The 112,665-nt window shown below is 76.9% G+C and carries 114 protein-coding genes, 2 tRNA genes and 2 riboswitches (2 of these 118 running past the window's edge); of the genes, 48 read left to right on the top strand and 68 right to left on the bottom strand.

Annotated features, from left to right (window positions below; translation table 11 throughout):
* The 7 genes in view from lysS to CHB98_RS13815 are tightly spaced (at most 11 nt apart) and all read right to left on the bottom strand, a layout consistent with a single transcriptional unit that may run on beyond the window.
* Nucleotides 1-168 carry the 5' portion of a lysine--tRNA ligase gene (gene lysS, locus CHB98_RS13845; RefSeq protein WP_089306188.1) on the bottom strand. 1,338 nt of this gene lie to the left of the window's left edge, so only the first 168 of its 1,506 coding nucleotides appear in the window; it begins with the start codon at nucleotides 166-168; its stop codon lies beyond the left edge, outside the window.
* Between the two features lie 11 nt (nucleotides 169-179).
* Complete coding sequence (locus tag CHB98_RS13840; protein ID WP_089306187.1) at nucleotides 180-998, bottom strand: type III pantothenate kinase; 819 nt, start codon at nucleotides 996-998, stop codon at nucleotides 180-182.
* 3 nt (nucleotides 999-1,001) lie between these two features.
* The gene (gene nadC / locus CHB98_RS13835) at nucleotides 1,002-1,910 is read right to left on the bottom strand and encodes a carboxylating nicotinate-nucleotide diphosphorylase (RefSeq protein WP_218822366.1); all 909 of its coding nucleotides are present in this window, start codon (nucleotides 1,908-1,910) and stop codon (nucleotides 1,002-1,004) included.
* On the bottom strand, nucleotides 1,904-3,580 hold the full coding sequence (locus CHB98_RS13830) for an L-aspartate oxidase (protein WP_089306186.1): 1,677 nt from the start codon (nucleotides 3,578-3,580) through the stop codon (nucleotides 1,904-1,906). Before CHB98_RS13830 ends, nadC begins: the two co-directional genes overlap by 7 nt.
* The gene (gene panD, locus CHB98_RS13825; protein WP_089306185.1) at nucleotides 3,577-4,002 is read right to left on the bottom strand and encodes an aspartate 1-decarboxylase; all 426 of its coding nucleotides are present in this window, start codon (nucleotides 4,000-4,002) and stop codon (nucleotides 3,577-3,579) included. The genes CHB98_RS13830 and panD overlap by 4 nt, the downstream gene beginning before the upstream one ends.
* A complete protein-coding gene (gene panC, locus CHB98_RS13820; RefSeq protein ID WP_089306184.1) occupies nucleotides 3,999-4,847 on the bottom strand; it encodes a pantoate--beta-alanine ligase in 849 nt (282 codons plus the stop codon). Before panC ends, panD begins: the two co-directional genes overlap by 4 nt.
* The gene (locus CHB98_RS13815; RefSeq protein ID WP_089306183.1) at nucleotides 4,844-5,788 is read right to left on the bottom strand and encodes a Rossmann-like and DUF2520 domain-containing protein; all 945 of its coding nucleotides are present in this window, start codon (nucleotides 5,786-5,788) and stop codon (nucleotides 4,844-4,846) included. The genes panC and CHB98_RS13815 overlap by 4 nt, the downstream gene beginning before the upstream one ends.
* Nucleotides 5,789-6,080: 292 nt before the next feature.
* On the opposite strand from CHB98_RS13815, the gene CHB98_RS13810 reads away from it, so the two are divergent.
* Entirely contained in the window at nucleotides 6,081-6,833 is a 753-nt protein-coding gene (locus CHB98_RS13810; RefSeq protein ID WP_089306182.1) for an SDR family oxidoreductase, read from the top strand.
* 175 nt (nucleotides 6,834-7,008) lie between these two features.
* Here the strand turns inward: CHB98_RS13810 and CHB98_RS13805 are convergent, their stop codons facing one another.
* The 5 genes from CHB98_RS13805 to CHB98_RS13785 form a co-directional block, all read right to left on the bottom strand.
* Entirely contained in the window at nucleotides 7,009-8,703 is a 1,695-nt protein-coding gene (locus tag CHB98_RS13805; RefSeq protein ID WP_089306181.1) for a LamG domain-containing protein, read from the bottom strand.
* A gap of 84 nt (nucleotides 8,704-8,787) precedes the next feature.
* Nucleotides 8,788-9,501 (bottom strand): hypothetical protein, encoded by a 714-nt coding sequence (locus tag CHB98_RS13800; protein ID WP_089306180.1) that lies wholly within the window; start codon nucleotides 9,499-9,501, stop codon nucleotides 8,788-8,790.
* Between the two features lie 264 nt (nucleotides 9,502-9,765).
* On the bottom strand, nucleotides 9,766-10,770 hold the full coding sequence (locus CHB98_RS13795; RefSeq protein ID WP_089306179.1) for a glycine betaine ABC transporter substrate-binding protein: 1,005 nt from the start codon (nucleotides 10,768-10,770) through the stop codon (nucleotides 9,766-9,768).
* Between the two features lie 198 nt (nucleotides 10,771-10,968).
* Nucleotides 10,969-11,700: an ABC transporter permease gene (locus tag CHB98_RS13790; RefSeq protein ID WP_089306273.1), complete on the bottom strand. Its 732-nt coding sequence runs from the start codon at nucleotides 11,698-11,700 to the stop codon at nucleotides 10,969-10,971.
* Nucleotides 11,697-12,428: an ABC transporter permease gene (locus tag CHB98_RS13785; RefSeq protein ID WP_245821149.1), complete on the bottom strand. Its 732-nt coding sequence runs from the start codon at nucleotides 12,426-12,428 to the stop codon at nucleotides 11,697-11,699. The genes CHB98_RS13790 and CHB98_RS13785 overlap by 4 nt, the downstream gene beginning before the upstream one ends.
* Before the next feature lie 3 nt (nucleotides 12,429-12,431).
* Here CHB98_RS13785 and CHB98_RS13780 point away from each other — a divergent pair, with 3 nt between their 5' ends.
* Nucleotides 12,432-13,601 carry an ABC transporter ATP-binding protein gene (locus tag CHB98_RS13780; protein WP_089306177.1) on the top strand — a complete coding sequence of 390 codons (1,170 nt, stop codon included), beginning with the start codon at nucleotides 12,432-12,434 and terminating at the stop codon, nucleotides 13,599-13,601.
* A gap of 15 nt (nucleotides 13,602-13,616) precedes the next feature.
* Here CHB98_RS13780 and CHB98_RS13775 read toward each other — a convergent pair whose 3' ends face one another.
* From CHB98_RS13775 to dacB, 10 genes are all read right to left on the bottom strand, one after another.
* Nucleotides 13,617-14,114, bottom strand: a complete 498-nt coding sequence (locus CHB98_RS13775) for a DUF3180 domain-containing protein (RefSeq protein WP_245821148.1) — start codon at nucleotides 14,112-14,114, stop codon at nucleotides 13,617-13,619.
* Between the two features lie 5 nt (nucleotides 14,115-14,119).
* Nucleotides 14,120-14,626 carry a 2-amino-4-hydroxy-6-hydroxymethyldihydropteridine diphosphokinase gene (gene folK / locus CHB98_RS13770; protein WP_089306175.1) on the bottom strand — a complete coding sequence of 169 codons (507 nt, stop codon included), beginning with the start codon at nucleotides 14,624-14,626 and terminating at the stop codon, nucleotides 14,120-14,122.
* A complete protein-coding gene (gene folB, locus CHB98_RS13765; protein ID WP_089306174.1) occupies nucleotides 14,623-15,009 on the bottom strand; it encodes a dihydroneopterin aldolase in 387 nt (128 codons plus the stop codon). The genes folK and folB overlap by 4 nt, the downstream gene beginning before the upstream one ends.
* On the bottom strand, nucleotides 15,002-15,862 hold the full coding sequence (gene folP / locus CHB98_RS13760) for a dihydropteroate synthase (protein ID WP_089306173.1): 861 nt from the start codon (nucleotides 15,860-15,862) through the stop codon (nucleotides 15,002-15,004). The genes folB and folP overlap by 8 nt, the downstream gene beginning before the upstream one ends.
* A 7-nt stretch (nucleotides 15,863-15,869) precedes the next feature.
* A complete protein-coding gene (gene folE / locus CHB98_RS13755) occupies nucleotides 15,870-16,433 on the bottom strand; it encodes a GTP cyclohydrolase I FolE (RefSeq protein WP_218822365.1) in 564 nt (187 codons plus the stop codon).
* A gap of 65 nt (nucleotides 16,434-16,498) precedes the next feature.
* Nucleotides 16,499-18,481: an ATP-dependent zinc metalloprotease FtsH gene (gene ftsH / locus CHB98_RS13750; RefSeq protein ID WP_089306171.1), complete on the bottom strand. Its 1,983-nt coding sequence runs from the start codon at nucleotides 18,479-18,481 to the stop codon at nucleotides 16,499-16,501.
* A 336-nt stretch (nucleotides 18,482-18,817) separates the two neighbouring features.
* Nucleotides 18,818-19,402 carry a hypoxanthine phosphoribosyltransferase gene (hpt, locus tag CHB98_RS13745; RefSeq protein ID WP_089306170.1) on the bottom strand — a complete coding sequence of 195 codons (585 nt, stop codon included), beginning with the start codon at nucleotides 19,400-19,402 and terminating at the stop codon, nucleotides 18,818-18,820.
* Nucleotides 19,399-20,421, bottom strand: a complete 1,023-nt coding sequence (gene tilS / locus CHB98_RS13740) for a tRNA lysidine(34) synthetase TilS (RefSeq protein ID WP_089306169.1) — start codon at nucleotides 20,419-20,421, stop codon at nucleotides 19,399-19,401. The genes hpt and tilS overlap by 4 nt, the downstream gene beginning before the upstream one ends.
* Nucleotides 20,422-21,507 (bottom strand): zinc-dependent metalloprotease, encoded by a 1,086-nt coding sequence (locus CHB98_RS13735; RefSeq protein ID WP_179224499.1) that lies wholly within the window; start codon nucleotides 21,505-21,507, stop codon nucleotides 20,422-20,424.
* 51 nt (nucleotides 21,508-21,558) lie between these two features.
* Entirely contained in the window at nucleotides 21,559-22,977 is a 1,419-nt protein-coding gene (gene dacB, locus CHB98_RS13730; RefSeq protein ID WP_245821147.1) for a D-alanyl-D-alanine carboxypeptidase/D-alanyl-D-alanine endopeptidase, read from the bottom strand.
* A 55-nt stretch (nucleotides 22,978-23,032) separates the two neighbouring features.
* Between dacB and CHB98_RS13725 the strand changes: the two genes are divergently transcribed.
* Complete coding sequence (locus tag CHB98_RS13725) at nucleotides 23,033-23,527, top strand: inorganic diphosphatase (RefSeq protein WP_179224498.1); 495 nt, start codon at nucleotides 23,033-23,035, stop codon at nucleotides 23,525-23,527.
* A gap of 91 nt (nucleotides 23,528-23,618) precedes the next feature.
* Here the strand turns inward: CHB98_RS13725 and CHB98_RS13720 are convergent, their stop codons facing one another.
* From CHB98_RS13720 to tmk, 4 genes are all read right to left on the bottom strand, one after another.
* A complete protein-coding gene (locus CHB98_RS13720) occupies nucleotides 23,619-24,362 on the bottom strand; it encodes an SAM-dependent methyltransferase (RefSeq protein ID WP_089306166.1) in 744 nt (247 codons plus the stop codon).
* A gap of 76 nt (nucleotides 24,363-24,438) precedes the next feature.
* A tRNA-Thr gene (locus CHB98_RS13715) sits at nucleotides 24,439-24,511 on the bottom strand.
* 58 nt (nucleotides 24,512-24,569) lie between these two features.
* A complete protein-coding gene (locus CHB98_RS13710; protein ID WP_089306165.1) occupies nucleotides 24,570-25,730 on the bottom strand; it encodes a DNA polymerase III subunit delta' in 1,161 nt (386 codons plus the stop codon).
* Nucleotides 25,727-26,380 (bottom strand): dTMP kinase, encoded by a 654-nt coding sequence (gene tmk / locus CHB98_RS13705; protein ID WP_245821146.1) that lies wholly within the window; start codon nucleotides 26,378-26,380, stop codon nucleotides 25,727-25,729. The genes CHB98_RS13710 and tmk overlap by 4 nt, the downstream gene beginning before the upstream one ends.
* 97 nt (nucleotides 26,381-26,477) lie before the next feature.
* Here tmk and CHB98_RS13700 point away from each other — a divergent pair, with 97 nt between their 5' ends.
* Nucleotides 26,478-27,275, top strand: coding sequence for a trans-aconitate 2-methyltransferase (locus CHB98_RS13700; RefSeq protein ID WP_089306163.1), 798 nt, complete (start codon nucleotides 26,478-26,480; stop codon nucleotides 27,273-27,275).
* Between the two features lie 19 nt (nucleotides 27,276-27,294).
* On the opposite strand, the gene topA is transcribed toward CHB98_RS13700, so the two are convergent.
* From topA to CHB98_RS13680, 4 genes are all read right to left on the bottom strand, one after another.
* Nucleotides 27,295-30,183 (bottom strand): type I DNA topoisomerase, encoded by a 2,889-nt coding sequence (gene topA, locus CHB98_RS13695; RefSeq protein ID WP_089306162.1) that lies wholly within the window; start codon nucleotides 30,181-30,183, stop codon nucleotides 27,295-27,297.
* A gap of 196 nt (nucleotides 30,184-30,379) precedes the next feature.
* Nucleotides 30,380-31,906, bottom strand: coding sequence for an alpha/beta hydrolase (locus CHB98_RS13690; RefSeq protein ID WP_089306161.1), 1,527 nt, complete (start codon nucleotides 31,904-31,906; stop codon nucleotides 30,380-30,382).
* Nucleotides 31,903-32,217 (bottom strand): hypothetical protein, encoded by a 315-nt coding sequence (locus tag CHB98_RS13685; protein ID WP_143425085.1) that lies wholly within the window; start codon nucleotides 32,215-32,217, stop codon nucleotides 31,903-31,905. Before CHB98_RS13685 ends, CHB98_RS13690 begins: the two co-directional genes overlap by 4 nt.
* A gap of 175 nt (nucleotides 32,218-32,392) precedes the next feature.
* Nucleotides 32,393-34,654 carry a sodium-translocating pyrophosphatase gene (locus tag CHB98_RS13680; protein WP_089306159.1) on the bottom strand — a complete coding sequence of 754 codons (2,262 nt, stop codon included), beginning with the start codon at nucleotides 34,652-34,654 and terminating at the stop codon, nucleotides 32,393-32,395.
* Nucleotides 34,655-34,875: 221 nt separating this feature from the next.
* Between CHB98_RS13680 and CHB98_RS13675 the strand changes: the two genes are divergently transcribed.
* Nucleotides 34,876-37,356, top strand: a complete 2,481-nt coding sequence (locus CHB98_RS13675) for a DEAD/DEAH box helicase (protein ID WP_245821145.1) — start codon at nucleotides 34,876-34,878, stop codon at nucleotides 37,354-37,356.
* Here CHB98_RS13675 and CHB98_RS13670 read toward each other — a convergent pair.
* The 7 genes from CHB98_RS13670 to ssd form a co-directional block, all read right to left on the bottom strand.
* Nucleotides 37,353-37,727 (bottom strand): Rv3654c family TadE-like protein, encoded by a 375-nt coding sequence (locus CHB98_RS13670; protein WP_089306158.1) that lies wholly within the window; start codon nucleotides 37,725-37,727, stop codon nucleotides 37,353-37,355. The two genes, CHB98_RS13675 and CHB98_RS13670, sit on opposite strands and share 4 nt — an antisense overlap.
* Nucleotides 37,724-38,110, bottom strand: coding sequence for a TadE family type IV pilus minor pilin (locus CHB98_RS13665; RefSeq protein WP_089306157.1), 387 nt, complete (start codon nucleotides 38,108-38,110; stop codon nucleotides 37,724-37,726). Before CHB98_RS13665 ends, CHB98_RS13670 begins: the two co-directional genes overlap by 4 nt.
* Nucleotides 38,110-38,379, bottom strand: a complete 270-nt coding sequence (locus CHB98_RS13660) for a DUF4244 domain-containing protein (RefSeq protein WP_089306156.1) — start codon at nucleotides 38,377-38,379, stop codon at nucleotides 38,110-38,112. Before CHB98_RS13660 ends, CHB98_RS13665 begins: the two co-directional genes overlap by 1 nt.
* A 126-nt stretch (nucleotides 38,380-38,505) precedes the next feature.
* Nucleotides 38,506-39,228, bottom strand: coding sequence for a type II secretion system F family protein (locus CHB98_RS13655; protein WP_089306271.1), 723 nt, complete (start codon nucleotides 39,226-39,228; stop codon nucleotides 38,506-38,508).
* Nucleotides 39,225-40,019, bottom strand: coding sequence for a pilus assembly protein TadB (locus CHB98_RS13650; protein WP_089306155.1), 795 nt, complete (start codon nucleotides 40,017-40,019; stop codon nucleotides 39,225-39,227). The genes CHB98_RS13655 and CHB98_RS13650 overlap by 4 nt, the downstream gene beginning before the upstream one ends.
* Nucleotides 40,016-41,155 (bottom strand): TadA family conjugal transfer-associated ATPase, encoded by a 1,140-nt coding sequence (locus tag CHB98_RS13645; protein ID WP_089306154.1) that lies wholly within the window; start codon nucleotides 41,153-41,155, stop codon nucleotides 40,016-40,018. Before CHB98_RS13645 ends, CHB98_RS13650 begins: the two co-directional genes overlap by 4 nt.
* A complete protein-coding gene (gene ssd, locus CHB98_RS13640; protein ID WP_089306153.1) occupies nucleotides 41,152-42,264 on the bottom strand; it encodes a septum site-determining protein Ssd in 1,113 nt (370 codons plus the stop codon). Before ssd ends, CHB98_RS13645 begins: the two co-directional genes overlap by 4 nt.
* 128 nt (nucleotides 42,265-42,392) lie before the next feature.
* Here ssd and CHB98_RS13635 point away from each other — a divergent pair, with 128 nt between their 5' ends.
* Nucleotides 42,393-43,241, top strand: a complete 849-nt coding sequence (locus tag CHB98_RS13635; protein ID WP_089306152.1) for an HAD family hydrolase — start codon at nucleotides 42,393-42,395, stop codon at nucleotides 43,239-43,241.
* Between the two features lie 13 nt (nucleotides 43,242-43,254).
* On the opposite strand, the gene CHB98_RS13630 is transcribed toward CHB98_RS13635, so the two are convergent.
* The 3 genes from CHB98_RS13630 to CHB98_RS13620 form a co-directional block, all read right to left on the bottom strand.
* Nucleotides 43,255-43,476, bottom strand: a complete 222-nt coding sequence (locus tag CHB98_RS13630) for a hypothetical protein (protein WP_089306151.1) — start codon at nucleotides 43,474-43,476, stop codon at nucleotides 43,255-43,257.
* A 269-nt stretch (nucleotides 43,477-43,745) separates the two neighbouring features.
* A complete protein-coding gene (locus CHB98_RS13625; RefSeq protein ID WP_089306150.1) occupies nucleotides 43,746-44,723 on the bottom strand; it encodes an aldo/keto reductase in 978 nt (325 codons plus the stop codon).
* Nucleotides 44,724-44,923: 200 nt separating this feature from the next.
* Nucleotides 44,924-45,712 carry a Fic family protein gene (locus CHB98_RS13620; RefSeq protein ID WP_089306149.1) on the bottom strand — a complete coding sequence of 263 codons (789 nt, stop codon included), beginning with the start codon at nucleotides 45,710-45,712 and terminating at the stop codon, nucleotides 44,924-44,926.
* Between the two features lie 75 nt (nucleotides 45,713-45,787).
* Here CHB98_RS13620 and CHB98_RS13615 point away from each other — a divergent pair, with 75 nt between their 5' ends.
* From CHB98_RS13615 to CHB98_RS13605, 3 genes are all read left to right on the top strand, one after another.
* On the top strand, nucleotides 45,788-46,339 hold the full coding sequence (locus CHB98_RS13615) for a histidine phosphatase family protein (RefSeq protein ID WP_089306148.1): 552 nt from the start codon (nucleotides 45,788-45,790) through the stop codon (nucleotides 46,337-46,339).
* 90 nt (nucleotides 46,340-46,429) lie between these two features.
* Nucleotides 46,430-46,951, top strand: coding sequence for a bifunctional adenosylcobinamide kinase/adenosylcobinamide-phosphate guanylyltransferase (gene cobU, locus CHB98_RS13610; RefSeq protein WP_089306147.1), 522 nt, complete (start codon nucleotides 46,430-46,432; stop codon nucleotides 46,949-46,951).
* Nucleotides 46,948-47,685 carry an adenosylcobinamide-GDP ribazoletransferase gene (locus CHB98_RS13605; protein ID WP_089306146.1) on the top strand — a complete coding sequence of 246 codons (738 nt, stop codon included), beginning with the start codon at nucleotides 46,948-46,950 and terminating at the stop codon, nucleotides 47,683-47,685. Before cobU ends, CHB98_RS13605 begins: the two co-directional genes overlap by 4 nt.
* 66 nt (nucleotides 47,686-47,751) lie before the next feature.
* On the opposite strand, the gene CHB98_RS22430 is transcribed toward CHB98_RS13605, so the two are convergent.
* The 3 genes from CHB98_RS22430 to CHB98_RS13595 form a co-directional block, all read right to left on the bottom strand.
* Nucleotides 47,752-47,913, bottom strand: coding sequence for a hypothetical protein (locus CHB98_RS22430; RefSeq protein ID WP_245821144.1), 162 nt, complete (start codon nucleotides 47,911-47,913; stop codon nucleotides 47,752-47,754).
* A 134-nt stretch (nucleotides 47,914-48,047) separates the two neighbouring features.
* Complete coding sequence (gene cobN / locus CHB98_RS13600; RefSeq protein ID WP_218822364.1) at nucleotides 48,048-51,752, bottom strand: cobaltochelatase subunit CobN; 3,705 nt, start codon at nucleotides 51,750-51,752, stop codon at nucleotides 48,048-48,050.
* Nucleotides 51,753-51,790: 38 nt separating this feature from the next.
* Nucleotides 51,791-51,882, bottom strand: a riboswitch (cobalamin riboswitch).
* A 22-nt stretch (nucleotides 51,883-51,904) separates the two neighbouring features.
* On the bottom strand, nucleotides 51,905-52,225 hold the full coding sequence (locus CHB98_RS13595) for a tetratricopeptide repeat protein (RefSeq protein ID WP_089306144.1): 321 nt from the start codon (nucleotides 52,223-52,225) through the stop codon (nucleotides 51,905-51,907).
* 159 nt (nucleotides 52,226-52,384) lie between these two features.
* Between CHB98_RS13595 and CHB98_RS13590 the strand changes: the two genes are divergently transcribed.
* Nucleotides 52,385-53,086: a DUF4383 domain-containing protein gene (locus CHB98_RS13590; protein ID WP_089306143.1), complete on the top strand. Its 702-nt coding sequence runs from the start codon at nucleotides 52,385-52,387 to the stop codon at nucleotides 53,084-53,086.
* Nucleotides 53,087-53,125: 39 nt separating this feature from the next.
* Nucleotides 53,126-54,292 (top strand): precorrin-3B synthase, encoded by a 1,167-nt coding sequence (gene cobG / locus CHB98_RS13585; RefSeq protein ID WP_089306142.1) that lies wholly within the window; start codon nucleotides 53,126-53,128, stop codon nucleotides 54,290-54,292.
* Nucleotides 54,293-54,298: 6 nt separating this feature from the next.
* On the opposite strand, the gene CHB98_RS13580 is transcribed toward cobG, so the two are convergent.
* Nucleotides 54,299-54,862 carry a TetR/AcrR family transcriptional regulator gene (locus CHB98_RS13580; RefSeq protein WP_089306141.1) on the bottom strand — a complete coding sequence of 188 codons (564 nt, stop codon included), beginning with the start codon at nucleotides 54,860-54,862 and terminating at the stop codon, nucleotides 54,299-54,301.
* A gap of 58 nt (nucleotides 54,863-54,920) precedes the next feature.
* Between CHB98_RS13580 and CHB98_RS13575 the strand changes: the two genes are divergently transcribed.
* The 5 genes from CHB98_RS13575 to CHB98_RS13555 all read left to right on the top strand — a co-directional run bounded on the left by CHB98_RS13575 (nucleotide 54,921) and on the right by CHB98_RS13555 (nucleotide 60,716).
* Nucleotides 54,921-55,868, top strand: coding sequence for an SDR family NAD(P)-dependent oxidoreductase (locus tag CHB98_RS13575; RefSeq protein WP_179224494.1), 948 nt, complete (start codon nucleotides 54,921-54,923; stop codon nucleotides 55,866-55,868).
* Nucleotides 55,869-55,933: 65 nt separating this feature from the next.
* Nucleotides 55,934-56,554, top strand: a complete 621-nt coding sequence (locus tag CHB98_RS13570) for a precorrin-8X methylmutase (RefSeq protein ID WP_089306139.1) — start codon at nucleotides 55,934-55,936, stop codon at nucleotides 56,552-56,554.
* 50 nt (nucleotides 56,555-56,604) lie between these two features.
* The gene (locus CHB98_RS13565) at nucleotides 56,605-58,122 is read left to right on the top strand and encodes a precorrin-2 C(20)-methyltransferase (protein WP_245821143.1); all 1,518 of its coding nucleotides are present in this window, start codon (nucleotides 56,605-56,607) and stop codon (nucleotides 58,120-58,122) included.
* A 72-nt stretch (nucleotides 58,123-58,194) separates the two neighbouring features.
* Complete coding sequence (gene mftD, locus CHB98_RS13560) at nucleotides 58,195-59,364, top strand: pre-mycofactocin synthase MftD (protein WP_089306137.1); 1,170 nt, start codon at nucleotides 58,195-58,197, stop codon at nucleotides 59,362-59,364.
* 59 nt (nucleotides 59,365-59,423) lie between these two features.
* Nucleotides 59,424-60,716 carry an MFS transporter gene (locus CHB98_RS13555; RefSeq protein WP_245821142.1) on the top strand — a complete coding sequence of 431 codons (1,293 nt, stop codon included), beginning with the start codon at nucleotides 59,424-59,426 and terminating at the stop codon, nucleotides 60,714-60,716.
* Here CHB98_RS13555 and CHB98_RS13550 read toward each other — a convergent pair.
* Nucleotides 60,707-61,318 (bottom strand): flavodoxin family protein, encoded by a 612-nt coding sequence (locus CHB98_RS13550; protein WP_089306135.1) that lies wholly within the window; start codon nucleotides 61,316-61,318, stop codon nucleotides 60,707-60,709. The genes CHB98_RS13555 and CHB98_RS13550 overlap by 10 nt on opposite strands.
* Before the next feature lie 131 nt (nucleotides 61,319-61,449).
* Between CHB98_RS13550 and CHB98_RS13545 the strand changes: the two genes are divergently transcribed.
* Nucleotides 61,450-61,836, top strand: a complete 387-nt coding sequence (locus CHB98_RS13545) for a hypothetical protein (protein WP_089306134.1) — start codon at nucleotides 61,450-61,452, stop codon at nucleotides 61,834-61,836.
* Nucleotides 61,837-61,848: 12 nt separating this feature from the next.
* On the opposite strand, the gene CHB98_RS13540 is transcribed toward CHB98_RS13545, so the two are convergent.
* Both CHB98_RS13540 and CHB98_RS13535 read right to left on the bottom strand, forming a co-directional pair.
* Nucleotides 61,849-62,259 (bottom strand): GlcG/HbpS family heme-binding protein, encoded by a 411-nt coding sequence (locus CHB98_RS13540; RefSeq protein WP_089306133.1) that lies wholly within the window; start codon nucleotides 62,257-62,259, stop codon nucleotides 61,849-61,851.
* A gap of 166 nt (nucleotides 62,260-62,425) precedes the next feature.
* Nucleotides 62,426-63,160 (bottom strand): cobalt-precorrin-6A reductase, encoded by a 735-nt coding sequence (locus CHB98_RS13535; RefSeq protein ID WP_089306132.1) that lies wholly within the window; start codon nucleotides 63,158-63,160, stop codon nucleotides 62,426-62,428.
* Between the two features lie 26 nt (nucleotides 63,161-63,186).
* Here CHB98_RS13535 and CHB98_RS13530 point away from each other — a divergent pair, with 26 nt between their 5' ends.
* Entirely contained in the window at nucleotides 63,187-64,305 is a 1,119-nt protein-coding gene (locus CHB98_RS13530; protein WP_089306131.1) for a cobalt-precorrin-5B (C(1))-methyltransferase, read from the top strand.
* Here the strand turns inward: CHB98_RS13530 and cobM are convergent.
* The 3 genes from cobM to def form a co-directional block, all read right to left on the bottom strand.
* Nucleotides 64,281-65,021: a precorrin-4 C(11)-methyltransferase gene (gene cobM / locus CHB98_RS13525; protein WP_089306130.1), complete on the bottom strand. Its 741-nt coding sequence runs from the start codon at nucleotides 65,019-65,021 to the stop codon at nucleotides 64,281-64,283. The two genes, CHB98_RS13530 and cobM, sit on opposite strands and share 25 nt — an antisense overlap.
* A complete protein-coding gene (gene cbiE, locus CHB98_RS13520) occupies nucleotides 65,018-66,226 on the bottom strand; it encodes a precorrin-6y C5,15-methyltransferase (decarboxylating) subunit CbiE (protein ID WP_089306129.1) in 1,209 nt (402 codons plus the stop codon). The genes cobM and cbiE overlap by 4 nt, the downstream gene beginning before the upstream one ends.
* A gap of 80 nt (nucleotides 66,227-66,306) precedes the next feature.
* Complete coding sequence (def, locus tag CHB98_RS13515; RefSeq protein ID WP_089306128.1) at nucleotides 66,307-66,858, bottom strand: peptide deformylase; 552 nt, start codon at nucleotides 66,856-66,858, stop codon at nucleotides 66,307-66,309.
* Nucleotides 66,859-66,901: 43 nt separating this feature from the next.
* Between def and CHB98_RS13510 the strand changes: the two genes are divergently transcribed.
* The 4 genes from CHB98_RS13510 to CHB98_RS13495 all read left to right on the top strand — a co-directional run bounded on the left by CHB98_RS13510 (nucleotide 66,902) and on the right by CHB98_RS13495 (nucleotide 71,121).
* Nucleotides 66,902-67,867 (top strand): cobalamin biosynthesis protein, encoded by a 966-nt coding sequence (locus CHB98_RS13510; RefSeq protein WP_245821141.1) that lies wholly within the window; start codon nucleotides 66,902-66,904, stop codon nucleotides 67,865-67,867.
* A 237-nt stretch (nucleotides 67,868-68,104) separates the two neighbouring features.
* Nucleotides 68,105-68,833, top strand: coding sequence for an ANTAR domain-containing protein (locus CHB98_RS13505; RefSeq protein ID WP_179224492.1), 729 nt, complete (start codon nucleotides 68,105-68,107; stop codon nucleotides 68,831-68,833).
* Nucleotides 68,834-68,950: 117 nt separating this feature from the next.
* Complete coding sequence (locus CHB98_RS13500) at nucleotides 68,951-69,619, top strand: lysophospholipid acyltransferase family protein (protein ID WP_089306125.1); 669 nt, start codon at nucleotides 68,951-68,953, stop codon at nucleotides 69,617-69,619.
* Entirely contained in the window at nucleotides 69,616-71,121 is a 1,506-nt protein-coding gene (locus CHB98_RS13495) for a cobyric acid synthase (protein ID WP_089306124.1), read from the top strand. Before CHB98_RS13500 ends, CHB98_RS13495 begins: the two co-directional genes overlap by 4 nt.
* Here the strand turns inward: CHB98_RS13495 and CHB98_RS13490 are convergent.
* Nucleotides 71,108-71,497, bottom strand: a complete 390-nt coding sequence (locus CHB98_RS13490; protein ID WP_089306123.1) for an acyl-CoA thioesterase — start codon at nucleotides 71,495-71,497, stop codon at nucleotides 71,108-71,110. The two genes, CHB98_RS13495 and CHB98_RS13490, sit on opposite strands and share 14 nt — an antisense overlap.
* A gap of 34 nt (nucleotides 71,498-71,531) precedes the next feature.
* Here CHB98_RS13490 and CHB98_RS13485 point away from each other — a divergent pair, with 34 nt between their 5' ends.
* The gene (locus CHB98_RS13485) at nucleotides 71,532-72,128 is read left to right on the top strand and encodes an MSMEG_1061 family FMN-dependent PPOX-type flavoprotein (protein ID WP_089306122.1); all 597 of its coding nucleotides are present in this window, start codon (nucleotides 71,532-71,534) and stop codon (nucleotides 72,126-72,128) included.
* A gap of 41 nt (nucleotides 72,129-72,169) precedes the next feature.
* On the opposite strand, the gene CHB98_RS21155 is transcribed toward CHB98_RS13485, so the two are convergent.
* A complete protein-coding gene (locus CHB98_RS21155; protein WP_143425084.1) occupies nucleotides 72,170-72,367 on the bottom strand; it encodes a hypothetical protein in 198 nt (65 codons plus the stop codon).
* Nucleotides 72,368-72,518: 151 nt separating this feature from the next.
* On the opposite strand from CHB98_RS21155, the gene CHB98_RS13480 reads away from it, so the two are divergent.
* Nucleotides 72,519-73,034 carry a type II toxin-antitoxin system PemK/MazF family toxin gene (locus CHB98_RS13480; protein ID WP_245821140.1) on the top strand — a complete coding sequence of 172 codons (516 nt, stop codon included), beginning with the start codon at nucleotides 72,519-72,521 and terminating at the stop codon, nucleotides 73,032-73,034.
* Nucleotides 73,035-73,038: 4 nt separating this feature from the next.
* On the opposite strand, the gene CHB98_RS13475 is transcribed toward CHB98_RS13480, so the two are convergent.
* Together CHB98_RS13475 and CHB98_RS13470 are read right to left on the bottom strand one after the other, a co-directional pair.
* Entirely contained in the window at nucleotides 73,039-73,314 is a 276-nt protein-coding gene (locus CHB98_RS13475) for a hypothetical protein (RefSeq protein ID WP_245821139.1), read from the bottom strand.
* A 53-nt stretch (nucleotides 73,315-73,367) separates the two neighbouring features.
* Entirely contained in the window at nucleotides 73,368-74,432 is a 1,065-nt protein-coding gene (locus CHB98_RS13470; protein WP_089306270.1) for an AbrB family transcriptional regulator, read from the bottom strand.
* 176 nt (nucleotides 74,433-74,608) lie between these two features.
* A riboswitch (cobalamin riboswitch) is annotated at nucleotides 74,609-74,679 on the top strand.
* A 55-nt stretch (nucleotides 74,680-74,734) separates the two neighbouring features.
* Here CHB98_RS13470 and CHB98_RS13465 point away from each other — a divergent pair.
* The 11 genes from CHB98_RS13465 to cobA are packed head-to-tail and all read left to right on the top strand — an operon-like array spanning nucleotide 74,735 to nucleotide 85,061.
* On the top strand, nucleotides 74,735-76,738 hold the full coding sequence (locus tag CHB98_RS13465) for a putative cobaltochelatase (protein ID WP_089306119.1): 2,004 nt from the start codon (nucleotides 74,735-74,737) through the stop codon (nucleotides 76,736-76,738).
* The gene (cobO, locus tag CHB98_RS13460; protein ID WP_089306118.1) at nucleotides 76,738-77,352 is read left to right on the top strand and encodes a cob(I)yrinic acid a,c-diamide adenosyltransferase; all 615 of its coding nucleotides are present in this window, start codon (nucleotides 76,738-76,740) and stop codon (nucleotides 77,350-77,352) included. Before CHB98_RS13465 ends, cobO begins: the two co-directional genes overlap by 1 nt.
* On the top strand, nucleotides 77,349-78,731 hold the full coding sequence (locus CHB98_RS13455) for a cobyrinic acid a,c-diamide synthase CobB (protein WP_089306117.1): 1,383 nt from the start codon (nucleotides 77,349-77,351) through the stop codon (nucleotides 78,729-78,731). Before cobO ends, CHB98_RS13455 begins: the two co-directional genes overlap by 4 nt.
* Nucleotides 78,718-79,392 (top strand): energy-coupling factor ABC transporter permease, encoded by a 675-nt coding sequence (locus tag CHB98_RS13450; RefSeq protein ID WP_089306116.1) that lies wholly within the window; start codon nucleotides 78,718-78,720, stop codon nucleotides 79,390-79,392. The genes CHB98_RS13455 and CHB98_RS13450 overlap by 14 nt, the downstream gene beginning before the upstream one ends.
* A complete protein-coding gene (locus CHB98_RS13445) occupies nucleotides 79,389-79,709 on the top strand; it encodes an energy-coupling factor ABC transporter substrate-binding protein (RefSeq protein ID WP_089306115.1) in 321 nt (106 codons plus the stop codon). Before CHB98_RS13450 ends, CHB98_RS13445 begins: the two co-directional genes overlap by 4 nt.
* A complete protein-coding gene (gene cbiQ, locus CHB98_RS13440; RefSeq protein ID WP_089306114.1) occupies nucleotides 79,706-80,440 on the top strand; it encodes a cobalt ECF transporter T component CbiQ in 735 nt (244 codons plus the stop codon). The genes CHB98_RS13445 and cbiQ overlap by 4 nt, the downstream gene beginning before the upstream one ends.
* Nucleotides 80,437-81,276 (top strand): energy-coupling factor ABC transporter ATP-binding protein, encoded by an 840-nt coding sequence (locus tag CHB98_RS13435; RefSeq protein ID WP_089306113.1) that lies wholly within the window; start codon nucleotides 80,437-80,439, stop codon nucleotides 81,274-81,276. Before cbiQ ends, CHB98_RS13435 begins: the two co-directional genes overlap by 4 nt.
* 11 nt (nucleotides 81,277-81,287) lie before the next feature.
* Nucleotides 81,288-81,617: a cobalamin biosynthesis protein gene (locus CHB98_RS13430; RefSeq protein WP_245821138.1), complete on the top strand. Its 330-nt coding sequence runs from the start codon at nucleotides 81,288-81,290 to the stop codon at nucleotides 81,615-81,617.
* Complete coding sequence (gene cobC, locus CHB98_RS13425) at nucleotides 81,617-82,696, top strand: Rv2231c family histidinol phosphate aminotransferase CobC (RefSeq protein ID WP_089306111.1); 1,080 nt, start codon at nucleotides 81,617-81,619, stop codon at nucleotides 82,694-82,696. The genes CHB98_RS13430 and cobC overlap by 1 nt, the downstream gene beginning before the upstream one ends.
* Before the next feature lie 8 nt (nucleotides 82,697-82,704).
* Nucleotides 82,705-83,805 (top strand): nicotinate-nucleotide--dimethylbenzimidazole phosphoribosyltransferase, encoded by a 1,101-nt coding sequence (gene cobT, locus CHB98_RS13420; RefSeq protein ID WP_089306110.1) that lies wholly within the window; start codon nucleotides 82,705-82,707, stop codon nucleotides 83,803-83,805.
* A complete protein-coding gene (gene cobA, locus CHB98_RS13415; RefSeq protein WP_089306109.1) occupies nucleotides 83,802-85,061 on the top strand; it encodes a uroporphyrinogen-III C-methyltransferase in 1,260 nt (419 codons plus the stop codon). Before cobT ends, cobA begins: the two co-directional genes overlap by 4 nt.
* A gap of 365 nt (nucleotides 85,062-85,426) precedes the next feature.
* On the opposite strand, the gene CHB98_RS22425 is transcribed toward cobA, so the two are convergent.
* Both CHB98_RS22425 and CHB98_RS13400 read right to left on the bottom strand, forming a co-directional pair.
* Entirely contained in the window at nucleotides 85,427-85,576 is a 150-nt protein-coding gene (locus CHB98_RS22425) for a hypothetical protein (protein ID WP_245821137.1), read from the bottom strand.
* A gap of 1,109 nt (nucleotides 85,577-86,685) precedes the next feature.
* A complete protein-coding gene (locus CHB98_RS13400; protein WP_089306107.1) occupies nucleotides 86,686-87,393 on the bottom strand; it encodes a (2Fe-2S)-binding protein in 708 nt (235 codons plus the stop codon).
* Nucleotides 87,394-87,578: 185 nt separating this feature from the next.
* On the opposite strand from CHB98_RS13400, the gene acs reads away from it, so the two are divergent.
* The 3 genes from acs (at nucleotide 87,579) to CHB98_RS13385 (ending at nucleotide 91,183) form a co-directional block, all read left to right on the top strand.
* Entirely contained in the window at nucleotides 87,579-89,531 is a 1,953-nt protein-coding gene (acs, locus tag CHB98_RS13395; RefSeq protein WP_089306106.1) for an acetate--CoA ligase, read from the top strand.
* 203 nt (nucleotides 89,532-89,734) lie between these two features.
* A complete protein-coding gene (locus CHB98_RS13390; RefSeq protein WP_089306105.1) occupies nucleotides 89,735-90,238 on the top strand; it encodes a phage holin family protein in 504 nt (167 codons plus the stop codon).
* An 18-nt stretch (nucleotides 90,239-90,256) separates the two neighbouring features.
* A complete protein-coding gene (locus CHB98_RS13385) occupies nucleotides 90,257-91,183 on the top strand; it encodes an alpha/beta fold hydrolase (protein WP_089306104.1) in 927 nt (308 codons plus the stop codon).
* Nucleotides 91,184-91,252: 69 nt separating this feature from the next.
* Here the strand turns inward: CHB98_RS13385 and CHB98_RS13380 are convergent, their stop codons facing one another.
* From CHB98_RS13380 to nth, 5 genes are read right to left on the bottom strand one after another with little or no spacing between them, the layout of a single operon-like run.
* Nucleotides 91,253-92,434, bottom strand: a complete 1,182-nt coding sequence (locus CHB98_RS13380) for a MarP family serine protease (protein ID WP_089306103.1) — start codon at nucleotides 92,432-92,434, stop codon at nucleotides 91,253-91,255.
* An 8-nt stretch (nucleotides 92,435-92,442) separates the two neighbouring features.
* On the bottom strand, nucleotides 92,443-92,856 hold the full coding sequence (locus CHB98_RS13375) for a cupredoxin domain-containing protein (RefSeq protein WP_245821135.1): 414 nt from the start codon (nucleotides 92,854-92,856) through the stop codon (nucleotides 92,443-92,445).
* A 41-nt stretch (nucleotides 92,857-92,897) separates the two neighbouring features.
* Nucleotides 92,898-93,659 (bottom strand): NUDIX hydrolase, encoded by a 762-nt coding sequence (locus tag CHB98_RS13370; protein ID WP_089306101.1) that lies wholly within the window; start codon nucleotides 93,657-93,659, stop codon nucleotides 92,898-92,900.
* Entirely contained in the window at nucleotides 93,656-94,240 is a 585-nt protein-coding gene (locus tag CHB98_RS13365; protein ID WP_089306100.1) for a TlpA family protein disulfide reductase, read from the bottom strand. Before CHB98_RS13365 ends, CHB98_RS13370 begins: the two co-directional genes overlap by 4 nt.
* Nucleotides 94,237-95,022, bottom strand: a complete 786-nt coding sequence (gene nth, locus CHB98_RS13360) for an endonuclease III (RefSeq protein WP_089306099.1) — start codon at nucleotides 95,020-95,022, stop codon at nucleotides 94,237-94,239. The genes CHB98_RS13365 and nth overlap by 4 nt, the downstream gene beginning before the upstream one ends.
* A gap of 143 nt (nucleotides 95,023-95,165) precedes the next feature.
* Here nth and CHB98_RS13355 point away from each other — a divergent pair, with 143 nt between their 5' ends.
* Both CHB98_RS13355 and CHB98_RS13350 read left to right on the top strand, forming a co-directional pair.
* Entirely contained in the window at nucleotides 95,166-95,408 is a 243-nt protein-coding gene (locus CHB98_RS13355; RefSeq protein WP_089306098.1) for a hypothetical protein, read from the top strand.
* A gap of 245 nt (nucleotides 95,409-95,653) precedes the next feature.
* On the top strand, nucleotides 95,654-96,244 hold the full coding sequence (locus CHB98_RS13350; protein ID WP_281251866.1) for a Crp/Fnr family transcriptional regulator: 591 nt from the start codon (nucleotides 95,654-95,656) through the stop codon (nucleotides 96,242-96,244).
* 23 nt (nucleotides 96,245-96,267) lie between these two features.
* Here CHB98_RS13350 and CHB98_RS13345 read toward each other — a convergent pair whose 3' ends face one another.
* From CHB98_RS13345 to sp36, 3 genes are read right to left on the bottom strand one after another with little or no spacing between them, the layout of a single operon-like run.
* The gene (locus tag CHB98_RS13345) at nucleotides 96,268-97,065 is read right to left on the bottom strand and encodes an NUDIX hydrolase (RefSeq protein ID WP_089306096.1); all 798 of its coding nucleotides are present in this window, start codon (nucleotides 97,063-97,065) and stop codon (nucleotides 96,268-96,270) included.
* A complete protein-coding gene (locus tag CHB98_RS13340) occupies nucleotides 97,062-97,535 on the bottom strand; it encodes a RidA family protein (protein ID WP_089306095.1) in 474 nt (157 codons plus the stop codon). The genes CHB98_RS13345 and CHB98_RS13340 overlap by 4 nt, the downstream gene beginning before the upstream one ends.
* 5 nt (nucleotides 97,536-97,540) lie before the next feature.
* Nucleotides 97,541-97,714 (bottom strand): Sp36 family protein, encoded by a 174-nt coding sequence (gene sp36 / locus CHB98_RS21675; RefSeq protein WP_089306094.1) that lies wholly within the window; start codon nucleotides 97,712-97,714, stop codon nucleotides 97,541-97,543.
* Between the two features lie 94 nt (nucleotides 97,715-97,808).
* Between sp36 and bagA the strand changes: the two genes are divergently transcribed.
* The 3 genes from bagA to CHB98_RS13320 are packed head-to-tail and all read left to right on the top strand — an operon-like array spanning nucleotide 97,809 to nucleotide 102,177.
* A complete protein-coding gene (gene bagA / locus CHB98_RS13330; RefSeq protein ID WP_089306269.1) occupies nucleotides 97,809-98,804 on the top strand; it encodes an ATPase BagA in 996 nt (331 codons plus the stop codon).
* The gene (bagB, locus tag CHB98_RS13325; RefSeq protein WP_218822363.1) at nucleotides 98,801-100,033 is read left to right on the top strand and encodes an ATPase BagB; all 1,233 of its coding nucleotides are present in this window, start codon (nucleotides 98,801-98,803) and stop codon (nucleotides 100,031-100,033) included. Before bagA ends, bagB begins: the two co-directional genes overlap by 4 nt.
* Before the next feature lie 41 nt (nucleotides 100,034-100,074).
* Nucleotides 100,075-102,177: a transglycosylase domain-containing protein gene (locus CHB98_RS13320; protein WP_089306093.1), complete on the top strand. Its 2,103-nt coding sequence runs from the start codon at nucleotides 100,075-100,077 to the stop codon at nucleotides 102,175-102,177.
* 15 nt (nucleotides 102,178-102,192) lie between these two features.
* Here CHB98_RS13320 and CHB98_RS13315 read toward each other — a convergent pair whose 3' ends face one another.
* Nucleotides 102,193-102,645 (bottom strand): GatB/YqeY domain-containing protein, encoded by a 453-nt coding sequence (locus CHB98_RS13315; protein WP_089306092.1) that lies wholly within the window; start codon nucleotides 102,643-102,645, stop codon nucleotides 102,193-102,195.
* 54 nt (nucleotides 102,646-102,699) lie between these two features.
* Between CHB98_RS13315 and CHB98_RS13310 the strand changes: the two genes are divergently transcribed.
* From CHB98_RS13310 to CHB98_RS13300, 3 genes are all read left to right on the top strand, one after another.
* Nucleotides 102,700-103,626 carry a metallophosphoesterase gene (locus tag CHB98_RS13310; protein ID WP_089306091.1) on the top strand — a complete coding sequence of 309 codons (927 nt, stop codon included), beginning with the start codon at nucleotides 102,700-102,702 and terminating at the stop codon, nucleotides 103,624-103,626.
* A gap of 31 nt (nucleotides 103,627-103,657) precedes the next feature.
* Nucleotides 103,658-103,731, top strand: a tRNA-Pro gene (locus tag CHB98_RS13305).
* Between the two features lie 86 nt (nucleotides 103,732-103,817).
* A complete protein-coding gene (locus tag CHB98_RS13300) occupies nucleotides 103,818-105,626 on the top strand; it encodes a S9 family peptidase (protein ID WP_089306090.1) in 1,809 nt (602 codons plus the stop codon).
* Nucleotides 105,627-105,692: 66 nt separating this feature from the next.
* Here the strand turns inward: CHB98_RS13300 and CHB98_RS13295 are convergent, their stop codons facing one another.
* Nucleotides 105,693-106,745 (bottom strand): aspartate-semialdehyde dehydrogenase, encoded by a 1,053-nt coding sequence (locus CHB98_RS13295; protein ID WP_089306089.1) that lies wholly within the window; start codon nucleotides 106,743-106,745, stop codon nucleotides 105,693-105,695.
* Nucleotides 106,742-108,010, bottom strand: a complete 1,269-nt coding sequence (locus CHB98_RS13290; RefSeq protein WP_089306088.1) for an aspartate kinase — start codon at nucleotides 108,008-108,010, stop codon at nucleotides 106,742-106,744. Before CHB98_RS13290 ends, CHB98_RS13295 begins: the two co-directional genes overlap by 4 nt.
* A gap of 74 nt (nucleotides 108,011-108,084) precedes the next feature.
* Between CHB98_RS13290 and CHB98_RS13285 the strand changes: the two genes are divergently transcribed.
* Together CHB98_RS13285 and leuA are read left to right on the top strand one after the other, a co-directional pair.
* Nucleotides 108,085-109,677: a phospholipase D family protein gene (locus tag CHB98_RS13285; RefSeq protein ID WP_089306087.1), complete on the top strand. Its 1,593-nt coding sequence runs from the start codon at nucleotides 108,085-108,087 to the stop codon at nucleotides 109,675-109,677.
* Between the two features lie 865 nt (nucleotides 109,678-110,542).
* A complete protein-coding gene (gene leuA, locus CHB98_RS13275; RefSeq protein ID WP_245821134.1) occupies nucleotides 110,543-112,282 on the top strand; it encodes a 2-isopropylmalate synthase in 1,740 nt (579 codons plus the stop codon).
* A gap of 25 nt (nucleotides 112,283-112,307) precedes the next feature.
* On the opposite strand, the gene mnhG is transcribed toward leuA, so the two are convergent.
* Nucleotides 112,308-112,665: the 3' portion of a monovalent cation/H(+) antiporter subunit G gene (gene mnhG, locus CHB98_RS13270; protein WP_089306084.1), read on the bottom strand. 38 nt of this gene lie beyond the right edge of the window; only the last 358 of its 396 coding nucleotides appear in the window; its start codon lies beyond the right edge, outside the window; its stop codon occupies nucleotides 112,308-112,310.

Genomic DNA, 112,665 nt, shown 5'->3' with positions numbered 1-112,665 from the left:
CTCCAGGTCGGGGTGCCTCTCCCGCACCGCGGCCAGCGTGGTCGTGCGCGGCACGGCGACCGGGTAGGGGTCGATGCCGGCGTCGCGCATCCGGTCCAGCTTCGCCCGGCGCACCCGCAGCTGTTCGGGCAGCTCGTCGTCGGCCGGACCGGGGGGTTGCTCACTCACGGGCAGCGAGCCTACGGGGAGCCGGGACGCCGGGCGGGCGCGTGACCGTGAGCCTGCTGGCGCTCGAAGGCCAGCCGCAGCCCGTGCACCGTGAGGTCGGGCTCCCGCGCGCCGATCGACCGGCAGCTGTCGGCCACCAGCGGGGCCAGCCCCCCGGTGGCCACGACCACCGGGGTGGCGCCGAACTGCCCGACCAGCTCGGCGGCGATCCGGCCGACCAGCCCGTCGACCAGCCCGGCGAAGCCGAGCACCAGGCCGGACTGCAGGGCCGCGACGGTGTTCTTGCCGATGGCCTGCGGCGGCACGGTCAGCTCCACCGAGCGCAGCTGCGCCGCCCGGGTCGCCAGCGCCTCCAGGCTGACCTCCACGCCGGGTGCCAGCGCGCCGCCGAGGAACTGCCCGTCGGGGCCGACCGCGTCGACGTTGGTCGAGGTGCCGAAGTCGACCACCACGACCGGCCGGCCGCGGCCGTCGGGCGCGCGGCCGAACAGCTCGTGCGCGGCCAGCGCGGTGACCACCCGGTCGGCGCCCACCTCGCGCGGGTTGTCCACGTGCAGCGGGACGCCGGTCCGCACGCCGGGGCCGACGAGGACGACCGGCACCTCCAGGGAGTCCAGCAGCGCGCGCAGGGCCGGCAGCAGCGCGGGCACCGTGGAGCAGGCCGCCACCCCGGTGACCTCGGTGTCGCGCAGCAGCCCACGCCAGACCATCCGCAGCTCGTCGGAGGTGGCGCGGGCCGCCGTCGTCACCCGCCAGCTGCCCACCCGCCGCGCGCCGTCGAAGGTGGCCAGCACGGTCTGGCTGTTGCCGACGTCGACGGTGAGCAACACCGCTCAGCCCGCCCGCAGGTCGAGCGCGAGGTCGAGGATCGGCGCGGAGTGCGTGAGCCCCCCGACCGACAGGTAGTCCACGCCGGTCTCGGCCACCGCGCGGGCCACGTCGAGGGTCAGCCCGCCGGTGGCCTCCAGCTCGGCGCGGCCGGCGACCAGGGCGACCACCTCGCGCAGCACGTCGGGGGGCATGTTGTCGCAGAGCAGGAAGTCCGCGCCGGCCTCGACCGCCTCGACCGCCTGCGCCGGCAGGTCCACCTCCACCTGCACCGTCACCCGCGGCGCCCGCTCGCGCACCGCGGCGACCGCGGCGGCGACCGAGCCGGCGGCGGCCACGTGGTTGTCCTTGACCATGGCGACGTCGTAGAGGCCCATGCGCTTGTTGGACCCGCCCCCGCAGCGCACGGCGTACTTCTCCAGCGGGCGCAGGCCCGGGGTGGTCTTGCGGGTGTCGAGGACGACCGCGCCGGTGCCCGCGACCGCGTCGACCCACCGGCGGGTGAGCGTGGCGATGCCGCTGGCCCGGCCGGCGATGTTCAGCGCGCTGCGCTCGGCGGCCAGCAGCGCCCGCACCGGCCCGCGCACGGTGAGCAGCACGTCACCGCGGGCCACCCGGTCGCCGTCTGCGGCGCCCGCGGTCAGGGCGGCGCCGGGCGCCAGCCGGGTCAGGACCCGCGCGGCCACCGGCAGGCCGGCGAGCACGCCGTCGGCACGGGCGACGAGGTCGGCGGTGCCGAGCTGCCCGGGCGGGACGGTGGCCGCGCTGGTGACGTCGTGGGCGACGGCGAGGTCGGGGGCGCCGGGCAGCGGGGTTCCGCCGGTGAGGTCCTCGGCCAGGGTCCGCTCGACCAGCTCGGTCACCCACGCCTCGTCCAGCCCGGTGCCCTCCAGCGAGCGCGGGTCGCTCACCACGGCGGCACGGCGGGCGCCCCCACCGGGCGGCGGGTCACCTGCAGGGCACCGTCGGCGTCCAGCCGCAGGTCCAGGTGCACCCGCCACGCCTCCTCGGCGCCGGGGTGGTCCTCGCGCCAGTGGCAGCCCCGGGTCTCCTCGCGGGCCGCGGCGGCGGTGGTCAGGGCGCTGGCGACGGTGAGCAGGTCGGTGGCCTCCCAGCCGGCCACCCCGGGCGCGGCGTCCCCGCCGAGCCCCGCGGCCAGCTCGGCCAGCCGGCCGGTCGCCTCGGCCAGCCCGGTGCCGCTGCGCAGCGCGCCCACCCGGGCGGACATGGTCTCGGTGACCTCCCGGCGGCCGGCGGGGTCGAGCAGCCCGGACGGTGCGGCCTCCGCGGCCACCACGGGGGCGGACGGCGGCAGCTGCGCGGCCAGCTCGGCGCCGATGCGGGCGGCGAACACCAGCCCCTCGAGCAGCGAGTTCGACGCCAGCCGGTTGGCCCCGTGCACGCCGGTGCAGGCGACCTCGCCGCAGGCATACAGCCCGGGCACCGTCGTCCGGCCGGCCAGGTCGGTGACCAGACCGCCGGAGGCGTAGTGCGCGGCCGGGGTGACCGGCACCAGGTCGGTGACCGGGTCGACGCCGGCCGCCCGGCAGCTGGCCACGATGGTCGGGAAGCGCGCCGCCAGCCCCGGCACCGCGCGCGCGTCGAGCTCCACGTGGTCGACGCCGTCACGCAGCTGCACGCGGGTGATCGCCTTGGCCACCACGTCGCGGGGGGCGAGCTCGGCCAGCGGGTGCGCCCCGACCATGAACCGCTCCCCCGCCCGGTCGCGCAGCACCGCCCCCTCGCCGCGCAGCGCCTCGCTGACCAGCGGCTGCTGGCCGCGCGCGCCCGGGCCCAGGTACAGCGCGGTGGGGTGGAACTGGACGAACTCCAGGTCGGTGGCGACCGCGCCGGCGCGCAGGCCCAGCGCGACGCCGTCCCCGGTGGAGACCGGCGGGTTGGTGGTCGCGGCGTACACCTGCCCCATGCCGCCGGTGGCGAGCACCACCGCGCGGGCGCGCACCGCCCCCACGCCGTCCGCCGTGCCCTCGCCCAGCACGTGCAGGGTGACCCCGGCGGCGCGGCCGGCGGCGTCGGTGAGCAGGTCGAGCACCATCGCGTGCTCGACGAGGGTGACGCCGGGGTCGGCGCGGACGGCGTCGGTGAGGGCGCGCTGCACCTCCGATCCGGTGGCGTCGCCGCCGGCGTGCACGATCCGGTCGGCGGAGTGCCCGCCCTCCCGGGTGAGCAGCAGCGTGCCGGTGGGGTCGCGGTCGAAGGCGGCGCCCCAGTCGATGAGCTGGCGCAGCCGCCCGGGGCCCTCGTGCACGAGCACCCAGACGGCGTCGGGCTCGCACAGCCCGACGCCGGCCACCTCGGTGTCGCGGGCGTGCGCCCCGGGGGTGTCGGCCGGGTCGAGGACGGCGGCGATGCCGCCCTGCGCCCAGCGGGTCGACCCGTCGTCCACCCGCACCTTGGTGACGACGGCGACCGACAGCCCGGCCGCCCGCGCGTGCAGGGCGACGCACAGCCCGGCCACGCCGGAGCCCACGACGCAGACGTCGGCGGCGATCTCCCAGCCGGGCGACGGCGCGGCCAGGCGCCGCGGGAGCCCGGTGACCGGCCCGGCCGCGACCGCCGTCACCGGACCGGGACGCCGCGGTCGCTGCGCCGCTGCCCCGGGGCCCCGGGGACCGGCGCGGAGGGGTCGCCGCCGAGCTCGACCACCCGGTTGGCGCCGTCGACGTGCACGACCTTGGGGATGTACGCCTTGGCCTCGGTCTCGTCCATCAGGCCGTAGCTGATCAGGATGACCAGGTCGCCGGGGTGCACCAGGTGGGCGGCGGCGCCGTTGATGCCGATGACGCCGCTGCCGCGCTCGCCGGGGATCACGTAGGTCTCCAGCCGGGCACCGTTGGTGACGTCGACGATCGCGACCTGCTCGCCGGGGATCAGGTCCGCGGCGTCCAGGAGGTCCTCGTCGATGGTCACCGAGCCGACGTAGTGCAGGTCGGCCTGGGTGACCGTCGCCCGGTGGATCTTGGACTTGAGCATCGTGCGCATCATCGCGGGTCCTCCAGCGTCACGGCGGTGTTGTCGATGAGTCGGGTGCCGCCGGCGCGGGCGGCGAGCAGCAGGCGGGCCGGGCCGGTGGCCGGCGCGGGGCCGAGGTCCGGGCCGGTCAGCTCGAGGTAGTCGAGGACCAGGTCCGGGGCGGTGCCCAGCACCTCGCGGGCCGCGGCGAGGACGGCGCCGCCACCGCGCGGCCCGGCGTCCGCGCCGGCGCGCAGCGCGCGGGACAGCGTGGCCGCGGTGGCCCGCTGGGCGGGGTCGAGGTAGCGGTTGCGGGAGGACAGCGCCATGCCGTCGTCCTCGCGGACCGTCGGCACGCCGGCGACCTCCACGCCGAGGGCCAGCTCGCGGGCCATGGCCCGGATGAGCGTGAGCTGCTGGTAGTCCTTCTCCCCGAACAGCGCGACGTCGGGGCGGACCAGGCCGAGCAGCTTGGCGACGACGGTGAGCACGCCGGTGAAGTGCCCGGGTCGGACGGCGCCCTCCAGCAGGTCGCCGAGCGGGCCGGGGTGCACGGTCACGCCGACCGCGCCGGGCGGGTAGACCTCGTCGGCCGGCGGGTGGAAGACCACGTCGGCGCCCTCGTCGGCGAGCGCGGCCAGGTCGGCGTCCCAGGTGCGGGGGTAGCGGTCGAAGTCCTCACCGGGACCGAACTGCGTCGGGTTGACGAACACCGACACGACGACGCCACCGGCCCGCTCCCGCGCGGCCCGGACCAGCGCCCGGTGCCCCGCGTGCAGGGCGCCCATGGTGGGCACCAGCGCCACCGGGCCGGGCAGCTCCGCGACCAGCTCGCGCAACTCGGCGACGGTCTCGGCGACGACCGGCACGGTGCTCACCGGGAGCCCGCGGTGTCGGCGGCCTCGTGCAGGAGGTCCAGCAGCGGGGCGCCCTCGTGCCGCCTGAGCCGGCCGGCGGCCAGCGCGCGCTCGGTGGTGCGGTGGGCCAGCGCCACGTAGGCGGCGACCGCGTCCGGGGCCCGGTCGGCGAGGGTGTCCAGGTGGCGGCGCACGGTGCCGACGTCGCCACGGCTGACCGGGCCGGTGAGCGCCCGGTCGCCGCGGCGCAGCCCGTTGTCCAGGGCCGCGGTGAGCAGCGGGGCCAGCACCCGGCCGGGGTCGGCGACGCCCGCGGTGCGCAGCAGGTCCGCGGCCTCGGCGACCAGCGTGACCAGGTGGTTGGCGCCGGTCACCAGCGCGGCGTGGTAGAGCCCGCGGTCGGCCTCGGCGACGAAGAACGGCTCGCCGCCCATCTCCAGGACCAGGGTCTCGGCCACCGGCCGGTGCTCCGGTGCGCTGGTGACCCCGAAGGGCGCCCCGGCGAGCCGGTCGGCGTCCTCGGGCGTGCCGGTCAGGGTCATGGCCGGGTGCAGGGCCAGCGGCAGGACGCCGGCCCGCGCGGCCGGGGCGAGGACGGCCAGGCCGTGCGCCCCGGAGGTGTGGAAGGCCAGCTGGCCGGCGCGCCAGACGCCGGTCTCCGCCAGGCCGGAGACGAGGCCGGCCAGGCTGTCGTCGGGGACGGCGAGGACCACCAGGTCCGCGGCGGCCACGACCTCGTCGGTGGGCAGCAGCGGGACGCCGGGCAGCAGCCGGGCGGCGCGCTCGGCGGATGCGGTGGACAGGCCGGCGGCGGCGACCACGTCGTGGCCGGCGGCGGTGAGGGCGGCGCCGAGGACGGCGCCGACGCGCCCGGCGCCGACGATGCCGACGCGCAGGCGGGCGGGGGCGGCCGCGGCGGGGGGCAGCCCGGCCGCGCGGGACGTCCTGCGGGCAGCAGGCATCGGTGCACCTCTCGTTCCAGTCCCTCGCGGGTACCGGACTCGTGGTCGCGGGCTCCGCCGTTGGAGCCCGTCGGGTGTCGCGGTCGTGCGGTGGTGCGTGGTGCGGTGGTGCGTCGTGCGGTGGTGCCGGCGCGGGCCCCGCTGCGACCGGAGGTGTCACGCGGATGACGCGCCGAAGGCGAGTGTGTGACCGGTTCGTGCCGCGTGCAACGCCTCCCCCCTGTGGGGTGGCTCACCCCTCCCGGGACCTACGGTGTCCGGCGGCAGCGGCACGGACGGCGGGAGGACACCGGTGGGCACCTTCGAGGGGCGGACGGCGCTGGTCACGGGCGCGAGCCGGGGCATCGGCCTGGCCATCGCGCGCAGCCTGGTGGCGCGCGGCGCCCGCGTCGTCGTCACGGGCCGCAAGCCGGACGCGCTGGCCGAGACGGTGACCGCGCTCGGCGGCCCGGGGGTGGCCGTCGGGGTCCCCAGCAACGCGGGGGACGCCGGGCACCGCGCGGAGGCGGTGCGCACCGCCGTGGAGGCCTTCGGCAGCCTCGACGTGCTGGTCGGCAACGTCGGCATCAACCCCGTCCACGGCCCGCTGGTCGACCTCCCGCTCGACGGCTTCCGCAAGATCCTGGACACGAACGTCGTGGGCACGCTGGGCCTGGTGCAGGAGGCGTGGCGCGCGTGGATGGCCGAGCACGGCGGCTCGGTGCTGGTCGTCGCCTCCGTGGCCGCGCTCAAGGCCTCGCCGATGATCGGCGGCTACGGGGTGAGCAAGGCGGCGCTGGTCAACCTGGTGACCCAGCTGGCCGTGGAGCTGGCCCCGCGGGTGCGGGTCAACGCGGTCGCCCCCGCGGTGGTCCGGACCCGGTTCGCCGGGGCCCTGTACGAGGGCCGGGAGGCCGAGGCCGCGGCGCAGTACCCGGTGGGCCGGCTCGGCGAGCCCGAAGACGTCGGCGAGGCCGCGGCCTACCTGCTCGGCGACGGCGCCGGGTGGGTCACCGGCCAGACGCTGGTGCTCGACGGCGGTGCGCTGTCCCGCGGCCCCGCCTGAGCGGAGCCCACCGACCCCACCGTGGCAGGCCCCTCCGAGGGAGCCACGTCAACGGCCGAGCACAGGGGCCGGCGGGCCGGCCACCGTGCCCGTACCGGCGCACCGACGTGTCGTCCCCATCCCCCGCACATCGAGGGGGTGACGGCGTGGAGGCTCCCGACACCGAGCGGATCGCTCAGAAGCGGGCGCCCCAGTGGATCGCGACGTCCTCCGACGACAGCTCCCGGTCGTACACCGACGCCTCGTCCAGCCGGCCGGTGAAGAACGGCGCCCCGGGCTGGGGGGAGAAGGAGCTGTAGTCACCACCGCCGCCCCAGCGCCAGAAGCCCGTGGACGTCCCGGTCGTCGTGGACGACGCGTCCTCCCCCACCAGCACGCCGTCCACGTACAGGCGCATGCGCCCGCCGGCGCTCATCGTGCTGGTCGCCAGGTGCCAGACGCCGTCGCGGTGGTCCCGCGTGGAGACGACGGTCCGCTGGAGAGGGCGGATGCTGAAGGCCAGGTTCCCACCGGCGGTCAGGTAGAGCGCCACGTCCGGCACCGTCGAGGTGCCCGTCTGGCTGGAGCCGAAGCTCGCCAGCGGACCCGTGCCGCCGGTGGACCTGAACCACACCTCCGTGGAGAACGCGGCCGGCGTGGTGCGACCCGCGCCGGTGGAGACGTCGTTGACGCCGCTGAGCCCGACGGCGGTCCCGGGGGTCGACGTCCCGGTGGGGGCCCCGTCCGCCGGCAGGACGGGATAGCCGTGGTGCGTCCCGTGACGGGCGTGGGTGGACGCGTCGGCGACGGTCCGCCCGGACCCGGGGCCGGGGACGCCGTCCAGCTGCCAGTACAGGTGCAGGGAGGGGACGGCCCTGACCGTCGCCGCGTAGTCGCCGGCGACCGTGCCCCTGCCGACGTCGTGGTGCTTCTCGATCTCGGCCGCGCTCAGCGCCCCGGTGTAGACGGCGACCTCGTCGACGTCACCGGTCCAGGTGTCCGGTGCCGGGCCCTCCATCTCCCCGGTCGCCGCGATGACGTCGGTGGTGATCGGTGCGCTGCCCACCCGCCAGCGCCCGGCCAGGGTCCGCGGCCAGGTGGCGCAGAGCCCCCGGTCGTAGACGACCGCGCCGTCGACGTAGACGACGACCTGGGTGCCGGTGGAGTCGCACGGCACGGTGCCGGCCGGTGCGGTGGGGTCGATCACCGCGGCGACGTGGTGCCACGCGGGGGAGGCCTGGTCGGCGGAGGTCCAGGCCTTGGCGTCCGAGGCGTCGTAGCCGCACACCTCCTGCAGGGTCTGGGACTCCAGGGTCAGCCCGACGCAGACCTGGCCGGCGGCGTTGACGTACAGCTGAGGCCGGCCGCTGGCGGAGGTGGAGCCCTCGGGGAGCAGGCTCACCACGGCTCCACCGCGTCCCGTGCGCACCCACGCCTCCAGGGTCAGCTTGAGCGTGTTCACCGCTCCGCCGTCGAGGGAGGTGGTGGCGTCGGCCGCGGCGTGGGTGCCGGCGGGGAACCGCACGGCCTTCCGCGGCCCGCCCGCGCTGGTCGCGATCGCCGTGGTGCTGGCGCTGGAGGCGGTCGCGGCGCCGTTGTACGTGCCGGCGGTGCCGGCGAGGGCACCAGCGGTGGAACTGCCGTAGGCGTCGTCGAAGGGGTGGTACACGACCGGACCGCTGTTCTGGACGGCGGTGCGGTAGTCGGGGAAGACGGTCTCCGTCGCCAGCTGGTTCCCCGTGCTGGCCGTGGTCCCGGTGAACGCGGCCCAGACCTCCCCTGGTCCGGACACGGCGAGGGCAGCGGTGAGCAGGGCCGCGAGGCCGGCGAGCGCGGCGCGGCGGGGGCGGTGTGCGCTCCCACCGGCGGTCGTCGCGCGGCGCCTCCGCATCGGTTCCTCCCCTCCTCGGTTGCTCGCGACCACGTCCACTGCCTCATCGGCCGATCGGGTGACGTCTTGAGCCGGTGTGCGGCGTCAGGCAGGGGTGTCGTCGCTGCGGACCTCCCAGGTGAAGGTCATCTCGACCTGCTTGCCCTGGATGCTGGTCGGGTGGGAGTCGGCCGGGAGGCTGTAGGAGATCCGGTAGGTGCGCGAGCGTTCGGCCGTCGCAGTCGGGCGCCAGTCGCCCACGGTGTCCCCGTCCACGTCGCCGATGCCCGTGGCATGGCCGGTGGGGAAGGCACCGAGGGCCGTGGTCGCGTACCTGAGCGGTGCCGCCTCGAAGCCGGCGCAGTCCGCGTCGGGTGCGGGGACCAGGGCCGTCGTGGACATCTCCACCGTGACCTGGAGCGCGGCGGCGAGTTCGGGGGACGAACCCGCCGTCAGGGCCCCGTGCAGGCGGACGCCACTGTCAGCGGTGTCGACGTTGCCGGTGTAGGTGACGGTGATGCACCGGGACCCGGAGCTGCCGGGCACCAGGGGGCCCTCGGAGGCGGTGGTGAACAGGGCGGTGCCGCCGCGGTCGCTGCTCAGCTGGACGACTCCGGTCCCCCAGCTGTTCCCGGGGCTGTCGGTCGTGCCGACGAACGCGGCGTGGGAGGAGTGCCAGACCAGGGACGTGCTGGCGACCAGGCCGAGTGGTACGGCGGCCGCGAGCGCGGTGCGCCGCCCCCGCGCACGGAGCGTGGCGCGCCGGCGCAGGCGTTGCGGTGCGGCGTGGTCCGGTCGCCGCCAGCGGCCGATGGGCACGGTGCCTCCTCAGGGAGTGTCACCACTCCCATCGGCGCCACACGCGCTGCCCGCCACCCCCCTGTGGGGTGAGAGGCGGAGCCCCCGGCCACTCCCAGCACGCGCCGGCCACGAGGTCGGCCGCCGGTCAGGTCCTCCCCACGCCGCGCGACCGACCCACCCCTGCGCCGGGCGCGCGCGTCCGCGCGCCGGCGCAGGGGTCGCGAGCACCGCGAGAGGGCGGGGACCACCGACGGTGCGACAGGGACCGCGGGCAGGTCAGCCCTACTGCGCGAGGGCCCCGTCGGAGCTGAAGACCAGGCCGATGGACACCTCGCCCTGCTGCAGCGCCGCCTTGGTCAGCGGCCCGCCGGCGTCCAGCTCACGGAACTCGGCGAACTGCAGGCCGTAGGTCTCCTCGAGACCGGGCTGGCAGAACGGCCGGTCCGGGCACTCGGTCGGCCCGCCCAGGACCAGCGACCCGTCGCCGCAGGCGTCGGCGAGCTCGGACAGCGTCGAGACGCCGAGCTCGTCGGCGAAGGCGCGGGTGACGGCGAACGCGTTCTGGTCGGCGGCCTCGGACGGCCGGCCGAACACCAGCCCGACCTGCTCGGCCAGCGGCCGCAGCGCGGTCAGCGTCGCCTGCACGTCGCCGCTGGCGACCGGCTCGGCGGTGGAGCCGTTGACCTGCCGGTTGAGGAACTCCGTGGCCGTGGACAGGTACTCGGGGAACACCTGGATCTCCGAGCCGGAGATGAGCGCCGGCAGGTACAGCTCGCGGTTGCCCACCTCGCGCACCGAGGCGTCGAACCCGGCGGCGGTGAGGACGTCCGCGTAGACGTCGGCCAGGATCGTCGACTCGGTGAAGTTGGCCCCGCCGACCACGATCGGGCCGCTGCCCTGCTGCAGCGCGGCGGCGTCGACGTTCTCCTCGACCCAGGCGGCGGCGACGTCCTCGGCGTTCTGCCGCTGCAGGTCCACGGCGCCGTTGAGCTCGATCAGCTCCGCGGTGGTCATGGCCGCCGAGACCGCGTCGAGCGCCGGCAGCAGCGCCGGGTTGGCCTGCGCGGTGGCCATGTTGACCGCCGGGACGACGTTGTCGGCGTTCTGCAGCTGCTGGTCGTCCTCGAGGACGACCAGCTGGTCGCCGGCCACCGGGGCACAGGCGTCACCGGAGGCGGTGGCGCTGGCGCCGGCTCCGCTGGAGCCCGAGGAGCCGGACTCGCCGCAGGCGGTGAGGAGCACCCCGGCGACGGCCAGGGGGAGGAGTGAGCGTGCACGGGTGCGCATGTGGCCCGCCTTCTGTGTCCCGCGCGGCCGGGACCGCGGCGCGTGTCTGGCGGGGGGAGCCCCGCGCCGCCATGGAACCGCGGACCGCCCCCGCCGACCACGCCCCGGGCGCAGGTGTTGCCCGGTTGTTACGAAGGGGACGCGTCTGCCCCCCCACCGCTCGCAGGCCCGCGGCGGGCCCCTGCAGAGCGGCCTGGACTACAGCGGGACGCCGGAGGCGGTGGGCTCCGGCGTGCCGGTGTGCGCGGCGGGGGCACGGCGCAGCGTCCGGCGGCGCGGGCCCGGGGTCAGGACCGCCGAGGCGAGGACCAGCAGCAGCTCGGTGAGCAGCGCCAGGGCGGCGACCAGGAGGGCGCCGGCGAGGATCTGGCCGTAGTCCTGCTGACCGAAGCCCAGGTTGATGATCCGTCCCAGCCCTCCCCCGCCGACCAGCGCGGCCAGGGTGGCGGTCGCGACGACCTGCACCGCCGCCGTCCGCACGCCGGTCATGACCAGGGGGAGGGCGAGCGGGAGCTCGACCCGGGTGAGCAGCTGGCCGCGGCTCATCCCCATGGCCCGGGCCGCCTCGCGCACGTCCCGGTCCACCTCGCGGAAGCCGACGAACGTGTTGGTCAGCATCGGGGGGACGGCGAAGACCGCCAGGGCCAGGACGGTGCCGGTCTCGCTGAACCCCAGCGGGGTCACCGCCAGCACGGTGAGCAGGGCCAGGGTGGGCACCGCCCGGCTCACGTTGGACAGCACGACGACCGCCCCGGCCCCGCGGCCGCTGCGCCCGAGCAGCACCCCGGCCGGGACCGCCAGCACGGCGGCGAGCAGCACCGCCAGGGCGGAGATGCGCAGGTGCTGCACCAGCAGGTCGAGGACGCCGCCGGACCGGGTCCAGACCAGCGGGTCGTTGAGGTACCGGAAGGCGTCGGCGAACGCGTTCACGCGACGGCCCGCGTCCACGGGGTGAGCAGCCGCTCCAGCCCGGCCAGCAGCACGTCGGCGACCAGGGCGAGCAGCACGCAGCCGACCGCGCCGGTCACGATCTCGGCGCGGTAGAAGTTGGCGTTGAAGCCGCCGACGATCAGTTGGCCCAGGCCGCCGTTGCCGGTGATGACCCCGACGGTGACCAGCGCCACCGTGGACACCGTGGCGATCCGCAGGCCGGCCATGAACGCCGGCAGGGCCAGCGGGAGGTCGACCTGCCAGAACAGCCGGGCGGAGCCGTAGCCCATGCCGCGGGCCGCCTCCCGCACGTCGTCCGGGACGCCCTGCAGCCCGGCCAGGAAGTTCCGCACCAGGATGACCAGCGTGTACAGCGTCAGCCCCACCAGCACCGTGGTCGCCGACAGCGGCCCGGTGAAGGGGGCGAGGAAGGCGAACATCGCCAGCGACGGGATCGTGTAGACCACCGAGCTGAGCCCCAGCACCGGGCCGGCCAGCGGCCGGACCCGCCGGGCGAGCAGCGCCAGCGGCAGCGCGAGCAGCACGCCCAGCAGCACCGCGCCGACCGTCAGGGTGACGTGCTGGCGCAGGTGGACCACGATGGTGTCCCAGTTGCCGGTCACGTACGACGCGTCGAACCAGGGGTTCGACGCCTCGTCCGCCGCGAGCACCCGTCCACGCGGGTCGCTGCGAGCGCCCAGGAGCGGGCGCACACCCAGGGAGGCCACCCCGTGGACGCTACTGCCGCCGCCTCGTCGCTGCGCGTGCCGGAGCCGGGCGGCGGCGCTCCGGAGATCCGGCTGGAGGGGGTCAGCAAGGTCTACCCCGACGGGACCGTGGGCGTGGCCGAGCTCGACCTGGCCTTCGCCGCCGGGGAGCTGTCGGTGCTGGTCGGGCCGTCCGGCTGCGGCAAGACGACGACGATGAAGATGGTCAACCGGGTCATCGAGCCCACCACGGGGCGGATCCTGCTCGGCGGGGAGGACGTCACCCGGGTCGACGCCGACCGGCTGCGGCGGCGCATCGGCTACGTCATCCAGAGCGTGGGCCTGTTCCCCCACCAGACGGTGCGGGCCAACGTGGCCACCGTGCCGCGGCTGCTGGGCTGGGACCGCCGGCGCACCGGCGACCGGGTCGAGGAGCTGCTCACCCTGGTGGGCCTGGACCCCGCCGTCCACGGCGACCGCTACCCCGCCCAGCTGTCCGGCGGGCAGCGGCAGCGGGCCGGTGTGGCTCGCGCGCTGGCCGCCGACCCCGGCGTGCTGCTCATGGACGAGCCGTTCTCCGCCGTCGACCCGGTGGTGCGCGAGCGGCTGCAGGCGGAGTTCCTCCGGCTGCAGGAGACCGTGCGCAAGACGATCGTCTTCGTCACCCACGACATCGAGGAGGCGGTGCGGCTCGGCGACCGCATCGCGGTGATGAGCGACGGCGGGCACGTCGAGCAGTTCGCCCCGCCCGCCGAGCTGCTCGGCCGACCGGCCAACGCGACCGTGGCCGACTTCGTCGGCGCCGACCGCGGGCTCAAGCGGCTGGCCGTCACCCCGGTGGACCCGGCCGGCCTGGAGCACCCGCCGGTGGTCGGCCTGGACGACGGCCTGGCCGAGGCCGGGGCGGTGCTGGACCGCGCCGGCGCCCGCGGGGCGGTGGTGCTCGACCGCGCCGGCCACCCGACCGGGTGGCTGCCGGCCGCCCGGGCGACCGGGGCGGGGACGGTGGCCGCGGCGGTCGTCCGGGACGACGCCGCCGTGCCGCTGCAGGCCCCGCTGCGGGCGGCGCTGGCCGCGATCCTGCAGTCCGACGCGGGGTGGGTGCCGGTGCTCGACGGCGGCCGCTACCTCGGCGTCCTCACCCCGACCGCCGTCCACACCGCGCTCCGCCGGTCGGTCCACGACCCGGCGTGATCGACCGGCGAGTGGTCATCCCCGGGCGGCGGCCGGTGGGGTCTCGTCGTCGGCGGACGGCGGGACGCGGCACACCGACTCCAGCCACAGCGCGGCCGCGACCAGGGCGGCGGAGCAGACCGCGCCGACCACCGCGGTGACGGTGTCGGAGGCGGCGGCCTGCAGCCGGGACACCGCCGGCCCGACGTAGAGCAGCAGGCCGACCCAGACGCCGAGCAGGGCCGCGCCGACGTAGGCGCTGGCCTGGGCGAGCACGGCCAGCCGGGCGACCAGCATCGGCTCGACCGGCCGGACCGGGGTGGGGCCGCGCTCGGCCATCGGGCGGCGGTCGCGCTGGGCGGCCAGCCGCGCCTGCAGCGTCCGGGCGCCGAGGGCCTCCGCGACGGCGAGGACGCCCAGCGGCACCCCCAGCCACCAGCGCAGCTCGGGCAGCGAGCCGTAGGTGGCGCGCACCACCAGCCAGGCCGCGACGGCCAGCCCGCCGACGAGCACCACCAGGTCGCGCCGGTCCACCGGCCTCACTGCAGGTGCTCCCAGCGGACGACGGCCGCGACGTCCTCCGGCGGCAGCGCGGCCAGCAGGTCCCGGACCGCACCGCGCCCGGGCAGCACCGCGCCGGGGTCGAGGGCCGCCCACGGCACGAGGACGAAGGCGCGCTCGTGCGCGCGGGGGTGCGGGAGGGTGAGCGCCGGCTCCTCGGACAGCACGGGCCGGCCGTCGTCCCCGGTGACCGTGACGACGTCGACGTCGAGGGTGCGCGGCCCGAAGCGGACGCCCCGGGTGCGCCCGGCGGCCTGCTCGAGCTCGTGCGCCCGGGTCAGCCAGCCGGCGGCGTCGCGGTCGCCGCGGACGACGACCACCGCGTTCAGGTAGGGCGGCTGCTCCACCGGCCCCCACGGCGGCGTCTCGTACAGCGTCGAGCGGGCCACCAGCACGCCCTCGTCGCGGAGCGCGGTGATCGCGCCCCGCAGGGCGGCGGCGCGGTCCCCGAGGTTGGCGCCCAGCGACAGGACCGCGCGGCTCACGAGCGGGCTCGGCGGATGGTGACCGTGACGTCGTCGAAGGGGACGCCCAGGTCGGCCTCGGGCTTGTGCACGGAGATCTCGACGGCGTCGACCAGCGGGTCGGCCAGGCAGACGTCGGCCAGCCGCTGCGCGAGGGTCTCCAGCAGGTCCACCGGCTCGCCGGTCAGCACGCCGTGCAGCGCGCGGGCCAGCTCGGCGTAGTCGACGGTGTGTTCGAGGTCGTCGCCGGCGGCGGCCGGGGCGGTGTCCAGCTCCAGGACGGCGTCGACGCGGAAGGTCTGCCCCGTCCGGCGCTCGGTCTCGTACACGCCGTGGTACGCGTGCGCGGTGAGCCCGCGCACGGCGATCCTGTCGGGGCGGTGGGGCGGGTGGGTGTCAGGCACCGCGCGCCCCCTCCCCGCGGGCCGCGCGGACGGCGGCGACGGTGCGGACGGCGTCGGCCGACGCCGCGGCGTCGTGCACCCGCACCCCCCAGGCGCCGACCTCGGCGGCCAGCACGGTGGTGGCCAGGCTCGCCGCGTCGCGCTGCTCGGCCGGGCGCAGGGTGCCGTCGGGGGCGGCGAGCAGGCGGCCGAGGAAGGACTTGCGCGAGGCGCCGACGAGCACCGGCAGGCCCAGGCCGACCAGCCGGTCCAGGCCGGCGAGCAGCCGCCAGTTGTGCTCGGCCCGCTTGGCGAAGCCCAGCCCGGGGTCGAGGACCAGCTGGCCGGGGTCCACGCCCGCGGCGACGACGTCCTCCACCCGGGCGGTGAGCTCCGCGCAGACCTCGGTGACCACGTCGCCGTACTGCGCGGCGGCGTACATCTCGCGGCTGTGCCCGCGCCAGTGCATGAGCACCCAGGGCACGCCGGCCGCGGCCACCAGCTCGGCCATGCCCTCGTCGGCCAGGCCGCCGCTCACGTCGTTGACCAGGACGGCGCCGGCCCCGAGCGCGGCCTCGGCGACCTCGGCGCGGGTGGTGTCGACGCTGGCGCGCACGCCGGCGGCGGCCAGCTCGCGGACCACCGGCAGCACGCGGCGGCACTCCTCGGCGGCGTCCACCCGGTCGGCGCCGGGCCGGGTGGACTCGCCACCGACGTCGACGTAGTCGGCGCCGGCGGTGTGCATCGCCAGGCCGTGGGCGACGGCGGAGGCGGTGTCGGCGAAGCAGCCGCCGTCGGAGAACGAGTCGGGCGTGACGTTGAGGACCCCCATGACCACGCAGTGGCCGGGCCGCAGGAGCGGGGTGGGGCTCACCCGCCCGTCACCGGCGGACCACGAGGCTCATCGCCTCGTTGCGGGTGGCGATGCTGTCCTTGAAGACGCCGCGCACCGCCGAGGTGACCGTGCGGGAGCCGGGCTTGCGCACGCCGCGCATCGCCATGCACAGGTGCTCGGCCTCGATGACGACCAGCACCCCGCGCGGCTTGAGGACGTCGGCGAGGGCATCGGCGATCTGGCTGGTCATCCGCTCCTGCACCTGCGGGCGGCGGGCGTAGACCTCGACCAGCCGGGCGAGCTTGGACAGCCCGGTGACCTTGCCGTCCTGGCCCGGCACGTAGCCGATGTGCGCCATCCCGTGGAACGGCACGAGGTGGTGCTCGCAGGTGGAGTACATCGGGATGTCCTTGACCAGGACCAGCTCGTCGTGGTCCTCGTCGAAGGTCGTCGACAGGACGTCGGCGGGGTCCTCCCACAGCCCCGCGAAGGTCTCCGCGTAGGCGCGGGCCACCCGGTCGGGGGTGTCCTGCAGGCCCGGGCGGTCGGGGTCCTCGCCCACGGCGATCAGCAGCTCCCGGACGGCGGCCGCGGCCCGGGCGTGGTCCACGCCGGTCCGCGGCCGGTCCGGTCCTCGCGCCGGGCCGGCGCCCCCCTCCCCGTCGGGGAGCGCACTCACCGCTGGACGGGGGCGCCGACGTCCCCGACGGGGTTGCTCGGCTGGGCGACGTGGCCGTTGCCGTTGCGGGCGGCTCGCTCGGTGGGGGTCAGCACCGGCGGCTGGTCGGAGGGGGTGCGCTTGCCGAAGCCGTTGTAGGGCGCCAGCGAGGGCCGCTTGGTGACCGGCGCGCAGATGCGCGCCATGTCCTCCTTGGACAGCGTCTCCTTCTCCATCAGCTCCAGGACGAGCTGGTCGAGGACGCTCCGGTACTCGACCAGGATCTCCCACGCCTCGTCGTGCGCGGCCTCGATCAGCGCGCGGATCTCGGCGTCGATGTCGGCCGCCACGGCCTCGGAGTAGTCCGGGCGGGACCCCATGTCGCGGCCCAGGAACGGCTCGGAGTCGGTGCTGCCGTACTTGACCGCGCCGAGCTTGGCGCTCATGCCGTACTGGGTGACCATCGCCCGCGCCATCGCGGTGGCCTTCTCGATGTCGTTGCCGGCGCCGGTGGTGGGCTCGTGGAACACGAGCTCCTCGGCCGCCCGGCCGCCGAGGGCGTAGGCGAGGGTGTCGATCATCTCCGAGCGGGTCTGGGTGTACTTGTCCTCGGTCGGCAGCACCAGCGTGTGCCCGAGCGAGCGGCCGCGCGGCAGGATCGTCACCTTGTGCACCGGGTCCAGGTTGGGCAGTGCGTGCGCCACCAGGGCGTGGCCGCCCTCGTGGTACGCGGTGACCTTCTTCTCCTTCTCGCTCATCGCCCGCGTCTTGCGCTCGGGGCCGGCGACGACCCGGTCGATGGCCTCCTCGAGGACCTCGTCGGTGACCACCGTGCCGTTGTTGCGGGCGGTGAGCAGCGCGCCCTCGTTGAGCACGTTGGCCAGGTCGGCACCGGTGAAGCCCGGCGTGCGGCGGGCCACGGTCTCCAGGTCGACGTCCGGCGCGAGCGGCTTGCCCTTGGCGTGCACCTCGAGGATCCGCTTGCGGCCCTCCAGGTCGGGGCGGTCGACGGCGATCTGCCGGTCGAAGCGGCCCGGGCGGAGCAGGGCGGGGTCGAGGATGTCCGGCCGGTTGGTGGCGGCGATCATGATGACGCCGCCCTTGACGTCGAAGCCGTCCATCTCGACGAGCATCTGGTTGAGCGTCTGCTCGCGCTCGTCGTGCCCGCCGCCCATGCCGGCGCCGCGGTGCCGGCCGACGGCGTCGATCTCGTCGACGAAGATGATCGCCGGCGCGTTGGTCTTGGCCTGCTCGAACAGGTCGCGGACGCGGCTGGCGCCGACACCGACGAACATCTCGACGAAGTCCGAGCCGGAGATGGAGAAGAACGGCACCCCGGCCTCGCCGGCGACGGCGCGGGCCAGCAGGGTCTTGCCGGTGCCGGGCGGGCCGAACAGCAGCACGCCCTTGGGGATCTTCGCGCCCACGGCCTGGAACTTGACCGGGTTGGCGAGGAAGTCCTTGATCTCGTGCAGCTCCTCGATCGCCTCGTCCGCGCCGGCGACGTCGGCGAACGTCGTCTTGGGCGTGTCCTTGGTGACCTGCTTGGCCTTGGACTTGCCGAAGGCCATGACCCCGCGGCCGCCGCCCTGCATGGAGTTGAACAGCCAGAACAGCAGCAGCAGGAGGATGACGAACGGCAGGAAGCTGATCAGGACGCTGACCAGGACGCTGTCCTGGGACACGTTGGTGTCGAACCCGGTCTCGCTGCCCAGGCCGCGGGCCAGGTCGAAGACCTCGTCCTCGGCGCCGATCGGGTAGGACGCGGTGATCCGGTCGTTGCCGTCCACCGGGTCGGCGAGGGTCAGGTCGATCGTCTGCTCACGGTCGTTGATCGTGAGGTCCTCGACGTTGCCACCCTCGATCTGCTGGAGCGCGGTCGCCGTGCTGACCTCCTGGAACTCGCCGTTGCCACGGAACAGCGAGGAGAAGGCCAGCGCCAGGATGACGACGAGGACGACCCAGAACCACACGGAGCGGAAGAGCTTCTTACGTTCCATACACCGATGCCGGGCGGCCGGGGGTCCAGCCTGTCCCGTCCACCCTCCTGATCGTCCGGGGGACGCTCCAGCCACCCGGGCGGGCACCCTGGCGCTCGGTGCAGCGTCGTTGCGATCGACGGTACACCGGGGAGTCCCCGCGGCAGCCCTGCCGGGACGGGGTCCCGCGGGTCGACCCCCCGGCGGGTGGGGCCTTCACATCGCGGTCCTACCGGACCGCCACCGCGGCCAGGTGCCGTCCCCCTGCTGCGCGGAGCCCCGCCCGCCCCTCCTCGCGGGACCCTCCGGGCCCCACTCGTCAGGACGCCCCGCAGGGCGCCTCACCTCGAGGAGGTGTCACTGGTACACCTCGGGCTTGAGGGTGGCGATGTAGGGCAGGTCGCGGTAGCGCTCGGCGTAGTCCAGGCCGTAGCCGACGACGAACTCGTTGGGGATGTCGAACCCGACGTAGCGCACCGGCACGTCGACCTTGACCGCGTCGGGCTTGCGCAGCAGCGCGCACACCTCCAGGGACGCCGGGCGCCGGCCGCCGAGGTTCTTCAGCAGCCAGGACAGCGTGAGCCCGGAGTCGATGATGTCCTCGATGACCAGGACGTGGCGGTCGCTGATGTCCCGGTCGAGGTCCTTGAGGATGCGCACGATGCCGGAGGAGCTGGTGGCCGAGCCGTAGGAGGAGACGGCCATGAACTCCATCTGGGTGGGCAGCCGCAGGGCGCGGGCGAAGTCGCTCATGAACAGCACCGCGCCCTTGAGGACGCCGACCAGCAGCACCTCGCGGCCGGCGTAGTCGCGGGCCACCTGGTCGGCCAGCTCGGTGATCTTCTCGGTGATCTGCGCCTCGGTGAGCAGGACGTGGTCGATGTCGGGGCCGTAGCCGTGGTCGTTGCCGAGCTCTGCAGGAGCGCTGGCGGACTCACTCACGGGCGGGACTCCTCGCGGGTCTGGGGTGCGTCCTGGGGAGGGGCGCCCCGCGCTGCGGGGGGCGACAGCACCAGCCTGCCAGACGTGCGGGTGGCCCCCGCACCGCCGGGGAGGTCCACCCGGCCCTGCCCGCGCCAGCGTGTGACCAGCACCTCGACGGCGTGCAGGTGGACCGCCTGCACGTCCGGGACGCCGCCGTCCCGCAGCCACAGGCGCAGCACCCGCCGGCGCAGCGCGGCGGGCAGCTCCCCCAGCTCGCGCGCGGGCAGGCCGCCGCCGGCCAGCCGGGCCAGCTCGGCCACGGCGAGCCCGTCGAGGGCGTCGAGGTCCTCGCGGAGCAGGTCGGCGGTGCGGGCGAGCGCCGGCGCGACGCCGCCGCCGAGCACCTCCTCCATGAGCGGCAGCAGCTCGCCGCGCACCCGCGCTCGCGTGTAGCCGGGGTCGGCGTTCCAGGGGTCGTCCCAGACGGGCAGCCCCTGGTCGGCGCAGGCCTGCCGGGCGGTGGCCCGCCGGACGGCGAGCAGCGGGCGCCACCACACGACGCCGTCGGCCGTCCGCTCGCGCACCATGCCGGCGACCGAGCGGGGTCCCGAGCCGCGGCCCAGGCCCAGCAGCACGGTCTCGGCCTGGTCGTCGAGGGTGTGCCCGAGGGCGACGCGGGCGCCGAGCCCGGCCGCCGCCTCGCCCAGCGCCGCGAGGCGGGCGGTGCGGGCGGCGCCCTCCGGACCGCCGTCGGGGCCGACGGTCACGCGGCGGACGAGGACCGGGTCCAGGCCCAGGCCGCGCAGCAGCTCCGCCGTCCGCGCGGCGCGGTCCGCGGAGCCCGGCTGCAGCCCGTGGTCGACGGTGACCGCCCCGACGGGGACGCCGGCGCGCGGCCCCTCGGCGGCCAGCGCCGCGGCCAGCGCGACGGAGTCCGCTCCCCCGCTGACCGCGGCCAGGACCGGCCGGTCACCCGGCCGCAGCCCGGGCCGCACGGCGGTCCGCAGCAGCGCGACGGCCCGCGGCGGGCCGGCCACCTACGCCGGGACGGCGGGCCGGCCGTGCACCCGCTCGACCCAGCGGGCCGGGTCGGTGAGCTCCTCGATCCGCGGCAGGGTCTCCGGCCCCTCCCAGACGCGGTTGAAGCCGGCCATGCCGACCTGCTCGACGACACCGCCGACGAACACCCGGCCCTCGGCGTACTGGCGCATCTTCTGCTCCAGGCCGAGCAGCCGGCGCAGCACGCGGTCGACCGGGCCGCGGCCCTTGCGGCGCTGGGCGAACCGCTTGCGCAGCGTCCGCACCGACGGGACGACGTCCGGGCCCACGCCGTCCATGACGAACTCGGCGTGCCCCTCGACCAGGCTCATGACGGCGGTGACCCGGTCGAGGACCTCGCGCTGCGCGGGGTCCCGGACCAGTGCCATGAGCCCGGCGTCGTCCCCGCCGTCGACGCCGCGGGCGGCGTCGGCGACGCTGCGCAGGACGTCGCCCAGCCGGTCGCGGAGCACGTCGGGGTCCAGGTCGGTGACCTCGACGAACTCGGCCATCTGCGCCTGCAGGTGGTCGGTGAGCCAGGGGAACGCGGTGAACTGCAGCTGGTGGGTGACCTCGTGCAGGCACACCCAGAGCCGGAAGTCGGTGGGGTCGACGCCCAGCTTGCGCTCCGCGTCGACGATGTTCGGCGCGACCAGCAGCAGCCGCCCGCCGGTGCCGAACACCTCGTACTGGCCGAGCACGCGGGAGGCGAGGAAGGCCAGCACGCCGCCGGCCTGCGCGCCGGTGACGCGGGAGCCGACCGCGCTGGCCAGCGGGCCGGGCCGCCGGTCCTGCTTCTCGGCGAGGGCGTCGACCAGCGGGTCGAGCAGCGCCGACATGCCCGCGGTGTTGGCGTCCACCCAGCCGGGCCGGTCGACGACGGCGACCTCGGGCACCGGGCCGCCCGGCAGGGGGCTCAGCCCGGTGAGCCCCTCGACGTGCGCGACGGCGGTGGCGGCAGCCTCGTGCAGCTCGCGGACGACCGCCGCGGCCTCCTCGCGGGTCGTCTCCGGACCGGGGCCGGCCAGGCGTCGGGCGGTGCGTCCGGCGAGGTCCCAGTCGACCATCCGTACAGGGCTGCTCATCGGCCTCACGTTACGCGCGGCGGGGTGTCGCCGACCCCGCCCGGCGGGCTGCTAGCGGCAGCCGCAGGCGGCCAACGCCGCGGCGACGTCGTCCAGCGCGGCCTCCGCGGCCTCGCCGTCGGACGGCGCGGAGTCGGCCACCACGGCGAAGACGAGCAGGCGGCCGTCGGCGGTGACCGCGGTACCGGCCAGGCCGTGCACGCCGAGCAGCGTGCCGGTCTTGGCGCGAACGGCGCCCGGCGCGGTCCCCGGGTCCTCGTCGCCGCGGTCGAACAGGGTGCCGTCGTAGCCGGCGACGGGCAGCCCGGAGAGGACGGCGGAGGCGCCGGTCAGGGTGCCGTCGGCGGCCCCGGCGAGCAGCCCGGTGAGCACCGCGACCGGCACGCGGTCGCCAGCGGACAGCCCGCTGCCGTCGGACAGGGCGACGCCGGTGACGTCGACGCCCGCGCCGGCCACGGCGGCGGTGACCGCCTCGCCGGCGCCGTCGAAGGTGGCCGGCAGGCCGCGGGCCAGCGCGACGTGGCGGGCCAGCGACTCCGCCAGCAGGTTGTCCGACTGGGACAGGGCCTGCTCGACCAGGCGGGCCACGGGTGCGCTGCGCACCGTGCCGAGGGTCCGCGCGCCCTGCGGCGCCTCGCCCGGCGCCACCTCGGCGCCGGGGACGCCGAGGGCGACGGCGAGCGCGGTGCCGGCGTCGGTGCCGGGCCGGCCGCTGCGGGGGGCCTCGCCGGGGCGCACCCGGGCGCCGTCGACGGCGACGGCGGTGACCGGGGCGGCGTAGGTCGAAGGCGCGTCGCCGGGTCCCCAGCCGGTCGCGGTGAGCGGGCCCTCGAACAGCGAGCCGTCGACGACGACCCGGGTGACCGCGGTGCCGGCCGGGAGGGCGGCGCGCACCTGGGCGGCGAGGTGGGCGACGGTCGGGGCGCCGGGGTAGGTGAGCGAGGGAGCGGTCCGCGACAGGGTGGGGTCGCCGCCGCCGACGAGCACCACCTCGCCGGGTGCGGCACCGGAGACCACGGTGGTCGCCAGGGTCGCGTCCGGACCCAGGGTGGTCAGCGCGGCGAACGCGGTGAGCAGCTTGGCGGTCGACGCCGGCGTGGAGGGGGCCTGCGAGCCCTGGTCGAGCAGCACCTCGCCGGAGGCGACGTCGACCACCCGGGCCTCGACGCCGGCGCCCAGGGCGGGGGCGCCCAGCAGCGGCGCGAGCTCGCCGGCGAGGACGGCGGGGTCGGGTGCGGGCGCCTGCGGGGAGAGGGCGGCGAGCACCGGGGCGGCCGCCGCCACGTCGGGCAGCCGGGCCTCGGCCGCGGCGACCTCGGTGGGCGTGCCGCCGCCGTCCGGGGCGAGCACGTACCAGACGCCGGCGGCGACCACGAGCAGCAGCGCGAGGGTGCCCAGCAGGAGGCGGCGGCGGAGCCGGGAGTACCTCGGCGTGACGGTCGCCGACCTGCTGGACGCGATGGTGCCCACCCCCCGGAACGACCTCCGGCGGTCCTCCGGGGTCCGATCCGCCACACTACGTCCCGTGCAGTTCGACGTGACGATCGAGATCCCGAAGGGCCAGCGGAACAAGTACGAGCTGGACCACGCCACCGGACGCATCCGCTTGGACCGGATGCTCTTCACCTCCACCCGCTACCCGGCTGACTACGGGTACATCGAGAACACCCTCGGCATGGACAGCGACCCGCTGGACGCCCTCGTCCTCCTCGAGGAGCCGACCTTCCCCGGGTGCCTGATCACCTGCCGCGCCATCGGGATGTTCCGGATGACCGACGAGGCCGGAGGGGACGACAAGGTCCTCTGCGTCCCGGCGACGGACCCCCGCATGGCCCACCTCATCGACATCACCGACGTGTCGGAGTTCGACCGGCTGGAGATCCAGCACTTCTTCGAGACCTACAAGGACCTGGAGCCGGGCAAGTCGGTCGAGGGTGCGGAGTGGGTCGGCCGCGAGGAGGCCGAGGCGGAGATCAACGCCTCGCTCAAGCGGGCCGAGGACGCCGAACCCCACCACTGAACCGCCCTGGCCCCTCACCGAGCGGCCGCCGAGCGCACGACCGGAGACCGACGGCGGCGCACCCCGACCGGGTGCGCCGCCGTCGGCGTCCTCAGGTCGGGTCGTGCAGGACGACGGTGAGGAAGCCCAGCTGCCCGCGGTGGCCCGCCAGCCACTGTGTCCGGTGGGTGCGGGCCAGGTCCAGGGCGGCGGCCCGCTCGCCGTCCGGGGCCTCGCCCAGCGCCCACTCGGTGAGCGCCCCGGTCCAGCACCACTCGTACTCGTCCCACTCCGCCGTCGTGCTCAGGTGCCCGTAGCCGGGCTCGAAGCCGGCCTCGCCCACCGCGGCCAGGAGCCCGGCCAGGTCGGGCAGCTCCCCCGGTGCGGCACCGAGGGCGGCCAGTGCCGCCGGGGTGGGCCCGTGCTCCCAGAAGCCGTCGCCGAGGAGCAGCCGCCCGCCGGGACGCAGGTGGCGGCGGACGGCGGCGAGCGTGCCGGCGAGCCCGCCGAACGCGTGCGTGGCACCCACGCAGAGGACGACGTCGACCGGCCCGCCCGCGTGTCCGGCGGCGTCGCCGTGGACGAACTCCACCCGCCCGGTGAGCCCGCGCCGCCGGGCCTCGGCCCGGGCCGCGTCCAGTGCCGGCGCCGACGTGTCCACCCCGACGCCGGTGCACCCGGGGGCCGCGGCCAGCAGCCGGAGCAGCCACGCGCCGCACCCGCAGCCCAGGTCGAGCACCTCCCTGGCGCCGGGCGGCACCAGCCGCGTGAGCAGCCGGTGCAGGCCGTCGTCGGACACCGGCGCGGCGACGGGGTGCCAGCGGTGCGCGACCGCGCGGGCCAGGTCTCGATCCACGAGCCGGCATCCTGCTGGGCCGGGCCGCCGGCCGTCGCGTGGTTTCAGCCGGCGCGGCCGGGTCGAGGGGGGTGGGAGCCGCCTGTCGGAATCGAACCGACGACCTTCTCATTACGAGTGAGATGCTCTACCGACTGAGCTAAGGCGGCGGACGTGCGCGGCCAGCTTACGGGACGGCCGTGCCCCCGGGTCGCGGGCCCCGGCGGGTCAGGACGGCAGGCGCAACGCCACGGTGAGCGCCTCGACGGCGACCTGCGGCTTCACGTTCTGCTCCAGCGCCCGGCGGCAGGCGAGCACGGCGTCGATGCGCCGCAGGGCCCCCTCCGGGCCGATCCGCCGGGCCAGCTCCTCGGCGTCGGAGCGCCGGTCGGGGTGGTTCAGCGGCAGGCGCTCCGACGGCGCGGCGTGCAGGACCAGCGCGTCCCGGTACAGCCCGGCGAGGTCGACCAGCGCCCGGTCCAGGGAGTCCCGGCCGATGCGGGTGGCGCGCGACTTCTGCCGCTTCTCCAGCTCCTTGAGCTGCCCCGCCCCCCGGCTGGCGGCGGCGACGCCCGGCCCGCGGGCGCCGACCCCCAGGCTGGCCTTGAGGGCCTCGGTCTCGGCGCCGTTGAGCGCCCCGGTCGCCGCGTCGGTCTCCTCCTGCGCGGTGCCCACGAGGTCGTCGGCGGCACTGAGGCAGGCGGCCAGCGACACCAGGGACAGCGGCACGTCGAGGACGGCCTTGCGGGCCATCCGCGCGTCCTCGTCCCGGGCCAGCCGCCGGGCGCGCCCGACGTGGCCCCCCGAGGCGCCGGCGGACCAGGCGGCCAGCGCGGGGTCCACGCCGTCCCGGCGGACCAGGACGTCGGCGACGGCGTCGGCGGCGGGGGTGCGCAAGCCCACCACCCGGCAGCGGGACCGGATGGTCACCGGGACGTCGTCGGGGTGCAGGCTGGGCGCGCAGAGCATGACGACGGTCCGCGGCGGCGGCTCCTCGATCATCTTGAGCACCGCGTTGGCCGCCGACTCGCTCATCCGGTCGGCGTCCTCGACGATGATCATCTGCCAGCGGCCCTGGGTGGGCGCCCGGCCGGCGACCCGCACCAGCTCGCGGGCCTCCACGACGCCGATCGACAGCCCGTCCGGGACGATGACGGTGACGTCGGCGTGGGTGCCGGAGAGCACCGTGCGGCAGGCGTGGCAGGTGCCGTCGCCGCCGTCCGGGCACTGCAGGGCCGCGGCGAACGCGCGGGCGGCGACCGACCGCCCGGAGCCCGGCGGGCCGGTGAACAGCCACGCGTGGGTCATCGCCGCCGGGTCGGCGACCGCGGCCCGCAGCTCGGCGACGACCGCCGGCTGGCCGACCACCTGGTCCCAGACCCCGCTCACCGCGGCTCCAGCAGCGCGCCGACCCGCGCGCGGACGTCGGCAGCGAGGTCCTCGACGGCGCGGGTGGCGTCCAGGACCAGGTAGCGGCCGGGCTCGGCGGCGGCCAGCGCCCGGAAGCTGTCGCGGACCCGCCGGTGGAACCCCAGCGACTCCGACTCCAGGCGGTCGGCGGCCGCGCGGCCCCGGGCGCGGGCCAGGCCGGTCTCCGGGGCGAGGTCGAGCAGCACGGTGAGGTCCGGGCGCAGCCCCCGGGTGGCCCAGCGGGACAGCGCCGCCACCTCGTCGAGGTCGAGGGTGCGCCCGGCGCCCTGGTAGGCCAGCGAGCTGTCCACGTAGCGGTCGGTGACGACCACCTCGCCGGCCGCCAGGGCCGGGTGCAGGACGGCGTGCGCGTGCTGGGCGCGGTCGGCGGCGTAGAGCAGTGCCTCGGCGCGGGGGGCCAGGCCGGTGTGCGCGCGGTCGAGCACGATCGCGCGGACGGCGGCCCCGGCCGGGGTGCCGCCGGGCTCGAAGGTGGCCCGCGCCGCCCGGCCGCGGGCGGCCAGCCACTCGCACAGCAGCCGGACCTGGGTGGACTTGCCCGCGCCCTCCCCGCCCTCGAAGGCGACGAACAGCCCGCGCGGCGGGTCGGACGGGCCGTCGGCGGACACGGGGATGGCGGGCTCCCGGGCTGGTGGGTGGCGGTGCGCCGCCGACGGTACCGGCCGCCGCCGACGGTGCCGGGGCGACCGGCCCTAGGGTCGGCACGTGACCACCGCCGCCGCCTGGGACCCGGCCGGATACCTGCGCTTCGGCGACGAGCGGGCGCGGCCGTTCACCGACCTGCTGGCCCGCGTCGGCGCCCGTGACCCCCGCACGGTCGTGGACCTCGGCTGCGGCGAGGGTGCCCTGACCGCGTCGCTGGCGCAGCGGTGGCCGGGGGCGCAGGTCACCGGGATCGACTCCTCGGCGGAGATGCTGGCCGCGGCCGCCGCCCACGCCGTCCCGGGCCGGGTGCGGTTCGCGGCCGGCGACGTGCACGCCTGGCAGCCCGAGGGGCCGGTCGACGTGCTGGTCACCAACGCCGTCCTGCACTGGGTGCCCGGGCATGACGCGCTGCTGCGCCGGTGGGCCGGGCAGCTGGCGCCCGGCGGGTGGCTGGCGCTGCAGGTCCCGGGCAACTGGCGGGCGCCGACGCACGCGCTGCTGGCGCAGCTGTGCCGCTCGCCGCGCTGGGCCGGGTCGGTGGGCGACGCCGCGCCGCGCGAGGACGCCGTGCTGGACCCGGCCGGCTACCTCGAGGTGCTCGCCGGGGCAGGGCTGGCCGTCGACGCGTGGGAGACGACGTACCTGCACGTGCTGCGCGGGCCCGACCCGGTGCTCGGCTGGGTGCGCAGCACCGTGCTGCGCCCGGTGCTCGGCCGGCTCGGGGAGGACGACGCCGCCGAGCTGACCGCCGAGTACGCCGCAGCACTGCGGGCCGCCTACCCGCCCCGGCCGGACGGGACGACGCTGCTGCCCTTCCGGCGGGTGTTCGCCGTCGGGGCGGCCCCCGGGGCGCGGTGAGCCCGCCCGCGGCGTCCGCTCAGCCGGCGGGGACGGCGTCGCCGCTGGGGCTGGCCTTCTTCGTGGCGGCGGTCTTCTTGGCGGCGGTCTTCTTCGCCGCCCCCCCGGCCTTCTTCGCCGTCCCCCCGGCCTTCTTCGCCGTCCCCCCGGCCTTCCTGGCCGTCGCCTTCTTCCGGGTGCCCGGGTTGGCGCGCCGGTCGGCCAGCAGCTCGGCGGCCCGCTCGAGCGTGATGCTCTCGACGTCGTCGCCCTTGCGCAGGCTGGCGTTGGTCTCGCCGTCGGTCACGTACGGGCCGAAGCGACCCTCGCGGAGGGTGACCGTGCCCTGGGTGACCGGGTCGGCGCCCAGCTCCTTGAGCGGTGCCTTGGCGGCCGCCCGGCCGCGTTGCTTGGGTTGGGCGAAGACAGCCAGCGCCTCGTCGAGGGTGACGGTGAACAGCCGGTCCTCGGACTCCAGCGACCGGGAGTCGCTGCCCTTCTTCAGGTAGGGCCCGTACCGGCCGTTGAGGGCCTGGATCTCCTCGCCGTCCGGGGCGGTGCCGACCGTGCGCGGCAGCGTGAGCAGCTGCAGCGCCTGCTCCAGGGTCACCGTCTCCGGCGACATGGACGAGAACAGGCTCGCCGTCCGCGGGCTCTCCTTGCTGCCCTCGGGCACCACGGTGGTGACGTAGGGGCCGTAGCGGCCGGCCTTGACCACGACCGCCAGGCCGGAGGCCGGGTCGGTGCCGAGCCCGCGGTCGCCGGAGGGCGCGGCCAGCAGCTCGTCGACCTTCACCTGGGTCAGCTCGTCGGGAGCGAGGTCCTCGGGCAGGCTCACGCGCGGACCCTCCTCACCGCCGACCTGCAGGTAGGGCCCGTAGCGCCCGACCCGGACGACCACCGGCTCGCCGTCGGGTCCGGTCGCCCGCAGCGGGATGGAGTTGACCCCGCGGGCGTCGATCTCCTCCAGCTGCTGGCCGATGACCGACTTGAGCCCGCCGGAGGCCGCGATCCCGCCGGCGTGCCGGCCCTCGCCGCCGAAGTAGAACTCGGTGAGCCAGTCGACCCGGCCCAGCTCGCCGGCCGCGATCTCGTCGAGCTCGTTCTCCAGCAGAGCGGTGAAGTCGTAGTCGACGAGCTGGGCGAAGTGCTGCTCCAGCAGGTTGACCACGGCGAAGGCCACGAAGGTGGGCACCAGCGCGGCGCCCTTCTTCCAGACGTAGCCGCGGTCCTGGATGGTCTGCATGATCGACGCGTAGGTGGAGGGTCGGCCGATGCCGAGCTCCTCCAGCCGCGCGACCAGGCTCGGCTCGGTGTAGCGCGACGGCGGGGTGGTGGTGTGCCCCTTGGCCTCCAGCTCGCGGGTGTCGAGCCGCTGGCCGCGCTCCACCTGCGGCAGCCGGCGCTCGGCGTCGTCGCTGCCGTGGTCGTCCTCGCCGCGGGCGCCCTCGTCGCGGGACTCCACGTAGGCGCGCAGGAACCCGGGGAAGGTGATGGTGCGGCCGCTGGCGGTGAACTCGACCGCCTCGTCGGTGCTGCTGCGCCCGGCCAGCCGGATGCTCACGCTCTGCCCGACGGCGTCGGCCATCTGCGAGGCGATGGTGCGCTGCCAGACGAGCTCGTAGAGGCGGAACTCGTCGCGGGCCAGCTGGCCGGCGAGCTGACCGGGGGTGCGGAAGGAGTCACCGGCCGGGCGGATCGCCTCGTGCGCCTCCTGGGCGCCCTTGGCCTTCTTGCTGTACCGGCGGGCCTCTGCCGGGACGTAGGCGTCGCCGTAGAGCTCGCGGGCCTGGGTGCGGGCGGCGTTGACCGCCTCGGTCGACAGGTTCGTCGAGTCGGTGCGCATGTAGGTGATGTGGCCGTTCTCGTACAGCCGCTGGGCCACCCGCATGACCTGCGCGGACGACCAGCCGAGCTTGCGGCCGGCCTCCATCTGCAACGTGGACGTGGTGAACGGCGCGTACGGACGGCGCCGGTAGGGCTTCTCGTCGACCCGGCTGACGGAGACCTGCCGGCCCTCCAGGCGGGCGGCCAGCCCGCGGGCACCGGCCTCGTCGAGGTGCACGACCTCGCCGGTCACCCGGCCGGTCGCCGGATCGAAGTCGCGGCCGGTGGCCACCCGGCTGTCGTCGACGCTCACCAGGCGGGCGCGCAGCGTCGTCGGCTCGCCCTCGTCGGCGCCGGTCTTCCGGCCGGGGACGGCGAAGGTGCCCTCCAGCGACCAGTAGTCGGCCGCGTGGAACGCCATCCGCTCCCGCTCGCGCTCCACGACGATCCGGGTGGCCACCGACTGCACCCGGCCGGCCGACAGCTTGGGCAGCACCTTCTTCCACAGCACGGGGCTGACCTCGTAGCCGTAGAGCCGGTCCAGGATGCGGCGGGTCTCCTGCGCGTCGACCAGCGCGGTGTCCAGCTCCCGGGGGTTGGCCACGGCGCGGGCGATGGCCTCCGGGGTGATCTCGTGGAAGACCATGCGGCGCACCGGGACCCGCGGCTTGAGGGTGTCGACCAGGTGCCAGGCGATGGCCTCGCCCTCGCGGTCCTCGTCGGTGGCGAGGTAGACCTCGCTGGCGTCCTTGACCAGTTGCTTGAGCCGGCTGACCTGCTGCCTGCGGTCAGGGCTCACCACGTAGAGCGGCTCGAAGGAGTTGTCGACGTCGACGCCCAGGCGCGCCCAGGACTCGCCCTTGTGCTCGGCCGGCACGTCGGCGGCGTTGCGCGGCAGGTCGCGGATGTGACCCACGCTGGCCTCGACGACGTAGCCGTTGCCCAGGTAGCCGGCGATCTTGCCGGCCTTGGTCGGTGACTCCACGATGACCAGTGGCCGCCCACCCCCGGCAGCGGTCCGGCGGCGGGCCGGCGTGCCCGTGCCGCCGGAGGCCGCCGCGGCGGTCCGGGTTCCGGTGTTCGTGGTCTTCGTGGGTGCCACGGTGCTCCTGTCGGTGCTGCTGGGTGCAGACGCCGGTGGGCCGGCGCCGGGCGGGGCGACCGTGGCCGCCCGCCCTCGGCGACGCCACGGTAGGCCACGAGCCCGGCGGGTGACCGCGTGGCGACCCACCGTGGGCGCGCCGTCACCCGCTCCAATGGTCGGCGGGGGCCGGGTGTTCCCGCGCGGCGACGACCCGTCAGCCCGGTCGATCGCCCACCGCCAGACGCTCGCCGATCCCCGTGAGCGTGGCGGATCCGCGCTCGTAGTAGTCCGAGTGGCCCGCTCCCTCGTCGACCGGCAGGGTGATCGCACCGTAGTGCGGTGAGGAAGGAGCGCTCTGGAACCCGGGCGCGTCCAACGCCTCGAAGACAGCGGCAGGCCACCTGATCCAGTCGTCGGCCCCGGTGGCCTGGAAGACCTCCGGGACCTCGAGGTCGTCGGCCTCGCCCGGGACCCCCGGGCTCCCCAGCAGGCCGACGTCGTCGGCCGCGAGCAGCCCCTCCTCCGCAGCGGCCGCAGCGACCACCTTCGTGCCGTAGCTGTGCCCGAGCACGCCGGTGTGCGGGCGCGGGGTCCCGGCGACGGCCCGTGCGGCGGCGAGCCCGTCGAGCGTGGTGTCCAGGGCCCTCCCGCCGTCCCGGGCGTACCTGGGTCGTACCGCGGCACTGACGACACCCGGCGGGGTCCGGTACCCCAGCCACGCCACGGTGGCCACGGCCAGACCGGGGGCCGCCGCTCGCGCCGCGTCGGCAACGGCGTCTGCGTCCTCGGCCACGGCGTCGAGGTCGTCCGCCACCTCGGTACCGACCCCCGGTACGAGGACTCCCACGGACTCAGCTGTGTCGAGGTCACCGAGCGCGAGCGCGGCGAGCCCGGCTCCGACGTCCAGCTCCAGCAGTTGCACCTCCTCTCCCGCCGCCTCACGGTCGGAGACCTCGCGGGCGACGGCGATCGCGGTGTCGTGCTCGGCACCGCCCGCGGTGGCCACGGCCTGGGCGAGCAGCACGCGGTTGGCCCGGTCCCGCGCCCACGCCGGGACGCCCGGGAGCGCGCCCACCGCTGCCGGGTCGCGGGCGATCGCGGCCCACTGCTGCGCCGGCGACAACACCGACCACCACGCGGCCGTGTCCTCGGGGACCGCTCCGGTCGGCATCGTGGGCGGCTCGACGAGGTGCCGCCCCGGCAGTCCACTCGTCCAGCCGCGCCAGCTCGTCGGCGCGAGGTCGGCGACCGCGTCGAGCCCGGAGAGGGCCTCGGCTGCACGGGTGGCCACCGCCGCGGCGTCGGCCGCGTGCTGCCGGGCGCGGTCCTGGAGGTCCTGGAGCTGCAGCTCCAGGGCGGCCAGGTCGGGGTCTCCCGCGGCCACGGCGCCGACGGCCACCGAGGACGCGCCGTGCCGTAGGCGGTCTGCGACCTCCGCAGCGCGGCGGGCGACCTCCTGCGCCTCGGCCGCCTCGGAGGCCGCGCGGCGCAGCCAGCCGATCGAGTCCTCCAGGTCCCCGCCGGCCGAGGCGGCCGCTGCGGACAGCCGGGACAGGGATCCGGCTGCGGCCAGACCGGCCGGACCGCTCCACACGGCACCCGCCCAGACCGTCCGGGTGACCTCGTCGAAACGGTGGCGGACGACGGGGAGCCGGTCCAGCACGGCGTCCAGCACGGCCACGGCGGCACGGAGCTGCTCGACGTCCCAGGTCGTCATCGCCGCGACGTCGCCGTCGATCACCGGGGACCGGCCGCCTCGGTGGTCGGCGAGCCACCGATGTCCTGCGCCAGGGCGGCGTCCGCGGCCCGGTACTCGGCGGCCACCGCGTACAGCGCGGAGGAGAAGGCGGCGTCGTGCTGCGCCAGGCACCCGAGCACCTGCGACCACGCCGAGCCGGCCGTCGCCGTGGCGGCGGCGAGGTCGCCCACGGCGGCCGACCGGAGGAGCCCGACGGCCCGGGTGCACTCGTCCGCCTCGGCCGCCAGGTCGGCCGCCAGTCCGAGGAGCTGCGCGGCCAACCCGTCGAGGGCATCGGGTTCGACGGACACCACGGACACGAGGACCTCCCGGCGACTGCCCGGGCCCACGGCGGGACCGGTGCGCCGGGACGCTAGGGCGGCCGCGCGTCCTCCCCCGGCCGGCCGTCCACAGGGCCGGCCGCCGTCCACAGGTGCGCGCCGACCCCCCGGCACGGCCGGTCCGTGCCGGAGGGTCGGGCGGGTGGGCTCAGGGGACGCTGGTGGTCAGCGACGTGGAGGTGTCGGCCGAGGTGCCGCCGACGACGACCGAGCGGCGCTTGGAGACGACGACCGCGACCACGATCACCAGCAGGGCGCCGACCGCGATGGCGATGCGCAGGCCGGTCTGGGCGTCCTCGCCGACCGACAGCGCGACGACGGCGGGGGCGATGATCAGGGCGACGAGGTTCATCACCTTGATCAGCGGGTTGATCGCCGGCCCGGCCGTGTCCTTGAAGGGGTCGCCGACGGTGTCGCCGATGACGGTGGCGGCGTGCGCCTCGCTGCCCTTGCCGCCGTAGGCGCCGTCCTCGACCATCTTCTTCGCGTTGTCCCAGGCCCCACCGGAGTTGGCGAGGAAGACCGCCATCAGCGTGCCGGCCGCGATGGCGCCGACCAGGTAGGCGGCCAGCGGGCCGATGCCCAGGCCGAAGCCCACCGCCACCGGGGCGAGGACGGCCAGCAGGCCGGGAGTCGCCAGCTCGCGCAGCGAGTCCTTGGTGCAGATGTCGACGACCGCGCTGTAGTCGGGCCGCTCGGTGCGGTCCATGATCCCCGGCCGGGTGCGGAACTGCTCCCGCACCTCGAAGACCACCCGGCCGGCCGCCCGCGACACGGCGCTGATGGCCAGCCCGGAGAAGAAGAAGACCACCGCGGCGCCGAGCACCGCGCCGACGACGTTGTTCGGGTTGACCAGGCTGAAGGAGTCGCCGAGGGTCTCCCCGGCCTCGTCGAGCGCCACCCCGACCTGGGCGTTGTAGGACCCGAAGAGCGCGGTGGCGGCCAGCACCGCCGTCGCGATCGCGATGCCCTTGGTGATGGCCTTGGTCGTGTTGCCGACGGCGTCGAGGTCGGTGAGCACCCGGGCGCCGTCCTCGTCGATGTCCCCGGACATCTCGGCGATGCCCTGCGCGTTGTCGCTCACCGGGCCGAACGTGTCCATCGCGACGATGACGCCGGCGGTGGTGAGCAGGCCGCACCCGGCGAGGGCCACGGCGTAGAGGGCGGCCCCACCGCCGACCAGGAAGGCGCCGTAGACGGCGCCGCCGATGAGCAGCGCCGCGTACACGGCGGACTCCAGCCCGAGGGAGATGCCGGAGAGGATCACGGTGGCCGGGCCGGTCAGCGAGCTGCGGCCGATGTCCTTGACCGGCTTGCGGCTGGTCTCGGTGAAGTAGCCGGTGAGCTGCTGGATGGTCGCGGCCAGCACGACGCCGATGAGGACCGACACGAAGCCGAGCACCTGCGGGCTCACCTCCAGGTCGGCCACGTCGGAGACGCTGGGCAGGTACACGAAGGACGCCGCGGCGACGAGGACGAGGGAGACCACGGCGGAGGCGAAGAAGCCGCGGTTGATCGGCACCATCCCGGAGGTGTCGTTGGCGCCCGGCCTGGTGGCCAGCACGCCGACGACGGAGGCGATCACGCCGATGGCCGCGACCAGCAGCGGGAACACCATGCCCACGTTGCCGAAGAAGACCTGGCCCAGGATGAGGGCGGCGACCAGGGTGACCGCGTAGGACTCGAACAGGTCGGCGGCCATCCCGGCGCAGTCACCGACGTTGTCGCCCACGTTGTCGGCGATGGTCGCCGCGTTCCGCGGGTCGTCCTCGGGGATGCCGGCCTCCACCTTGCCGACCAGGTCCGCCCCGACGTCGGCGGCCTTGGTGAAGATGCCGCCGCCGACGCGCATGAACATGGCCAGCAGGGCCCCGCCGAAGCCGAACCCCTCGAGGACGATCGGCGCGGTCTCGTCGAAGAAGAGCAGTGCCAGCGCCGAGCCGAACAGGCCCAGGCCGATGGTGATCATCCCGACCACGCCGCCGGTCCGGTAGGCGATGCGGAAGGAGGGCTGGTACCCGCCGCCTCGGGCGGCCGCGGCGACCCGGACGTTGCCGCGGGTCGCCAGCGTCATGCCGATGAAGCCGACCGCCGCCGAGAAGAGCGCACCCACCAGGAAGAACAGCGCCCGGCCCAGCCTGGTCCCCCAGCCGCCGTCGGCGACCGGGAGGAGCAGCAGGAGCAGGAAGACGACGACCGCGAAGACCCCGAGGGTCTTGAACTGTCTGCGCAGGAACGCCGCGGCACCCTCCTGCACCGCCTGGGCGATCTCGCGCATGGTCGCCGTCCCCTGGTCGGCGGCCAGGACGGCGCGGACCAGGTAGCCGGCGAAGGCGAGGGCGGCGAGGGAGATGGCGAGCACGATCGTCACCAGGACGACGTCCCCGCCGGAGAGCGCACTGTCCGGCATGTGTTTCCTCCAGCAGTCAGCTGCCGCCGAGGCACACCCGCTCCGGTCGGCGGAGGTACGCGTCCAGCACGCGCGGGCCCGCACGGCTGGTGCCGCCGGAGTGTAAGCGGACTCACACCGTGTGCCGCTAGCCCTGCGGCCCGTCGAGTCGCCGCCGTCCTCCCGCGGGATCCGTCGCCGGCAGTCGGCGCGAGGTCGCCCGGAGGTGTGACAGTGAGGGGGTGACCTCGCTCCACGCGGTCCGGTCGGCTCCCCCTCCCGGCACGGACCCTCTTCCCCAGGGTGGGTCGCCCTCCCCCGCCGGCTCCGCACTGCCCGGGGCCGACCTGCTGGCCGCCGTCCTCGCCGGGACACCGGAGGGGGAGCAACCGGTCACCCACGTGCACCGGATGCCGGTGCGGGACAGCCGCACCCTGCCGTGGCCGGCCTGGGTGAGCCCGGAGCTGCGCGCACGCCTGGAGGCCCAGGGCGTGCGGGTGCCGTGGCGGCACCAGGTGGAGGCCGCGCAGCTGGCCCGGGACGGCGCGCACGTCGTCGTGGCCACCGGGACGGCGTCGGGCAAGTCGCTGGCCTACCAGCTGCCCGCGCTGACCCGGCTGGCCGAGGACCCCCGCGCCTGCGTGCTCTACCTGGCGCCGACCAAGGCGCTGGCGCGCGACCAGCTGGGGTCGGTGGCCGCGCTGGCCGACCCGTCGGTGCGCCCGGCCGCCTACGACGGCGACACCCCCGTGGAGGAGCGGGAGTGGGTCCGCCGGCACTCGCGCTGGATCGTCACCAACCCCGACATGCTGCACCGCGGCGTGCTGCCGGCCCACCAGCGCTGGTCGAGCACGCTGCGCCGGGTGGCCTACGTGGTGGTCGACGAGTGCCACGCCTACCGCGGCGTCTTCGGCTCCCACGTCGGGCACGTGCTGCGCCGGCTGCGCCGCATCTGCCGCCGCTACGGCGCCGAGCCGGTGTTCCTGCTGGCGTCGGCCACGGTGGCCGAGCCGGCCGCGGCGGCGACCCGCCTGGTCGGGGCGCCGGTCGTCGCGGTGACCGAGGACGGCTCGCCGCGGCCCGGTGCGACCTTCGCGCTGTGGGAGCCGCCGCTGACCGACCGCACCGGGGAGCACGGCGCCCCGCTGCGCCGCTCGGCGGCGGCGGACGCCGCGACGCTGCTGGCCGACCTGGTCGAGCGGGGCGCCCGCACGCTGGCGTTCGTCCGCTCCCGGCGCAGCGCGGAGTCGGTGGCCGACCAGGCCCGCTCCGTGCTGCGCGACCGCGGCCGCGGCGACCTCGCCCGCCGGGTGGACTCCTACCGCGGCGGGTACCTGCCCGAGGAGCGCCGCGAGCTCGAGCGGGCGCTGTCGGCCGGCGACCTGCTCGGGGTGGCCACCACCAACGCCCTGGAGCTGGGCATCGACATCGCCGGCCTGGACGCCGTCGTGCTGGCTGGCTATCCCGGCACGCTGGCCTCGCTGTGGCAGCAGGCCGGCCGGGCGGGCCGGGCGCAGCGGGAGTCGCTGGTCGTCTTCGTCGCGCGCGACGACCCGCTGGACCACTACCTGGCCCACCACCCGCGCGCGGTGTTCGGCCGCCCGGTGGAGGCCACTGTCACCGACCCCACCAACCCCTACGTGCTGGGCCCGCAGCTGTGCTGCGCCGCCGCCGAGCTGCCGCTCGTCCCGGAGGACCTGGCCGACTTCGGCGGTCCCGCGGCGCGGGCGCGGGTCGAGGAGCTGGTGGCCGAGGGTGCCCTCCGCCGCCGCCCCTCCGGCTGGTACTGGGCCGGGCGGGGCCGGCCGGACGTCGACATCCGGGGCAGCGGCCTGGCGCCGGTCACGATCATCGAGGGCGACACCGGGCGGCTGCTCGGCACGGTGGACGGCGACGCCGCGCACGCCACCGTGCACACCGGCGCGGTCTACGTGCACCGCGGCGAGACCTACGTCGTCGACGAGCTGTGCGTCGACGACGCCGTGGCGGTCGTCCACGCGGAGAGCCCGGAGTGGACGACGGTGGCCCGCGACGTCACCGACCTGGCGATCGCCGCCACCGACCGGTCGCGCTCCCTCGGCACCGTGACCGCGCACACCGGGGTGGTCGACGTGACCAACCAGGTGGTCGCCTACCAGCGCCGCCGGCTGGGCACCGGCGAGGTGCTCGCCGAGTTCCCCCTGGACCTGCCGGCCCGGCAGCTGCGCACCCGCGCGGTGTGGCTGACCCTCGACGAGCGGGCCGTCGGCCGGGCCGAGGTCGGCGACGCGGAGCTGCCCGGGTCGCTGCACGCCGCCGAGCACGCCGCGATCGGGCTCCTGCCGCTGCTGGCCACCTGCGACCGGTGGGACCTCGGCGGGGTGTCCACCGGCCTGCACCCCGACACCGGCGCGGCCACGATCGTGGTCTACGACGGGCACCCGGGCGGGGCCGGCTTCGCCGAGCGCGGGTTCGCGGTGCTGCGGCGCTGGCTGCAGGCCACCCGCGCCACCGTGGCCAGCTGCGAGTGCGAGAGCGGCTGCCCCTCCTGCGTGCAGTCGCCCAAGTGCGGCAACGGCAACGAGCCGCTGGACAAGGCCGGCGCGGTCCGGGTGCTCGACGTCGTCCTCGACGAGCTGGCCGCCGCCGAGGAGGCGGACGCCACCGAGGGAGACGGCGGGCCCGCCCCCGCCCCGGACCGCGCGGGCTCCTGCGGCGGGGACGCCGACGACCTGGTCTTCTAGTCCGCCGGGAGGACGGGACCGGCGCGGGCGCGGGCGCCGGCCGCGGCGACGCCCAGCGGGCCGAGCCGGACCGGCACCGTGACGGCGACGTCGACGACCGCGCCGCCGCCGACGGCGCAGGCGGTCAGCCGGGCGCCGTTGGCGCCGGCGACCTCGCCGGCCGCGGCGCACGCCGCGGGGTCGCCGCGGACGGCGCGTTCGGCCGCGGCCAGGGCCGCCAGGTCGGCCGCCGCGGCCGCCCGGTGCCGGCCCACCACCGCCGTGCCGACGAGCACCGCGGCCACGCCCACGGCGGCGAGGACACCGGACAGGGCCACCACCCACACCGTGGCCGCCCCCCGCTCCCCCGCCCTGCCGGTCGGCCGGCTCACCCCGCCGCCTCAGGGGTGCCCGGCTCGCGCCGGGTGACCGCCGAGGCGGCCACCGGCACCCGCAGCGGCACCGGGCCCAGCAGTGCCACGTCGGCCACCACCGTGACGGTGACGGTGGTCCCGTCGCCGGACACGGTGGTCCGGGCACCTGCCGGTGCAGCCCGTCCGGCCAGGGCGGTCACCAGCGAGGTCTCCTCGCCGCGGGCGGCGGCCCGGGCCCCCTCGCGGGCGGCGTCGACGCAGCGCAGCTGGGCGCCCACGACGGTGACCGCGGCGACCGCACCGGCCAGCACGAGCAGCAGCACGGGCAGCACGACGGCCGTCTCGGCCGTCACCATGCCGGCCTCGCCGGAGGGCCGGCCGGCGCGGTGCCGGCGGCCCATCAGGACAGGGTGGCCAGCGCGTCGGCGACCAGGGCGCTCAGCCCGTCGACGACCGAGCCGCCGGTGACCACCCGGTACAGGACGGCGGCGAACGCGCAGGCCGCCACGGTCCCCACGGCGTACTCGGCGGTGCTCATCCCGGCCTCGCCGGTGGCCCGGAGGCGGGCCCAGCGGGCCGGCAGCCGCCCGGGTGCCCGGTCGCCGTCCGGGGTGGCGTGGTCGTCGGGCAGCTCCCCGCCGTCGGGACGGGTGGTGCAGGGTCCGGTCACGGGACCTCCTCGGTGTCGGGCCCGCGTGCCGGGCCGGTGCACCGACCCTGGCGCGGTCGCGGCGCCCGGCACGGCCGGCGGCGCGATCTGTGGACGGCGCCCCCGGCTGTGGACGCCGGGCCGGGCTCAGCCGAAGACGTCGGCGGCGATGCCGAGGACCAGCGGCACGACGCCGAGGCACAGGAACGCGGGCAGGAAGCAGACGCCCAGCGGCGCGAGCACCCACACACCGGCGCGGCGGACGGCGGCGTCGGCGCGGCTGCGCTGCCCGGCACGGGCGTCGGCGGCCAGCGACCGCAGCGCCGGGACGACGGCCGACCCGGACTCGCCGCCGCGCACCAGCACCCGGCCGAGCGCGGCCAGCCCGGCCGGGACGTCGGCCCACGCACGCCGCGGCGCCGCGCCCAGCCGGTACAGCCCGGCGACCGCGGCCAGCTCCGGGCCGATGCGGCCGGGCAGCGCGGCGGCCACCGCGGCGAGCGCGCCGCCCACGGGCAGGCCCGCCTCCAGGCAGACCGCCAGCAGGTCGCAGGCGACCGGCAGGTCCTCCTCCGGGGGCGGCCCGGCGCGTGCGCCCTCCTCACCGGCGCGGCGCAGCAGCCGGTCACCGCCGACCGCGGCCACCCCCGCCACGGCCACGCCGGGGAGCCCGCCCACGACCAGCCCGGCGGCGAGACCCGCCGCGCCGGCGAGCAGCCACCGCCGGTGCGCGCCGCCCGCCCCGGGTGGCGGTACGGGGTCCGTCGCGTCCCGGGCGGCGAGCCACCGGGCCCGGACGGCGACCGGTGACCGCACCGGCCAGCAGAGCAGCGCGGCCGCGAGCAGCAGCGCCACCGCCGCAGCGCTCACCGCACCGCCCGGCGGACCAGTCGCGCCGACCACGCCAGCCCGCCGACCTCCAGCCCGACCCCGGCGACGAGCAGCACCTGGCCGGTCGCCGTGGTGGTCAGGACCCGCCACGGGTCGGCGCCGACGCCCCCGCCCATGAGCAGCCCCAGGACGGGGAGCCCGGCGAGCAGCGCGGCGCTGGCCTGCGCCCCCGCGGTGGCCGAGTGCAGCTCCAGCCGCTGGCGGGCCCGGGCCCGCAGGTCGTCCTCCACCGCGCCGACGACGGCGGCCAGGGAGCAGCCGGTGCGCGCGCTCAGCCGCGCGGCCGCCGCCACCCTGGCCAGGGCACACCCGAGCTCGTCGGCGTCCGGCGGCCGGCCGGCGCCGTCCTCCGGCGCCCGCACCGCCCGGGCCAGCGCGCGCCCGCTGCCGTCGTCCGCGCAGGCCGCGACCGCGGTGCGGGTGGCCTCGTCCAGCGAGCGGCCGCTGCGCAGCTCCGCCGCCAGCGCGGCCAGCGCCTCGACCAGCGCGGCCAGGCCCGCCTCCTGCCGGACGCCGGCCCGGCGGCGCAGGCCGGCCCGGGCGGCGAGAGCCGCGCAGCCGCCGGCGAGCACGGCGACCAGCGGGGTGCTGGCCAGCCCGGCGACCGCGGCCGCAGCCGCGGCCGCGGCCGCCGGCAGCGGGACGGCGGCCAGCAGGCGGGCCCCGGCGTCCGCCCACCGGGTCGCCGGGCGGCGACGCTCCCGCCGCAGCGCCGCCGGCCCCGGCCACGCCAGCAGGGCGGCGGCGAGCAGCAGCAGCCCGCCGCTCACCCGCGCCCCGCCGAGAGCAGCCCGGCCAGCTGCCCGGCCGCCGGGCAGGGGCCGCCGTCGGCGCGCCAGCCGGCCTCCACGACGACGAGGTCGCCGGCGCGGCGCACCACGCCGACCTCCTCGACCCGCCGTCCCGACGGCGCCCGGCGCAGGTGCACCACCACCGACAGGGCCGCGGCCGCCTGGCTGTGCACCGCGAGCCGGTCCAGGCCCGCGGCCACGCCGAGCGCCTCCAGCCGGGCCGGGACCTCGGCCGGCCGGTTGGCGTGCAGGGTGCCGCACCCCCCGTCGTGCCCGGTGTTGAGGGCGGCGAGCAGGTCGGTCACCTCCGGCCCGCGCACCTCGCCGACCGCGAGCCGGTCGGGCCGCATCCGCAGCGCCTGGCGGACCAGGTCGCGCAGCCGCACCTCCCCGACGCCCTCCACGTTGGCCGGCCGGGTGAGCAGCCGGACGACGTGCGGGTGCGCCGGGGTCAGCTCCGGGGCGTCCTCGCAGAGCACCAGCCGCTCGCCGGGGGGCACCAGCCCGAGCAGTGCGGACAGCAGCGTGGTCTTGCCCGAGCCGGTGCCGCCGGTGACCAGGAAGGCCAGCCGGGCGGCGACCAGCGCCCGCAGCAGCTCGCCGCTCGTCCCGGGCAGGGCGCCGCGCGCCGCCAGGTCGGCGAAGGACAGCGAGGCCCGGCGGAGCACCCGCAGGGACAGGCAGGTGCCGCCGCCGGACACCGGCGGCAGGACGGCGTGCAGCCGGGTGCCGTCGGGCAGGCCGGCGTCCACCCACGGCGCGGCGTCGTCCAGCCGCCGCCCGGCCGCGGCGGCCAGGCGGACGGCCAGCCGGCGCACCGCGTCCTCGTCCGGGAAGCCCACCGGCGTGCGCTCCAGGCCGGCCCCGCGGTCGACCCACACCTGGTCCGGGCCGTTGACCAGGACGTCGCTGGCGCCGGGCTCGCGCAGCAGCGGCTCCAGCGGCCCGGCGCCGGCCAGCTCGTCGACCGCGTCGCGGACCGCCCGCAGCACCTCGTCGTCGCCGAGCAGGCCGCCGGACTCCTCGCGCACCAGCGCGGCGACGGCGGCCCGCGTCGGGACCCCGGGCTCGAGCGCCAGCCGGGCGCGGACCCGGTCGACCAGCGCGCCGGTCACGCGGCCACCCCCTCCGCGCGGTCCAGCTCGGCGAGCAGCCGGCGGGCCAGGGCACCCAGCGGCGAGCGGGCGCCGACCTGGGGCGGGTGGCCCTGCTCCCCGCGGGCCACGGCGGTGCGGTCGTGGCCGAGCACCGCGAGCACCGGCCGCCCGACGACGTCGGCGACGTCCTCGGCCGACAGCCCGCCGGGCACCTGCCGCACCACCAGCCGCGCCGGGGACCACGGTGCCGCCGCGCCGTCGGGCCGCGGCTCGACCAGCAGGCGGGCGGCCGACGCGGCGCGCAGCCGGGCCGGGACGACCAGCACCGCGAGGTCGGCCTCGGCCAGCACCGCCGCGGCCGCCTGCGGCCCGGCCGTCCGCGGCAGGTCGACCACCACCGGCCAGCCGCCCGCGCGGGCCGCCTCGACCACGGCGGTCAGCGCCTCCGCGGGCACCTCCCCGGCCGCGGCGCGCGAGGCGGCGAGCACGGACACCCCGCCGACCCGCGGCAGCGCGGCCATGAGCGCGTCGCCGGCCACCCGGCCGCGCAGCCCGGCGAGCTCGGGCCAGCGCAGTCCCTCGTCGCGCTCGGCCCCGAGCAGCAGGTCCAGCCCGCCGCCCCAGCCGTCGGTGTCGACGAGCAGGACGCCGTCGCCACCCGGGGCTGCGGCCAGCGCCAGCGCCGTCGCCAGCGTGCTCGCCCCCGCCCCGCCGCAGCTGCCGCCCACCACGGCGAGCCGTCCCCGGTCCACCGGACGGCGCAGCGCCGAGGCCACCCGGGAGACCAGCCAGCCCTCGTCGGCGGGCAGCACCGCCACCCGCTCGGCGCCGCGCTCCACCGCGGCCGCCCACACCGGCGCCGGCGGCTCGGCCGGCGCGACGACGACCACGCCGGGGCGGCGCGGCAGGCCCTGCACCGAGGGGGCGGCCAGGACGTCGGCGCCGAGCAGGACCAGCGGCGCCTCCCGGTGTGCGCGGCGCAGCGCCGGGCCGCCCGTGGCGACCTCCGGCTCGGCGCCGGCCGCCGCGAGCAGCCGGAGGAGGTCGTCGAGCAGGTCCTCGTCGGCGCTGGCGACGAGCGGGCGGGCGGCCGGGGGGCGGGCGGACGGCGGGTGGTGTGCGGACACGCCCGCCAGCCCAGCGCCCGGGTCCCGCGTGCCGCGAGGGGCGGCGGGGATCTGTGGACGACCCGAACGGGTGTGGACGGCGCTGTGGCCGCCGTCACCGTCACCTGGCAGACCTACAGTCGTGAACCGTGACCCGCTCAGCGGCGTTCTTCGACCTGGACAAGACGGTCATCGCGAAGTCCAGCGCCCTGGCCTTCGGGCGTCCGTTCTTCCAGGGCGGGCTGATCAACCGGCGCGCGGTGCTCAAGGGCGCCTACGCGCAGTTCGTCTTCTCCCTCGCCGGCGCCGACGCCCAGCAGATGGAGCGGCTCCGCGCGCAGATCACCCGGATGTGCACGGGGTGGGACGTCGCCACCGTGCACGAGATCGTCCGCGAGACGCTGCACGACATCGTGGAGCCGATGGTCTACGCGGAGGCCGCCGACCTGATCGAGGAGCACCGGGCGGCCGGCCGGGAGATCGTCATCGTGTCCAGCAGCGGCGCGGAGATGGTGGAGCCGATCGGCGAGATGCTCGGCGTCGACCGCGTGGTGGCCACCCGCATGGTGACCGTCGACGGGCGCTACACCGGCGAGATCGAGTTCTACGCCTACGGGGAGAACAAGGCCGCGGCCCTCCGCGAGGTGGCCGCCGGGAACGGCTACGACCTGGCCGACTGCTACGCCTACAGCGACTCGGTCACCGACCTGCCGATGCTCTCGGCCGTCGGCCACCCCACCGTGGTCAACCCCGACCGGGCGCTGCGCCGGGTCGCCGCCGAGCGCGGCTGGCCGGTGCTGCAGTTCACCTGGCCGGTGGCGCTGGGCTCGCGCTTCCCGATCCGCTCGGCCCCGGTGGTCACGGGCGCGGCGGTGGGCGTGGGTGCCGCCGTCGCCGGGCTGGCCTGGTACGCCCGCCGGCGGGCGCTGCGGGTGGTCGCCGCGACCCCGCCGGTGCCGGTCGCGGTCCCCGGCCGACGGCGCCGCCGGGGCGCCTGAGAACGCCCCGCGCTCACAGTCCCGCCACGGCCCGGACGGTCAGGCCAGCCCCGATCGCCACGACCAGCCCGGCGGTGAGCAGCGGCAGCGCGCGGACGGCGGTCAGCGCGCCACCGGTGCGCCGCCCGGTGAGAGCGCGGACCGTGGACCAGCGTTCCACCCAGCCGCGGGCCCGCACCAGCAGCAGTCCGGTGCCGACCAGGGCCAGCGCCATCCCGACCCCGTAGGCGCCCATCGACTTCGGGCTCTAGGCCGACCAGTCCAGCCACCTGTGGCAGCTCCCGCTGCCGACGGGTCTGGGCACCGGTGGGCACACGGCGACGGTGCGGGTGGTCGATCCGGCCGGCCGGGAGTTCGTGGAGACGCTGAACTTCGAGGTCGTCGACGAGCGTCCGCAGCCGTTCTTCCGCACCGAGCTGTTCCCCGAGGAGGACTGACCGGGACGGCGTCCCCGGCCGGGCACCCGCCCGGCCGGGGGCGTCGCCGCCCACACGCCGGCGGGTCTCAGCCGCGTCGCGCGCCAACCCGCTCCTGCACCCGCTCCACCAGCGTGCGCACCGCGGACACCGGCCGGAACGCCCGCGCGGCCGCGGTGAGCGCCGACTGCTCGTCCGGGCGCAGGTCGACGTCCGCGGCGGCGGCGTTGGCCTCGACCTGCGCCACGCTGGAGGCCCCCGGGATGGCCACCACCCCGGGCAGGGACACCAGCCAGGCCAGCGCCACCTGGGCCGGGGTGACGTCGTGGGCCGCGGCGACCTCGCGCAGGACGTCGAGCAGCGGCTGCGCCCGGCGCAGGTTCTCGGTGCCGAACAGCGGGTTGGCCGCGCGGACACCGCCGGGCCGGTGGTCGACGGTGTACCGGCCCCCGAGCAGCCCCTGCGCCAGCGGGCTGTAGGCCATGACCACGCGGCCCTCGCGCTCGGCGAAGGGCACCAGGTCGTCGAGCGCGCGCGGCGCGGCCAGCGAGAAGTGCACCTGGTTGCTCACCACCGGCCGGCCGAGGGCGGCGTCGGCCGCCCGCCACCGCGCCAGGGAGTAGTTGGACACGCCGACCGCGCCGATGCGGCCCTCGTCGAGCAGCCCCCGCATCCCGGGCATGGTCACCGAGTCCGGCACCACCGGGTTGGGCTGGTGCACCTGGTAGAGCGGCACCCGGTCCAGGCCCAGCCGCCGGGCGCTGCCGGCGAGCCGGTTGCGGACCACCGGCGGGAACGGCGCGACCGGGAAGAGCTTGGTGGCCACGACGACGTCGGCCCGCTGGTCGCCCAGCGCCGCGCCGAGGATCCGCTCGCTGCGGCCGAAGCCGTAGACCTCCGCGGTGTCGAACAGGGTGATGCCCAGCTCGCGGGCCCGCCGGACGATCGCGGCCGCCTCCCCGGAGGCGTAGGCGTCGCCGTAGCCCCACTCACGGGAGCCGAACTGCCAGGTGCCCAGGCCGATCCGGCTGACCCGGCCGAGCCCGTCGACGTCGAGGAACCGCACGCGCCCAGTGTCCCCCTGGCCGCGGTGTCGGCCCGGGCGCGGGGGCCGGAGGCCTCCCGGACGGGTCGACGTCCGCCGGGGCTCAGCGACGCTCGGCCTCGGTGCAGGGGCCCGCGACGAGCGTGCGAGGCGTGGGGGGCACCGAGGTCCTTCTGGGCACGTGGTCGCGGTGTCGGCCGGTAGGCCGACGGTGTCACAGCTCAGCCGCGGAGCAGGGCCTCGGCGACCGCGAGGCCCTCGAGCGCCCCGTGCTCGGTGGCGCGGGCGCAGTGCACCAGCCACGCGGCCACGCCGTCGGGCTGCCCGCCGCGGTACCCGTCCAGCGCCCGGGCGTACTCCGCACGGCCGAGCTCGGCGAACCCGACCTCGGGCACGGACACCGCCTTGGGGTCCAGCCCGCGGGTGATCCCGGTGAGCCGGGCGGCCGCGCGGGCGACGACGCCGTCCGCGGTGCCGAAGGGCGCGACGGCGGCCAGCTCGCCGTGCACCACGGCGGCCAGGACGACGGCGGGCACGGTGGTCTCCCCGGTGACCAGCCGCAGCAGCGCGCCCAGGCGCGGGCCGGCGTGCGCGCCGGGGCGGCCGAGGGCGGCGCGGTCGGCGAGGTCGGCGGCGGCGAGCACGTGCAGCCGGGCGAGCACCTGCCCCGGCGCCCGCGACCAGGTGTCCTGCATCGAGCCGAGCGCCACCGACGTCCGCAGCGCGCCCTGCACCACCGGGTCCTCGACCCGCCCGGCCCGCAGGTCGGCGAGCGGGACGTCGACCCCCTCCAGGGCCGCGGACGCCCGGGCGCCGCGCAGCGCCGACTCGGTGCTGACCTCCGCCGACCGGTTGCGCATCAGCCGGTGCCGCAGCAGGCGGTCGATGCCGGTGCGGGCGCCCTCCGCGGCGTCGCGCACGCCGGGCAGGTCGAGCAGCGGGGCCAGCGGGTCGGCGGCGGCCGGGCGGGACACCGGCCGGCCGGCGCCGGGGCGCACGGGGATCGTCACGCCGCCGACGGTACGAGGCGGCCCCGAGCGACCGCCGACACGCCGTCCGGCCGGCTGGTTAGGCTCGCTGCCACCATGCCCCGGCCCCTGACCCTGCTGCTCGTGCGCCACGGGCAGAGCGAGTGGAACGCCGCGGGCCTCATGCAGGGGCAGACCCCGCACGTGCCGCTCACCGACCTCGGCCACGCCCAGGCGGCCGGCGCTGCCCGGGAGCTGGCCGCGCTGCGGCCCGGCGCCCTGGTGTCCAGCGACCTGCGCCGCGCGGTGCAGACCGCCGAGCACTGCGCCCGGGCCACCCGCCTGCCGGTCCACACCACGCCGGCGCTGCGCGAGCAGGGCTACGGGGTGCTGGAGGGCCGGCCGTCGCGCGAGCTGTGGGACGTCGTCGACTGGACCGACCCGCACTGGGCGGCGCCGGGCGGGGAGAGCCTGGCCGAGCTGCACTCCCGGGTGGGCGCCTACCTGGCGGAGCTGTCGGCCGAGCCACCGGCCGACGTGGTCGCCCTGGTCACCCACGGCGACACGATCCGGGCCGCCCAGGCCGTCGCCGCGGGGCTGGGCCCGGACGCGATGCCGGCGGTGACACCGCACAACGGCACGGTGACCTGCCTGGAGCTGGCGCTGTGAGCCGCCGGTGAGCGCCGCGGGAGCGACGGGCGGGAGAGCATCGCAGGGAGCGCCGGCGACCGAGGAGCGGAACGAGCCCGGAGCCGAGCCGTGAGCAGGGTGCTGGTGCTCGGCGGCTCGCGGTCGGGGAAGTCCGCGCACGCCGAGGCGCTGGTGGCCGGCGCCGGCGAGGTGACCTACCTGGCCACCTCCGCCCCGGCCGCGGGCGACGTCGAGTGGGCGCAGCGGGTGGCCGCGCACCGGGCCCGCCGTCCGGCCGGGTGGGCGACGCTGGAGACGACCGCGCCCGACGACCTGCGGCGCCCCGGCACCCTGCTGGTCGACAGCGTCACCACCTGGGTGGCCGCGCTGATGGACCAGGCCGGCGTCTGGACCGACGAGCCCGGCGCCCCCGACCGGCTGGCCCGCCGCTGCGACGACCTGCTCGACGCGTGGACGGCGACGCCCGCGCACGTGGTGGCGGTGTCGGACGAGGTGGGCCTGGGCGTGGTGCCCGAGACCCGCTCGGGCCGGCTGTTCCGCGACACCCTCGGGTCGGTCAACCAGCGGCTGGCGGGCAGCGCCGACGAGGTGTGGTTCGTGGTGGCCGGCCTGCCGCTGCGGCTGCGATGAGGTGGGTCGGCCCGCTGGAGTCCGCCGCGCTGCTCACCGTCCTGCGCGTCCCGGCGCGGGCGGCGGCCTCCACCCGCGGCGTGCTGCCGTGGGCGCCGCTGGTCGGGCTGGTGCTGGGTGCGCTCGCCGCCGGCGCCGCCGCCGCCGGGGCGCACCTGGTCTCCCCGCTGACCGGGGCGGTGCTGGCGGTCGCGCTCCTGGCCGTGCTGACCCGCGGGCTGCACCTGGACGGCCTGGCCGACACCGCCGACGGGCTCGGCCCGCTGCGCGGCCGCGAGCGGGCGCTGCAGGTGATGCGCCAGGGGGACGTCGGCCCGTTCGGCGTGGTCACGCTGGTGCTCACCCTGCTGCTGCAGGTCGCGGCCGCGGCCGCGCTGCTGGATGCCGACCGCGGCTGGACGGCGATCTGGGCGGCACCCCTGGTGGCCCGGCTGGCCATGGCCCGCACCGGGCTGGCCGGGGTGCCGATGGCCGAGGGCTCCGCGCTGGGCCGGTCGGTGGCCGGCACGGTGTCCACGCGCTGGCTCGCCGGCTGGGTGTCCCTCTCCGCCGCGCTGCTCACCCTGGCCGGCCCGGCCCTGCTGGCCGCCGCGGTGGCCGGCCTGGCCGCGGCCGAGCTGCTCCTGCGCCGGGCCCGCGCCCGGCTGGGCGGGGTCACCGGTGACGTCATGGGCGCCCTGGGCGAGACGGCGGCGACGGCCACCCTGCTGGTGGCCGCGGCCACCGTCCCCTGAGGCACGGGGACGGCTCCGTCCCGGGTCCCGCCCCGAGCCTGCGAGGGGCGGGGAGGACGGGGTCCTTCACCTGCGGCGCAGCAGCCCGCCGATCAGCCCGCCGAGGCCGGAGGAGGCGGGGCTCGCCGGCCGGCCCCGGCCGGTCCGGCCCGCGGCCGCCCGGCCGTAGCCGCGGCCGGCCGTGCCCAGGCCGCCCATCCCGCGCCCCGTGCGGCGACCGCCGGTCACGCCCGACGTCCCGCGTGCGGTCGTGCGCCCCCCACGAGCCGCGGTGCGCGCAGTGTTCTCCGCCGTGCCCATCAGTCGTCCGAGGATGCTCATGGGGGTGACGTACCCCACCGCAGCGGGGAGATGCACGGAGATCAGGACCGCGACGACGCCGGGGTCTCCCCGCCCTCGAGGTCGCCCTCGGTGTCCAGGTAGGCCTGCTGCAGCTCGGCCAGCAGCGCCGGGTCCGGCTCGGCCCACATCCGCCGGTCGACGGCCTCCAGCAGCCGCTCGGCGATGCCGTGCAGCGCCCAGGGGTTGGCCTGCTCCATGAACGCCCGGTTCTCCGGGTCCAGCACGTAGGTCCGGGCGAGCTTCTCGTACATCCAGTCGGCGACCACGCCGGTCGTGGCGTCGTAGCCGAACAGGTAGTCGACGGTGGCGGCCAGCTCGAAGGCGCCCTTGTAGCCGTGCCGGCGCATCGCCTGCAGCCACCGCGGGTTGACCACCCGCGCCCGGAAGACCCGCGCGGTCTCCTCGGTCAGCGACCGGGTGCGCACCGACTCCGGCCGGGTGGAGTCCCCGATGTAGGCCCGCGGCGCCGACCCGGTCAGCGCGCGCACGGTGGCCACCATCCCGCCGTGGTACTGGAAGTAGTCGTCGGAGTCGGCGATGTCGTGCTCGCGGGTGTCCACGTTCTTCGCCGCCACCGCGATCCGCCGGTAGGCCGTCTCCATGTCCGGGCGGGCCTGCACGCCGTCCAGCCCGCGGCCGTAGGCGTAGCCGCCCCAGACCGCGTAGACCTCGGCCAGGTCGGCGTCCCCGCGCCAGTCGCGGGAGTCGATCAGCGGCAGCAGGCCGGCCCCGTAGGCGCCCGGCTTGGAGCCGAACACCCGCGTGGTGGCCCGCCGGCGGTCGCCGTGCCCGGCGACGTCGGCGTCGACGTGGGCGCGCACGAAGTTGTCCGCCGGCGCCTCGTCCAGCCCGGCCACCAGCGTCACCGCGTCGTCGAGCATGGTCACCACGTGCGGGAAGGCGTCCCGGAAGAACCCGGAGATGCGCACGGTGACGTCGATCCGCGGGCGGCCCAGCTCCGCGAGCGGGACCGGCTCCAGGCCGGTCACCCGCCGCGACGCCTCGTCCCACACCGGGCGGACGCCGAGCAGCGCCAGCACCTCCCCGATGTCGTCGCCGGAGGTGCGCATCGCCGAGGTGCCCCACACCGACAGCCCGACCGAGGCGGGGTACTCCCCCGTGTCGGCCAGGTACCGCTCGACGAGGGAGTCGGCCATCGCCTGCCCGGTCTCCCAGGCCAGCCGCGAGGGGATGGCGCGCGGGTCGACGGAGTAGAAGTTGCGGCCGGTCGGCAGCACGTTGACCAGCCCGCGCAGCGGCGAGCCCGACGGCCCGGCCGGCACGTAGCCGCCCTCGAGGGCGTGCAGCGTGGCGTCCAGCTCGTCGGTGGTGCGCTCCAGCCGGGGCACCACCTCGTCGACGGCGAAGCGCAGCACCGCCTCGACGGCGCCGTCCGCGCGGCCCAGCACCCCGTGCACGACCGACGGGACGGCGTCCGGCACCCAGCCGGCGGCCTCCAGGGCGGCGACCAGGGCGTGCGCGGTCCCCTCCACGGCGTCGGTCTCGGTGCGCGAGGCCCCCTCGGCCAGGCCGAGCGCCTCCCGCAGCCCGGGCAGCGCCACCTGCCCGCCCCAGATCTGCCGGGCCCGCAGCATCGCCAGCACCAGGTCGACCCGGCCCTGCCCCGACGGGGGCGTGCCGAGCACGTGCAGCCCGTCGCGGATCTGGCTGTCCTTGATCTCGCACAGCCACCCGTCGACGTGCAGGATCATCTCGTCGAAGTGGTCGTCGTCCGGCCGCTCGGCCAGGCCCAGGTCGGAGTCCATCTTCGCGGCCTGCAGCAGGGTCCAGATCTGCGCGCGGACGGCGGGCAGCTTGGCCGGGTCCATCGCGGCGACGTTGGCGTGCTCGTCGAGCAGCTGCTCCAGCCGGGCGATGTCGCCGTAGGTCTCGGCGCGGGCCATCGGCGGGACCATGTGGTCGACCAGGGTGGCGTGCGCGCGGCGCTTGGCCTGGCTGCCCTCGCCCGGGTCGTTGACCAGGAACGGGTAGACCAGCGGCAGGTCCCCGATCGCGGCGTCCGGCGCGCAGGAGGCGGACAGGCCGACCGTCTTGCCCGGCAGCCACTCCATGTTGCCGTGCTTGCCGACGTGCACCAGCGCGTGCGCGCCGAACGTCCCCCGCAGCCAGTGGTAGGCGGCCAGGTAGTGGTGGGACGGCGGCAGGTCCGGGTCGTGGTAGATCGCGATCGGGTTCTCCCCGAAGCCGCGCGGCGGCTGCACCATGACCACGACGTTGCCGGCCCTCAGCGCGGCGAAGACGATGGCCGCGTCGTCACCACTGCCGTCCACGAACAGCGAGCCGGGCGGCTCGCCCCAGTGCTCCACCATGGCCGACCGCAGGTCGTCGGGCAGCGTGTCGAAGAACCGCCGGTACTCCGCGGCACCGACGCGCACCGGGTTGCCCGACAGCTGCTCGGCGGTGAGCCAGTCGGCGTCCTGCCCGCCGGCCGCGATCAGCGCGTGCACCAGCGCGTCGCCGTCCAGCTCGGCCACGCCCGGCAGCGCGTCCGGCCCGTCGAACGGGCCGACGTCGTACCCGGCGCCGTGCATGGCGGCCAGCAGCCGGACGACGGACGCCGGGGTGTCCAGGCCGACGGCGTTGCCGATCCGGGCGTGCTTGGTCGGGTAGGCGGACAGCATCACCACGACGCGCCGCTCGCCGGGCGGGGTGTGCCGCAGCCGGGCGTGCGCCACGGCGGTGCCGGCCACGCGGGCGGCCCGCTCGGGGTCGGCGACGTAGGTGGTCAGCCCGTCGGCGTCGGTCTCCTTGAAGGAGAACGGCACGCTGATCAGTCGGCCGTCGAACTCCGGGATGGCGACCTGGTTGCCGACGTCCAGCGGGGAGAGCCCGTCGTCGTCGGCCAGCCACTCGGCGCGGGACCGGGTCAGGCACAGCCCCTGCAGCACCGGCACGTCCAGGGAGGCGAGCTGGCCGACGTCCCACGCGCCGTCGTCCCCGCCGGCCTGGGCGGTGGCCGGCCGCGAGCCGCCGGCGGCGAGCACGGTGACCACCAGGGCGTCCGCGCCGCGCAGCACGTCGAGCAGCTCGTCGGACACGCTGCGCAGCGAGCCCACGAACACCGGCAGCGCCCGGCCGCCGGCGTCCTCGACTGCGCGGCACAGCGACTCCACGAAGCCGGTGTTCCCGGCCAGGTGGTGCGCCCGGTAGTAAAGGACGGCGACCGTCGGGCCGGTGCCGGTGGTGTCCGTGCCGCCGTTCCGGGCTCGCTCCGCTCCTCGGTCGCTGGCGCTCCCTGCGATGCCCACTCCCCCGTCACCGGCGGGCGCCCGGTCCAGCACGCCCCAGTCCGGCGCGACCGACGGAGGCTCGAAGCCCTCCCCGGTGAGCAGCACCGTGTCGGAGAGGAAGCGGTGCAGCTGGACCAGGTTGGCCGGCCCGCCCTGGGCGAGGTAGCCGTGCGCCTGCGTGGCCAGGCCCATCGGGACGGTGGACAGCTCCATGAGCTCGGCGTCGGGCAGCGCCTCCCCGCCGAGGACGACGACCGGTGCCGGGCCGGCCAGCAGCGGTGCGAGCCGCTCCTCGTACTGCCGCCGCACGCCGAGCAGGCGCACGACGACCAGCTGGGCCCCGTCGGCGAGGGCGGCGACGCCGGCGTCGTCCAGGCGCGAGGGGTTGCCCAGCCGCCAGCCGGCACCGCTGGCGCGGGCGGAGAGCAGGTCGGTGTCGCTGGTGGACAGCAGGGTGAACACGGGCGTCCTCACTCGGGGTCCGCGCCCCGGGTCGTCGGGCACGGCAGCCGGAGTGTCTGGCTCGCCCGCGTCCCGGGCTCACAGTGGCGGGACCGCGCCGGGATCACACCGGCTTCCTCGCAGCACTGCCGTGATGGGCAGACGCTACCGCCCCGGCAGGCGGCTCAGGCCGCGCCGAGGGCGTCGGCGACCCGGTGGTGGGGCACCGCCTCGTCGGCCCGGCTCTGCCGCTCCAGGGTGCGGGCCAGCGCGCGGCGGGCCCACCCGTCGCTCGGGGCCATCGACACCAGTCGGGTGAGCGCGTCCTCGGCACGCGCCAGCTGCGCGGAGCCGAAGTAGGCGCGGGCCAGCAGCTCGAGGGCGGCGCCGTTGGCGGGCTCGGCCGCGACGAGCGGCTCCAGCAGGCGGGCCGCCTCGATGGGCTGGCCGACCGCGAGGAACAGATCCGCGCGCAGGAAGTCCGAGTGGAGGTCGCGCTGCGTCATGCTGGGGGCAACCGGGAGAGCTGTCCCCCGCTTCCCGGTCCGGCTCGCGGGAGGCACCGTTCGACGCCATCGTTGCAGTGCATCCGACGTTGTAGTGCATCCAACGACAGCCGCCCGGTCGAAGAGCGGGTGTCACCGACCCCCTCCGAGGGAGCACCCATGAAGCTGCGTCCCCAATCCCGACGGCGGACGGCGACCGACCCGGGCGAGCCGCCGGCGCTCGGCGCCCGTGTCCCCGTGGTCCAGCGCATCGGCGCCATCACCGTCGGCCTGGTGATCCTCGTCTTCGGCCTGCTCGGCTTCGCCAACCAGCTGGCCTTCTTCTCCACCGAGGGCGAGGACGTCCTCGGCCTGTCCTCCAACGGTCTGCTGTCGACCATCTCCGTGGTCACCGCCGTGGTGCTCTTCGTGGCCGCCGCCCGCGGGCCACGGATCGCCTCGAACGTGATGATCGTGGTGGGGGCGCTGTTCCTGCTGTCGGCGCTGGTGAACCTGGCGGTGCTGCGCACCAGCTTCAACATCCTCGCCTTCGAGTTCCAGAACGTCGTCTTCTCCGTGGTGGCCGGCCTGCTGCTGCTCGTTCTCGGCGCCTACGGCCGGGTCGGCGGCCACCTGCCGCCGGACAGCCCGTACGCCCGGCCCGGCGGCGAGGAGGAGATCGACCTGACCAGCGATCTCCCGTCGACCCCGGAGGAGGTCGCCGCCGAGAGGGCGATGCGCGACGCGGAGGTGGCCGTCGTCCAGCACGTCGCGACCAACGACCAGCGCCGCCGGGTGGCGGCGATGGCCCACGTGCACAGCCGGGCCGAGCGCCGCCGGGTGTGGATGTCCTTCGACGAGGCCGGGCGCGAGCTGCGCTGACCGGCCCCGGCCGGTCAGGTCAGTACCCTCGCCTGCGCCATGACGTCCCGCCCCGCCGCCGGCCGCGTCCGCACCGACGCCTGTCCCGGTGCGCTGCAGACGCACCCGGCCGCCGACGGCGCGCTGGCGCGGGTGCGGGTGCCCGGCGGGCTGCTCACCGCCGCCCAGCTGGGCGCGCTGGCCGCTGCGGCCCGGGACCTCGGGGACGGGGCGCTGGAGCTGACCAGCCGGGGCAACGTGCAGCTGCGCGGGCTGCCCCCGGGGGCGGAGCCGGTGCTCGGCGATCGGCTCGCCGCCGCGGGCCTGCTGCCCAGCGCCACGCACGAGCGGGTGCGCAACGTGCTGGCCAGCGCGCTCACCGGGCGGGCCGGCGGGCACGCCGACGCCCGGCCGTGGGTGCGGGCGCTGGATGCCGCCCTGTGCGCCGACCCGGCCCTGGCCGCGCTCCCCGGCCGGTACCTGGCCACGCTGGACGACGGCCGCGGCGACGTCACCGGTCTCGGCGGGGACGTCGGGCTGCTCGCGCTCTCCCCCGGCACGGTCGCGCTCGTCCTGGCCGGCGTCGACAGCGGGCTGCGGGCCGCACCGGGCGCGGCGGTGGACCTGGCCCTCGCCGCGACCCGCGCGTTCCTGGAGGAGCGCGCCGCGCAGGGCGGCACCGCCTGGCGCCTGGCCGAGCTCGACGACGGCCCCGCCGCCGTCCTCGCCCGTCTCGGCCCCGCCGGCGAGGGCGGCCTGCCGCGCGCCGGAGACCGCCCGGGGACGTCCGGGCCGGTGGGCTCGGTCGTCCAGGACGACGGGCGGGTCGCCCTGGTCGGCGTCGTCCCGCTGGGGCGGCTGTCCGCCGGCCAGGCCGACCTGCTGGCCCGCGTCACCGGCGAGGTGCAGCTGACGCCGTGGCGCAGCGTGGTCGTCCCCGACCTGGCCGAGGACGCCGTCGACGACGTCGCGGTCGCGCTGCACCGCACGGGTGTGGTGTTCGACGCGGACAGCCCGTGGACGCGGGTCACCGCCTGCGCCGGGCGGCCGGGGTGCGCGAAGTCGCTGGCCGACGTCCGCGCCGACGCCGCCCGGGCGGTCGCGGCCGGCGAGCTGCCGGCCGGCGGCGTCCGCCAGCACTGGGCCGGGTGCGCGCGGCGCTGCGGCCGCCCGCGCGGCGAGGTCGTCGACGTGGTCGCGACCGGGACCGGCTACCGCACCGGCTGAGCGGCGTCAGCCGGCGAGGTCCTCCGCCAGCGCGCCCAGCGCGTCCTCCACCCGCCGCCGCAGACCGGGACGGGCGCTGCCGTGCAGCCACCCGTGGTAGGCGGCCCGGAAGGCCGCGGCGCCCGCGCCGGCCAGCGCCCGCGCCCGCGCCGCCGGCAGGCCGCGGGCAGCGAGGACGTCGGCCACCGCCTCCACCCACCGGGCCTGCTTGGCCAGGTCGCGCCCCACGAGGGCCGGGTCGCTGGCCACCACCTCGGCGCGGGTGCGCTGGTCGTCGCGGCCGTCCTGGAGCCGGTCGGCCAGCGACCCGAGAGCCGCCCCCAGCACGACCACCGGTGCGGCGCCCTCCGGGGCGGCGCGCGCGCCCTGCACCAGCGCCTCGAGCAGCGTGTCGTCCTCGGCGAACAGCACCTCCTCCTTGTCCCGGAAGTGCCGGAAGAGGGTGCGTTGCGTGACGCCGGCCGCTCCGGCGATCTGCTCGGTGGTGGTGGCCGCGTACCCGTGCGCGGCGAAGAGCGTGACGGCCGCCCGCTGCAACCGCCCCCGCGTGTCCTCCTGCCAGCGCGCCACAGGAGGACGGTAGACGAGGGCGTTGCGTCAGTCGCTGACATCACTCATGCTGGGTGTCATGACAGTTCCTGACATCACGGGCAGCATCGTCGTCACCGGCCCGACCCGCGGGCTCGGCCGGGCACTGGTCCCCGAGCTGGCCGCCGCCCCGGGCGCGCCCCTCGTACTCCTCGGCCGGCCGGGCCCCGCCCTGGAGGCGGCCGCCGAGGCGGGCGCGGCGGCGGACCGGGTGGTGACCGTGCCCTGCGACCTCGCCTCGCTCGCCCAGGTGCGCGCCGCCGCGTCGACCGTCCGGGCGGCCGTCGCCGGCGGCGACCTGCCCCCCGTGGCGGCGCTGGTGTCCAACGCCGGCCTGCAGACGGCGGACCGCCGGCAGGCCACCGTCGACGGCTTCGAGCTCACCTTCGGCGTCAACGTGCTGGCCCCGCACACGCTGCTGGAGTCCCTGCGCCCCGCGCTGGCCGACGGCGCGCACGTCGTCCTGCTCGGCAGCGGCACCCACCACGGCGACCGGTCCATGGGGCTGGTGGACCCGCCGCGGTGGGAGGACCCGCGCGACCTGGCCCGGCCCGACGGTCCGGACGGCGACCCGCGGGCCGGGTCCCGCGCGTACGCCACCAGCAAGCTGGCCGTGCTGTACCAGGCCCACGAGTGGGACCGCCGCCACGGAGCGGGGCGGCCGGCCCTGCGGGTCAACGTGCACGACCCGGGCCTCATGCCGGGGACCGGGCTGGCCCGCGGGCGCAGCGCGGTCGAGCAGCTGGCCTGGTCCTGGCTCCTCCCGGCGCTGCGGGTGCTGCCCCGGGTGACCACGCCGCGCCGGTCGGCCCGCGCGCTCGCCGACCTGGTGCTCGGCCGGACCCACCCGCGGCTGCGGGCCGGCTACGTCGTCCTCGGGGAGGTCACCGAGCCCTCCCCCGCCGCGCACGACCCGGCCCGCGAGCGGGAGCTGTGGCAGGTGTGCGCCGAGCTGACCGGCGTCCCCGCCCCCTCCGCCGCGGCCTGATCGCGGCCGGCCGGCCGGGACGGGGACGGTGAGCCGGGCCGGGCACGGGACGTACCCTCCGCCTGGTGTACGAGTACGAGAAGGACGGCGCCGAGATCTACCGGCGCTCGTTCGCCACCATCCGCGCCGAGAGCGACCTGGGCGGGCTGCCCGAGGACGTCGCCCGGGTGGCGGTGCGGATGGTGCACGCGTGCGGCCAGGTCGACCTGGTCCGGGACCTCGCCTGGTCCCCCGACGTGGTGGCGCGGGCCCGGGCGGCCCTGGACGCCGGCGCCCCGGTGCTCTGCGACGCGACGATGGTCGCCTCCGGGGTCACCCGACGGCGGCTGCCCGAGGACAACGACGTCGTCTGCACGCTCGACGACCCGCGCACCCCGGCGCTGGCCGCCGAGCTCGGCACCACCCGCACCGCCGCGGCGCTGGAGCTGTGGCGCGACCGGCTGGACGGCGCGGTGGTCGCCATCGGCAACGCGCCGACCGCGCTGTTCCACCTGCTGGAGATGGTCGCCGCCGGCGCGCCCCGCCCGGCCGCCGTGCTCGGCATCCCGGTCGGCTTCATCGGCGCGGTGGAGTCCAAGGACGCGCTGGCCGCGAGCGACCTCGAGCACCTGGTGGTGCGCGGCCGGCGCGGCGGCAGCGCGATCGCCGCGGCCGCGGTCAACGCGATCGCGAGCGACGTGGAATGAGCGGCTCCGTCGACCCGGCGGCTGCGCCGCGCGGGAGCGGGGAGCACGGAGTGAGCACCGGCCGCCTGTACGGCGTCGGGCTGGGTCCCGGCGACCCGGAGCTGGTCACCGTCAGGGCGGCCCGGCTGATCGCCGCGGCCGACGTGGTCGCCTTCCACGCCGCCCAGCACGGCCGCTCGGTGGCCCGGTCGGTGGCCGCCCCCTACCTGCGCGCCGGCCAGGTCGAGGAGCTGCTGGTCTACCCGGTCACCACCGAGACCACCGACCACCCCGGCGGCTACCAGGGCGCGATCGACGAGTTCTACGAGGCGGCCGCGGCCCGGCTGGCCGCCCACCTGGACGCCGGCCGCGACGTCGTCGTCCTCGCCGAGGGCGACCCGTTCTTCTACGGCTCCTACATGCACATGCACAAGCGGCTGGCGCACCGGTACCCGACCGAGGTGGTGCCCGGGGTGACCAGCGTGAGCGGCGCCGCCGCGGCGGTCGGCCGGCCGCTGGTCGAGCGGGACGAGGTGCTCACCGTGCTGCCCGGCACCCTGCCGCCCGAGGAGCTCGCCGAGTGGCTGGCCACCACCGACTCGGCCGCGGTCGTGAAGCTGGGCCGCACCTTCGGCAACGTGCGGGCCGCCTTCGACGCCGCCGGGGTGCTCGACCGCGCGCTCTACGTCGAGCGGGCCAGCACCGACCGCCAGCGCACGGCGCCGCTGGCCGACGTCGACCCCGACACGGTCCCCTACTTCTCCCTCGCCCTGCTGCCCAGCCGGCTCACCGACCCCGCGCCGGCGCCGGCGGACGCCTGCGCGGAGCCGCGCCCGGGGGAGGTGGTCGTCGTCGGCCTGGGCCCCGGCGCCCGCTGCTGGACCACCCCGGAGGCCGCCGACGCGCTGGCCGCCGCCGACGACCTGGTCGGCTACGGCCCCTACCTGGACCGGGTGCCGGCCAACCCGCGGCAGACCCGCCACGCCAGCGACAACCGGGTGGAGGCCGAGCGGGCGGCGCACGCCCTGGAGCTGGCCCGGTCCGGCCGGCGGGTCGCGGTCGTCTCCAGCGGCGACCCTGGCGTGTTCGCCATGGCCGCGGCGGTGCTCGAGGTCGCCGAGCGGCCCGAGCACGCCGGCGTCCCGGTGCGGGTGCTGCCCGGGCTCACCGCGGCGCAGGCGGTCGCCGCGCGGGTCGGCGCGCCGCTGGGCCACGACTTCGCGGTGGTCAGCCTCTCCGACGTCCGCAAGCCCTGGGACGTCGTCGTCGACCGGCTGCGGCACACCTCCGCCGCGGACCTGGTGCTCGCCCTCTACAACCCGCGGTCGCGGGCCCGGCCGCACCAGCTGGCGCAGGCGCAGACGGTACTGCTGGAGGGCCGCAAGCCCGACACGGTGGTCGTCGTCGGCCGCGACGTCGGCGGCCCCGAGGAGAGCATCCGGGTGACCACCCTCGGCGAGCTGGACCCGGAGACCGTCGACATGCGCTGCTGCGTGCTCGTCGGCTCCTCGCAGACCCGGGTCAGCCGCACCGGCGCCGTCTACAGCCCCCGCACCCATGGAGGACCCGCTGCCCACCCGGGCAGCTGACACTCAGTGCCACGGCTGGCACGATGACCGGCGAGTGGCGTACGTCACGCCGACCCGACCACGGGAGGACCCATGGCGAGCACCCGGGACTGGTTCGAGACCGTCGAGGAGGCCCGGCACCGGGCACAGAAGCGGCTGCCGCGGTCGGTCTACCTGGCGCTGGTCGCGGGCACCGAGAAGGGGCTGACGGCCGGGGACAACGTCGCCGCCTTCGACGAGATCACCTGGCGCCCGCACGTCGCCGACCTGCCCGCGAAGCGGGAGACGGCCACCACGGTGATGGGCCAGGACGTCTCCATGCCGGTGCTGGTCTCCCCCACCGGCGTGCAGGCGGTGCACCCCGACGGCGAGGTCGCGGTGGCCCGCGCGGCCGCCGCCGAGGACGTCGCGATGGGGTTGTCCTCCTTCGCCAGCAAGCCGGTGGAGGAGGTCGGCGCGGCCTGCTCGAAGCTGTTCTTCCAGATGTACTGGGTCGGCCCCCGGGAGACGATCCTCGCCCGGGCCGAGCGGGCCCGCGCCGCCGGCGCCAGGGGCCTGATCATGACCCTGGACTGGTCCTTCGCCTCCCGCCGCGACTGGGGCAGCCCGCCGATCCCGGAGAAGATCGACCTGCGGAACGCGGTCAAGTTCGCCCCGGAGGTGCTGCGCAGGCCGCGCTGGCTGGCCACCTACCTGCGCTCCGGCGGCATCCCCGAGCTCAGCGTGCCGAACCTGGCCCTGGCCGGCGAGGAGCCGCCCAACTTCTTCGGCGCCTACGGCCAGTGGATGGGCACCCCCCTGCCCACCTGGGACGACGTCGCCTGGCTGCGCGAGCAGTGGGGCGGGCCGTTCATGCTCAAGGGCATCACCCGGCCCGACGACGCCCGCCGCGCCGTCGACGCCGGCGTCACCGCGATCTCGGTGTCCACGCACGGCGGCAACAACCTGGACAGCACGCCGGGGGCGATCCGCTCGCTGCCCGGCGTGGTCGACGCGGTCGGCGACCAGGTCGAGGTGCTCATGGACGGCGGCGTGCGGCGCGGCGGCGACGTGGTCAAGGCGATGGCCCTCGGCGCCCGCGCGGTGATGATCGGCCGGGCCTACCTGTGGGGCATGGCCGCGGGCGGCGAGCGGGGCGTGCAGAACGTGCTGTCGATCCTGCGGCAGGGCATCGACGAGGCGCTGCTCGGCCTGGGCAAGGACTCCGTCCACGACCTGGACCGCTCCGACGTCGTCCTGCCGCCGGGCTTCACCCGCAGCTGAGCCGCGCGACCCGCCGCGCACCGGGAATGCCCCGGACGCCGGCGGGCTTGCCGACTGTCGTGCCCGCCCCGCGACTGTCCCGGGCGGCGACGTTCTGGACCGCCGCCGCGCTGCTGGTCCTGGTGCTGGCCGCCTCGGCCGCGCCCTCCCCGCTGTACCGGGTGTACCAGGAGCGCTTCGGCTTCTCCCCCGGCGTGCTGACGGCGGTCTTCGGCATCTACGCTTTCGCGCTGCTCGCGGCCCTGCTGGTCATCGGCCGGCTGTCCGACCACGTGGGCCGGCGGCCGGTGCTGATCGCCGGGCTGCTGCTGCAGGTGGCCGCCGGCCTGCTGTTCCTCTCCGCGGACGGCGTGGGCTGGCTGCTGACCGCGCGGGTGGTCCAGGGGCTCTCGGTGGGGGCGCTCACCGGCACGCTGGGGGCCACCCTGCTGGACGCCCAGCGCAGCGACCGCCCGCGGGCCGCGCTGCTCAACACGGCGTCCCCCGGCGTCGGGCTGGCGCTGGGCGCGGTCGCGGCCGGGCTGGCCATCGAGGGCCTGGCCGCCCCGACCACCTGGGTGTTCGGCGTGGTGGCGGTGGTCTTCTCCCTCGCCGTGCTGGTCGTCGTCCTGCTGCTGCCGGAGACCGCGCCGCGGGCGCCCGGGGCGCTGGCCTCGCTGCGCCCGCGGGTGCACGTCCCCGCCGCCCAGCGCGGCGCGTTCCTCGTGGCGGCACCGTGCCTGGTCGCGCTGTGGGCGCTGGGCGGGCTCTACCTGTCGCTGGGCCCGTCGCTCGCGGCCGGCGTCTTCGGCGTCGAGGACCACCTGGTGGGCAGCCTGCTGCTGGTGGCGGTCAACGGCACCGGCGCGGTCGCCTCGCTGGTGTTCTGGCGGGCCGACCCGCACACCGCGATGCTCGCCGGCTGCCTGGTCTTCGCCACCGGGGTCAGCGCGACCGTCGTCTCGCTGACCACCGGCGGCACCGCGCTGTTCTTCACCGCGGCGGCCGTCTCCGGGTCCGGCTTCGGCGCCGCGTTCCTGGGCGCGGTCGCCACGGTCACCCGCGGAGTGGCGCCGGGTGAGCGCGGCGGGCTGCTCTCCAGCGTCTTCGTCGTCGGGTACCTTGCCTTCAGCGTCCCGGCCATGCTCGCCGGGCTGGCCGCCGGGCAGGTGGGGCTGCGCCCCACCGGCCAGGTGTACGGCGCGGCCGTCGTCGTCCTCGCCCTCGCCGCCGCGGCCGGGCTGCTGCACCGTCGCCGCGGCGAGCAGCGGGCCCGGGCCGTCGAGCGGCCCGCGCCCCTGAAGGACCCCCTTGCCCCCCACCACTCGCAGGCTCGCGGCGGGGCCCTGCAAGGGGGCCGCGGTCAGCTGTAGGGGTCCGCCTTGAGCAGGCGGGCCAGGTGCGCGGCGTTGGCTGCCAGCGTGGCGGTGGTGGAGGCGACCGCCTCGGGCGTCTCCTCGAGGTCCCGGTAGTCGCGGCCGCCCATCGCCTCGTCGTTCCAGTAGGTGCCGCTCTGGGACGGGATGGTGAAGCCGATGTCGTCCAGCCCCTGCATCAGGTCGGCAGTGATCTTGTGCGCGCCGTCCTCGTTGCCGACGACGGCGGTCACGGCGACCTTGCCGGCGACGAGCGGCCGGCCGGAGTCGTCGGTCTCGGACAGCTCGCCGTCCAGCCGCTCGAGCACCCGCTGGGCGACGCTGCTCATGTGGCCGACCCAGGTCGGGGTGGACACGACCAGGATGTCGGCGGCCATCAACCTCTCCCGGATGGCCGGCCAGGCGTCGCCGTCGCCCATGTCGATCTGCACGCCGGGCCTGACGTCGTGGTCGACGACGCGGACCACCTCGCCGGTCACGCCGTGGTCGGCGAGGGCGTCGAGGACCTGGCGGGCCATCAGCTCGCTGCTGGACGGCGCGGGCGAGGGGGTCAGGGTGCACACGAGGGCGAGGGCGCGGAGGGACACGGTCTCGGTCATGCACTCCGCCGTGCCGGACCCGGTCGCCCGTCACACTCCCCGGGCATCCGGGGGCGCGTCCCCTGGTGCCGGCCGCGGTCAGCTGCTTCGCTCGGTACATCCGCCCGCCGCCGTCCGCACGAAGGACCTGCATGACCCGGACCCCCGACACCGCCGTGGCCCCCTCGACCGTCCGGGCGGTGCAGGCCACCGCCGTGCTCACGCTGCTGGTGCTGCTCTGGCAGTCCGTCACCGCCGGCCGCCTCCTGATCGGTGAGGACGGGACCGGCGGGCACGCAGCGGGGGCGATCGCCCTGCACGTCACCTCCGGCCTGCTCCTGCTGGCCACCGCCCTGCACGGGCGCCGCACGCGGGTGTGGTGGCCGGCCGCGCTGGCCGGGGTGGTGTTCGTGCTCGGCTTCGTCCAGGCGGCGCTGGGGAGCTCGGGCTCGATCGCGACGCACGTCCCGCTGGCCCTGGTGCTCACCGTGGGCACGGCGTGGCTGGCAGCCTGGGCGTTCCGCTCCCCGGCCCGCTGAACCGCCTCCGGCTCAGCCGAACGCCTGCCGGCCCGCCTCGGCCACCTGGTGGTCCTCCTCGACCGTGCCGGCGCTGACACCGACCCCGCCGGCGACCCGGCCGTCGGCGCCGCGCAGCAGCACGCCGCCGCCGAAGACCACGAGCCGGCCGCCGCTGGTCGCCTCGATGCCGTAGAGCGGCTGCCCCGGCTGCACCAGCGGGGCGAGGTCGCGGGTGTCCATCTGGAAGTACACCGCGGTGAGGGCCTTCTTCTGCGAGATGTCCTCGCCGATGAGCTTGGTGTCGTCCATGGCGGCGAACGCGACCAGGTTGCCCCCGCTGTCGACGACCGCGATGTTCATCGGCTGCCCGACGGTCCCGGCCTCCCGCTTGCAGGCCGCGACGACCGTCTCGGCCTGCTCCAGCGTGATGCTGCGGTTCATGGCGACTCCCTCGGGTCGGCGGACGGCGGTGCACCGTGCTCGGCTCGGGGAGTATCCGGTGAGCCCGGTCACGTCCGCGCCGGGGCGGCCCGGTCCGCGGCCGCGCCGTCGCCCTCCGTGCGTGTCCCTCACGGTGCGCGACGTGACCCCTCCGGCGACGCCCCGGTCACCGGCCCAGCCAGGCCAGCGCCTCCTCGACGGTCGCCACCACCGGCACGCCGGCGGGCAGCGGCGGCCGGCGGACCAGCACCACGGGGACGCCGAGCTCGCGCGCGGCGGTCAGCTTGGCGGCGGTCATGGACCCGCCGCTGTCCTTGGTGACCACGACATCGACGCCGTGCGCCACCATCAGCGCCCGCTCGCCGGCCACGGTGAACGGGCCGCGGTCGAGCACGACGGTGGCCCGCGGCGGCAGCGGCGGCGCCGGCGGGTCCACCGAGCGGACCACGCACGGCGCGGCCAGCCCGGCGAAGGCCGCCAGCCCCTGCCGGCCGGTGGTCACGAACGCGCAGCGGTGCCCGGTCATCGCGGCCGCCGCCTGCTCCAGGGTGTCCACCCACCGCCAGTCGTCGCCGGGCCGCGCCGTCCACCCGGGCCGCTGCAGCCGCAGCAGCGGGGTGCCGGTGGCCGCGGCCGCGGCCGCGGCGTGCGCGGTCATGGTCGCGGCGAAGGGGTGGGTGGCGTCGACCACTGCGGCGAACGGGCGGGGGTCGCCGTCCAGCGCGGCGGTCAGGCCGGCCACGCCGCCGAACCCGCCGACGCGCACCCCGCCGGGCGGGAGCGGGGGGTCGGCGACCCGGCCGGCCAGCGAGCTGAGCACGTCGGCGCCGGCGGCGACCAGCCGCGCGGCGAGCTGCCGGGCCTCCGCCGTCCCGCCCAGCACGAGCACCCGGCCGGTCACGGCCCCGCCCGGTGCATGCTGGTCGGGTGACCGGGGCGGGGCGCGAGGGCAGCACGGGGCTGCGCCACGGCTGGACCACCGGCGCGTGCGCGACCGCCGCCACCACCGCGGCCTACACCGCGCTGCTGACCGGCGAGTTCCCCGACCCGGTCCGGATCGACCTGCCGCACGACCGGCACCCGGCCTTCGCCCTCGCGCGGGAGTCCCTCGCCGACGGCGCCGCCACCGCCGGCGTCGTGAAGGACGCCGGCGACGACCCGGACGTCACCCACGGCGCGCTGGTGTCCGCGCGGGTCACCCACGGCGAGCCGGGGTCCGGCGTGGCGTTCCGCGCCGGCGAGGGCGTCGGCACGGTGACCAAGCCGGGCCTGCCGCTGGCCGTGGGCGAGCCGGCGATCAACCCGGTGCCGCGGCAGCTCGTCCGCGAGCACGTCGCCGCGGTCGCCGCCCGGCACGGCGGCACCGGCGACGTCGTCGTCGAGCTCTCCGTCGAGGGCGGCGCGGAGCTGGCGCTCAAGACGTGGAACCCGCGGCTGGGCATCCTCGGCGGGCTGTCCATCCTGGGCACGACGGGCGTCGTCGTCCCGTACTCGTGCGCCTCGTGGATCGACTCGATCCGCCGCGGCATCGACGTGGCCCGCGCGGCCGGGCACGCGCACGTCGCCGGCTGCACCGGGTCGACGAGCGAGCGGACGGTCGCCGAGCTGTACGGGTTGCCGGAGGACGCGCTGCTGGACATGGGCGACTTCGCCGGCGCGGTGCTCAAGTACCTGCGCCGCCACCCGGTGCCCCGGCTGACCGTCGCGGGCGGGATCGGCAAGCTGGCCAAGCTCGCCGACGGCCACCTGGACCTGCACTCGGCCCGCTCCCAGGTCTCCCCCGACGCGCTGGCGGCGATGGTCCGCGGGGCCGGCGGGGCGCCCGAGCTGGTCGCCGGGGTGCTCGGCGCCAACACCGCCCTCGACGCGCTGCGGCAGTGCCAGGCCGCCGGGCTGCCCCTGGGCGACCTGGTCGCCGCCGGGGCCCGGAGCACCGCGCTCGGCGTGCTGGACGGCGCCCCGGTCGAGGTCGACGTGGTGGTCGTCGACCGCGGCGGCACGGTGGTCGGCCGCGCCGGACATCAGCGGACCCTGGCCGCCGAGTAGAGGTGGCTGTCGGGGAACTCCCCCGCGGCCAGCACCGGGCCGACGACGACCACCGCCGTCCGCCGGACCCCGGCCGCCTCGACCTGACCGGCGATGTCGGCCAGCGTGCCGCGCAGCACCAGCTCGTCGTCCCGGCTGGCCCGGGCGACCACGGCGACCGGGCCGTCCTCCCCGTAGTGGGCGGCCAGCTCGGGGGCCAGCTCGGCGATCCGCTGGACGGCGAGGTGCAGCACCAGCGTCGCCCCGGTGGCGGCGTAGGCGGCCAGCTGCTCGCCGGGCGGCATCGGGGTGGAGCGGGCGCTGGTCCGGGTGAGGACGACGGTCTGCCCGACCCCGGGCACGGTGAGCTCGCGCTTGAGCGCCGCGGCCGCCGCCGCGAACGCCGGGACGCCGGGGACCACCTCGTAGGGCACCCCGGCCGCGTCCAGCCGGCGCATCTGCTCGGCCATCGCGCTCCAGATCGACGGGTCGCCGGAGTGCAGCCGGGCCACGTCGAGGCCGGCCTCGTGGGCGGCGACCAACTCGGCGGTGATCCGGTCCAGGTCGAGGTCGGCGGTGTCGACCAGCCGGGCGCCGGGCGGGGCGGAGTCGAGCAGCTCGCGGGGAACCAGGGCGCCGGCGTAGAGGCACACCGGCGCGGACGCGATGACCCGCGCGGCCCGCAGGGTGACCAGGTCCGCCGCCCCCGGCCCCGCCCCGACGAAGAAGACGGTCACCGGGTCACCGTCCAGATCGTCACGGGCATCGCGGGCCTCCAGCCGCTGAAGCCGCCAACCGGCACCGCGTGCGCGACCGACAGCCGGGTCAGCCCGCCGCCGACCCGGGCGCGCCAGGCGGCCAGCACCGCCTCGCCCTCCACCGTCACCGCGTTGGCCACCAGCCGGCCACCGGGGCGCAGCGCGGCCCAGCAGGCCTCCAGCAGCCCGTCGGTGGTCAGCCCGCCGCCGACGAACACCGCGTCCGGGCCGGGCAGCCCGGCCAGCGCGGCCGGCGCCCGGCCCTCGACGACGTGCAGGCCGGGGACGCCGAGCCGCGCGGCGTTCGCGGCGACCCGCCCTGCCCTCTCCACCGAGGACTCCACCGCCACCGCGCGGCAGGACGGGTGCACCCGCATCCACTCGACGCCGATGGACCCCGCGCCCGCGCCGACGTCCCACAGCAGCTGCCCGGGCAGCGGCGCGAGCCGGGCCAGGGTGACCGCGCGGACGTCGCGCTTGGTCAGCTGCCCGTCGTGCGCGTAGGCGTCGTCGGGCAGGCCGGGCACGGTCGGCAGCGGCACGGTGCCGGGGTCGGCGGCCACCTCGACCGCGGTGACCACGAGCGGGTCGGTGTCGGCGTGCGGCCAGCCGGCCGCGGTGCCGGTGACCTGCCGCTCGGCCGAGCCGCCCAGCCGGGCCAGCGCGGTGAGCCGGCTGGCCCCGTACCCCCGGTCGGCCAGCAGCCGGGCCACCTCCGCCGGCGTGCCGCCGTCGGAGCCGAGCACGAGCAGCCGGCGGCCCGGGGTGGCGTGCGGCGCGACCAGCTCGACCGGGCGGCCGACGACGGACACCACCGGGGTGTCCTCCACCGCCCAGCCCAGCCGCGCGCAGGCCAGCGTCACCGACGACGGGTGCGGCAGCACCTCGACCGCGCCCGCGCCGTGCAGCCGCACCAGCGAGGTGCCGACGCCGGACAGCATCGGGTCGCCGCTGGCCAGCACCACCACGCGGCGGCCCGGGTGCGCGCCGGGCAGCCCGGCCAGGGCGGGCGCCATCGGGGAGGGCCAGGGCACCCGCTCGGCGGGGACGTCGTCCGGCACGAGGGCCAGTTGGCGGGCGCTGCCGCGCAGCACGTCGGCGTCCATGACCGCCCGGCGGGCCCGCGGCGAGAGCCCGTCCCAGCCGTCGGCCCCGATGCCGACCACCACCACCGGCGTGCTCACGCGGTGCTCGACGGCGCGACTCCGCGCCTCGGTCCGCTCCTCGCTCGCTGGCGCTCGCTGCGATGCTCCCTCGGCTGTCGTCACGCGCTGCCCACCGGGCCGGCCGCCTCGGCCAGCAGCCGCTCCCGCTGGTCCTCGGGCAGCCGGTCGACGTAGACGGTGCCGTCGAGGTGGTCGACCTCGTGCTGCAGGCACCGGGCGGCCATCCCGGTGGCCTCGATGGACACCGGTGCGCCGTCGGCGTCGACGCCGTCCACCCGGGCGCGGAAGGCCCGCGGCAGGACGGCGTACGGCCCGGGCACCGACAGGCAGCCCTCGTCGGTGACCTCCTCGGCCGGCTCGCCCTCGCGCGGCCCGAGGACCGTCAGCTCCGGGTTGACCACGTAGCCGACGACGTCCTCGCCGGTGGCGTCGGGGCAGTCGATCACGAAGACCCGAGCGTCGACACCGATCTGGTTGGCCGCCAGGCCCACCCCGTCGGCGGCCTCCATCGAGGCGAACATGTCCAGCACCAGCCGGCGCAGGTCCCGGTCGAACACGGTGACCGGCGCGCACGCCCGGTGCAGGACCGGGTTGCTGCCGTAGGTGACGATCGGCCGGGCGACGCCGCTGTAACGGCCGGGCAGGCGCATGACCGGCCATCCTAGGGACGGCGGCGGTTGGCACGATCCCCTCGTGCACCCACCCGCCCGCGTGCTGCCCCCGCGTGACCTGCCGACCGCCGCGGGGCTGGCGCTCGGCGCGGCCGCCGACCTGCTGCTGGCCGACCCGCGGCGGTGGCACCCGGTGGCCGGGTTCGGCCGGGCCGCCGCCGCGCTGGAGCGCCCGCTCTGGCGGGACTCGCGGGCCGCCGGGGCCGCGTACGCCGCGCTGCTGGCCGGCGCCGCCACCGGCCTGGGCGTCGCCCTCGACCGGGCCACCCGCCGCCGCCCGGCCGCCCGCACCCTGGTCACCGCCGCCGCGACCTGGACGGTGCTGGGCGGCACCTCCCTGGCCCGCGCCGGGACGGCGATGGCGCGCACCCTGGACGCCGGCGACCTGCCCGCCGCCCGCGCCCTGCTGCCCACCCTCGCCGGCCGCGACCCGTCCCGGCTCGACGTCCCCGAGCTGGCCCGCGCCACCGTGGAGTCGGTCGCGGAGAACACCTCCGACGCCGCCGTCGCCCCGCTGGTCTGGGGCGCGCTGGCCGGCCTGCCCGGGCTGCTGGGCTACCGCGCGGTGAACACGCTGGACGCGATGGTGGGCCACCGGTCCCCGCGGTACGCCCGCTTCGGCTGGGCGGCCGCGCGCACCGACGACGTCGCCAACTGGCTGCCCGCCCGGCTCACCGCCGCGCTCACCGTGGCCGCCGCCCCGTCGGCCGGCGGCTCGGCGCGCGGCGCGTGGACCGCCTGGCGCCGCGACGGCGCGGCGCACCCCTCGCCCAACGCCGGGCGCTGCGAGGCGGCGCTGGCCGGCGCCCTGCAGCTGCGGCTGGGCGGGCGCAACGTCTACGGCAGCCGGGTGGAGGACCGCCCGGTCCTCGGCCGCGGTCGGGCGCCGACGGCCGGCGACGTGCCCCGCGCCGTCCGGCTGTCCGGGGCGGTCTGGACGGCGGCCGCGGTCCTCGCCGCCCTGGCCCGGGGACTGCGCCGCCGCTGACGCTGCGCCATCGACCGACCGCACTGCGCGACGCCACCTGGAGCCGCTCCAGGGACACGCGGGATGCGACACCGGGCAGGCACGGATCCCCTGTGCACGACGTCGCGGGACGCCGTACGGTCCCTGCTGACGGAGCGGTCGGTGGCCTGCGGGTCGCCGTCGTCCCGGGGAAGTCGAACACACGGCCCCCGGCGCCCCTGGCCGGACCTGCTCCGGCGGACCACCCGTGGAGTCGACGTGACCCCGACCGCCTCGCCCACCCTGCACCGCACCGCCGGCCCCCATCCCCGCCCGGTGCCGCAGCCGGTGCGCAGCACCACCACCGGCCGGCGGCTGGCCGGCCGCTACCGCTACGACCGGCACGCCGGCACGTGGTCGTGGACCCCGGAGATGGCCGCGCTGCTCACCCTGGCCCACAACGGGTCGCACCCGTGCACCGAGCTGCTGGTCCGCTCGCTGCACCCGGCCGACCGGCCGCGGGCCCTCGACGCCATCTCCGACGCCTGCACCGCCGGCGTCCCCTTCGCCCTGCGGGTGCGGCTGGGCGGCCGCAGCGGCGACGGGCGCCCCGCCGTCCTGGTCGGGGAGCCGCTCGTCGACGCCACCGGCACCGTCGACGCCCTCGAGGGCGTGCTGGTCGAGGTGCCCTCGGAGCCGGCCACGGACGCGCCCGGTGCCGGCGCGGACGGCGACGGCCGGGTGCTCGCCCTGGAGACGGAGGTCGAGCAGCTGCGCACCGCCATGAGCAGCCGCGCGGCGATCGAGCAGGCCAAGGGCATCCTCATGCTGCTGACCAGCTGCGGCGAGCAGGTGGCCTTCGACCTGCTGGCGCACATCTCCAGCAACTGCCACCGCAAGGTCCGTGACGTCGCGGTGGCGATCGTCGCGTCGGCGGCCGGGCACGCCGCGCTGCCGGAGGACATCCAGACGCTGATGCGCGACGTCTGCCCGCCCCGGCGGGCGTGAGCGCGCGGTAGGGCGTGTCACCCCGCCCCGGGAGCCGACCGCTCCCGGGGCGCGGGGGAGGATGCCGCTGTCGCCGGTGGTCGCCGGTGGTCCCCGAGCCGAGGAGGGGCAGGCGGCGTGCTCTACCTGGTCGCGCGGTTGGTCCTGCGCCCGTTGTTCCACCTCACCCTGCGGATGCGCGTGACGGGGCGGGAGAACGTGCCGGCGACCGGCGCGTTCATCCTGGCCAGCAACCACCTGTCCTTCATCGACAGCATGGTCATCCCGCTGTCCGCCCCCCGCCGCGTATACTACCTGGCCAAGGCGGAGTACTTCACGACCCCCGGGGTCGGCGGCTGGCTGACCCGGACGCTGTTCACCGCGCTCGGCGCGATGCCGGTGCAGCGGCAGACGTCGCGGGCCGCGCAGGAGGCGCTGGACACCGCACTGGCCGTGCTGCGCCGCGGCGAGGGGTTCGGCATCTACCCGGAGGGCACCCGCTCGCGCGACGGGCGGCTGGCCCGCGGCAAGACCGGCGTCGCCTGGCTGGCGCTGACCGCCGACTGCCCCGTCGTCCCGGTGGCCGTCGCGGGCACCGACCGGGTGCAGCCGGTCGACACCCGCTGGCCGCGCCCGCACAAGGTGGCGGTCACCTTCGGGGAGCCGCTGACCTTCCCGGAGCAGCGCGGCATGGCCGGCAACGGCCGGGCCCGCCGGGTGGTGACCGACCGGATCATGGAGGCGATCGCCGAGCTGTCCGGGCAGGAGAAGGCCGGCTGGGGCGGCCCACCGGGAGCCGGCCGGTGAGCGGCGCGCTGCTGGTGGCCGGGACGACGTCGGACGCCGGCAAGTCGGTGGTGACGGCCGGCATCTGCCGCTGGCTGGCCCGCCAGGGGGTGTCGGTGGCCCCGTTCAAGGCGCAGAACATGAGCAACAACTCGGTGGTCACCGCCGACGGCGCGGAGATCGGCCGGGCCCAGGTGATGCAGGCCGCCGCCGCCCGCGTGGAGCCCGAGGCGGCGATGAACCCGGTGCTGCTCAAGCCCGGCGGCGAGGACTCCAGCCAGGTCGTCGTCCTCGGCCGGCCGGTCGCGGACGTGACCGCGCTGTCCTACCGGCCGATGAAGGCCGCGCTGCTCGAGCAGGTGCTCAGCTGCCTGGCCGACCTGCGGGCCCGCTTCGACGTGGTGGTCTGCGAGGGCGCCGGCTCCCCCACCGAGATCAACCTGCGCGCCGACGACATCGCCAACATGGGCCTGGCCACCGCGGCCGGGCTGCCGGTGGTCGTCGTCGGCGACATCGACCGCGGCGGGGTGTTCCCCGCCCTCTACGGCACCGTCGCGCTCATGCCGCCGGCCGACCAGCGGCTGGTCGCCGGCTTCCTGGTGAACAAGTTCCGCGGCGACGTCCGGCTGCTGCGCCCGGGGCTGGACCGGCTGGCCGCCCTCGCCGGGCGGCCCACCCTCGGCGTGCTGCCCTGGCTGCCCGGCGCGGCCCTCGACGTCGAGGACTCCCTCGGCATCCCCACCGGCGTCACCCTGGCCGGGCCGCCGCACGGCGAGGAGGTGCTGCGGGTCGCCGTCGCCCGGCTGCCCCGGCTGTCCAACTCCACCGACGTCGACGCGCTGGCCGCCGAGCCCGGCGTCCTGGTGCGCCACGTCACCCGGCCCGAGGAGCTGGCCGACGCCGACCTGGTGGTGCTGCCCGGCACCCGCGCGACGGTGAGCGACCTGGGCTGGCTGCGGGAGACCGGGCTGGCCGACGCCGTCGCCCGGCACGCCGCAGCCGGGCGGGCGGTCCTCGGCGTGTGCGGCGGGCACCAGATGCTGGCCCGCACCATCACCGACCACGTGGAGTCGCGGGCCGGCACCGTGCCCGGCCTGGGGCTGCTGCCCGCCGACGTGCGGTTCGCGCCGGAGAAGACGCTGGGCCGGCCCGCCGGGACGGCGCTGGGCGAGCCGGTGCGCGGCTACGAGATCCACCACGGCGTGGTCACCTACGTCGACGATGCCGAGCCCTTCCTGGACGGCGGCCGGGTCGGCGCGGTGTTCGGCACCACGTGGCACGGGGCGCTGGAGAACGACGGGTTCCGGCGGGCGTTCCTCACCGAGGTCGCGCGGGTGGCCGGACGGCGGTACGTGCCGGCGCCGGACACCGACTTCGCCGCGGTCCGGGAACGCCGGCTGGACGCGCTCGGCGACCTGGTCGCCGAGCACGCCGACACCGCCGCGCTGTGGCGACTGCTGGAGGACGGCGCCCCGGACGGCCTGCCGCTGCTCCCGCCCGGGGACGCGCTCACCCCGCGGTGACGCGGGACCGGACGTCGTCCGGCCAGGGCGCCGGGCCGCCGTCGGTGAGCCAGACGTAGGTGGTGCGGACGACGCAGCAGACCCGCCCGTCCACGCGCACGGTGCAGCCGACGGTCAGGCTGGTGCGGCCCACGCGCTCCGCGTCGGCGTCCACGGTGACCGTGTCGCCCCAGCGCGCCGGGGAGCTCCACTCCAGCGTGCTGGCCTTGACCACCGGCTCGCCGCCGCGGGCGACCAGCTCGTCCCAGGGCAGGCCGACCGACGCCCACCAGGCCGTCGCGGCCTCGTCGGCCCAGGTCAGGTAGTGGGCGTTGAAGACCACGCCCTGCTGGTCGCACTCGACGTACCGGACCGGCGAGCTCCACTGTGCGGGCACGGGGGGCCACGGTAGCGGCGGCTACCGTTCGGCCATGGACTCCGCCGCCGTGCTGGCCTCCTACCGCGAGCCCTCGCAGCTGGTCCGCGACAAGGTCGTGGCCGCCCTGGACCGGCACTGCCGGGCCTTCATCGCGCTCTCGCCGTTCGCCACGCTGTCCACGGCCGGCCCCGACGGCTGGCCCGACGTCTCCCCGCGGGGCGGGGACCCGGGCTTCGTCCGCGTCCTGGACGAGCGCACGCTGGCGCTGCCCGACCGGCAGGGCAACAACCGGGTCGACGGCCTGCGCAACACCGTCGGCAACCCCCGCGCGGCCCTGCTGTTCCTCGTGCCCGGGTTCGAGGAGACGCTCAAGGTCTTCGGGACGACGACGCTGGTGGGCCCCGACGCGCTCGGCGTGGACCTCACCGAGTTCGGCCGCGGGCCGCGCTCGGTCCTGGTGCTGACCGTCGAGCGCGCCTACTTCCAGTGCGGCAAGGCGGTCATGCGCTCGGGCCTGTGGGACGCCGACCGGCAGGTGCCGCGCTCGTCGTTCCCCGCGCTCGGCGAGGTGCTGCGCGACCACTGCCGGCTGACCACGCCGCTGCCCGGGCAGGAGGAGATGCGCGCGGAGCTGGCCACCGAGCTCTGAGCGGACCCCGTCGCGAGCTCGGGGCGGTGCCCGGGAGGGGCCTAGCCGGCGCGCAGGTCCCGGGCGAGTCTCCGGTAGGCGACGGTGCGTTCGGCGATCGCCCGCCGGCGGCCCCGCCGGCTGCGCGGGCCGGTGCCCAGGTAGCGCGCGTCCTCCACGAGCTGGAAGGCGGCGAGCACGCTCGCCTTCACCTCGCGCCCCCGCGGCGAAGCAGGGGGAAGCGGCTCGGCCGAGGTCATGGGGACTCCCCTCTCCCGGGGAGACCACGTCCGCCCCGTGGGCACATCGTGCCCCCGTGTCGGCCAGTCGAACCACAGGCGTGACGAATTGGTGCCCGTGTGTCACGAGTGACACTCGGGCACCCCGGCCCGACGCGCTAGCCTGCGCCTCGTGGCCGGCCCCTCCCTGTCCCGGGTGCTCGGCCGGCTGCTGCGGTCGGCCCTGCGGCCCCGCGCCGGCCGCCCGCCCGCACCCGCCGCGCCGGGCGACGGCGGCGTCCGCGACCTCCCGGGCGGGCTGGCCGGCGTCGAGCTGGTCCACCGCCCGCAGGACGACGGCGAGCCCGACCCCGGCGAGGTCGTCTGGGCGTGGGTGCCCTACGACGAGGGCGACGGCCGCGGCAAGGACCGCCCGGTGCTCGTGGTCGGCCGCCGCGGCGCGGACCTGGTGGGCCTGCTGCTGTCCGGCCAGGACCACGACCGGGACGCCGCGGACGAGGCCCGGTACGGCCGCCACTGGGTGGACGTCGGCCGCGGCGGCTGGGACCCGCGCGGGCGGCCCAGCGAGGCGCGCCTGGACCGCCTGCTGCTCGTCCCGCCCGGCGCGGCCCGCCGGGAGGGTGCGGTGCTCGGGCGGGCCGTGTTCGACGAGGTGGTGGCGGCGCTGCGCGCCCTCCACCGGTCGTGACCGCTCAGTCGGCGACGGACCGGTCGCGGACCGGCTGCCGCGGCCGCAGGCGGTACACGCCGGCCCGGGGGCCCAGCGGGGTCAGGTCGTAGCGGTGCACGACCTTGGGGCCGCCGTGCAGGTGGACGTGCGTGATGGTGGGCAGGGGCTCGCCGAGGCGCGCCTCGCGGATCTCCACCCGCCCGTCGAGCGGGCCACCGACGAACAGCAGCACCGCGTCCTGCGTCCCGGCGTCCGCGCCGGTCGGTTCCTCGGACAGCTCCCTCACCTCCCTGGGCACCCGGTCGAGGGTAGGCGCGCCAGGTGCCCACGGCACCGGAACGGCCGCATCGGTCACCCGCGGGTGCGGCGCAGCCAGCGCGCCAACAGCGGCGCGGACAGCAGCATCACGAACAGCCGCAGCACCTGCACGGCCAGCACGAAGGTGGCGTCGGCGCCGCTGTCCTGGGCGGTGGCGAGCACCGCGTAGAGCCCGCCGGGGGTGGTGGCGAGGTAGGCGTCCAGCGCGCTGGCACCGGTGGTCGCGGCCAGCAGCGCGCCCAGCCCGGCACAGGCGACGATCAGCCCGAGGATGACGACCAGGGCCAGGGGCATGGCGCGGCCGATGGTGCGCAGGCTGTCGCGGGTGAAGGCGAGCCCGACCACCAGCCCGACGGCCAGGAAGGCCGCCGCCGCCAGCGGCGCCGGGACGTCCGCGCCGGCGGAGAGCCCGCCGAGGTCGAGCCCGGCGGCCACCAGCATCGGCCCGAGCAGGGCGGGCACCGGGATCCGCAGCAGCCGGGCCAGCGGCGCGCCGGCGCCGAGGCAGACGGCGGCGAACAGCAGCCCGGCCGGCCAGCCCGGCCCGGCGTCGTCCACCGTGGGCCCGCCGGCGCCCGGGTCGGCGCCGAACACCGTCGCCGCCGTCACCGGCATGAGGGCCACGATGAGCAGCACCCGCAGGTACTGCAGGACGGCGACCATCCGCTCGTCGGCGCCCAGCTCCCGGGACATCGCGGTGATGCCCGACGCGCCCCCGGCGACCATGGCGAACGCGCCGGTCACCGGGCTGACGCCGCGCTGCAGGCGCATGAGCAGCCCGGCCAGCACGCTGAGCAGCAGGGTGGCGAGGGTGACCAGCAGCACCGGCAGCCAGTTCCGGGCGACCGCCTCCAGCGTGCCCAGGTCGACCAGCGCGCCGATGGAGACGCCGATCAGCCCCTGGGCCGCCGTCGTGACCGGCTTGGGGACGGCGAGCCGCCGCCGGCCGGCCAGCCCGCGCGCCAGCCCGGCGAGCAGCCCGCCGAACAGCGCCGGGGAGGGCAGGTCGAGGACGTCGAGGGCCAGCGCGAGCCCGGCGGCGACGGCCACGACCAGCGCCGCGTCGGCCGCCCGCGCACCCCACCCCGGCTCCGCCACGGCGCCCACTCTGCCCGGCCCGCTGCAGGGTCCCGCCGCGAGCCTGCGAGCGGTGGGGGGTCGAACCGCGGCGGCACAGCATGCCGCGTCACTCCCCGGACCCTCGAGTGACCGGGCCGGGGTGTCACCCGGGGGGTCGGGCGTGGTCTGATGACGCCACCACAGCGACGGCAGTGGAGGAAGCCCGGTGCGACTCCGGCGCGGTCCCGCCACTGTGACCCGGCACCCGCCGGGGAGTCAGGAACTCCCGCCGTCGCCTCCTGCCACCTCCGGGCGTGGACACCCGGGGAGAGGACCCCCGGGTGACCTACCCCTTCGGCGCCGTCGTCGGCATGGACGACATGCGCCTGGCCCTGCTGCTCAACGCCGTCTCGCCCGCCGTCGGCGGCGTGCTGGTGCGCGGCGAGAAGGGGACGGCGAAGTCGACGGCGGTGCGCGCGCTGGCCGCCGTCCTCCCCGCCGTCGACGTCGTCGCCGGCTGCCGGTTCGCCTGCGACCCCACCGCACCCGACCCCGCCTGCCCGGACGGCCCGCACGACGCGGACGCCCCGGGGCAGACGCGGCCGGCGCGGCTGGTCGAGCTGCCGGTCGGCGCCTCCGAGGACCGCGTCGTCGGCTCCCTGGACCTGGAGCGGGCGCTCACCGAGGGCGTGAAGGCGTTCGAGCCCGGGCTGCTGGCCGCCGCGCACCGCGGCGTGCTCTACGTCGACGAGGTCAACCTGCTGCACGACCACCTGGTCGACCTGCTGCTGGACGCCGCCGCGCTGGGCACCGCCTACGTCGAGCGCGAGGGCGTCTCGGTGCGGCACGCCGCCCGGTTCCTGCTGGTCGGGACGATGAACCCCGAGGAGGGCGAGCTGCGCCCGCAGCTGCTCGACCGGTTCGGGCTCACCGTCGAGGTGGCCGCGCCGCGCGACCCGGCCGAGCGCGCCGAGGTGGTGCGCCGCCGGTTCGCGCACGACGCCGACCCGGCCGGGTTCACCGCGACCTGGGCCGAGGAGGAGGCCGGCCTGGCCGCGCGGATCGCCGGCGCGCGCGCCCGGCTGCCGCACGTCGTCCTCTCCGACGCCGCGCTGCGCCAGGTGACCTCGGTCTGCGCCGCGTTCGACGTCGACGGGCTGCGCGCCGACCTGGTCACCGCCCGGGCCGCCATCGCGCACGCCGCCTGGTGCGGCCGCGACGAGGTCACCGAGGACGACGTCCGGGTCGCCGCCCGGCTGGCGCTGCCGCACCGCCGGCGGCGCAACCCCTTCGACGCCCCCGGCCTGGACGACGACACCCTCGAGCAGGCCCTGGACGACGCCCGCCCCGAGGACGACGGCCCGCCCGAGGGCGACGGTGGCGGCCCGGGCGGCGGCGGACCCGACGACCGGGGCACGGGAGGCAGTGCACCCGGATCGGGCGCCGAGACGCAGGCCGAGCCTCCCACGCCTGCGGAGGACGGCGCGCCGGACGAGGCCGCGCCGGCGCCCGAGCGGGCCGCGGTCGCGCCGGCCGACCCGTTCCGCACCCGCCGCCTGGAGGTCCCCGGCATCGGCGCGGGCGTCGCCGGCCGGCGGTCGCGGGCGCGCGGCGACCGGGGCCGCGTCGTCGGCGCGACGGTGCCCCGCGGCTCGGTCACCCGGCTGCACCTGACCGGCACCGTGCTCGCCGCCGCCCCGCACCAGGTGGCCCGCGGGCGCACCGGTCCGGGCCTGCGGATCGCCCGGGAGGACCTGCGCCAGGCCACGCTGGAGGGCCGCGAGGGCAACCTGGTGCTGTTCGTCGTCGACGCCAGCGGCTCGATGGGCTCCCGGTCGCGGATGGCCGCGGTGAAGGGCGCCGTCCTGTCGCTGCTCATGGACGCCTACCAGCGCCGGGACAAGGTCGGGCTGGTGACCTTCCGCGGCACCGGTGCCGAGCTGGCGCTGCCGCCCACCTGGTCGGTCGAGGCCGCCGCGGCCCGGCTGCGCGAGCTGCCCACCGGCGGGCGCACCCCCCTGGCCGCCGGGCTGCTGCGGGCGCACGACACGCTGCGGGTGGAGCAGGTGCGCGACCCGCAGCGCCGACCGCTGCTCGTCGTCGTCACCGACGGCCGGGCCACCGGCGCGCGCGGCGGGGACCACCTCGGCGACGCCCGCCGGGCGGCGGCCCTGCTGGCCCGCGGCGACGTGGCCGGCGTGGTGGTCGACTGCGAGTCCGGGCCGGTGCGGCTCGGGCTGGCCGGCGTCCTCGGGACGGCACTCGGCGCGCGCACGCTGCGGCTGGAGGAGCTGGCCGCGAAGTCGCTGGCGGCCACGGTGCGCACCGTGCGCGAGGCCGCCTGATGCCCCGGGGCCAGGTGAGCGTCGTCCCGGCGGACGGGCTGACCACGCGGGCGCGGCGCAACCGGCCGCTGCTCGCCGTGCACACCGGCGAGATGAAGGGCAAGTCCACCGCGGCGTTCGGCATGGCGATGCGCGCGTGGAACCAGGGCTGGCCGATCGCGGTCTACCAGTTCGTCAAGAGCGCCAAGTGGCGGGTCGGCGAGGAGAACGCGCTGACCGCGCTGGGCCGGCTGCACGCGCAGACCGGCGAGGGCGGGCCGGTCGTCTGGCACAAGATGGGGTCGGGCTGGAGCTGGTCGCGCCGGCAGGGCACCGAGGTCGACCACGCCGGCGACGCCGCCGAGGGCTGGGCCCAGATCAAGCGCGACCTCGCCGCCGAGGCGCACCGCTTCTACGTGCTCGACGAGTTCACCTACCCGCTCAAGTGGGGCTGGGTGGACGTCGAGGACGTCGTCGACACCCTGGTCCACCGGCCCGGCACCCAGCACGTCGTCGTCACCGGGCGGGACGCCCCGCCGGCGCTGGTCGAGGCCGCCGACCTGGTCGTGGAGATGACCAAGGTCAAGCACCCGATGGACGCCGGCCAGAAGGGCCAGCGGGGGATCGAGTGGTGAGCGCCGTCCCGCGCGTCGTCGTCGCCGCGCCGACGAGCAACGCGGGCAAGACGTCGGTCGCCACCGGGCTGGTCGCCGCGCTGGCCGCCCGTGGCATGGCCGTGTCCCCGCACAAGGTCGGCCCCGACTACATCGACCCGGGCTACACCGGCCTGGCCGCCGGGCGCCCGGGGCGCAACCTGGACCCGGTGCTGGTCGGCGAGGAGCGGGTCGTCCCGCTGTTCCTGCACGGGGCCCGCGGCGCGGACGTCGCCGTCGTCGAGGGGGTCATGGGCCTGTTCGACGGCGCCACGCGGGCCGGCCTGGAGCCCGGCTTCGCCTCGACCGCGCACGTCGCGCGGCTGCTGCGCGCCCCGGTGGTGCTGGTCGTGGACGCCGGCTCGCAGGCGCAGAGCGTGGCGGCGCTGGTGCACGGCTTCGCCACCTACGACCCGACGGTGCGGCTGGGCGGGGTGGTGCTCAACCGGGTCGGCAGCGACCGGCACGAGCAGATCCTCCGCGACGCGCTCGGCGGCTCGGGCGTGCCGGTGCTGGGCGCGGTCCGGCGGCTGACCGAGCTCGGCACGCCGTCCCGGCACCTCGGGCTGGTGCCCGCCGCCGAACGGTCGGCCGAGGCGCTGGCCACCGTCGGCCGGCTCGGCGAGGTGGTCGCCGCCTCGGTCGACCTGGACGCCGTGCTGCGGCTGGCCCGCACGGCCCCCGCCCTGGACGCCGTCCCCTGGGACCCCGCCGCCGAGGTCGTCCGGGTCGAGGGCCGGCCGCGGATCGCGGTCGCCGGCGGCGCGGCCTTCACCTTCGGCTACGCGGAGAACACCGAGCTGCTGGAGGCCGCGGGCGCCGAGGTCGTGCTCGTCGACCCGCTGCGCGACGAGGCGCTCCCGGAGGGCACGGCGGGGCTGGTGGTCGGCGGCGGGTTCCCCGAGGTGCACGCCGCGGACCTCTCCGCCAACCAGACGCTGCGCGCGGACATCGCCGCGCTCGCCGTCCGGGGGACGCCTGTCGCCGCCGAGTGCGCCGGGCTGCTCTACCTGGCCCGCAGCCTGGACGGCGTCCCGATGTGCGGGGTCCTGCCCACCGACGCGGTGATGTCGCCGCGGCTGACCCTGGGCTACCGGGAGGCAGTCGCGCTCAGCGACTCCGTGCTCGCCGCCGCGGGCACCCGGGTGCGCGGCCACGAGTTCCACCGGACGGTGGCCACCCCCCGCGCCGGGGCCGCCCCGGCCTGGCAGTGGGCGGACGCCGAGCCGGAGGGGTACGTCGCCGGCGGCGTGCACGCCTCCTACCTGCACCTGAACTGGGCCGGCTCCCCGGGGATCGCCGCCCGCTTCGTCGCCGCGGCCGCACGGCTGCCGGAGGAGGCCCTGCGTGCACATCGCTGAGGGCTTCCTGCCGGTGCCGCACGCGGTCGGCTGGACGCTGGCCGCGGCGCCGTTCGTCGTGCACGGCGCGCGGCGGGTCGTCGTCGAGGTCCGCGAGCGCCCGGAGGCCACCCTGCTGCTCGGGGCGGCCGGCGCGTTCACCTTCGTGCTCAGCGCGGTGAAGCTCCCCTCGTTCACCGGCAGCTCCAGCCACCCGACCGGCACCGGCGCCGGCGCGGTGCTGTTCCGGCCGCCGGTCATGGCGCTGCTCGGCACGATCGTGCTGCTGTTCCAGGCGCTGCTGCTGGCCCACGGCGGGCTGACCACGCTGGGCGCCAACGCCTTCGCGTTCGCCGTCGTCGGGCCGTGGGCCGGCTACGGCGCCTACCGGCTCACCCGGGCCCTCGGCGGCGGGCTGCTGCCCGGCGTCTTCGCCGCGATGGCCGTCGCCGACCTGGCCACCTACGTCACCACCGCCGGGCAGCTGGCGCTCGCCCTGCCCGACGCCGAGACCGGGGTGCCCGGCGCGCTGGTCAAGTTCCTGTCCGTGTTCGCGCTCACCCAGGTGCCGCTGGCGGTCGGCGAGGGGCTGCTCGGCGTCCTGCTGTTCCGCGCGCTGACCACCAACGCCCGCCCGGAGCTGGAACGGCTCGGCCTGCTGCGCCCGGAGCCCGCTCGGTGACCCGCTCCCGGCTGGTCACCGCGCTGCTGGTGCTCGCCGTGGTCGCGCTGGTCGCCCTGCCGCTGGTGCTCGACGGCGGGGCGTCGGACTTCTCCGGCACCGACGCCGCGGCCGCGGAGCTCGCCGAGGCCCAGGGCGCGCAGCCGTGGTTCGCGTCGGTGTTCTCGCCGTCGTCGAGCGAGGTGGAGTCCGGGCTGTTCGCGCTGCAGGCCGGGCTCGGCGGCGGCGTGCTCGGCTACGTGCTCGGCCGGCTGCGCGGCCGCCGGCTGGCCGAGCGGGCAGCGGCGGACCGGGCACGGGGGGACGGCGGCACGTGACCGGGCTCGCCGTGGACGACGCCGCCTGGGCCAGCGCCTGGCGCCGCCGCTCCCCCGCCGACAAGCTGCTGCTCTGCGGCGGCCTGGTGGTGTGCGCGCTGGCGCTGCCCGCGTGGCCGGGCAGCGTGCTGGTCGGGCTCACCGCCGTCGTGCTCGCGCTCGGCCCGGCCCGGGTGCCGGCGCGCACCCTCGGCCGCGCGGTGCGCTGGCCGCTGGCGTTCATCCTGGCCGGGGCGCTGACGTCGGCGGTCACCGTGGGCACCGGCGGCCTCGGCTGGGCGCCGGACGCCGCCGCCCGCGCCGGGTCGCTCACCGCGCACGCGCTGGCCGGCAGCGCCGCCGTCCTGCTGCTGGCCTGTACCACGCCGGTGTCGGACCTGCTGCCCGCGCTGCGCGCCCTGCGGGTGCCGGCCGCCGTGGTCGAGGTGGCCGGCGTGACCTACCGGATGCTGTTCGTGCTGCTGGCCAGCCTGCGCGCGATCCGGGAGGCGCAGACGGCGCGGATGGGGCACTCCACCTGGCGCCGCTCGTACCGCTCCTCGGGCGCGCTGGCCGCCGCGGTGCTCACCCGCTCCTGGGACCGCGCCCGCCGGATGCAGGAGGGCCTGGCCGGTCGCGGCATGGAGACCGGGCTGCGGGTGCTGCCGGAGGTGCTGCCGTCGTCCCGGGCCTTCCTCGCCGCCTCCGCCGCCGGGCTGGCCGCGATCGTGGCCGTCGGGGTGGCCGGGTGACGCACCGGACGCTGGTCGCCGAGGCGCTGGTCGTCGGGTACGCCCGCGGGCAGCGGGTGCTCGACGGTGCGTCCCTGACCGTCCCCGCCGGGCGCCGGCTGGCGCTGCTGGGCGCCAACGGCTCGGGCAAGACCACGCTGCTGCGCTGCCTGTCCGGGGCGCTCGAGCCGGTCGCGGGCACGGTCGCCGTCGACGGGGTCCGGCTGCGGCACACCCGCGCCGGCCTGCGCGCGCACCGGCAGGAGGTGCAGCTGGTGCTGCAGGACCCCGACGACCAGCTGTTCAGCGCCTCCGTCGCGCAGGACGTGTCGTTCGGCCCGCTGAACCTGGGCCTGCCCGAGGACGCCGTCCGGGAGCGCGTGGCCGAGGCCCTCGGGCTGCTCGGCGTCGCCGGCCTCGCCGCGCGGCCGACCCACCAGCTGTCCTACGGCGAGCGCAAGCGGGTCGCGATCGCCGGCGCGGTGGCGATGCGCCCCTGCGTGCTGCTGCTCGACGAGCCGACGGCCGGCCTGGACCCGTCCGCGGTCACCGAGGCGCTGGCCGCCCTGGAGCGGCTGCGGGCGTCCGGGTCGACCGTCGTCATGAGCACCCACGACGTCGACCTGGCGCTGCGCTGGGCCGACGACGTCGCCGTCGTCGTCGACCGCGCGGTGGTGCAGGGCTGCCCCGCCGACGTCCTGTCCGACGACGACCTGCTCGCCCGCGCCCGGCTGGACCGCCCCTGGGCGCTGACCGTCGGCGCCCGGCTGCGGGCGCTGGGCCTGCTGCCCGACGGCGCGCTCCCCCGCGACGCCGGCGAACTGCTCGCCGCGCTGCCCGAGCGGGTCCTGCCGTGACCGTGGTCGGGGTGGGTGCGCGACCCGGGGTGGGCGTCGCGGAGGTGCTGGCCGCGGTGGACGCCGTGCTGCCGGACCCGGCCGGCGAGGTGCGGCTGGCCACCCTGGACGCGCGCGCCGTGGAGCCCGGCCTGGTCGGCGCGGCCGCCGCGCGCGGCTGGCCGCTGACCGGGCACCCGGCCGCCGCGCTGGCCGCCGTGCCGGTGCCGTCGCCGTCGGCGCGGGTGGCCGCCGCGGTCGGGACGCCGTCGGTCGCGGAGGCCGCGGCGCTGCTCGGCGGGGGCACGCTGCTCGTGGGCCGGACGGTGGTCGGCCGGGTCACCGTGGCGGTGGCGACCTGATGGACGGCGTGGTGAGCGACCTGCACCACCACGGGGACGCCGAGCTGGCGCCCGGCCTGGTCGACCTGGCCGTCAACGTCCGCGCCGGGACGCCGCCGCCCTGGCTGCGCGCCGTCCTGCACGCGGCCCTGGACGACGCCGCGGGCTACCCCGACGCCGGCCCGGCGCGCGCCGCGGTGGCCGCCGCGCACGGCCGGCCGGTCGACGAGGTGCTGCTCACCGCCGGGGCGGCCGAGGCGTTCACGCTGACCGCGCGGGCCCTGGCGCCCCGCCGGGCGGTCGTGGTGCACCCGTCGTTCACCGAGCCGGAGGCCGCGCTGCGCGCCGCCGGGCACCCGGTGGCGCGGCTGCTGCTGGAGCCGCCCGGGTACGTGCTGCGGGCGGTGCCCGAGGACGCCGACCTGGTGGTGCTCGGCAACCCGACCAACCCGACCTCGGTGCTGCACCCGGCCGAGGCCGTCGCCGGGCTGGCCCGGCCGGGACGGGTGCTGCTGGTCGACGAGGCCTTCGCCGACACGGTGCCGGGGGAACCCGCGTCGCTGGCCGGGCGCCGCGACCTGCCGGGGCTGCTCGTGGTGCGCAGCCTGACCAAGACGTGGGGGCTGGCCGGGTTGCGGGTCGGCTACGCGCTCGGCCCGCCGGACCTGGTCGCGGCCCTGGCCGCGCAGCAGCCGCACTGGCCGGTGTCCACCCCCGCGCTGGCCGCGCTGGCCGCGTGCACCACCCCGGCCGCCCGCGCCGAGGCCGAGGGAGCGGCCCGCGAGCTGGCCGGGCACCGGGCCGCGCTGCTGGCCGCGCTGCCGCCGGGGGTCGAGGTGCTGGGAACGCCGCGCTCGTCGTTCGTGCTGCTCCGCGTGCCCGGCGGCGCGCGGGTGCGGGCGGCGCTGCGGGCCCGCGGCTGGGCGGTGCGCCGCGGCGACACCTTCCCCGGCCTGTCGCCGGACCACCTGCGCGTCGCCGTCCGGGACCCCGGCACCTCGGTGGCCTTCGCCGCCGACCTCGCTGCCATCCTGGGACCAGCGCTCCCCACGACACCGGCGTCCCGGGACGAGCACCGCATCCCCGAGGAGATCCGCTGAGCCGCCCGATGACACCCGACGCCGCCCCGTTCCCGGGCACCCTGCTGGGCGCGACGATCGCCGCGGTCACGCCGCGGGACGCCGGTGCCGAGCGCGCGGGCCGCGACCGGCTGGACCGGATGACCAAGCCGCCGGGCTCGCTCGGGGTGCTGGAGGACGTCGCCGCCCAGCTGGCCGGCACCGCGGGCAGCTGCCCGCCGCCGCTGCCGACGCCGGCCGCGGTGGCCGTCTTCGCCGGCGACCACGGGGTGCACGCCCAGGACGTCACCCCCTGGCCGCAGGAGGTGACCGCGCAGATGGTGGCCAACCTCGTCGGCGGCGGTGCGGTGGTCAACGCCTTCGCCGCGCAGCTGGGCGCCGACGTCGTCGTCGTGGACGTCGGGGTCGCCACCCCCTACGCCGTCGAGCCGGGCCCGGCGCTGCTGGTCCGCAGGGTCCGGCCGGGCACCGCCGACCTCGCCGTCGGCCCGGCGATGACCGTGGCGGAGGCCCGGCAGGCGGTCGAGGTCGGCATCGAGGTGGCCACCGCGCTGGCCGCCGACCACGGCTGCCTGGTCACCGGCGACATGGGCATCGCCAACACGACGGCGTCGGCCGCGCTGGTCTGCGCGTTCACCGGGGCCGCGGCCGCGGCGGCCACCGGCCGCGGCACGGGGGTCGACGACCCGACGCTGGCCCGCAAGGTCGCGGTCGTCGCTCGCGCGGCGGCCCGGGTGCCGGAGCGGCCGGCGACGCCGGAGGCCGCGCTGGCCGCGCTGGCGGAGGTCGGCGGCCTGGAGCACGCGGCGCTGGCCGGGTTCGTGCTGGGCTCGGCGGCGGCCCGGGTGCCGGTGCTGCTGGACGGCGTGATCGCCGGGTCGGCGGCGCTGGTCGCGGCCGCGCTGTGCCCGGCGGCGCTGGAGCACGCGCTGGCCGGGCACACCTCGGCCGAGCCGGGGCACGCCCTCGCGCTGCGGGCGCTGGGCCTGCGCCCGCTGCTCGGCCTGGACCTGCGCCTGGGCGAGGGCACCGGCGCGCTGCTGGCGCTGCCGCTGGTGGCCAGCGCGGCGCGGGCGCTGCGCGAGGTGGCGACGTTCGACTCCGCGGGCGTGACCGGGAAGTCACGGTGAAGCCCACCCCGGTCGACCCCGCCAGCGGGGTCGTCTACCCCGTCGGGCTGCGGCTGCTAGACCGGCACGTGGTCGTCGTGGGCGGCGGCCAGGTGGCGCACCGCCGCGTCGCCGGCCTGCTGGAGGCCCGCGCCCGGGTGACCGTGGTCAGCCCGGCGGTCACCCCGGCGTTGGAGGCCCTGGTCGGCCCGGGCGAGGTCGCCTGGGTGCAGCGCGCCTACCGGCCGGGCGACCTGGACGGCGCCTGGTACGCCGTGGCCGCCACCGACGACCCGGAGGTCAACGCGGCGGTGGCCGAGGAGGCCGAGCGGTCGCGGGTGTTCTGCGCCCGCGCCGACGACCGGTCGGCCTCCAGCGTGTGGACCCCCGCGGTCGGCCGCCAGGGCGACCTGGTGGTGGGCGTGCACGGCGGCGGGGACCCGCAGCGCGCGGTCGGGGTCCGGGACGCCGTGCTGGCCGGGCTGTCCGACGGCAGCATCCGCGACGACGCCGGGCGGCAGGTCGCCGGCGGCCGGCCGGGCTCGGTCGTCCTGGTCGGCGGCGGACCCGGTGACCCGGGGCTGATCACCGTGCGCGGCCAGCAGGCGGTGTCGCAGGCCGACGTCGTGCTGGCCGACCACCTGGCGCCGCAGTCGCTGCTGGCCTCGCTGCCGGCCGAGGTGGAGGTCATCGACGCCTCGAAGCTGCCCCGCGGGCGGTACATGGCCCAGGAGCAGATCAACGCGCTGCTGGTCGAGCACGCCCGCGCCGGCCGCCGGGTGGTGCGGCTCAAGGGCGGGGACCCGTTCGTCTTCGGCCGCGGCATGGAGGAGCTCGAGGCGTGCGTGGCCGCCGGCGTCCCGGTCGAGGTGGTGCCGGGGGTGACCAGCGCCATCGGCGTCCCCGGGCTGGCCGGCATCCCGGTCACCCACCGGGGGCTGACCCACGAGTTCGTCGTCGTCTCCGGGCACGTGCCGCCCGGGCACCCGCAGTCGCTGGTCGACTGGGCGGCGCTCGGCCGGCTGCGCGGCACGGTCGTCGTGCTCATGGGCGTGGACACCGCACCGGCGATCGCCGCGGCGCTCGTCGAGCACGGCCGGGCCCCGGAGACGCCGGTGGCCGTGGTCGCCGACGGCTCGACCCCCACGCAGCGCACGGTGCGCACCACGCTGGCCGACCTGGCGAAAACCCTGGCCGACGAGGGCATCCGGCCCCCGGCGGTGTGGGTGGTCGGGGACGTGGTCCGGCTGACCGCGCCGGTGGTTCCGCCGCACTGAGCTCCGCCCGCCGAGGTCCGCCCGCGCCCGCGTTCCCGCGGGAACGCGGCCGGTCACGCCACGGCCGTCACCTCCCCGGTGGTCCCGGCACGCTCGGCGGGGGGCGGTGTTCGAGGTCGCGGTGGTGCAGCAGGACGCCCACGACGTGGGCGAGGTCCATCCGCTCGCCGTTGACGTGCACCGCGTCGGGCAGGTCCGGTGTCCGGTCGGGGGGAGCAGCCGGGTGATCGACCTGCGCCGCGCCGGCGGATCGACGGGCCGGGGCGTCGCGGGAGCCGTGGTCCCTGGTGCCGTGTCCGACCGGCGTTCGATCGCGGTGTCGAGCGGGTGCACGCCGGCGACCAGCCGCTCGTCCGGCTCGCCGGTCAGCCCGTGCACCCCGTCGGCGGAGGCGACGTCGGCGGCCCCCACACCCGGCGGCCGTCCGGTGCGGTGACGACCAGCCGCCCGTTCCGGCGGGCCATGACGAGGTCCAGGTCGTGGGCCAGGCCGTGGTCGACGTCGCAGAGCAGCACCGGGTCGTCCAGGTCGGTGCGCCCGCCGTGCAGCCAGTGCCGCAGGTGGTGGGCGTGCAGCCGCTCGATACGGGTCTCCGGGCAGCCGGGGCGGGCGCAGCCGCCGTCGCGGCGGTGCAGCGCTGGGCCCGGGTGGCGAACCGGCGGGCGCGATCGACCGCCAGGGGCTCGCGGCCGCGTCCGAGCGGCGCCATCCCCGCACCACTCGCTCCGGTCGGGAGGCGGTGAGCTCGTGCGCCAGGCCCGACAGGATGGCCTCGGTGGCCGGCTCGGCGACCCGGGTCAGCGCCCGCACCTCGGCACAGGACAGCCGGCCGGCAGCGAACGCCGCTGCGGTGGCGGGGAGGACGGTCAGCGCGCGGGCCACCCGCACGTGCTCCCGGGCCGCACCGGCGGACAGCCCGCACTGCCACGCCGACCAGTGCGCGCACGAGCGGATGCCGACCGCACCCCAGCCCTCCCGGCGGTCGAACTCGGCCACCAGTGCCAGCCACGCCGCGGTGGCCGCCGCGAGCCGCACCGCACCGCCGGTGATCCGCCGCGCCAGCTCCTCCAGCGACAGCTCCCCGCGGCAGCCGGCTGAGACGGTGCGCGCCTCGGGGACCGGCGAGCGCCGGCATGCCGACCGTGCAGGCGGCCATCGGCAGCGAGGCGTGCGTGCGTGAACCCGTCGACGAGGATCTCGGCCGTCGTGCCGGCCGCGGCGGCCAGGCCGGCGACGTAGCGCAGCGGCACGAAGTGGTCGGGCGTGGGGACGGCGAGCCGGTGGTCCGAGTGCCCGTCGAGCGCCGCGACCTCGGCGGGCTGCTCCAGCAGCACCTCGCGCACCCGCTCGTCGAAGCGCCGCGCCCGGTCGGACCCGGTGTCGCCCGCGGCGCGGCTCACGGCGGACCGGTTGTGGACGACGTCGCCGCTGCCGACCACCAGGACGCCGTCCTCCCGGAGCGGCGCCAGCGCGGCATCCAGCGCGAGGTGCGCCCCGGCCGGCCCGTGGCGTCGGCCGACAGGTGGACCACCGGCACGTCGGCGTCGGGGGAGGCGTGTCGCAGCACCGACCCGGATCGCCCGCGGCCGCGGCACCGCCCGGCCGAACGCCCGCCTGCCGCGGGTCAGCGCATCCGCGCGGCGGCGTCCTCGAGCAGGACCTGCCTCTCGGCGGCCGGACGGCGGGGACAGGAGGTGCACAGCGGCTCGGGCGGCAGCCGGTAGAGCAGGCAGCACGACACCCGCCGGGTGAACCGGACGCCGGTGACGTCGACGTAGCGGGGCGCGGGCAGCGGTGGCCCGACCGCGGCGGCGAGCGGCGCGGCCAGGGCGGTGAGCCGGCCCTCCTCCCCGAGCGCCCGGCCCAGCGCGAGCAGCCGGTTGGCCAGCGAGTCGGCGGCGACCGCCCACAGCGGCCGCGGGCGCAGGCCCCCGGCCGCCGCCACGGTGTCGACGACGGCGGCCAGCGTCTCCCGCAGCTCCGCGGCGGTGTCCGCGCCCGGCGCGGACGAGGTCGCGGCGATCGGCGTCCCCCCGCCCAGCAGCGCCACGGACGTGTCCGCCAGCCGCGCCGACAGCGGCAGCCCGGTGGCCAGCCCGGCCAGCGCGGGGGTGAGCAGCACCGAGGACGCCGAGTACCACCACACCGTGGCCAGCACCCGCCGGTCCCCGGAGGCGTACCGCACGCCGAGCGCGGCCAGCCGGGCGGCGGTCCAGTCCGGGTCGGCGAACAGCACGGCGGGGACGGCGTCCGTCGACGGGGGCACGACCAGGCCGAGCGCCGCCGCGCCGGGCACCCGCACGGCCACCGCCGCCTGCAGCCCCGCCGTCACCGGGACAGTCTGCCCCGCCGGTGCGCCGACCCGGCCGTCGCGGTGCCGGACCGGGGCAGACGCGGAGCCCGCGTGGCCATACGGTGTGGCGGGGAGCACGCTGCGTCGCGTGGGGCCGTGCGCCGGACGCGACCACGCACAGGACAGGGGCGTCGACGACGACGCCGCGGAGCAGGAGGAGTCGCATGAGCGAGTCGACCGAACTGGCGGGCCGCAGGTTCCCGGTGCCGGAGCACGTGGCGGCACAGGCGAACGTGGGCCCCGACGCCCACGAGCGGGCCGCGCAGGACCGGCTGGGCTTCTGGGCCGAGGCGGCCGACCGGCTGACCTGGGCGCAGCGGTGGGACGAGGTGCTGGACTGGTCCAACCCACCGTTCGCCAAGTGGTTCGTCGGCGGGAAGCTCAACGTCGCCTACAACTGCGTCGACCGGCACGTCGAGGCCGGGCACGGCGAGCAGGTCGCCTACCACTGGGAGGGCGAGCCCGGCGACACCCGCACCCTCACCTACGCCCAGCTCAAGGACGAGGTCTCGCGGGCCGCCAACGCCCTGGTCGAGCTCGGCGTGCAGGCCGGCGACCGGGTCGCCATCTACCTGCCGATGATCCCCGAGGCGGTCATCTCGATGCTCGCCTGCGCGCGCATCGGCGCCGTCCACATGGTCGTGTTCGGCGGGTTCTCCGCCGACGCGCTGGCCAGCCGGCTCGAGGACTCCGGCGCCGTCCTGGTGATCACCTCCGACGGCGGCTACCGCCGCGGCGCGCCGTCCGCGCTCAAGCCGGCGGTGGACGACGCGGTGTCCCGCAGCCCCGGCGTCCGCAACGTGGTCGTGGTCAAGCGCACCGAGCAGGACGTCGAGTGGACCGAGGGCCGTGACCTGTGGTGGCACGAGACGGTGGACCGGCAGTCGGCCGAGCACACGCCGGAGGCCTTCGACGCCGAGCACCCGCTGTACATCATGTACACCTCGGGGACGACGGCGAAGCCCAAGGGCATCCTGCACACCTCCGGCGGCTACCTGACCCAGGTCGCCTACACGCACTGGGCGACCTTCGACCTCAAGGCCGACACCGACGTCTTCTGGACCGCCGCGGACGTCGGCTGGGTCACCGGCCACAGCTACATCGTCTACGGGCCGCTGGCCAACCGGGCGACCAGCGTCATGTACGAGGGCACGCCGGAGACGCCGCACCGCGGCCGCTGGTTCGAGCTGATCCAGAAGTACGGCGTGACCATCCTCTACACCGCCCCCACGGTGATCCGGACGTTCATGAAGTGGGGCGAGGACATCCCGGCCGGGTTCGACCTGTCCACCCTGCGGCTGCTCGGCTCGGTGGGCGAGCCGATCAACCCCGAGGCGTGGCTGTGGTACCAGGAGCACATCGGCGGCGGCCGGTGCCCGATCATGGACACCTGGTGGCAGACCGAGACCGGCGCGCACATGATCACCCCGCTGCCCGGCGTCACCAGCCTCAAGCCCGGCTCCGCGCAGACCCCCTTCCCCGGGATCTCGGCCAAGGTGGTCGACGACGAGGGCAACGAACTCGGCGACGACGCCACCGGGCTGCTGGTGCTCACCGAGCCGTGGCCGTCGATGCTGCGCACCATCTGGGGCGACGACGACCGATACGTCGACACCTACTGGTCGCGGTTCGGCAAGGAGGTCTACTTCGCCGGGGACGGCGCCAAGAAGGACGCCGACGGCGACATCTGGCTGCTCGGCCGGGTGGACGACGTCATGAACGTGTCCGGGCACCGCATCTCCACCACCGAGGTGGAGTCCTCCCTGGTCGCGCACCCGACGGTGGCCGAGGCGGCGGTCGTGGGCGCCAGCGACCCGACCACCGGGCAGGGCATCGTGGCCTTCGTCATCCTCCGCGGCAACGCCGAGGACTCCGGCGACGACCTGGTGCAGACGCTGCGCAACCACGTGGCCAAGGACATCGGCCCGATCGCCAAGCCCCGCCAGATCATGGTGGTGCAGGAGCTGCCCAAGACCCGCTCGGGCAAGATCATGCGCCGGCTGCTGCGCGACGTCGCGGAGAACCGCGAGCTCGGTGACGTCACCACGCTCACCGACGACTCGGTGATGAACCTGATCAAGGACAAGCTGCCGGCCTCGGCCTCCTCCGACGACTGAGGGAGGACCCCTCGCCCCCGCCGCTCACAGGCTCGCGGCGGGACCCTGCGAGGGGCCGTTCCAGCACCTCACGCCCCGGCCTCCCGGTGCACGACCCGGGAGGCCGGGGGGCGCGGGCGGTGATCGTGGGGCACGATTCCCCCGGTGGGTCCGTCGTCCGGGCGGCCCGACAGCCGTCCGTCCGACCCCAGGAGGTGCCCCTCGTGGCCCACAGCGCATCGTCGAGCCCGGCCGGGGTCCGCAGCACCCGCGCGGACGAGCCCTCGGTCGGCAGCCTCGTGCAGAGCGCCATGGCCGACGTCTCGACGCTGATCCGCAGCGAGATCGAGCTGGCCAAGGCCGAGATCGGCACGTCGGCGAAGAAGGCCGGCGTCGGGGCCGGGGCGCTGGCGGCCGCCGGCGTCCTGCTGGCCTTCTCCGGCGTGTTCCTGTTCATCGCGATCGCGGAGTTCCTCACCTGGCTGGGCCTGCAGCGCTGGATCTCCTACCTCATCGTGTGGTTCCTCCTGGTGCTGCTGGCCGCGGTCGCCGCCCTGGTCGGCCGCAGCGCGCTGAAGAAGATCGAGAAGCCCGAGCGCACCATCGAGACGCTGCGCGACCTGCCCGAGGTCATGCACCGCGAGGCCCCCGGCCAGCGGCGCCGCGAGGTGCCCACCGTCAGCAACGGCCGGGTCCAGCTGGCCGGCCGCGAGGACTACACCGTCTGACCGGCTCGCCCGGCCCCGGTGACCCCCGCCGACGAGGAGCCGCCGGACGCCACCAGCGTCCTGCTGCCCGGCCCGTGGACGCACCGCGACCTGTCGGCCAACGGCGTCCGGCTGCACGTCGCCGAGGCCGGCGAGGGGCCGCTGGTGCTGCTGCTGCACGGCTTCCCGGAGTTCTGGTGGGCCTGGCGGGCCCAGCTGCCGGCGCTGGCCGCGGCCGGGTTCCGCGCCGTGGCCCCGGACCTGCGCGGCTACGGCGGCAGCGACAAGCCGCCGCGCGGCTACGACCTGCCGACCGCCGCCTCGGACGTCGCCGCCCTGGTCCGCGCCCTCGGTGAGCAGGACGCCGTCGTGGTCGGGCACGACTGGGGCGGCCTGGTGGCCTGGACGATGGCCGCACTGCACCCGCGCAGCGTCCGGCGGCTGGCGGTGCTGTCGATGGCGCACCCCCGGCAGCTGCGCGCCGCGCTGCGCGACCGGGCGCAGCGGCGGGCGCTGCGGCACGTGCTCGGCTTCCAGCTCCCCCGGCTGCCCGAACGGCGGCTGACCCGCACCGACGACGACCCGGTCGCCGAGCTGCTGCGCCGGTGGGCCGGGCCGGGGTGGACGTCGACCGCGGACTTCGCGCTGGCCGTCTCCCGCTACCGGTCGGCGGCCCGGATCCCGCAGGCCGCCTACGGCTCGATGGAGTACTTCCGCTGGGCCGGCCGCTCCCAGGTCCGCCCCGACGGCTGGCGCTACGCCCGCCGGATGGCCGCCCCGGTGACCGCCCCGACGCTGCAGCTGCACGGCGACCAGGACACCTGCGTGCTGCCGTCGACCGCCCGCGGCTCGGGCCGCTACGTGGCCGGCGCCTACGCGTGGTGGGAGCTGCCCGGCGTGGGGCACTTCCCCCACGAGGAGGTCCCCGACGAGGTCAACCGGGCGCTCACCGACTGGCTCAGGTGAGTGTCTGGAACGGCCACCCTCCAGGGCCCCGCGCCGAGCGGAGCGAGGTGTGGGGGGAAGGGTGGTCCTTCATTCACAGGCGCCGGTCGCCACCGGGGAGGACGAGGCGGCACCGGTCGCGGCGGCGTCCTGGACCTCGTCGTAGGTGAGCGCGTACCCGGTGAGCGGGTCGTCGATGGCGGAGGCGAACACGACACCGAGCACCTGGCCCTGCGGGTCGAACAGCGGGCCGCCGGAGTTGCCGGCGCGCACCTCGCCGCGCAGCGCGTAGACGTCGCGGACCACGGTCTGCTCGTTGCGGAAGTCCGGGCCGCTGATGTCGGTGCGCTGGCGCACCCGCGACGACCCGACGAACAGCCCGCCGCCGCCGGGGTAGCCCATGATGATGGCGTCGTCCCCGGCCACGGCCGACTCGTCGGCGAACGTCAGCGGCACCTGCGGCAGCCCGGGCACGGCGAGCACCGCGACGTCGGCGGCCTCGTCGACGTACACCGGGACGGCGTCGTAGTCCTCGCCCTCCGCGCTGACCACCGGGTCGGAGACGCCGGCGAGCACGTGCGCGTTGGTCATCACCCGCTCGGCGGCGTAGACGAACCCGGAGCCGTCGATCTGCCGCGAGCACGACGGCGCGACGCCGCTGATCTGCACCACCGACCCGGCCACCGACTGCACCACCGGGCTGCCCAGCAGCGCCGGGTCCGGCGCCGGCACGTCGGGCACCTGCGTGGGGGTCAGCGGGTCGAGGACGTCGGGCAGCCCGTTGCGGTCGATCGTCTCCCGCAGCGAGTCGTACAGGCTCCGGACGCCGGCCGGGACGCTGCGGTCGACCGCCTGCACCAGCGCGGACTGCCGCACCTGGCCGGCCACCTCGGGGAACGGCGCGGTGGCCAGCGGGGTGGCGACCATCCACGCGACGAGCAGCACCGCGACCGCCGACAGCAGCGCCCCGGCGACGGAGTCCACGACCTCGGCCGGCTGCCAGGTCACCCGGCGGCGCACCGCCCGCCCCACCGCGCCGGCGACCACCTGGCCCAGCAGCGCGACGGCGAGGACCACCACCAGCGCGACGAACACCCGGGAGGTCGCCGTCCCGTCGAACCGGTCGGCGACCGGCTGGGACAGCTGGGCGCCCAGGACCGCGCCGCCGAAGAAGCCGAAGAAGGAGGTCGCCGAGACGATGACGCCCTGCCGGAACCCGGACAGGGCGAACACCAGCGCCAGCCCGATGAGGACGAGGTCGACGACCGACATGCGCGTACCTAGCCGCTGACCGTCATCGTGCCGTACTGCTCCAGCTGGGTGTGGAAGCTGCACTCGAAGCCGTACTCGCCCGGCGTGGTCACGGTGAACTCGATGGTCCGGCTCTCCCCCGGCGTGAGCAGCGGGATCTCCGGGTCGATCGGCTCCGGCCCGGCGCCCGGGGTGAAGCGGAAGTTGTGCGTCAGCTGCTCCGCGGCGTTGAGCACCGTCAGCCGCACCGGGCCGGGCGCGACGGTGAAGGCGTCGGGGGTGAACACGTAGTCGTCCTGCGTCCGCAGGGTGACCTCCTGCACGCCGTCCGGCGCCGTGGTCACCGTGCCCAGCGCCGGGCCGGACGACGGCGCCGCCGCCGCCGGCCCGGCCGTCTCCCCGCCACCGCAGCCGGCCAGCAGGACCACGGCGAGAGCGGCCACCACGGCCTTCCTGCAGGGGCCCGGCGCGAGCGTTCTGGCGTTCATCGCGGGGGAACCGTACGCGCAGACAGCCCGTCGGGTGCGGGGTCGGCGACTGTCGGCGCGGCGGCGTCCTCGTCGTCGGCCGGGTCGAGCGTGCCGGGCAGCTGCGGGCGGCGGGCGCCGAGCGCCGGCAGGGGCCGGACGTCGGAGGGGTCCCAGGGCCGGCCCAGCCCCGCCGCCTCGAGGATCGCGTCGAGCAGGGCGCCGGTGAAGCCCCAGACCACCATGCCCGCGACGCCGAACGCCGGGCCGACGTAGCCCGACGGGTGCCGGATGCGGAAGCGGTTGGCCGGGTCGGCGAGGTCGGCCAGCGGCACCCGCGCCACCCGGGCCACCTCGCGCGGGTCGCCCACGGTGACGTCGCGCGGGTCGTCCCACCAGCCCACGACGGGGACGACGAGGTTGTCCGAGGGGCCGAGGAACAGCTCGGGCAGGGTGGCCAGCACCCGCACCCCGTCGGGGTCGATGCCGGCCTCCTCCTCCGCCTCGCGCAGCGCGGTGCCCACCGGGTAGTCGTCACCGGGGTCCGCTCCCCCGCCGGGGAAGGCCGGCTGCCCGGCGTGGGTCCGCAGGTGGGCGGACTTCTCGATGAGCAGGACGTCGGCGCCGCGCGGCCCCTCGCCGAACAGGATGAGGACGGCCGAGCGGCGGGCGGTCGCCGTCGGCCGGGGCATCCGGTGCCGCAGCGGGAGGTCGTCGCCGGCCGCGAGCAGCCGGTGCAGGTAGCCGGGGAGGTCGGCGGGGAGGCCGGCCCCGGTCACAGCGTCACCCCGAGGTGCTCGGCGGCCAGCGCCTCGAACTCGGCGAGGTCGGCGACCGGCCCCACCTGGACGTGGGCGATCCCGCCGTCGGCGTCCAGCAGGTAGGTGTAGGGCAGCCCGTTGAGGCCCAGGCCGGCCATGACCTCGCCGTCCCCGTCGAAGGCGCTGGGGAAGGTCGCCCCGGCGTCCGCGGCGAAGGACGCCGCCTGCGGGGCGCCGTCGCGGCTGACGATGCCGACCACGGCCAGCCGGCCCCCGGCGGCGTCGGCCAGCTGCTGCACCAGCGGCAGCTCCTCGCGGCACGGGCCGCACCAGCTGGCCCACAGGTTGACCACGGCCGGCACACCCGGCGCGCGGCCGAGGTCCAGCGTCCCGCCGCCGGGGCACTCCAGGACCAGCGGCGGGAGCGTCTCGGCACCCCTCGCGGGCCGGTCGGCCTGCTCCGGGCACGGCTCGAGGGCGAACGGCGGGGTGGCGGGCGCCGGCGGCGGGGGCCCGTCGCCGGCGGCGTCCGCGGTGCACCCGGCCAGCGCCAGGCCGAGCGCCAGCGCGCCGGCCGCCGTCCTGCTGCGCGCGCTCATTCGGTGTCGGAGGCGGCCGGGGTCCTGACCAGCGCCGTGGCCACCTCCGGGTCGGTCGGGCCGATGCCGTAGGAGGGGCACCACTGCGCGAGGCCGCAGGCACCGCAGGCCGCCTTCTTGGCGTGGCACACCCGCCGGCCGTGGAAGATCACCCGGTGGCTGAACATGGTCCAGTCACGCTCGGGGACCAGCTCGGCGACCTCGGCCTCGACCTTCACCGGGTCCTCCTCCGCCGTCCAGCCGAACCGGCGCACCAGCCGGCCGAAGTGGGTGTCCACGGTGAGGCCCGGGACGCCGAAGGCGTTGCCGAGGACGACGTTGGCGGTCTTGCGGCCGACGCCGGGCAGGGTGACCAGGTCGGCCATCCGCCCGGGCACCTCGCCGTCGAAGCGCTCGACCAGCGCCTGCGCCAGCCCCAGCACCGAGTTGGCCTTGGCGCGGAAGAAGCCGGTGGGCTTGAGGATGGCCTCCAGCTCGGCGCGGTCGGCCCCCGCGAGCGCCGGGGCGTCGGGGTAGCGGGCGAACAGCGCGGGGGTGACCTTGTTGACCGTCTTGTCGGTGGTCTGCGCGGACAGCACGGTGGCGACCAGGAGCTCGAAGGCGTCGGTGAAGTCCAGCTCGCAGTGCGCGTCGGGGTGGATCAGCGCCAGCTCGCGGGCCATCCGCCGGGCCCGCCGGGTGCGCGCCAGCGGCGTCTCGTCCGGGTCGAACGGGGAGCCGCCCCGGGCGGCTGCGCGGCGGGCGCGCGGCGGGACGGGCCGGGCGTGGGCGGGCGAGGACACGCGGTCGAGGGTAGGCGGACCGGCCGACCGTCCCGGGCGCGTGCCATCATCGCGACCGTCGCGGTGTCCCGCGGCGCACCGGGGTACACAGGAGTGCGGGCGCGGCCGGTCGGCCACGCCCCCGGCGAGGAGAGGAGCACCGGGTGGTCGCCCTCAGCGTCATCCTGTTCCCGCCCCTCGTCATCGCCTTCCTGCTGGTGATGGAGCGCGTCGAGGAGCCGCTGCGCCGGCCCGCCGGCCCGCGCGAGGTGGCCGAGTTCCTCTCCACCGCCACCCCGGGCGAGGTGGACACGCTCGCCAACTCCGGCATCCGCCGCGCCATCACGCGCTGGCGCCGCCGCCGGGCGTCCCGGGTGCGCCGCGAGGCCGAGCCGCCCGTCGTCTGAGTGGGACCCCCCTGCCCTCGAGGGGTGGGGCGGTCCCACTGATCGGGTGATGATCGGCACAGCCCCCTAGACTCTCCGGGACGGCGCCGCGAGGGAAGCGGCTGCTGACCGGGCCGGCCGCGTGCCGGCTCCCCTGTGCGGTGTGTGCGAGAGGACGCGTAGTGGACGAGGTGCTGGCCCAGTCAGGGCTCTTCCAGGGACTGCCGGCGGAATCGGTGGACCCTGTCGCGAGCCGCCTGGAGACCGTGACGCTCCCCCGCGGCCGCGTGGTCTTCAACGAGGGCGAGCCGGGCGACAGCCTCTACATCGTCATGTCCGGCAAGATCAAGCTGTCCCGCCGCGCGCCGGACGGCCGGGAAAACGTGCTGGCCGTCATGGGCCCGTCGGACCAGTTCGGCGAGCTGTCGGTCTTCGACCCCGGCCCGCGGACGGCGACGGCCACCGCCGTCACCGACGTCAAACTGGCCCGCATGCCGCAGTCGGTGCTGCGCCCGTGGATCGAGGCGCACCCCGAGGTCGGCGAGCGGCTGCTGCACGTGCTCGCCCGCCGGCTGCGCCGCACCAACGACTCGGTCGCGGACCTGATCTTCACCGACGTCCCCGGGCGGGTGGCCAAGGCGCTGCTGCAGATGGCCGACCGGTTCGGCAGCCGCGAGGGCGAGGGCCTGCGCGTCAAGCACGACCTCACGCAGGAGGAGCTGGCCCAGCTGGTCGGCGCCTCGCGGGAGACGGTGAACAAGGCACTGGCCGACTTCGTGCACCGCGGCTGGATCCAGCTGCAGGGCAAGTCGGTGGTCGTCCTCGACGAGGAGCGCCTGCGCCGCCGCGCGCGGTGACGCCTCTCCCCAGCTCCCGGGACTCAGGACGGGAGCGGCACGACCATCCGGATGCGGGTGCCGTCGGGCAGCACGGCCCAGCGGCCGTCGGGCTCGTCGGCGAATGACGGGCAGATCGGGTGCAGCGGCTCCGGCGGCGACCCGGCCAGCGCGGCGGCCACGTCGGCGAAGGGCTCCAGCTGCCCGAGGGTGTGGATCGTCGGCGGCAGCATGGGGCGCAGGCCGGACGACATCTCGGCCAGCGCGGCGGCCGGCGTCAGCCAGCTCACCTCGTCGGCCTCGCCGGTGACGTGCCGGGCCTCCTGGCCGACCGGCAGCGCGGCGGCGAAGAACTTGGTGTCGTAGCGCCGCGGCTCGGCCGGCGGGGTGATCCAGTGCGCGAAGGGTCGCAGCAGGTCCGACCGCAGGGCCAGGCGGCGGCCGGCCAGCAGCTCGGCGAGGGACAGCTCGCGGGCGAGCAGGGCCTGCCGCTGGGCCTCCCACTCGTCGCCGGACACGTCCGGCACGACGTCCCCGCCGTCGGCCGCGCCGGCGAGCAGCACCCCGGCCTCCTCGAACGTCTCGCGGACCGCGGCGCAGACCAGCTCGCGGGCCGTCCGCTCGTCGCAGCCGAAGGCGTGCGCCCACTCGGCGGGCGGGGGGCCGGCCCACGCCGTCTGGACGTCGCCGTCACGCGGGTCGACCCCGCCGCCGGGGTAGGCGGTCATCCCGCCGGCGAAGGGCATGCCGCGGGTGCGCCGGAGCAGGTAGACCTCCAGGCCGGGCGTGCCGTCGCGCAGCAGCACCACGGTCGCCGCCTGCTTCGGCTCCGCGGGGCTCACCTCAGCTCGACCGTCAGCTCGACCTCGACGGGGGCGCCCAGCGGGAGCTCGGCCACGCCGACGGCGCTGCGCGCGTGCCGGCCGGCCTCGCCGAAGATCCGCCCGAGCAGCTCGCTGGCGCCGTTGACCACCCGCGGCTGGCCGGTGAAGCCCTCCGCGCTGGCGACGTAGCCGACCACGCGCACGACGCGGGCCACCTGGTCCAGGCCCACCAGGTCGTCGATCGCGGCCAGGGCGTTGAGGGCGCACAGCTTGGCGTCGTGCGCGGCGTCCTCGGCGTCCACCGAGCCGCCGACCTTGCCGGTGCGGCGCAGCCCACCGTCGACGAAGGGCAGCTGGCCGGAGGTGTGCACCAGCTGGCCGCTGCGCACCGCCGGCACGTAGGCGGCGACGGGCGTCGCGACCGGCGGCAGCCGGATGCCGAGCTCGGCCAGCCGGGCGTGCCAGCTCTGGGCCTGCGGGCCGCTCACGTCGCTCAGCCGGCCGGGCGCTTGAGGTAGGCCACGGGCTGGTCGGCGCCACCGGGCCCCGGCAGCACGGTGACCAGCTCCCACCCGTCGACGCCCCAGGAGTCCAGGATCGCCTTGGTGTTGTGGATCAGCAGCGGGATGGTGGCGTACTCCCACCGCACGCGGGCCGGTTCGCTCATGGGCGCGACGCTAGCGCAGCCCCCCGGCTCCGGCCCGGGCCCGTCCCGGGCCCGCGAGGGGTGCGATGTGCGGGCGACTCCTAGGCTCGTGCCCGTGGACCCCGCCCCCTCCCCCGTGCGCTGTCACGTCGTCACCGGGAAGGGCGGGACCGGCAAGACCACGGTCGCCGCGGCCCTCGCCCTCGCCCTGGCCGCCGACGGCCGGCAGGTGCTGCTGGTGGAGACCGAGGGCCGCCAGGGCATCGCGCAGCTGTTCGACACCCCGCCGCTGCCCTACGAGGAGCGGCGGGTCGCCGTCACCCGCGGCGGCGGCGAGGTCAAGGCGCTGGCCATCGACGTCGAGGAGGCCCTCCTCGAGTACCTGGAGATGTTCTACAACCTGCGCCGCGCCGGCCGGGCGCTGCGCCGGGTGGGCGCGGTCGACTTCGCCACGACGATCGCCCCGGGCCTGCGCGACGTGCTGCTCACCGGCAAGGTCAAGGAGGCGGTCACCCGTCGCCGCCCCGACGGCCGCCCGGTGCATGACGCCGTCGTCGTCGACGCCCCGCCCACCGGCCGGATCACCCGCTTCCTCAACGTCACCGGCGAGATGGCCGGCCTGACCCGCTCCGGGCCGATCAAGACGCAGAGCGACGGCGTCATGGCCGTGCTCCGGTCGCCGCAGACGGCGGTCCACCTGGTCACGCTGCTGGAGGACATGCCCGTGCAGGAGACCGCCGACGCGATCGCCGAGCTCACCTCGGTCGGGCTGCCGCTGGGGTCGGTCGTGGTGAACATGGCCACCGAGCCGGCGCTGCCCGAACCGGAGCTCGTCCGCGCCGCCGAGGACGGCCTGGCCGGCGCCGACCTCGCCGCGGCCCTGGCCGCCGCCGGACTGCAGGACGTGCCCGGGCTGGCCGACGCGCTGGCCGCCGCGGCCACCGAGCACGCCCGCCGCTGGGCCGCCCAGGACGAGCTGCGCGACGAGGTGGAGGCGCTGGGCCGCCCGACGCTGGAGCTGCCCCTGCTGCCCGGCCCGATCGACCTCGGGGCGCTGTTCGAGCTCGCCGGCCGGCTCGAGGAGCACCTGCGCGCGGGGGTGGCGGCGTGACCCGGACGACCGCGCGCACCCGCCGGCAGCCCCGCCCGCCGGCACCCCCCGCGCCGGAGGCGCTGCCCTTCGAGCTGGCCGAGCTGGTCACCGACCCCGGCACCCGGATCGTGGTCTGCTGCGGCGCCGGGGGCGTGGGCAAGACGACGACGTCGGCGGCCCTCGGGCTGGCCGCGGCGCAGGCCGGGCGCACCGTGGTCGTCCTCACCATCGACCCGGCGCGCCGGCTGGCGCAGTCCCTCGGCCTGGTGGAGCTGGACAACGAGCCCCGGCGGATCGACGTCCCCGGGGCCCCCGGCGAGCTGCACGCGATGATGCTGGACATGAAGCGCACCTTCGACGACATCGTCGTGGCGCACTCCACCCCCGAGCGGGCCCAGCAGATCCTGGACAACCCCTTCTACCAGACCCTGTCGTCCTCCTTCGCGGGCACGCAGGAGTACATGGCGATGGAGAAGCTCGGTCAGCTGCGGGCCGGCGACCGGTGGGACCTCGTCATCGTCGACACGCCGCCGTCGCGGTCGGCGCTGGACTTCCTCGACGCCCCGAACCGGATGAGCCGCTTCCTCGACGGCACGATGATCCGGCTGCTCACCGCCCCGAGCCGGACCGGGTTCCGGATCGCCAGCGCCGGCTTCCTGTTCTTCAGCCGGATCATCTCCAAGATCCTCGGCGGGCAGCTGCTGCGGGACATCTCCGCCTTCGTCTCCGCGCTGGACACCATGTTCGGCGGCTTCCGCGAGCGGGCGACCGCCACCTACGAGCTGCTGCGCCGGCCGGGCACCTGGTTCGTCGTGGTCGCCACCCCCGAGCCCGACGCGCTGCGGGAGGCCTCCTACTTCGTCGACCGGCTGTCCACCGAGCGGATGCCGCTGGCCGGGCTGGTGCTCAACCGCACCCACCCGCCGACGACGACGGCGCTGTCGGCGACCCGGGCCGACGGCGCGGCCGAGGAGGTGCTGGAGGCCGGGGGCGAGGGTGCGGAGCTCGCGGCCGGGGCGCTGCGGGTGCACGCCGAGCGGATGGCGCTGGCCACCCGCGAGCAGCACCTGGCCGACCGGTTCACCAGCGCCCACCCGGAGGTCGCCGTCCGCACCGTGCCGGCGACCGCCGGCGACGTGCACGACCTCGACGGGCTGCGCGTCATGGCCGACGCCCTGATCGGCCCGGACGGCGACACGCCAACTGGGGTGCCGCGCCGGCGCATCCTCCCCGCGCGCCGTCGCTGACCGCGAGGCCGCGCGCGAGCCGGCACGTACATTGGCCTGCGATGTCTCCCGCCGCCCCTCCCCGCGCCCGGGTCCTCGCCCAGCTCGCCGCCACCATCCTCCTCGCCGGAGCGCTGGTCGCCGGCATGCTGCTGCCCTTCGTGGGGGGCACCGGCGTGGCCGCCCGCAACTCCGCGTCCCTGCTGGACGCCCTGCCGGTGGAGCTCACCGACGAGGCACCGGCGGGCAACACCCGGGTGCTCGCGGCCGACGGCTCGCTGATCACGATGTTCTACCGGAACGACCGCACGCCGGTGCCCTCGGACCGGATCGCGCCGGTCATGAAGGACGCGCTGGTGGCCATCGAGGACTCCCGCTTCGGTGAGCACAACGGCCTGGACGTGCAGGGCACGGCGCGGGCGCTGGCCACCAACCTGGCGGCCGGCTCGGTGCAGGAGGGCGGCTCGACGCTCACGCAGCAGCTGGTCAAGCAGACCCTCGCGCAGACCGCGGACACCGCCGAGGAGCGGCTGGCCGCCACCGAGGAGAGCGTGGGCCGCAAGCTGCGCGAGGCGCGCCTCGCCCTCGCCCTGGAGGAGCAGTACTCCAAGGACGAGATCCTCACCCGCTACCTCAACCTCGTGTACTTCGGCCAGGGCTCCTACGGCGTGCAGGCCGCCGCGCAGCGCTACTTCAGCGCGGACGCCGCCGAGCTGACCCTGCCGCAGGCGGCCATGCTCGCCGGCCTGGTGCAGAGCCCCTCGGTCGACGACCCGATCACCAACCCGGAGAACGGGCAGAACCGGCGCAACCAGGTGCTGCAGCGGATGCTGGACCTGGGCATGATCACCCAGGCCGAGTTCGCCGAGACCGCCGCGCTGCCGGTGCAGGTCGCCCCCGGTGCCGGTGCGCCCAACGGCTGCATCGACGCCACCATGGGCGGCTTCTTCTGCGCCTTCGTCGCCGACCACCTCACCGGCACGCTGGGGCTGACCCAGGAGGAGATCGAGACCGGCGGCCTGACGATCCAGACGACGCTGCGGCCGGACCTGCAGCGCTCGGCCGACCAGGCGGTGCTGCGCGAGCTGGAGATGGGCGACTCGCTGGCCGGCACGTTCACCGCCGTCGAGCCGGGCACCGGCCACGTGCTGGCGATGGCCGTCAACCGCCGCTTCGGCTGCGACGGCCCGGAGTGTGAATCGGTGAACCTCAACGTCGTCGCCGGGCAGGGCGCCGGCTCCACCTACAAGGTGTTCACCGCCGCCGCGGCGCTCGAGCGGGGCTTCCCGATCTCCCACGTCATCACGGCCGGCGAGCCGTACGTCTCGCGCGTGTACAAGGACGGCGGCCGCCCCTACGACGTGGAGAACGTCGGCAACGGCTACCCGCGGACGCTGTCGATGACCGACGCGCTGATCCGCTCGTCGAACACCTACTTCCTCGCGCTGGAGGACCAGCTCGGCAGCGTCGAGGGCCCGGTGCGCATGGCCGAGCGGATGGGCATGCGGTTCAGCGCGACGCCGGCCGACCAGATCATCGCCGAGAACCGGGGGTCGTTCACCTTCGGCCCGGAGGCGACCAGCCCGCTGTACCTGGCCAGCGCCTACTCCACGCTGGCCGCCGACGGCACCCGGTGCGACCCCACCCCGGTGACCGCCGTGCTCGACCGGTCCGGCCAGCCCCTGACCCGCGACGGCCGGCCGGTCGTCACCGGCGACCGGTGCACGCCCGGCGCGGTCCCCCCGGCGATCGCCACCACGCTCAACCAGGTGCTGGTCGGGGACACCGAGTCCCCCTACGGCACCGGACGCAACGCGGCCATCCCCGGGCACCGGATCGCCGGGAAGACCGGTACCAGCCAGGACAACCTCTCGGTCGCCTTCATCGGGTACACCCCGGAGTACGCGGCCAGCGTCATGGTCTACAACCCCAAGGAGCGCGAGCAGGTCCGGGGCTTCGGCGGCGGCATGCCGGCGACGATCTTCTACCACGCCATGGCCCCCGTCCTCGCCGGCCAGCCGGCGGTGCCCTTCACCGAGCCGCCGCCGGTCCCGCGGGCTCCCGCGCCGACCGCGCCGGCCGCGCAGGCCTCCGGGGGCGACGCCGGTGACCAGCGGCCGGGCCGTCCGGCCGGGCGCCCCGGAGGGGGCCGCCCCGGCGGCTGATCGTGCGGGTCGCCTTCAGCCGAGCTGGCGGCGGACCTCCGCGGCCACCCGGCCGCCGTCGGCGCGGCCGGCGACCTCCTGCTGCACCGCGCCCATGACCCGGCCCATGTCCCGCATCCCGCCGGCGCCGGTGCGGGTGACCACGTCGGCGACCAGCGCGGCGAGGTCGGCGTCCTCGAGCTGGGCGGGCAGGTAGGCGGCGACCACGTCGCCCTCGGCGCGCTCCCGGGCGGCCTGCTCGGCGCGGCCGGCCGAGGCGAACGCCTCCGCGGCCTCCCGGCGCTTCTTCGCCTCCCGGCGCAGCACCGCCTGCACCTCGTCGTCGGCCAGCTCGCGGGCCTCCTTGCCGGCCACCTCCTCGGCGCTGACCGCCGCCAGCACCATGCGCAGCGTGGCGGTGCGCAGCTCGTCGCGGGACTTCATCGCGGTGGTCAGGTCGGCGCGCAGCCGTTCCTTGAGCTCGGACACGGGTGCCAGCCTGGCACGGCGGCCGCGGCGGTCCCCTGCGTACCCTGGGCTGCCGTGCGCGCGACCACCGTCCTCCCGGCCGCCGTCCTCGGGTCTGCGACCGCGGGGATCGCCATCGCCGGAGTTGCCTACGCCTCCCTCTACGAGCGCACCCGATGGACCCTGCGCCGGTTCGACGTCCCGGTGCTCGCGCCGGGCTCCGCACCGCTGCGGGTGCTGCACCTGTCCGACCTGCACATGACCGCCGGGCAGCGGTCCAAGCAGGAGTGGGTGGCCTCGCTGGCCGCCCTGGAGCCGGACCTGGTGGTCGACACCGGCGACAACCTGGCCGGCCACGACGCCGTACCCGGGACGCTGCGCGCCCTGGGGCCGCTGCTGGACCTGCCCGGGGTCTTCGTGCTGGCCAGCAACGACTACTACGCGCCCCGGCCGAAGAACCCGCTCAAGTACTTCCGGCCCGGCCACGTGCGGGTGCACGGCGACGAGCTGCCCTGGCGGGAGCTGCGCGACGGGCTCACCGCCCGCGGCTGGCTGGACCTCACCAACGCCCGCGGCGAGCTCGTCGTCGGCGGGCGGCGGATTGCGTTCGCCGGCGTCGACGACTCCCACCTGCACCGCGACCGCTACGACGCCGTCGCCGGGCCCGCGGACCCGGCCGCGGACCTGCGCGTCGGGCTGGCGCACTCCCCCGAGCCGCGGGTGCTCGACCGGTTCGCCGCCGACGGCCACGACCTGCTGCTGTGCGGGCACACCCACGGCGGGCAGCTGCGGGTGCCCTTCTACGGGGCGCTGGTCACCAACTGCGGCATCGACCGCGCCCGGGCGCGCTGGCTGCACCGCTGGGCGGAGCCCTCGGCGGGCCGGCCGAACGGCACCTGGCTGCACGTGTCGGCCGGGCTGGGCACCAGCCCGTACGCGCCGGCCCGGTTCGCCTGCCCGCCGGAGGCGACGCTGCTCACCCTCACCGCCCGTCGGGGGTGAACCGGGCGTCGGCTAGACTCGACGCGTACCTCGGGGTGTGGCGCAGCTTGGTAGCGCGCGTCGTTCGGGACGACGAGGTCGCAGGTTCAAATCCTGTCACCCCGACGCTGTCCAGGGGCCGCCGCGAGGCGGCCCCTGGTGCGTTCCGAGGCCCTCCGCCGGCTGCTCAGGCGCCCGGGGAGGATGAGCCGGTGACTCCCGAGCACCCCGTCCCCGCCCTCCCTCCCGAGGTCACCGCCCGCTGGCAGGCCCGCTTCCGCGCCCCCCGGGTCAGCCTGCCCGACTGGGCGCTGGAGGCGCCGCACCGCAGCCTGTACTCCTCCGACGTCAGCGGCGTCGTCGAGCAGTACGCGTGGGACCGCAGCACCGACGTCCACCGGCAGGCCACCGACCGGCCCAACGGCACGCTGATCGGCACGCTCAGCCCGGACGGCGAGACGATCTGGTGGTTCGCCGACACCGACGGCGACGAGTTCGGCGTCTGGATGACCCAGCCGTTCGCCGGCGGGGCGCACCGCGTCGCCGTCCCCGAGGTCGGTCCGGCCTACCCGGCCGGCCTGGAGGTCGGGTCGGCGGTGGTGGCGGTCGGCCGGTCCACCGACGACGGCTCGGAGCTGTGGCTGGCCCCGGCCGGCGGCACGCCACGGGTGGTCTACCGGCACGCGGACCCGGCGTCGGTCGACGCGCTCACCCACGACGAGGACCTGCTGGTCGTCTCGCACTCCGAGCACGGCGACCCGCGCTACCCGGCGCTGCGGGTGCTGCGCACCGCCACCACCACCGAGGACGCGCCCGACGTCGTCGCGGAGAAGTGGGACGGCGAGGGACTGGGGCTGCACGCGCTGGCGTTCGCCCCGCTGCCCGGTGACCGGCGGCTGCTGGTCGGCCACGAGCGCCGCGGCCGCGAGGAGCTGCTGGTCTGGGACGTCGACGCCGACACCGAGACCGAGGTCGTGCTCGACCTGCCCGGGGACGTGACCGCCGGCTGGTACCCCGACGGCTCGGCGCTGCTGGTCGGCCACGACCACGCCGCCCGCAGCGAGCTGTACCGCTACGACCTGGCCACCGGCGCGCTGGAGCAGCTGGACACCCCGCGCGGCGTCGTCCGCGGGGCCACCGCCCGGCCCGACGGCACCGTGGAGCTGGCCTGGTCGAACGCCGAGCTGCCGCCGGTGGTCCGGCGGGCCGACGGGCCGGTCGTGCTCGCCGCACCCGGCGAGGCGCCGCCGCCGGCGTACCCGGTCGAGGACCGCTGGGTGCCCGGCCCGGGCGGCGACGTGCACGCCCTGGTGGTGCGCCCGGCCGGCCCCGCCCCGTACGCGACCGCGTTCCTCGTGCACGGCGGGCCGGAGGCCGCCGACGACGACTCCTACCGCGCCCGCCGGGCGGCCTACGTGGACGCCGGGTACGCGGTCGTGCACGTCAACTACCGAGGCTCGACCGGCTACGGGTCCGCGTGGCGGGACGCGCTGACCGGCCGGCCCGGGCTCACCGAGCTCGAGGACGTCGCCGCCGTCTACGACGCGCTGGTGGCGGAGGGCTTCCTCGACCCGGCGCGGGCGCTGATCTCCGGCGGGTCCTGGGGCGGCTTCCTCACCCTGCTGGGCCTGGGCACGCAGCCCGAACGGTGGGCCGCCGGCATCGCCGAGGTCCCCGTGGCGGACTACCTGGCCGCCTACGAGGACGAGATGGAGGGCCTGCGCGCCTACGACCGGGCGCTGTTCGGCGGCTCACCGGAGCAGGTGCGCGACGTGTACGTGCGCTCCTCGCCGATCACCCACGTGCAGTCCGTGGTCGCCCCGGTGCTCGTGGTGGCCGGCGCGAACGACCCGCGCTGCCCGATCCGGCAGATCGACAACTACCTCGCCCGGCTGACCGAGCTGGACAAGCCGCACGAGGTGTACCGCTTCGACGCCGGCCACGGCTCGCTGGTCGTCGAGGAGACCATCCGCCAGGTCGAGGTCGCCCTGGACTTCGCGCTACGCCACGTCCGGCCCTGACGCGAGGCCCTTCGTGGCCGTCCGGCGGGAGCCCTCCGGGCCCCACGCCGGATCCCACAGCGGTGGTCACCTCGTCGCGGCCACCAGCTCCGCGATCTGGACGGTGTTGAGCGCCGCGCCCTTGCGCAGGTTGTCGTTGCTGACGAACAACGCCAGGCCACGGTCGCCGTCGACACCCGGGTCCTGCCGGACGCGGCCGACGTAGCTCGGGTCCCGGCCGGCCGCCTGCAGCGGCGTGGGGACGGTGGTGAGCTCCACGCCCGGCGCGGCCGACAGCAGCTCGGTGGCCCGCTCGGCCGTCAGCGGCCGGGCGAACTCGACGTTGAGCGACAGCGAGTGCCCGGTGAAGACCGGCACCCGCACGCAGGTCCCCGACACCCGCAGGTCGGGGATGTCGAGGATCTTGCGACTCTCGTTGCGGAGCTTCTGCTCCTCGTCGGTCTCGTTCGTGCCGTCGTCGACCAGCGAGCCGGCCATCGGCAGCACGTTGAACGCGATCGGCCGCACGTACTTGACCGGCTCCGGGAAGGGCACCGCCGACCCGTCGTGGGCGAGCTCCGCGGCCTTGTCGACGACCGCCTTCACCTGGGTGTCGAGCTCCTCGACGCCGGCCAGGCCGCTGCCGGAGACCGCCTGGTAGGTGCTGGCCACGACCCGGACCAGCCGGGCCTCGTCGTGCAGCGGCTTGAGCACCGGCATCGCGGCCATCGTGGTGCAGTTCGGGTTGGCGATGATCCCCCTCGGGATCGACGCCAGCGCCTGCGGGTTGACCTCGGCGACCACCAGCGGGACGTCGGGGTCGCGGCGCCAGGCCGAGCTGTTGTCGATGACGGTCACGCCCGCCTCGGCGAACCGCGGCGCCTGCACCCTGGAGGTCGACGCACCGGCCGAGAAGATCGCGATGTCGAGCCCGGCGGGGTCGGCGGTCGCGGCGTCCTCGACGGTGATCTCCCCGTCCCCCCACGGCAGGGTGCTGCCCGCGGAGCGGGCGGAGGCGAAGAAGCGCAGCTCGCCGATCGGGAAGCCCCGGTCCGCGAGGATCTGCCGCACCACGCCGCCGACCTGGCCGGTGGCGCCGACGATGCCGACGCGCAGCCCGTCGCTGCTGGAGAGGTTCATCGTCCCGTCCCTCCGTAGACGACCGCCTCGGCCTCCTCGGTGCCGAGGTCGAAGGCGTCGTGCACCGCGCGGACGGCGACGTCCACGTCGGTGTCCCGGCACACCACGGAGATGCGGATCTCCGAGGTGCTGATCAGCTCCAGGTTGACCCCCGCGTCGGCCAGCGCGCCGAAGAAGCGCGCCGACACGCCGGGGTGCGAGCGCATGCCCGCGCCGACCAGCGACACCTTGCCGATGTGCTGGTCGAAGGTGACGTCGGTGTAGCCGACGGTGTGCTTGACCTGCTCCAGGGCGGCGAGCGCCGCCGGGCCGTCGCTCTTGGGCAGCGTGAAGGAGATGTCGGCGAGCTTGCTGGCCGCCGCCGACACGTTCTGCACGATCATGTCGATGTTGACCTCGGCCTCGGCCAGCACCCGGAAGAGCTGGGCGGCCTCCCCGGGCCGGTCGGGCACCCCGAAGACGGTGATCTTCCCCTCGGAGCGGTCGTGTGCGACGCCGGTGATGATGGCCTGTTCCACCGTGAGGTCCTCCATCGAGCCGGTCACCGTGGTGCCGGGGAGCTGGGAGTAGGAGCTGCGGACGTGCACCGGGATGCCGTACCGGCGGGCGTACTCGACGCAGCGGAGCACGAGCACCTTCGCCCCCGAGGCGGCGAGCTCGAGCATCTCCTCGTACGTCACCGTGTCCAGCCGCCGGGCGTTGGGCACGATCCGTGGGTCGGCGGTGAACACCCCGTCGACGTCGGTGTAGATCTCGCACACGTCGGCCCGCAGCGCCGCGGCGACGGCGACGGCGGTCGTGTCCGACCCGCCGCGGCCCAGCGTGGTGACGTCCTTGGTGTCCTGGCTGACGCCCTGGAAGCCCGCGACGATGACGATGGCGCCCTCGTCGAGGGCCTCCCGCAGCCGGCCGGGGGTGACGTCGATGATGCGCGCCCGGCCGTGGCTGGAGGTGGTGATCACCCCCGCCTGCGAGCCGGTGAACGACCGGGCCTCGTAGCCGTGGGTGTTGATGGCGATGGCCAGCAGGGCCATGGAGATGCGCTCACCGGCGGTGAGCAGCATGTCCAGCTCGCGGCCGGGCGGCTCGTCGGTGATCTGCGCGGCCTGGTCGAGCAGCTCGTCGGTGGTGTCGCCCATCGCCGAGACCACGACCACGACATCGTCGCCGGCCTCCTTGGCCGCCACGATCCGCTCGGCGACGCGCTTGATGTGCGCGGCGGAGGCGACGGACGAGCCGCCGTACTTCTGGACGACGAGGGCCACGGGGCATGAGGCTACCGAGGCCCCCGTGGTGACCGTGGTTGCGTACCTGGGGGGCGGGACGTTGTGATCACCGGGTGGACGACGCGGAGCGCTGGCTGCTGAGGGCCGAGGAGCGTGCCAACCCGTCGACGGACCTGCCCGCCTACACCGAGGGCAACCTCGCCGAGCCGCTCGTGCACGGCGTCGCCTACTTCGACCGGCTCGTGGAGTGCGTGCAGGTCCTCGACGAGGGTGACCACCTGTTCTTCACCGACTGGCGGGGCGACCCCGACGAGGAGCTGCGCCCCGGCGGGCCGACCGTCGCCCAGCTGTTCACCGAGGCCGTCAGCCGCGGGGTCACCGTGCGCGGGCTGGTGTGGCGGTCGCACACGGACTGGATCTCCTTCAGCAAGGAGGCCAACCGCGCCCTGGACGCGGAGATCGAGGACGGCGGCGGCATGGTGATCCTCGACCAGCGGGTGCGCCGCGGCGGCAGCCACCACCAGAAGCTCGTGGTGCTCCGTCACGACCAGGACGCCACGCGGGACGTCGCCTTCGTCGGCGGGATCGACCTGTGCCACGGCCGCCGGGACGACGCCGACCACGGGGGCGACCCGCAGGCGGTGCCGATGGCCTCGGGGTACGGGCCGAACCCGCCGTGGCACGACGTGCAACTGGAGCTCCGGGGTCCGGCCGTCGGCGTCCTGGACACCGTGTTCCGGGAGCGGTGGGACGACCCCACCAGCCCCGACTCGCACAACCCGCTGGCCTGGGTGCGCGACCGCATCCGCGGGGCCGACCTGGTCGCCGAGCCCCTGCCGCCGCAGCTGCCCCCGCCGCCGGCGGCCGGGCCGCACCTGGTGCAGTCGCTGCGCACCTACCCGGCCATCCGGCCGGGGTACGACTTCGCCCCGCGCGGGGAGCGCTCGGTGGCCCGCGGCTACTCCAAGGCCATCAACCGGGCCCGGCGGCTGGTCTACCTGGAGGACCAGTACATGTGGTCCGGCGAGGTGGCCCGGCTGTTCGCCGAGGCGCTGCGCGACAACCCGGACCTGCACCTGGTCGTGGTCGTGCCCCGGGTGCCGGACCAGGAGGGCACCTTCGCGGTCACCCCGCAGTACGTCGGGCGCTGGCAGGCCATCGAGATGTGCCGGCAGGCCGGGCGGGACCGGGTGCACGTCTTCGACGTGGAGAACCACCAGGGCACGCCGGTCTACGTGCACGCCAAGGTCTGCGTGGTGGACGACGTGTGGGCCAGCGTGGGCAGCGACAACTTCAACCGGCGCTCCTGGACCCACGACAGCGAGCTCTCCTCGGCGGTGCTCGACACGACGCGGGACCCGCGCGAGCCCCGGGACCCGACCGGGACCGGGGACGGGGCCCGGGTGTTCGCCCGCGACCTGCGGCTGCGGCTGGCCCGCGAGCACCTGGACCGGGCCGCCGACGGCAGCGAGGACGACGACCTGATCGACCCGGCGGCGTTCGTCGCCGCCCTGGACCGCAGCGCGGCGGCGCTGGACGCGTGGCACGACGGCGGCCGCCGCGGACCCCGGCCGCCGGGCCGGCTGCGCCCGCACACCCCTGAGCCGCTGTCCCGCCGGGACCGGCTCTGGGCGACGCCGATCTACCGGCTGCTGGTCGACCCCGACGGCCGCCCGCTGGGCATGCGGCTGCGCGGGGAGTTCTGAGCCACCCGCCCGCCCCAGCCCGGCCGGCACCTCCTCCCGGCACGCTCCGACCCTGCCCCGCACTGTGGGCAGCGTCGTGAGCCGGGCACGAGGTGGTCCCGGCTCGCTACGACCCTGCCCCGCCGGCCGCACGCAGCGGCGTCCCCAGGACCACGCTCGCCGCCGCGGAGGCCGGGACGCGCGACCTCGGCGTCACCCGCCTGGCAGTGCTCGCGGAGGTGGCCGGGTTCCGGCTCACCGTGCTGGACGCTGACGGGCGGGAGGTCGCCGGGATGCACCCCGACGGCCCGCGTGACGTCACCGGGCGGCGGCTGCCCGCCCACCTGGACACCCAGCACACCGACGAGGTGGGTGACCGCTGGGCGCACACCCCGCGGCGTCCCCAGCCGTGGTTCACCTCCGGCCTCGACCGGGCCGCCCGGGACCGCGGCCGGGCACGGTCCGGCACGCCTGACGACCACGACGTCCCGGTCCCCGGCGACTCCCCCCGGGAGCGGGCCGAGGCCCGCCTGGACGCGCGCTGGCGGACGTCGCCCAGGAGCGGCGGCGGCGCTTCCTGGCCGGCGAGTTCCGGGACGTCGAGGACGGCTGGACCTGCACCTGCCCGCCGGCGTGCGACGAGGTCGACGACGGCTCGGGCCCGCCGCGGCACGCCGCCGGCTGCCCGTGCGGCTGCGACCCGGGCTGACCCGCTGCTACCGTGACCGTGTGCGCGGCAGCCTCCTGCTTACCCGCCGCGGCGAGGCCCTCTCCTAGGTCGGCCCCCTCGCCGCGGGGACCCGCCGTGACCCACAGCGTCCCCGGCGCGCCTGCTGACCGCCCCCACCGGAGCTGCGTCCAGCCCGCGCCCAGAGGAGCCCGACCCGTGAGCAGGAACCCGATGCACCCGCACGTCCGCCACCCGCAGCAGCCCTCGCGGATGCCCGTGCACCGCTACGCCCCCTTCGCCCCCGTCGACCTGCCCGACCGCACCTGGCCCGACGTCGTCACCACGGCCGCCCCGCGCTGGTGCGCCGTGGACCTCCGTGACGGCAACCAGGCCCTGATCGACCCGATGACGCCCGACCGCAAGCGGCGGATGTTCGAGCTGCTGGTCCGGATGGGCTACAAGGAGATCGAGGTCGGCTTCCCGGCGGCCAGCCAGACCGACTTCGACTTCGTCCGCCAGCTCGTCGAGGAGGACCTGGTCCCCGACGACGTCACCGTCCAGGTGCTCACCCAGGCCCGCGACGAGCTGATCGAGCGCACCTTCGAGTCCCTGCGCGGCGCCCGGCAGGCGATCGTCCACCTCTACAACTCCACGTCCACGCTGCAGCGGCGGGTCGTGTTCGGCTCCGACCGGTCCGGCATCGTCGACATCGCCGTGCACGGCGCGCAGGTGGTGCGCAAGCTCGCCGAGCAGATGGGCGACACCGAGATCCGCTACCAGTACAGCCCGGAGTCCTTCACCGGCACCGAGCTGGACTTCGCCGTCGAGGTCTGCAACGCGGTCACCGACGTCTGGGAGCCCACGCCGGAGCGGCCGACGATCGTCAACCTGCCCGCGACGGTCGAGATGGCCGAGCCGACGGTCTACGCCGACCAGATCGAGTGGATGCACCGCAACCTGGGCCGCCGGGACGCGCTCATCCTGAGCCTGCACCCGCACAACGACCGCGGCACCGCCGTCGCCGCCGCCGAGCTGGGCCACCGCGCCGGCGCCGACCGCATCGAGGGCTGCCTGTTCGGCAACGGCGAGCGCACCGGCAACGTCGACCTGGTCACCCTGGGCCTGAACCTGTTCAGCCAGGGCATCGACCCGCAGATCGACTTCTCCGACATCGACGACATCCGCCGCACCGTCGAGTACTGCAACCAGCTGGGCGTGCACGAGCGGCACCCCTACGGCGGCGACCTCGTCTACACCGCCTTCTCCGGCTCGCACCAGGACGCCATCAACAAGGGGTTCCGGGCCCTGGAGGCCGACGCGCAGGCGGCCGGGCGGGCCTGTGACGAGATGCCGTGGGCGGTGCCGTACCTGCCGATCGACCCCAAGGACGTCGGCCGCAGCTACGAGGCCGTCATCCGGGTGAACAGCCAGTCCGGCAAGGGCGGCGTCGCCTACGTCATGAAGACCGAGAACCAGCTCGACCTGCCGCGCCGGCTGCAGATCGAGTTCAGCGGCGTGGTCCAGCGGCACACCGACGACGAGGGCGGCGAGGTCACCGCCGCGCAGATGTGGGCGGCGTTCTCCAACGAGTACCTGCCCGACCCCGACGCCCCGTGGGGCCGGTTCTCCCTGACCGGCCACCGGCACCGGGCCCACGGCGAGCACCTCGACGAGATGGTGGTGGAGCTGGTCGACGCCGGCGTCCCGATGACGGTCGAGGGCCGCGGCAACGGGCCGATCGCCGCGTTCGTCGACGCGCTGCGCTCGGTGGACGTCGACGTCCGCGTGCTGGACTACGCCGAGCACGCGATGTCCGCCGGCGGGGACGCCCGCGCCGCGGCCTACGTCGAGTGCGCCGTCGGCGACCGCGTGCTGTGGGGCGTGGGCATCGACCCCAACATCGTCACCGCGTCACTGCGCGCGGTCGTCTCGGCGGTGAACCGGGCCCAGCGGTAGCAGCCGGACCCGCCGTACCTCGCGGTCAGCCGGGTTCGGGGGCTGCGTCGGCGGGCTCGTCACCGCGCGCCTCCCCCGCGCGGGGCGGCGCCATGCCGAGCTCGTCGACCACCATCAGGTCCCGGCGCACGTGCCGGCGCCGGTAGGCGACCCGGCTGACCATGTGCGCGCTGATCGGCGCCGTGAGCATCTGGAAGACCGCGACGAGCAGCAGCATCCAGGTGGACGACCAGCCCTGCAGGCGGATGGCCCCGCCGATCATGACCAGCAGGACGCCCAGGACCTGTGGCTTGGTGCCGGCGTGCATGCGGGTGAGGACGTCGGGGAACCGGACGAGTCCCAGGCCGGCGGTCAGGCACAGCAGGGACCCGAGCAGCAGGCAG

This window comes from Geodermatophilus pulveris (genome assembly GCF_900188375.1).
GTDB classification, from domain to species: Bacteria; Actinomycetota; Actinomycetes; order Mycobacteriales; family Geodermatophilaceae; genus Geodermatophilus; species Geodermatophilus pulveris.
The sequence above is the reverse complement of the archived record's forward strand: the minus strand, read 5'-3'. Positions and strand labels throughout refer to the sequence as shown.

Excerpts from the sequence above, each read along its gene's own strand:
- CHB98_RS13485 (WP_089306122.1), top strand. The coding sequence starts at position 71,532 with ATGGACTCCGCCGCCGTGCTGGCCTCCTACCGCGAGCCCTCGCAGCTG.
- CHB98_RS21155 (WP_143425084.1), bottom strand. The coding sequence starts at position 72,367 with ATGACCTCGGCCGAGCCGCTTCCCCCTGCTTCGCCGCGGGGGCGCGAG.
- panD (WP_089306185.1), bottom strand. The coding sequence starts at position 4,002 with ATGATGCGCACGATGCTCAAGTCCAAGATCCACCGGGCGACGGTCACC.
- CHB98_RS13680 (WP_089306159.1), bottom strand. The coding sequence starts at position 34,654 with ATGCCGGACAGTGCGCTCTCCGGCGGGGACGTCGTCCTGGTGACGATC.
- ftsH (WP_089306171.1), bottom strand. The coding sequence starts at position 18,481 with ATGGAACGTAAGAAGCTCTTCCGCTCCGTGTGGTTCTGGGTCGTCCTC.
- CHB98_RS13605 (WP_089306146.1), top strand. The coding sequence starts at position 46,948 with ATGAGGTGGGTCGGCCCGCTGGAGTCCGCCGCGCTGCTCACCGTCCTG.
- cobT (WP_089306110.1), top strand. The coding sequence starts at position 82,705 with ATGACACCCGACGCCGCCCCGTTCCCGGGCACCCTGCTGGGCGCGACG.
- CHB98_RS13540 (WP_089306133.1), bottom strand. The coding sequence starts at position 62,259 with ATGAACCGCAGCATCACGCTGGAGCAGGCCGAGACGGTCGTCGCGGCC.
- acs (WP_089306106.1), top strand. The coding sequence starts at position 87,579 with ATGAGCGAGTCGACCGAACTGGCGGGCCGCAGGTTCCCGGTGCCGGAG.
- CHB98_RS13595 (WP_089306144.1), bottom strand. The coding sequence starts at position 52,225 with ATGACGCAGCGCGACCTCCACTCGGACTTCCTGCGCGCGGATCTGTTC.
- CHB98_RS13615 (WP_089306148.1), top strand. The coding sequence starts at position 45,788 with ATGCCCCGGCCCCTGACCCTGCTGCTCGTGCGCCACGGGCAGAGCGAG.
- cobC (WP_089306111.1), top strand. The coding sequence starts at position 81,617 with ATGGACGGCGTGGTGAGCGACCTGCACCACCACGGGGACGCCGAGCTG.
- CHB98_RS13805 (WP_089306181.1), bottom strand. The coding sequence starts at position 8,703 with ATGCGGAGGCGCCGCGCGACGACCGCCGGTGGGAGCGCACACCGCCCC.
- CHB98_RS13550 (WP_089306135.1), bottom strand. The coding sequence starts at position 61,318 with ATGACCGAGACCGTGTCCCTCCGCGCCCTCGCCCTCGTGTGCACCCTG.
- CHB98_RS13320 (WP_089306093.1), top strand. The coding sequence starts at position 100,075 with ATGTCTCCCGCCGCCCCTCCCCGCGCCCGGGTCCTCGCCCAGCTCGCC.
- CHB98_RS13795 (WP_089306179.1), bottom strand. The coding sequence starts at position 10,770 with ATGCGCACCCGTGCACGCTCACTCCTCCCCCTGGCCGTCGCCGGGGTG.
- CHB98_RS13665 (WP_089306157.1), bottom strand. The coding sequence starts at position 38,110 with ATGGGCCGCCGGCACCGCGCCGGCCGGCCCTCCGGCGAGGCCGGCATG.
- CHB98_RS13365 (WP_089306100.1), bottom strand. The coding sequence starts at position 94,240 with ATGAGCGCGCGCAGCAGGACGGCGGCCGGCGCGCTGGCGCTCGGCCTG.
- CHB98_RS13590 (WP_089306143.1), top strand. The coding sequence starts at position 52,385 with ATGAAGCTGCGTCCCCAATCCCGACGGCGGACGGCGACCGACCCGGGC.
- mftD (WP_089306137.1), top strand. The coding sequence starts at position 58,195 with ATGGCGAGCACCCGGGACTGGTTCGAGACCGTCGAGGAGGCCCGGCAC.
- def (WP_089306128.1), bottom strand. The coding sequence starts at position 66,858 with ATGCGCCTGCCCGGCCGTTACAGCGGCGTCGCCCGGCCGATCGTCACC.
- cobO (WP_089306118.1), top strand. The coding sequence starts at position 76,738 with ATGCCCCGGGGCCAGGTGAGCGTCGTCCCGGCGGACGGGCTGACCACG.
- CHB98_RS13295 (WP_089306089.1), bottom strand. The coding sequence starts at position 106,745 with ATGAACCTCTCCAGCAGCGACGGGCTGCGCGTCGGCATCGTCGGCGCC.
- cobG (WP_089306142.1), top strand. The coding sequence starts at position 53,126 with ATGACGTCCCGCCCCGCCGCCGGCCGCGTCCGCACCGACGCCTGTCCC.
- sp36 (WP_089306094.1), bottom strand. The coding sequence starts at position 97,714 with ATGAGCGAACCGGCCCGCGTGCGGTGGGAGTACGCCACCATCCCGCTG.
- CHB98_RS13380 (WP_089306103.1), bottom strand. The coding sequence starts at position 92,434 with ATGTCGGTCGTCGACCTCGTCCTCATCGGGCTGGCGCTGGTGTTCGCC.
- CHB98_RS13545 (WP_089306134.1), top strand. The coding sequence starts at position 61,450 with ATGACCCGGACCCCCGACACCGCCGTGGCCCCCTCGACCGTCCGGGCG.
- CHB98_RS13630 (WP_089306151.1), bottom strand. The coding sequence starts at position 43,476 with ATGGGCGCCTACGGGGTCGGGATGGCGCTGGCCCTGGTCGGCACCGGA.
- CHB98_RS13575 (WP_179224494.1), top strand. The coding sequence starts at position 54,921 with ATGACAGTTCCTGACATCACGGGCAGCATCGTCGTCACCGGCCCGACC.
- CHB98_RS13735 (WP_179224499.1), bottom strand. The coding sequence starts at position 21,507 with ATGAGCAGCCCTGTACGGATGGTCGACTGGGACCTCGCCGGACGCACC.
- CHB98_RS13815 (WP_089306183.1), bottom strand. The coding sequence starts at position 5,788 with ATGCCTGCTGCCCGCAGGACGTCCCGCGCGGCCGGGCTGCCCCCCGCC.